Annotated in this window: 94 protein-coding genes, 4 tRNA genes and 4 pseudogenes (1 of these 102 cut by a window edge); 49 read left to right on the forward strand and 53 right to left on the reverse strand. The window is 72.8% G+C overall.

Annotation, left to right across the window (positions count from 1 at the left end; genetic code table 11):
- Nucleotides 1-175: 175 nt before the first annotated feature.
- Nucleotides 176-1210, forward strand: coding sequence for a DUF916 domain-containing protein (locus AB0D44_RS10025; protein ID WP_362587212.1), 1035 nt, complete (start codon nucleotides 176-178; stop codon nucleotides 1208-1210).
- Nucleotides 1211-1294: 84 nt separating this feature from the next.
- On the opposite strand, the gene AB0D44_RS10030 is transcribed toward AB0D44_RS10025, so the two are convergent.
- From AB0D44_RS10030 to iolC, 4 genes are read right to left on the reverse strand one after another with little or no spacing between them, the layout of a single operon-like run.
- Nucleotides 1295-2794, reverse strand: a complete 1500-nt coding sequence (locus AB0D44_RS10030) for a CoA-acylating methylmalonate-semialdehyde dehydrogenase (RefSeq protein WP_362587215.1) — start codon at nucleotides 2792-2794, stop codon at nucleotides 1295-1297.
- A 13-nt stretch (nucleotides 2795-2807) separates the two neighbouring features.
- Nucleotides 2808-4676 (reverse strand): 3D-(3,5/4)-trihydroxycyclohexane-1,2-dione acylhydrolase (decyclizing), encoded by a 1869-nt coding sequence (gene iolD, locus AB0D44_RS10035; RefSeq protein ID WP_362587218.1) that lies wholly within the window; start codon nucleotides 4674-4676, stop codon nucleotides 2808-2810.
- Entirely contained in the window at nucleotides 4673-5794 is a 1122-nt protein-coding gene (iolB, locus tag AB0D44_RS10040) for a 5-deoxy-glucuronate isomerase (RefSeq protein WP_362587221.1), read from the reverse strand. Before iolB ends, iolD begins: the two co-directional genes overlap by 4 nt.
- Nucleotides 5795-5801: 7 nt before the next feature.
- The gene (gene iolC / locus AB0D44_RS10045) at nucleotides 5802-6785 is read right to left on the reverse strand and encodes a 5-dehydro-2-deoxygluconokinase (protein ID WP_362587224.1); all 984 of its coding nucleotides are present in this window, start codon (nucleotides 6783-6785) and stop codon (nucleotides 5802-5804) included.
- Between the two features lie 44 nt (nucleotides 6786-6829).
- Between iolC and AB0D44_RS10050 the strand changes: the two genes are divergently transcribed.
- The 3 genes from AB0D44_RS10050 (at nucleotide 6830) to AB0D44_RS10060 (ending at nucleotide 9384) form a co-directional block, all read left to right on the forward strand.
- Nucleotides 6830-7744 carry a sugar phosphate isomerase/epimerase gene (locus tag AB0D44_RS10050; protein WP_362587227.1) on the forward strand — a complete coding sequence of 305 codons (915 nt, stop codon included), beginning with the start codon at nucleotides 6830-6832 and terminating at the stop codon, nucleotides 7742-7744.
- Nucleotides 7745-7761: 17 nt separating this feature from the next.
- Nucleotides 7762-8772 (forward strand): Gfo/Idh/MocA family oxidoreductase, encoded by a 1011-nt coding sequence (locus tag AB0D44_RS10055; protein WP_362587230.1) that lies wholly within the window; start codon nucleotides 7762-7764, stop codon nucleotides 8770-8772.
- Nucleotides 8773-9183: 411 nt separating this feature from the next.
- Nucleotides 9184-9384, forward strand: coding sequence for a MerR family transcriptional regulator (locus AB0D44_RS10060; RefSeq protein ID WP_362587232.1), 201 nt, complete (start codon nucleotides 9184-9186; stop codon nucleotides 9382-9384).
- Nucleotides 9385-9447: 63 nt separating this feature from the next.
- On the opposite strand, the gene AB0D44_RS10065 is transcribed toward AB0D44_RS10060, so the two are convergent.
- Complete coding sequence (locus tag AB0D44_RS10065; protein WP_362587235.1) at nucleotides 9448-11679, reverse strand: MMPL family transporter; 2232 nt, start codon at nucleotides 11677-11679, stop codon at nucleotides 9448-9450.
- A 131-nt stretch (nucleotides 11680-11810) separates the two neighbouring features.
- Here AB0D44_RS10065 and AB0D44_RS10070 point away from each other — a divergent pair, with 131 nt between their 5' ends.
- Nucleotides 11811-12470, forward strand: a complete 660-nt coding sequence (locus AB0D44_RS10070) for a TetR/AcrR family transcriptional regulator (protein WP_362587238.1) — start codon at nucleotides 11811-11813, stop codon at nucleotides 12468-12470.
- Here AB0D44_RS10070 and AB0D44_RS10075 read toward each other — a convergent pair.
- Nucleotides 12431-12677, reverse strand: a pseudogene (locus AB0D44_RS10075) (hypothetical protein); the annotation flags it as partial. The gene AB0D44_RS10070 and the pseudogene AB0D44_RS10075 sit on opposite strands and share 40 nt — an antisense overlap.
- A gap of 252 nt (nucleotides 12678-12929) precedes the next feature.
- On the opposite strand from AB0D44_RS10075, the gene AB0D44_RS10080 reads away from it, so the two are divergent.
- Nucleotides 12930-13163: a heavy metal-associated domain-containing protein gene (locus AB0D44_RS10080; protein WP_362587241.1), complete on the forward strand. Its 234-nt coding sequence runs from the start codon at nucleotides 12930-12932 to the stop codon at nucleotides 13161-13163.
- 93 nt (nucleotides 13164-13256) lie between these two features.
- Nucleotides 13257-15548 (forward strand): heavy metal translocating P-type ATPase, encoded by a 2292-nt coding sequence (locus tag AB0D44_RS10085; RefSeq protein ID WP_362587244.1) that lies wholly within the window; start codon nucleotides 13257-13259, stop codon nucleotides 15546-15548.
- Nucleotides 15549-15931: 383 nt separating this feature from the next.
- On the opposite strand, the gene AB0D44_RS10090 is transcribed toward AB0D44_RS10085, so the two are convergent.
- Both AB0D44_RS10090 and AB0D44_RS10095 read right to left on the reverse strand, forming a co-directional pair.
- Nucleotides 15932-17221 carry a citrate synthase gene (locus AB0D44_RS10090; protein ID WP_030229520.1) on the reverse strand — a complete coding sequence of 430 codons (1290 nt, stop codon included), beginning with the start codon at nucleotides 17219-17221 and terminating at the stop codon, nucleotides 15932-15934.
- 182 nt (nucleotides 17222-17403) lie between these two features.
- Nucleotides 17404-19662 carry an ATP-dependent RecD-like DNA helicase gene (locus tag AB0D44_RS10095; protein ID WP_362587247.1) on the reverse strand — a complete coding sequence of 753 codons (2259 nt, stop codon included), beginning with the start codon at nucleotides 19660-19662 and terminating at the stop codon, nucleotides 17404-17406.
- 292 nt (nucleotides 19663-19954) lie between these two features.
- Here AB0D44_RS10095 and AB0D44_RS10100 point away from each other — a divergent pair, with 292 nt between their 5' ends.
- Together AB0D44_RS10100 and AB0D44_RS10105 are read left to right on the forward strand one after the other, a co-directional pair.
- Nucleotides 19955-20533 carry a DUF937 domain-containing protein gene (locus tag AB0D44_RS10100; protein ID WP_362587250.1) on the forward strand — a complete coding sequence of 193 codons (579 nt, stop codon included), beginning with the start codon at nucleotides 19955-19957 and terminating at the stop codon, nucleotides 20531-20533.
- 51 nt (nucleotides 20534-20584) lie between these two features.
- Nucleotides 20585-21088 (forward strand): annotated as a pseudogene (locus AB0D44_RS10105) (GNAT family N-acetyltransferase); the annotation flags it as partial.
- Here the strand turns inward: AB0D44_RS10105 and AB0D44_RS10110 are convergent.
- Nucleotides 20994-21950 carry an EamA family transporter gene (locus AB0D44_RS10110; protein WP_362587253.1) on the reverse strand — a complete coding sequence of 319 codons (957 nt, stop codon included), beginning with the start codon at nucleotides 21948-21950 and terminating at the stop codon, nucleotides 20994-20996. The pseudogene AB0D44_RS10105 and the gene AB0D44_RS10110 overlap by 95 nt on opposite strands.
- A 101-nt stretch (nucleotides 21951-22051) precedes the next feature.
- On the opposite strand from AB0D44_RS10110, the gene AB0D44_RS10115 reads away from it, so the two are divergent.
- On the forward strand, nucleotides 22052-23008 hold the full coding sequence (locus AB0D44_RS10115) for a LysR substrate-binding domain-containing protein (RefSeq protein ID WP_362587256.1): 957 nt from the start codon (nucleotides 22052-22054) through the stop codon (nucleotides 23006-23008).
- A 10-nt stretch (nucleotides 23009-23018) separates the two neighbouring features.
- Nucleotides 23019-24821 (forward strand): glycoside hydrolase family 3 N-terminal domain-containing protein, encoded by a 1803-nt coding sequence (locus AB0D44_RS10120; RefSeq protein ID WP_362587259.1) that lies wholly within the window; start codon nucleotides 23019-23021, stop codon nucleotides 24819-24821.
- A 56-nt stretch (nucleotides 24822-24877) separates the two neighbouring features.
- Here AB0D44_RS10120 and AB0D44_RS10125 read toward each other — a convergent pair whose 3' ends face one another.
- Both AB0D44_RS10125 and AB0D44_RS10130 read right to left on the reverse strand, forming a co-directional pair.
- Nucleotides 24878-26311, reverse strand: a complete 1434-nt coding sequence (locus AB0D44_RS10125; protein WP_362587262.1) for an aminopeptidase — start codon at nucleotides 26309-26311, stop codon at nucleotides 24878-24880.
- An 84-nt stretch (nucleotides 26312-26395) separates the two neighbouring features.
- Nucleotides 26396-26797 carry a hypothetical protein gene (locus AB0D44_RS10130; protein ID WP_362587265.1) on the reverse strand — a complete coding sequence of 134 codons (402 nt, stop codon included), beginning with the start codon at nucleotides 26795-26797 and terminating at the stop codon, nucleotides 26396-26398.
- Between the two features lie 244 nt (nucleotides 26798-27041).
- On the opposite strand from AB0D44_RS10130, the gene AB0D44_RS10135 reads away from it, so the two are divergent.
- Nucleotides 27042-27596, forward strand: coding sequence for an EF-hand domain-containing protein (locus AB0D44_RS10135; RefSeq protein WP_362587268.1), 555 nt, complete (start codon nucleotides 27042-27044; stop codon nucleotides 27594-27596).
- 102 nt (nucleotides 27597-27698) lie between these two features.
- On the opposite strand, the gene AB0D44_RS10140 is transcribed toward AB0D44_RS10135, so the two are convergent.
- From AB0D44_RS10140 to speB, 3 genes are all read right to left on the reverse strand, one after another.
- Entirely contained in the window at nucleotides 27699-31478 is a 3780-nt protein-coding gene (locus AB0D44_RS10140) for an ABC transporter ATP-binding protein (RefSeq protein ID WP_362587270.1), read from the reverse strand.
- A gap of 171 nt (nucleotides 31479-31649) precedes the next feature.
- Complete coding sequence (locus AB0D44_RS10145; RefSeq protein WP_362587273.1) at nucleotides 31650-33332, reverse strand: thiamine pyrophosphate-binding protein; 1683 nt, start codon at nucleotides 33330-33332, stop codon at nucleotides 31650-31652.
- A 25-nt stretch (nucleotides 33333-33357) separates the two neighbouring features.
- Entirely contained in the window at nucleotides 33358-34320 is a 963-nt protein-coding gene (speB, locus tag AB0D44_RS10150) for an agmatinase (RefSeq protein WP_362587276.1), read from the reverse strand.
- A 116-nt stretch (nucleotides 34321-34436) separates the two neighbouring features.
- On the opposite strand from speB, the gene AB0D44_RS10155 reads away from it, so the two are divergent.
- From AB0D44_RS10155 to AB0D44_RS10165, 3 genes are all read left to right on the forward strand, one after another.
- On the forward strand, nucleotides 34437-35789 hold the full coding sequence (locus AB0D44_RS10155) for a PucR family transcriptional regulator (RefSeq protein WP_362587279.1): 1353 nt from the start codon (nucleotides 34437-34439) through the stop codon (nucleotides 35787-35789).
- A 144-nt stretch (nucleotides 35790-35933) separates the two neighbouring features.
- On the forward strand, nucleotides 35934-37091 hold the full coding sequence (locus tag AB0D44_RS10160; RefSeq protein WP_362587282.1) for an acyl-CoA dehydrogenase family protein: 1158 nt from the start codon (nucleotides 35934-35936) through the stop codon (nucleotides 37089-37091).
- Nucleotides 37092-37117: 26 nt separating this feature from the next.
- A complete protein-coding gene (locus AB0D44_RS10165) occupies nucleotides 37118-37996 on the forward strand; it encodes an acyl-CoA thioesterase II (protein WP_362587285.1) in 879 nt (292 codons plus the stop codon).
- A gap of 63 nt (nucleotides 37997-38059) precedes the next feature.
- Here the strand turns inward: AB0D44_RS10165 and AB0D44_RS10170 are convergent, their stop codons facing one another.
- The 3 genes from AB0D44_RS10170 to AB0D44_RS10180 all read right to left on the reverse strand — a co-directional run bounded on the left by AB0D44_RS10170 (nucleotide 38060) and on the right by AB0D44_RS10180 (nucleotide 40564).
- Complete coding sequence (locus AB0D44_RS10170) at nucleotides 38060-38983, reverse strand: DUF4253 domain-containing protein (protein ID WP_362587288.1); 924 nt, start codon at nucleotides 38981-38983, stop codon at nucleotides 38060-38062.
- Between the two features lie 130 nt (nucleotides 38984-39113).
- Complete coding sequence (locus tag AB0D44_RS10175) at nucleotides 39114-39929, reverse strand: phosphatase (RefSeq protein WP_362587291.1); 816 nt, start codon at nucleotides 39927-39929, stop codon at nucleotides 39114-39116.
- Between the two features lie 56 nt (nucleotides 39930-39985).
- Nucleotides 39986-40564 (reverse strand): TetR/AcrR family transcriptional regulator, encoded by a 579-nt coding sequence (locus AB0D44_RS10180; RefSeq protein ID WP_362587294.1) that lies wholly within the window; start codon nucleotides 40562-40564, stop codon nucleotides 39986-39988.
- A 99-nt stretch (nucleotides 40565-40663) separates the two neighbouring features.
- On the opposite strand from AB0D44_RS10180, the gene AB0D44_RS10185 reads away from it, so the two are divergent.
- From AB0D44_RS10185 to AB0D44_RS10230, 10 genes are all read left to right on the forward strand, one after another.
- A complete protein-coding gene (locus AB0D44_RS10185; RefSeq protein WP_362587297.1) occupies nucleotides 40664-42280 on the forward strand; it encodes a carboxyl transferase domain-containing protein in 1617 nt (538 codons plus the stop codon).
- Between the two features lie 16 nt (nucleotides 42281-42296).
- On the forward strand, nucleotides 42297-44465 hold the full coding sequence (locus tag AB0D44_RS10190) for a biotin carboxylase N-terminal domain-containing protein (protein ID WP_362587300.1): 2169 nt from the start codon (nucleotides 42297-42299) through the stop codon (nucleotides 44463-44465).
- The gene (locus tag AB0D44_RS10195) at nucleotides 44462-45394 is read left to right on the forward strand and encodes a hydroxymethylglutaryl-CoA lyase (protein ID WP_362587303.1); all 933 of its coding nucleotides are present in this window, start codon (nucleotides 44462-44464) and stop codon (nucleotides 45392-45394) included. Before AB0D44_RS10190 ends, AB0D44_RS10195 begins: the two co-directional genes overlap by 4 nt.
- 7 nt (nucleotides 45395-45401) lie before the next feature.
- Nucleotides 45402-46562, forward strand: coding sequence for an acyl-CoA dehydrogenase family protein (locus AB0D44_RS10200; protein WP_362587306.1), 1161 nt, complete (start codon nucleotides 45402-45404; stop codon nucleotides 46560-46562).
- A gap of 154 nt (nucleotides 46563-46716) precedes the next feature.
- The gene (locus AB0D44_RS10205; RefSeq protein WP_362587309.1) at nucleotides 46717-47754 is read left to right on the forward strand and encodes an ABC transporter substrate-binding protein; all 1038 of its coding nucleotides are present in this window, start codon (nucleotides 46717-46719) and stop codon (nucleotides 47752-47754) included.
- A gap of 40 nt (nucleotides 47755-47794) precedes the next feature.
- Nucleotides 47795-48694, forward strand: a complete 900-nt coding sequence (locus tag AB0D44_RS10210; RefSeq protein WP_362587312.1) for a siderophore-interacting protein — start codon at nucleotides 47795-47797, stop codon at nucleotides 48692-48694.
- Nucleotides 48695-48862: 168 nt separating this feature from the next.
- Nucleotides 48863-50353 carry an aspartate aminotransferase family protein gene (locus AB0D44_RS10215; RefSeq protein WP_362587315.1) on the forward strand — a complete coding sequence of 497 codons (1491 nt, stop codon included), beginning with the start codon at nucleotides 48863-48865 and terminating at the stop codon, nucleotides 50351-50353.
- Complete coding sequence (locus AB0D44_RS10220; RefSeq protein WP_362587318.1) at nucleotides 50337-51638, forward strand: SidA/IucD/PvdA family monooxygenase; 1302 nt, start codon at nucleotides 50337-50339, stop codon at nucleotides 51636-51638. The genes AB0D44_RS10215 and AB0D44_RS10220 overlap by 17 nt, the downstream gene beginning before the upstream one ends.
- Nucleotides 51635-52234 carry a GNAT family N-acetyltransferase gene (locus tag AB0D44_RS10225; protein WP_362587321.1) on the forward strand — a complete coding sequence of 200 codons (600 nt, stop codon included), beginning with the start codon at nucleotides 51635-51637 and terminating at the stop codon, nucleotides 52232-52234. Before AB0D44_RS10220 ends, AB0D44_RS10225 begins: the two co-directional genes overlap by 4 nt.
- On the forward strand, nucleotides 52231-54012 hold the full coding sequence (locus tag AB0D44_RS10230; RefSeq protein WP_362587324.1) for an IucA/IucC family siderophore biosynthesis protein: 1782 nt from the start codon (nucleotides 52231-52233) through the stop codon (nucleotides 54010-54012). The genes AB0D44_RS10225 and AB0D44_RS10230 overlap by 4 nt, the downstream gene beginning before the upstream one ends.
- Before the next feature lie 116 nt (nucleotides 54013-54128).
- Here AB0D44_RS10230 and AB0D44_RS10235 read toward each other — a convergent pair whose 3' ends face one another.
- On the reverse strand, nucleotides 54129-56120 hold the full coding sequence (locus AB0D44_RS10235; RefSeq protein ID WP_362587327.1) for a calcium-binding protein: 1992 nt from the start codon (nucleotides 56118-56120) through the stop codon (nucleotides 54129-54131).
- Nucleotides 56121-56290: 170 nt separating this feature from the next.
- Complete coding sequence (locus tag AB0D44_RS10240) at nucleotides 56291-57886, reverse strand: beta-N-acetylhexosaminidase (protein ID WP_362587330.1); 1596 nt, start codon at nucleotides 57884-57886, stop codon at nucleotides 56291-56293.
- Between the two features lie 51 nt (nucleotides 57887-57937).
- Here AB0D44_RS10240 and AB0D44_RS10245 point away from each other — a divergent pair, with 51 nt between their 5' ends.
- The 3 genes from AB0D44_RS10245 to glmS all read left to right on the forward strand — a co-directional run bounded on the left by AB0D44_RS10245 (nucleotide 57938) and on the right by glmS (nucleotide 61167).
- Complete coding sequence (locus AB0D44_RS10245) at nucleotides 57938-58858, forward strand: DUF4429 domain-containing protein (protein ID WP_362587333.1); 921 nt, start codon at nucleotides 57938-57940, stop codon at nucleotides 58856-58858.
- 97 nt (nucleotides 58859-58955) lie between these two features.
- Nucleotides 58956-59231: a hypothetical protein gene (locus AB0D44_RS10250; protein WP_069920372.1), complete on the forward strand. Its 276-nt coding sequence runs from the start codon at nucleotides 58956-58958 to the stop codon at nucleotides 59229-59231.
- A gap of 118 nt (nucleotides 59232-59349) precedes the next feature.
- Entirely contained in the window at nucleotides 59350-61167 is a 1818-nt protein-coding gene (gene glmS / locus AB0D44_RS10255; RefSeq protein WP_362587335.1) for a glutamine--fructose-6-phosphate transaminase (isomerizing), read from the forward strand.
- Nucleotides 61168-61247: 80 nt separating this feature from the next.
- Here the strand turns inward: glmS and AB0D44_RS10260 are convergent, their stop codons facing one another.
- Both AB0D44_RS10260 and AB0D44_RS10265 read right to left on the reverse strand, forming a co-directional pair.
- On the reverse strand, nucleotides 61248-61817 hold the full coding sequence (locus tag AB0D44_RS10260; RefSeq protein WP_362587337.1) for an acetate uptake transporter: 570 nt from the start codon (nucleotides 61815-61817) through the stop codon (nucleotides 61248-61250).
- Nucleotides 61818-61915: 98 nt separating this feature from the next.
- The gene (locus AB0D44_RS10265) at nucleotides 61916-62449 is read right to left on the reverse strand and encodes a universal stress protein (protein ID WP_362587340.1); all 534 of its coding nucleotides are present in this window, start codon (nucleotides 62447-62449) and stop codon (nucleotides 61916-61918) included.
- A gap of 323 nt (nucleotides 62450-62772) precedes the next feature.
- On the opposite strand from AB0D44_RS10265, the gene AB0D44_RS10270 reads away from it, so the two are divergent.
- The 4 genes from AB0D44_RS10270 (at nucleotide 62773) to AB0D44_RS10285 (ending at nucleotide 65679) form a co-directional block, all read left to right on the forward strand.
- A complete protein-coding gene (locus tag AB0D44_RS10270) occupies nucleotides 62773-63222 on the forward strand; it encodes a hypothetical protein (protein ID WP_362587343.1) in 450 nt (149 codons plus the stop codon).
- A gap of 376 nt (nucleotides 63223-63598) precedes the next feature.
- A complete protein-coding gene (locus tag AB0D44_RS10275) occupies nucleotides 63599-64771 on the forward strand; it encodes a helix-turn-helix domain-containing protein (RefSeq protein WP_362587345.1) in 1173 nt (390 codons plus the stop codon).
- A 137-nt stretch (nucleotides 64772-64908) separates the two neighbouring features.
- Complete coding sequence (gene orn, locus AB0D44_RS10280; protein ID WP_362587348.1) at nucleotides 64909-65511, forward strand: oligoribonuclease; 603 nt, start codon at nucleotides 64909-64911, stop codon at nucleotides 65509-65511.
- A 95-nt stretch (nucleotides 65512-65606) separates the two neighbouring features.
- A tRNA-His gene (locus AB0D44_RS10285) sits at nucleotides 65607-65679 on the forward strand.
- A gap of 141 nt (nucleotides 65680-65820) precedes the next feature.
- Here AB0D44_RS10285 and AB0D44_RS10290 read toward each other — a convergent pair.
- Nucleotides 65821-66651 carry an NAD(P)H-binding protein gene (locus AB0D44_RS10290; protein ID WP_362587351.1) on the reverse strand — a complete coding sequence of 277 codons (831 nt, stop codon included), beginning with the start codon at nucleotides 66649-66651 and terminating at the stop codon, nucleotides 65821-65823.
- Between the two features lie 111 nt (nucleotides 66652-66762).
- Between AB0D44_RS10290 and AB0D44_RS10295 the strand changes: the two genes are divergently transcribed.
- On the forward strand, nucleotides 66763-67263 hold the full coding sequence (locus tag AB0D44_RS10295; RefSeq protein ID WP_362587354.1) for a MarR family transcriptional regulator: 501 nt from the start codon (nucleotides 66763-66765) through the stop codon (nucleotides 67261-67263).
- 217 nt (nucleotides 67264-67480) lie between these two features.
- Nucleotides 67481-68926, forward strand: coding sequence for an MFS transporter (locus AB0D44_RS10300; protein ID WP_362587357.1), 1446 nt, complete (start codon nucleotides 67481-67483; stop codon nucleotides 68924-68926).
- Here AB0D44_RS10300 and AB0D44_RS10305 read toward each other — a convergent pair.
- From AB0D44_RS10305 to AB0D44_RS10315, 3 genes are all read right to left on the reverse strand, one after another.
- Nucleotides 68847-69143, reverse strand: a complete 297-nt coding sequence (locus tag AB0D44_RS10305; protein ID WP_362587360.1) for a DUF3303 family protein — start codon at nucleotides 69141-69143, stop codon at nucleotides 68847-68849. The genes AB0D44_RS10300 and AB0D44_RS10305 overlap by 80 nt on opposite strands.
- A gap of 108 nt (nucleotides 69144-69251) precedes the next feature.
- Nucleotides 69252-70637 carry a HAMP domain-containing sensor histidine kinase gene (locus AB0D44_RS10310; RefSeq protein WP_362587363.1) on the reverse strand — a complete coding sequence of 462 codons (1386 nt, stop codon included), beginning with the start codon at nucleotides 70635-70637 and terminating at the stop codon, nucleotides 69252-69254.
- A complete protein-coding gene (locus AB0D44_RS10315; RefSeq protein WP_362587366.1) occupies nucleotides 70634-71323 on the reverse strand; it encodes a response regulator transcription factor in 690 nt (229 codons plus the stop codon). Before AB0D44_RS10315 ends, AB0D44_RS10310 begins: the two co-directional genes overlap by 4 nt.
- Before the next feature lie 79 nt (nucleotides 71324-71402).
- Here AB0D44_RS10315 and AB0D44_RS10320 point away from each other — a divergent pair, with 79 nt between their 5' ends.
- On the forward strand, nucleotides 71403-71942 hold the full coding sequence (locus AB0D44_RS10320) for a hypothetical protein (RefSeq protein WP_362587368.1): 540 nt from the start codon (nucleotides 71403-71405) through the stop codon (nucleotides 71940-71942).
- A gap of 24 nt (nucleotides 71943-71966) precedes the next feature.
- On the opposite strand, the gene AB0D44_RS10325 is transcribed toward AB0D44_RS10320, so the two are convergent.
- The 3 genes from AB0D44_RS10325 to AB0D44_RS10335 form a co-directional block, all read right to left on the reverse strand.
- Nucleotides 71967-72605 carry a class I SAM-dependent methyltransferase gene (locus AB0D44_RS10325; RefSeq protein WP_362587370.1) on the reverse strand — a complete coding sequence of 213 codons (639 nt, stop codon included), beginning with the start codon at nucleotides 72603-72605 and terminating at the stop codon, nucleotides 71967-71969.
- Between the two features lie 182 nt (nucleotides 72606-72787).
- Nucleotides 72788-73597: a fused MFS/spermidine synthase gene (locus tag AB0D44_RS10330; RefSeq protein ID WP_362587496.1), complete on the reverse strand. Its 810-nt coding sequence runs from the start codon at nucleotides 73595-73597 to the stop codon at nucleotides 72788-72790.
- Nucleotides 73598-73710: 113 nt separating this feature from the next.
- Nucleotides 73711-74172: a hypothetical protein gene (locus AB0D44_RS10335; RefSeq protein WP_362587373.1), complete on the reverse strand. Its 462-nt coding sequence runs from the start codon at nucleotides 74170-74172 to the stop codon at nucleotides 73711-73713.
- A gap of 285 nt (nucleotides 74173-74457) precedes the next feature.
- On the opposite strand from AB0D44_RS10335, the gene AB0D44_RS10340 reads away from it, so the two are divergent.
- On the forward strand, nucleotides 74458-75795 hold the full coding sequence (locus AB0D44_RS10340; protein WP_362587375.1) for a tetratricopeptide repeat protein: 1338 nt from the start codon (nucleotides 74458-74460) through the stop codon (nucleotides 75793-75795).
- 10 nt (nucleotides 75796-75805) lie between these two features.
- Here AB0D44_RS10340 and AB0D44_RS10345 read toward each other — a convergent pair whose 3' ends face one another.
- Together AB0D44_RS10345 and AB0D44_RS10350 are read right to left on the reverse strand one after the other, a co-directional pair.
- On the reverse strand, nucleotides 75806-76147 hold the full coding sequence (locus tag AB0D44_RS10345; protein WP_362587378.1) for a VOC family protein: 342 nt from the start codon (nucleotides 76145-76147) through the stop codon (nucleotides 75806-75808).
- Nucleotides 76148-76210: 63 nt separating this feature from the next.
- Nucleotides 76211-76807, reverse strand: a complete 597-nt coding sequence (locus AB0D44_RS10350) for a histidine phosphatase family protein (protein ID WP_362587381.1) — start codon at nucleotides 76805-76807, stop codon at nucleotides 76211-76213.
- A 166-nt stretch (nucleotides 76808-76973) separates the two neighbouring features.
- Between AB0D44_RS10350 and AB0D44_RS10355 the strand changes: the two genes are divergently transcribed.
- The 3 genes from AB0D44_RS10355 to AB0D44_RS10365 are packed head-to-tail and all read left to right on the forward strand — an operon-like array spanning nucleotide 76974 to nucleotide 81006.
- The gene (locus tag AB0D44_RS10355) at nucleotides 76974-78107 is read left to right on the forward strand and encodes a hypothetical protein (protein WP_362587383.1); all 1134 of its coding nucleotides are present in this window, start codon (nucleotides 76974-76976) and stop codon (nucleotides 78105-78107) included.
- Nucleotides 78104-79678, forward strand: a complete 1575-nt coding sequence (locus tag AB0D44_RS10360; RefSeq protein WP_362587386.1) for a hypothetical protein — start codon at nucleotides 78104-78106, stop codon at nucleotides 79676-79678. Before AB0D44_RS10355 ends, AB0D44_RS10360 begins: the two co-directional genes overlap by 4 nt.
- A complete protein-coding gene (locus AB0D44_RS10365) occupies nucleotides 79675-81006 on the forward strand; it encodes an AAA domain-containing protein (RefSeq protein ID WP_362587389.1) in 1332 nt (443 codons plus the stop codon). Before AB0D44_RS10360 ends, AB0D44_RS10365 begins: the two co-directional genes overlap by 4 nt.
- Before the next feature lie 44 nt (nucleotides 81007-81050).
- Here AB0D44_RS10365 and AB0D44_RS10370 read toward each other — a convergent pair whose 3' ends face one another.
- Nucleotides 81051-81539 (reverse strand): MarR family transcriptional regulator, encoded by a 489-nt coding sequence (locus tag AB0D44_RS10370; protein WP_362587392.1) that lies wholly within the window; start codon nucleotides 81537-81539, stop codon nucleotides 81051-81053.
- 113 nt (nucleotides 81540-81652) lie between these two features.
- Between AB0D44_RS10370 and AB0D44_RS10375 the strand changes: the two genes are divergently transcribed.
- The 4 genes and pseudogenes from AB0D44_RS10375 (at nucleotide 81653) to AB0D44_RS10390 (ending at nucleotide 83424) form a co-directional block, all read left to right on the forward strand.
- Nucleotides 81653-82222, forward strand: a complete 570-nt coding sequence (locus tag AB0D44_RS10375) for an NAD(P)H-dependent oxidoreductase (protein ID WP_362587395.1) — start codon at nucleotides 81653-81655, stop codon at nucleotides 82220-82222.
- An 84-nt stretch (nucleotides 82223-82306) separates the two neighbouring features.
- Complete coding sequence (locus tag AB0D44_RS10380; RefSeq protein WP_362587397.1) at nucleotides 82307-82654, forward strand: hypothetical protein; 348 nt, start codon at nucleotides 82307-82309, stop codon at nucleotides 82652-82654.
- Between the two features lie 111 nt (nucleotides 82655-82765).
- Nucleotides 82766-83360 (forward strand): annotated as a pseudogene (locus AB0D44_RS10385) (hypothetical protein).
- Nucleotides 83351-83424: transfer RNA gene (locus AB0D44_RS10390), tRNA-Lys, on the forward strand. Before AB0D44_RS10385 ends, AB0D44_RS10390 begins: the two are co-directional and overlap by 10 nt.
- Before the next feature lie 62 nt (nucleotides 83425-83486).
- On the opposite strand, the gene AB0D44_RS10395 is transcribed toward AB0D44_RS10390, so the two are convergent.
- A complete protein-coding gene (locus AB0D44_RS10395) occupies nucleotides 83487-84722 on the reverse strand; it encodes a M6 family metalloprotease domain-containing protein (RefSeq protein ID WP_362587400.1) in 1236 nt (411 codons plus the stop codon).
- 310 nt (nucleotides 84723-85032) lie between these two features.
- Between AB0D44_RS10395 and AB0D44_RS10400 the strand changes: the two genes are divergently transcribed.
- Entirely contained in the window at nucleotides 85033-87015 is a 1983-nt protein-coding gene (locus AB0D44_RS10400) for an EAL domain-containing protein (protein WP_362587499.1), read from the forward strand.
- Nucleotides 87016-87061: 46 nt separating this feature from the next.
- Here AB0D44_RS10400 and AB0D44_RS10405 read toward each other — a convergent pair whose 3' ends face one another.
- From AB0D44_RS10405 to AB0D44_RS10420, 4 genes are all read right to left on the reverse strand, one after another.
- On the reverse strand, nucleotides 87062-88372 hold the full coding sequence (locus tag AB0D44_RS10405; protein WP_362587403.1) for a hypothetical protein: 1311 nt from the start codon (nucleotides 88370-88372) through the stop codon (nucleotides 87062-87064).
- A gap of 78 nt (nucleotides 88373-88450) precedes the next feature.
- Entirely contained in the window at nucleotides 88451-89656 is a 1206-nt protein-coding gene (locus tag AB0D44_RS10410; RefSeq protein WP_362587406.1) for a peptidase S1 and S6, read from the reverse strand.
- Between the two features lie 20 nt (nucleotides 89657-89676).
- Nucleotides 89677-89955 (reverse strand): hypothetical protein, encoded by a 279-nt coding sequence (locus tag AB0D44_RS10415; RefSeq protein ID WP_362587409.1) that lies wholly within the window; start codon nucleotides 89953-89955, stop codon nucleotides 89677-89679.
- Nucleotides 89956-89960: 5 nt separating this feature from the next.
- Nucleotides 89961-90299: a hypothetical protein gene (locus tag AB0D44_RS10420; RefSeq protein WP_362587412.1), complete on the reverse strand. Its 339-nt coding sequence runs from the start codon at nucleotides 90297-90299 to the stop codon at nucleotides 89961-89963.
- A 137-nt stretch (nucleotides 90300-90436) separates the two neighbouring features.
- Between AB0D44_RS10420 and AB0D44_RS10425 the strand changes: the two genes are divergently transcribed.
- A complete protein-coding gene (locus tag AB0D44_RS10425) occupies nucleotides 90437-91423 on the forward strand; it encodes a LuxR C-terminal-related transcriptional regulator (protein ID WP_362587415.1) in 987 nt (328 codons plus the stop codon).
- 1 nt (nucleotide 91424) lies between these two features.
- Here the strand turns inward: AB0D44_RS10425 and AB0D44_RS10430 are convergent, their stop codons facing one another.
- From AB0D44_RS10430 to AB0D44_RS10445, 4 genes are all read right to left on the reverse strand, one after another.
- Nucleotides 91425-91685, reverse strand: coding sequence for a DUF397 domain-containing protein (locus tag AB0D44_RS10430; protein ID WP_362587418.1), 261 nt, complete (start codon nucleotides 91683-91685; stop codon nucleotides 91425-91427).
- Nucleotides 91645-92493 carry a helix-turn-helix transcriptional regulator gene (locus AB0D44_RS10435; RefSeq protein WP_362587421.1) on the reverse strand — a complete coding sequence of 283 codons (849 nt, stop codon included), beginning with the start codon at nucleotides 92491-92493 and terminating at the stop codon, nucleotides 91645-91647. Before AB0D44_RS10435 ends, AB0D44_RS10430 begins: the two co-directional genes overlap by 41 nt.
- A gap of 154 nt (nucleotides 92494-92647) precedes the next feature.
- A complete protein-coding gene (locus AB0D44_RS10440) occupies nucleotides 92648-94345 on the reverse strand; it encodes a glycosyl hydrolase family 18 protein (RefSeq protein WP_362587424.1) in 1698 nt (565 codons plus the stop codon).
- Nucleotides 94346-94600: 255 nt separating this feature from the next.
- Nucleotides 94601-95713: an LLM class flavin-dependent oxidoreductase gene (locus AB0D44_RS10445; RefSeq protein WP_362587427.1), complete on the reverse strand. Its 1113-nt coding sequence runs from the start codon at nucleotides 95711-95713 to the stop codon at nucleotides 94601-94603.
- Between the two features lie 229 nt (nucleotides 95714-95942).
- Here AB0D44_RS10445 and AB0D44_RS10450 point away from each other — a divergent pair, with 229 nt between their 5' ends.
- The gene (locus tag AB0D44_RS10450; protein ID WP_362587430.1) at nucleotides 95943-96701 is read left to right on the forward strand and encodes an IclR family transcriptional regulator C-terminal domain-containing protein; all 759 of its coding nucleotides are present in this window, start codon (nucleotides 95943-95945) and stop codon (nucleotides 96699-96701) included.
- A 77-nt stretch (nucleotides 96702-96778) separates the two neighbouring features.
- On the opposite strand, the gene AB0D44_RS10455 is transcribed toward AB0D44_RS10450, so the two are convergent.
- From AB0D44_RS10455 to AB0D44_RS10475, 5 genes are all read right to left on the reverse strand, one after another.
- Nucleotides 96779-96852 (reverse strand) — tRNA-Lys (locus tag AB0D44_RS10455).
- Between the two features lie 88 nt (nucleotides 96853-96940).
- Complete coding sequence (locus AB0D44_RS10460) at nucleotides 96941-98620, reverse strand: AMP-binding protein (protein WP_362587433.1); 1680 nt, start codon at nucleotides 98618-98620, stop codon at nucleotides 96941-96943.
- A gap of 26 nt (nucleotides 98621-98646) precedes the next feature.
- The gene (locus AB0D44_RS10465) at nucleotides 98647-99240 is read right to left on the reverse strand and encodes a lytic polysaccharide monooxygenase (protein WP_362587502.1); all 594 of its coding nucleotides are present in this window, start codon (nucleotides 99238-99240) and stop codon (nucleotides 98647-98649) included.
- A gap of 259 nt (nucleotides 99241-99499) precedes the next feature.
- On the reverse strand, nucleotides 99500-101494 hold the full coding sequence (locus AB0D44_RS10470; protein WP_362587436.1) for an SPFH domain-containing protein: 1995 nt from the start codon (nucleotides 101492-101494) through the stop codon (nucleotides 99500-99502).
- A gap of 746 nt (nucleotides 101495-102240) precedes the next feature.
- The gene (locus tag AB0D44_RS10475) at nucleotides 102241-103560 is read right to left on the reverse strand and encodes a peptidoglycan-binding protein (RefSeq protein ID WP_362587505.1); all 1320 of its coding nucleotides are present in this window, start codon (nucleotides 103558-103560) and stop codon (nucleotides 102241-102243) included.
- A gap of 215 nt (nucleotides 103561-103775) precedes the next feature.
- Between AB0D44_RS10475 and AB0D44_RS10480 the strand changes: the two genes are divergently transcribed.
- A tRNA-Lys gene (locus tag AB0D44_RS10480) sits at nucleotides 103776-103849 on the forward strand.
- A 66-nt stretch (nucleotides 103850-103915) separates the two neighbouring features.
- Here the strand turns inward: AB0D44_RS10480 and AB0D44_RS10485 are convergent.
- The 6 genes and pseudogenes from AB0D44_RS10485 to AB0D44_RS10510 all read right to left on the reverse strand — a co-directional run bounded on the left by AB0D44_RS10485 (nucleotide 103916) and on the right by AB0D44_RS10510 (nucleotide 109178).
- The gene (locus tag AB0D44_RS10485) at nucleotides 103916-104605 is read right to left on the reverse strand and encodes a class F sortase (protein WP_362587439.1); all 690 of its coding nucleotides are present in this window, start codon (nucleotides 104603-104605) and stop codon (nucleotides 103916-103918) included.
- A gap of 11 nt (nucleotides 104606-104616) precedes the next feature.
- Entirely contained in the window at nucleotides 104617-105234 is a 618-nt protein-coding gene (locus AB0D44_RS10490) for a hypothetical protein (RefSeq protein ID WP_362587442.1), read from the reverse strand.
- Between the two features lie 82 nt (nucleotides 105235-105316).
- Nucleotides 105317-106096, reverse strand: a complete 780-nt coding sequence (locus AB0D44_RS10495) for an HAD-IIA family hydrolase (RefSeq protein WP_362587445.1) — start codon at nucleotides 106094-106096, stop codon at nucleotides 105317-105319.
- A gap of 157 nt (nucleotides 106097-106253) precedes the next feature.
- A pseudogene (locus tag AB0D44_RS10500) lies at nucleotides 106254-106576 on the reverse strand (ABC transporter permease); the annotation flags it as partial.
- Between the two features lie 407 nt (nucleotides 106577-106983).
- Nucleotides 106984-107748, reverse strand: coding sequence for a hypothetical protein (locus tag AB0D44_RS10505; protein WP_362587448.1), 765 nt, complete (start codon nucleotides 107746-107748; stop codon nucleotides 106984-106986).
- Nucleotides 107749-108065: 317 nt separating this feature from the next.
- The gene (locus AB0D44_RS10510) at nucleotides 108066-109178 is read right to left on the reverse strand and encodes an ROK family transcriptional regulator (protein WP_362587451.1); all 1113 of its coding nucleotides are present in this window, start codon (nucleotides 109176-109178) and stop codon (nucleotides 108066-108068) included.
- Between the two features lie 48 nt (nucleotides 109179-109226).
- On the opposite strand from AB0D44_RS10510, the gene AB0D44_RS10515 reads away from it, so the two are divergent.
- Both AB0D44_RS10515 and AB0D44_RS10520 read left to right on the forward strand, forming a co-directional pair.
- Complete coding sequence (locus tag AB0D44_RS10515) at nucleotides 109227-110333, forward strand: Gfo/Idh/MocA family oxidoreductase (protein ID WP_362587454.1); 1107 nt, start codon at nucleotides 109227-109229, stop codon at nucleotides 110331-110333.
- A gap of 102 nt (nucleotides 110334-110435) precedes the next feature.
- On the forward strand, nucleotides 110436-111695 hold the full coding sequence (locus tag AB0D44_RS10520; protein ID WP_362587456.1) for an ALF repeat-containing protein: 1260 nt from the start codon (nucleotides 110436-110438) through the stop codon (nucleotides 111693-111695).
- A gap of 99 nt (nucleotides 111696-111794) precedes the next feature.
- Here the strand turns inward: AB0D44_RS10520 and AB0D44_RS10525 are convergent, their stop codons facing one another.
- Nucleotides 111795-112652 (reverse strand): fumarylacetoacetate hydrolase family protein, encoded by an 858-nt coding sequence (locus AB0D44_RS10525; RefSeq protein WP_362587458.1) that lies wholly within the window; start codon nucleotides 112650-112652, stop codon nucleotides 111795-111797.
- Between the two features lie 253 nt (nucleotides 112653-112905).
- On the reverse strand, nucleotides 112906-113506 hold the 3' portion of the coding sequence (locus AB0D44_RS10530) for a YidC/Oxa1 family membrane protein insertase (RefSeq protein WP_362587460.1). The gene runs 62 nt beyond the window's last position; the window shows 601 of its 663 coding nt (coding positions 63-663); the start codon falls outside the window, past its right edge; it ends in the stop codon at nucleotides 112906-112908.

A 113506-nucleotide genomic window follows, 5' to 3' on the forward strand; every position in this document is an offset into this window, starting at 1 on the left:
GACCCGGTGGGTGCGCGCGAGCCCGGCGGCGGCGCAGGCGCCCCACACCATGGAGGTGGGCCCCCCGCCCGGCCGCCGCCCCCCCGGCGGGGGGCCCGCCGGGCCCCCGGGGGGGTGCGGCGCTGGAGCGCCGCACCGCCCCTTCCCCTCTCCGCGCCGACTGGAGACCCCACCCATGCGCCTGCGCACCCGCACCTCTCCGTACGGTCTGCTCGCCGGCCTGCTGCTGGGCGCGGGCCTGCTCCTCCCGGCCGCCCCCGCCACGGCGGCGGACAACGGCACGTGGGGGGTCTTCCCCACGCCCGCGGCCGGTGCGGCAATGACCGACCGCGCGTACTTCTTCCACCAGGGCGCGGCCGGAACCACCGTCCAGGACAGTGCGACGATCCTGAACACCTCGGACAAGGACCTGACGTTCCAGGTCTTCGCCACCGACGCGGTGAACACCCCGGCGGGCGGCGCCTTCGCCCTCCTGCCGGCGGAGACCGAGCCCAAGGACATCGGAACCTGGATCGCGCTGCCGCCCGAGACGGCGACCACCGTGACCGTGCCGGCCAAGGGCCGCAAGGACGTCCCGTTCACGGTGAAGGTGCCCGCGGACGCGACGCCCGGCGACCACGTGGGCGGGATCGTGGCCCTGAACACCGCCGTGGAGGGCGTGCAGCAGGAGGGCAAGGTCCGGGTCGGGGTGAAGCGTTCGGTGGGCGCCCGGCTGTACTTCCGGGTGCCGGGCCCGGTCACCCCGGGCCTCAGCGTCGAGGACGTGCACGTCACCCGCTCCGCGCCGCTGCTGCCCTGGGTCAAGAAGGCCCGCGCCACGGTCTCGTACGCCCTGGTGAACCGGGGCAACGTGGTCGTCGAGCCGAAGGTGGCGGTCTCCGCCGAGGGCCTGTTCGGCCGCGAGGTGCTCGGCATCCCGGCCCGCGAGCTGAAGCTGACCCTCCTGCCCGGCCAGCGGATCGAACTGACCGAGGCCTGGCCGGACGCCCCCCAGCTGGACCGGGTGACGCTCACCGTCACGGCCGGCGCCGCGGCCCACCCCGACCTCGCCTCGCAGGCCTCGACGGACTTCACCGCCGTGCCGTGGCCCGCCGTCGGCGCGGCCCTGGTCCTGGCGGGCGCGGCCACCGCGGTGTGGACCTTGCGCCGCCGCCGTGCGTCCGCCGAGCAGCAGCCGGACCCCGCCCCGGACCTGGCCGGCACCCGCTGACCGCAGGCCGCCCCCGGGAAACGGCAGGAGCCCCCGGCCCGTGAGGGTGGCCGGGGGCACTCGCGTCTCGGGTGGCGCCGGGCGTCAGTGGTTGCGGGGGAAGCCCAGGTCCACGCCCGCCGGGGCTTCCGAGGGGTCCGGCCAGCGGGTCGTGACGACCTTGCCACGGGTGTAGAAGTGGATGCCGTCGTTGCCGTAGATGTGGTGGTCGCCGAAGAGCGAGTCCTTCCACCCGCCGAAGGAGTGGTAGCCCACCGGCACCGGGATCGGGACGTTGACGCCGACCATGCCCGCCTGGATCTCGAGCTGGAAGCGGCGGGCCGCGCCTCCGTCGCGGGTGAAGATCGCGGTGCCGTTGCCGAACGGCGAGGCGTTGATGAGGGCCACGCCCTCCTCGTAGGTCTCGGTGCGCAGCACGCACAGCACCGGGCCGAAGATCTCGTCGCGGTAGGCGTCGGAGTCGGTCTTCACGTTGTCGAGCAGGGACAGGCCGATCCAGTGGCCGTTCTCGTTGCCCTCGACCGTGTAGCCGGTGCCGTCGAGGACCACGTCGGCGCCCTGGGCGGCCGCGCCCTTGACGTACGAGGCGACCTTGTCGCGGTGGGCGGCCGTGATCAGCGGGCCCATCTCGGAGGTCGGGTCGTTGCCGGGGCCGATCTTGATCTTCTCGGCGCGCTCGCGGATCTTCTCGACGAGGGTGTCGGCGATGGAGCCGACGGCCACGACGGCGGAGATCGCCATGCAGCGCTCACCGGCCGAGCCGTAGGCGGCGGAGACCGCCGCGTCGGCGGCCGCGTCCAGGTCGGCGTCCGGGAGCACCAGCATGTGGTTCTTGGCGCCGCCCAGGGCCTGGACGCGCTTGCCGTTCGCGGAGGCGGTGGCGTGGATGTGGCGGGCGATCGGGGTCGAGCCCACGAAGGAGACGGCCGCGATGTCGGGGTGGGCCAGCAGGGCGTCCACCGCGACCTTGTCGCCGTGCACGACGTTGAGCACGCCGGCCGGCAGACCGGCCTCGCTCATCAGCTCGGCGAGCTTGTTGGAGGCGGAGGGGTCCTTCTCACTGGGCTTGAGGATGAAGGTGTTTCCGCAGGCCACGGCCAGCGGGAACATCCACATCGGCACCATCGCCGGGAAGTTGAAGGGGGTGATGCCCGCGACCACGCCCAGCGGCTGGCGGATCGCCGCGACGTCGACGCGGTGGGAGACCGAGGTCGACAGCTCGCCCTTGAGCTGCGTGGTGATCCCGCAGGCCAGTTCGACGATCTCCAGGCCGCGCGCGACCTCGCCCAGCGCGTCCGAGTGCACCTTGCCGTGCTCGGCGGTGATCAGCTCGGCGATGGCGTCGCGGTTGGCGTCCAGGAGGGCGCGGTAGGCGAACAGCACCTTGGTACGGGCGGCCAGCGAGGACTGGCCCCAGGTCAGATACGCCTCCTTGGCGACCTGCACCGCCGCGTCGACCTCGTCGGCCGAGGCGAGCGCGACCTGCGTGGTGACCTCGCCGGTGGCCGGGTCGGTGACCGGGCCGTAGTTGCCCGACGCGCCCTCGACGGTCTTGCCACCGATCCAGTGGTTGACGGTCTTCATGTGCCTTGCTCCTTCACAGATGGCGACGTCGCTGCGCGGCTTGCCGGTCGTACTCTTCACGGGCCGCGGCCGCCGCCTTGCGGGTCGCGGTCTCGGCCACAGGAACATCCCACCACGCTTGTGCGGGGGGTGGGCCCGACACAGTGTCGGGCGTTCGGGTCTGTGTGTAGACACATGTGGGACGGCTCGCCGAGCGGGCCTCGGCGAGGGCTTCACGCAGGTCACGTACGGTCCGGGCGCGAATCACAGCCATCCCCAGGGAGGCCGCGTTGGCGGCGATGTCGACCGGGAGGGGCTCCCCCGTGTACGCGGCGTCGGGCCCCCGGAAGCGGTAGGCCGTGCCGAAGCCCTCGCCTCCCACCGCCCCCGACAGACCACCGATGGAGGCGTAGCCCTGGTTGTCGAGGACGACCATCTTCAGCGGGACGCCCTCCTGGACGGCCGTGACGATCTCGGTCGGGTTCATCAGGTACGTGCCGTCGCCGACCAGCGCCCACACCGGCCGGCCGGGGGCGGCGAGCGCGACCCCGATCGCGGCCGGGATCTCGTAGCCCATGCAGGAGTAGCCGTACTCCACGTGGTACTGGTCCGCCGAGCGGGGCCGCCACAGCTTGTGCAGGTCGCCGGGGAGCGAGCCGGCCGCGTTGATCAGGATGTCGGTGTCGTCGACGAGGGCGTCGAGCAGTCCGAGGACCTGGGCCTGGGTGGGCGGCAGGTCCTCCTCGGGGGTGGCGTAGGCCAGGTCGACGCGGGCCTCCCAGTCCGTCTTGCGCTGCCCGTACGCCGCCTCGTACGCGGGGTCCACCCGGTGACCGGCGAGCGCCGTCCGGAGCTCGTCGAGCCCCTCGCGCGCGTCGGCGACCAGGGGCAGGGCGGCGAGCTTGTGGGCGTCGTACGGGTCGAGGTTGAGGCCAATAAACCGGACGGTCGGGTTCCGAAAGAGGGTCGCGGAGGCCGTGGTGAAGTCGGTCAGCCGGGTCCCGGCGGCGATGACGAGGTCGGCCTCCCGGGCCAGGTGGTCGGCGGTCGCGGTGCCCGTGTGCCCGATCCCGCCGACGTCGGCGGGGTGGTCGTGGCGCAGCACGCCCTTGCCGGCCTGCGTGGTAGCCACGGGGATCGCGGTGGCCGCGGCGAACTGCGCCAGGGCCGCCTGGGCCTCGCTGTGCCGGATCCCGCCGCCCGCGACGATCAGCGGGCGCGCGGCCGACCGTACGGCCAGGGCTGCAGCGGTCAGCTCGGCGCGGTCGGGCCGGGGCCGGCGCACGCCCCACACCCGCTCGGCGAAGAACTCCTCGGGCCAGTCGTACGCCTCCGCCTGCACGTCCTGCGGCAGCGCGAGGGTGACGGCCCCGGTCTGGACGGGGTCGGTGAGGACGCGCATGGCCTGGAGGGCCGCCGGGATCAGGGCCTCGGGGCGGGTGATCCGGTCGAAGTGGCGCGAGACGGGCCGCAGGGCGTCGTTGACGGAGAGGTCCCCCGCATACGGGACCTCCAGTTGCTGGAGCACGGGGTCGGCGGGCCGGGTGGCGAAGGTGTCGCCGGGCAGCAGGAGCACCGGGATCCGGTTGATCGTGGCGAGGGCGGCGCCGGTGACGAGGTTGGTGGCGCCGGGCCCGATGGAGGTGGTCACGGCGTGTGTGGACAGCCGCCCGCTCTGGCGGGCGTACCCGACGGCGGCGTGCACCATGGCCTGCTCGTTGCGTCCCTGGAGGAAGGGCATGGCCCGGGGGCCGGTCTCCAGGAGGGCCTGGCCGATGCCGGCCACGTTCCCGTGCCCGAAGATCCCCCAGGTGGCCGCGACGAACCGGTGGCGGCGGCCGTCGCGTTCGGTGTACTGGCGGGCGAGGAAGGCGATCAGGGCCTGTGCGACGGTGAGTTTCATCGGGGTGCCTCCGTCTGTGGGCCCGTCCGAGGGTCGTGCCGCGGGTCGTTCTCGAGGTCGTGCCGCGGGTCGTTCTGCGGGTCGTCCTGCGGGTCGTCCTGCGGGTCGTCCTGCGGGTCGTCCTGTGAATAGGGGAGCCGGGGGTCTACGGCCTGCCCCGGCCAGGTGGCGCGGATCCAGCCGTGGTCGGGGTGGTCCCGGATCAGCCACTCGCGGGTGGCGCCCGGACCCGCCATCACGTTGAGGTAGTACATGTCGTGCCCGGGGGCGGCGATGGAGGGCCCGTGCCAGCCGTCCGGGATGAGCACGGCATCGCCCGTCCGCACCTCGGCGAGGACGTCGGTCTTCCCGGCGGGAGAAGGGGTGACGCGCTGGTAGCCGAACCCGGGGGTGTCCCCGTGCGGGGCGATCTCGAAGTAGTAGATCTCCTCGAGCCGGGACTCCTCGCCCGGGTGGTGCTCGTCGTGCTTGTGGGGCGGGTAGGAGGACCAGTTTCCGCCGGGGGTGAGCACCTCGACGGCGATCAGCCGGTCGCACGCGAAGCCGTCCGGGCCGGCGGCGGCGAAGTTGTTCACCTGCCGGGAGCACTGGCCGGCGCCGCGCAGCTCCACGGGCACGTCCGCGGCGGGGCCGTACCGGGGCGGAAGCCGCTGCTCGCAGCGTGCCCCTGCGAGGGCGAAGCGGCCGCCGGTGGCGGAGGTGACCTCCGCGTGGCCGTCGCGGGGCAAGTACGCGAAGTCGGTGGCCCCGCGGAACACCCCGGCCCGGCCGCGCAGCGCGAAGACCTGCGGCGCCACTGCGTGGGCTCCGCCGCCCCCGGACCCCCGCGCCTCGAACGCCGGCGAGGCTGACACGACCCGGCCCGGACCGCCCTGCGGCCCCGCACCACCCGGTGGCCCGGACAGCCCGGCGGACATCCCGGACCCCGCCACCGCGCGAGACCCCGAACCACCTTCCGGCCCCGCCGGCGCTTGAGGCGCGGGGCTCGGGGCAGCGTCACGGAAGTGGACCTCGCAGCCTCCCGAGAGCGGGAGGACGATCCACTCCGCGTCTCCGCACCCGTGCGCGTACACCTCACCCGGCTCCAGCTCGAGGACGACCAGCCTCGTCCAGGTCATCCCCCACTCAGAGACCACCGGCACGGCCCACCACCTCCTCGACCTCGTCGGAGAACGGCATCGCCGAAGCGCACGCCAGCCGCGAAGCCACGATCGCCCCCGCCGCGTTCGCGTACCGCACGACCGTCGCCAGGTCCCACCCCGCGAGCAGGCCGTGGCACAGCGCGCCCCCGAACGCGTCCCCGGCGCCCAGCCCGTTGACCACCTGGACCGGCACTGGCGGGACCTCCGCCACCGTCCCGTCGCGGTGGACCGCCAGGACCCCCTCCGGCCCCCGCTTGACCACCGCCAGTTCCACCCCGGCGGCGAGCAGCGCCCGCGCCGCCGCGTACGGCTCCGACTCGCCGGTGGCGATCGCGCACTCCTCGGTGTTGCCGACGGCAACCGTCGCCAGGGCCAGCGCCCGCTCGTAGTACGGCCCGGGCTTCTCCCGCCACAGCATCGGCCGCCAGTCCAGGTCGAACACGGTGGTTCCGGGCGAGGTACGGGCCTCCAGCGCGGCCAGCGTGGCCGCGCGGCTCGGCTCCTCGCTCAGGCCGGTTCCCGTCATCCAGAACACCCGGGCCTCCCGGATCGCCCCCAGGTCCAGTTCCTCCGCCGCGATCTCCAGATCGGGGGCCTTGGGCAGCCGGTAGAAGTACAAGGGGAAGCGGTCGGGCGGGAAGATCTCGCAGAAGGTGATCGGCGTGGGGTGGTCGGCGACCTCGGCCACCCACCGCCCGTCGACCCCGAACCCCCGCAGCTCGGAACGCAGGTACGCGCCGAACGGGTCCGCACCGGTGCGGCTGATGAGGGCCACGCGCCGGCCCAACCGGGCGGCCGCGACCGCCACGTTCGCCGGGGAGCCCCCCAGGAACTTGCCGAAGGTGTCCGCTTCCTCCAGTGGTACGCCGGTCGTCAGCGGGTAGAGATCCACCCCGATCCGACCCATCGTGATCAGGTCGAACGCCAACCCGTCGCCGCTCACCGTCAGTCCTCCCGCTGGTCCCACGGTCTTCACCGTCCCTTCGAGCCTCGCACCCTAAGGTGGCCGCTATGACGTCCTCCCCGCCCGCGTTGACACGTATCCGCGTCGGTTCGGCTCCGGACTCCTGGGGTGTCTGGTTTCCCGACGACCCGGCGCAGACCCCCTGGGAGCGGTTCCTCGACGAGGTCGCCGACGCCGGGTACGAATGGATCGAACTCGGCCCCTACGGCTACCTGCCCACCGATCCCGCGCGACTCGCCGAGGAAACGGCCAAGCGCGGGCTGCGGGTCTCGGCCGGCACCGTCTTCACCGGACTCCATCACGGGCCCGCCGTGTGGGAGGACACCTGGGCGCACGTGTCGCGGATCGCGGCGCTCAGCCAGGCCGTGGGCGCGGCCCATCTCGTGGTCATCCCCTCCTTCTGGCGGGACGACAAGACGGGCGAGGTGCTGGAGGACCGCACCCTCACCCCGTCGCAATGGCGCGAACTGGCCTCCCAGACCGAGCGGCTGGGGCGGGAGGTGCGGGATCGCTACGGCCTGCGGATCGTGGTCCACCCCCATGCCGACACGCACATCGACACCCCTGAGAACGTGGCGCGGTTCCTGGACGCGACCGACCCCGCCCTCGTGTCCCTCTGCCTGGACACCGGGCACTACGCGTACTGCGGGGGCGACAGCGTCCAGGCCATCGAGACCTTCTCCGAGCGGATCGGCTACCTGCACCTGAAGCAGGTGGACCCGCGGATCCTCGCCGAAGTGGCGGCGGAGCAGCTGCCGTTCGGCCCGGCCGTGGGCCGAGGGGTGATGTGCGAACCGCCGTCGGGGGTGCCCGCGCTGGAACCGGTGCTGGCGGCGGCCCAGCGCCTGGGCGTGGACCTGTTCGCCATCGTGGAACAGGACATGTACCCCTGCGAGCCCGACCGGCCGCTGCCCATCGCCCGCCGCACCCGCGCCTACCTGCGCTCCTGCGGCGCCCGCTGAACTCGGAGGAACACGACATGAGCACGCTCGGCATCGCCGTCATCGGCACGGGGAAGATGGGCGCCGACCACATCCGCCGGATCGGGCGGACCGTCGGCGGGGCCCGGGTGGTGGCGGTGGCCGACCCGGACGGGGACCGGGTCAAGGAGGTCGCGCGCGGCCTGGACGGCGCCGTCGCACACACCGACCCGGCGGCCGCGATAGCCGCGCCCGGGGTGGAGGCCGTACTGATCGCCTCCCCCGGTCCCGCCCACGAGGAGGCGATCGGGCCGGCCCTGGAGCGGGGGCTGCCCGTGCTGTGCGAGAAGCCGCTGACGCCCGATCCGGCGGGGGCGCTGCGCATCATGGCGGCCGAACAGCGTCTGGGGCGGCGTCTGGTGCAGGTGGGGTTCATGCGCCGGTACGACGCCGAGTACGAGCGGCTGAAGGAGCTGCTGGACGCGGGCGGGATCGGGCGTCCGCTGTTCCTGCACTGCCGGCACCGCAATGCGGCCTCGCCGTCGTTCTTCACCAGCGACATGCTGATCAGCGATTCCGTCGTGCACGAGGTGGACGCGGCCCGCTGGCTGCTGGGGCAGGAGATCACCGCGGTGTCCGTGCTGTCCCCCACTCCTTCCTCGGCGGCTCCCGAGGGGCTGCGCGATCCCCGGCTGGTGCTGCTGGAGACCTCCGGCGGGGCCGTGGTGGACGTGGAGATCTTCGTCAACTGCGGCTTCGGCTACCAGGTGCAGTGCGAGGCGGTCGGCGAGTCCGGCAGTGCCCGGATCGGCGACGGTCACGCGATGGTGGTGCAGTCGGGGGGCCGGTGGGGCGGGGAGATCGACCAGGACTTCACGGTGCGCTTCGCCGACGCCTACGACCGCCAACTGCGGCGCTGGGTGGCCGCGGCCGCGCGGGGCGGGGTGGCCGGGCCGGACGCGTGGGACGGCTACGCGGCCGCCGCCGTCTCGGAGGCGGGCCTCGCGGCCGCCCGCACCGGCGTCCGGACCCCGGTGACCCTGGTGGACCGGCCACCCCTCTACCGCTGAGCCCACCCCCCGCCCGGCACCGCGCGGGTCAGCCTTGCCACCCCTACTACCGCTGGGTCCCCCTCGACACCCCACCGGTCAGCCCGGCCACCCCGCGCCCTGCACCGACGAGCCCTGGCACCGCCGGCCCAGCCCCCGAGCAGGCCCCACCACCGATCAAGCCGAGCCCCTTCGAGCCCCCTTCGCCGCCGTACCGCTTGTTCACCCCTGTGCCGCATCTGTCACTGGAGTCGCCTTCCTGTCACGCATGTCCGCACTACGCGCGTTTTCCGTCACAGGCGTTCGACAGCCCCTCCCCTGTCCTCCCCTCCCGTCGTTCCCCGGGCACAACCGAGTGATCGTCAGTGTCCACGTGCCGGCTCCCCCGACGGCCTCCCGGCCGGCGCCGCGGCGTGGACAAGGAGGTGCGTCATGAGCGACCGACAGCTGTGGTCGTACAAGGAGATCGCTGCCCACATCCGGGTGCAGCCCGACACGGTGCGCTCCTATCGGAAGCACGGCCTGCTGCCGACGCCCGACCATGTGGAGGGCGGCAAGCCCTACTGGTACGCCGACACCATCCGCGCCTGGGTGGCCCGGCGCCCCGGCAACCGGGGGCGCCGAGAGGACTGACCCGTCCGCTGTTGCCGGACGGGGCCGCCCCCCTCAACCCCGTCCCGCTCCCCACCGATCCGGCTACGCCGCCCCGGCCGGCACCTTCTCCGGTTCCGGTTCAACCGCCGGCGGCAGGGACTCCCCCTCGCTCAGCCCGAACCTCTCGTGCAGCCTGCGCAGCGGGCGCGGTGCCCACCAGGTGGCCTTGCCGGTCAGCTTCATGACCGCCGGGACCAGGAGGCTGCGTACGACCATGGCGTCCATCAGGACCGCCAGCGCGATCCCGAGCCCCAGCATCTTGGTGTTGGTCACCCGCGAGGTGCCGATGGCCACCATCACCACGGCCAGGATCACGGCCGCCGCGGTGATCAGCCCGCCGGTGCGGGCCAGTCCGGTCCGCACCGCCCCCTCGTGGTCGCCGGTCCGGTCGTACTCCTCCTTGATCCGGGATATGAGGAACACCCCGTAGTCCATGGAGAGTCCGAAGGCGATGCAGAACATCAGCACCGGCAGGGTGGTCTCGATGTCGCCGGTGGAGGTGAAGGCGAGCAGTCCGGAGAGGTTGCCGTCCTGGAAGACCCACACCACCGCCCCGAACATCGCGGTCAGGCTGAGGGCGTTGAGCAGGACTGCCTGCACCGGTATGAGCAGGCTGCCGGTGAGCAGGAACACCAGCAGCAGCGTGGCGAGCACCACCAGGGCCAGCGCCACGGGCAGTTTCCCGGCTATCGCCTTCTGGGCGTCAACGAGCACGGCCGCCTCTCCGGTCACCGAAGTCGGGAAGCCGGCTTCCACCTTCCGCACCTCACCGACCAGGTCCTGGGCCTGCTGCCCCACCGCCTCGCCCTCGGCGGTGATCGAGAAGTAGGCGTACCGCGCGGGGTGCGCGGAGGTCACCGGGCCGTCGACCCGGACCACCCCCGGCAGGGCTGCCAGCCGCTCCCGGTAGGCGGCGAGTTCGGTGGATCCGGCCGCGTCCTCGGTGAGGACGGTGATCCCGCCGCCGGGGCTGCCCGGGAAGGCGTCCCGGATCTGCTGCTGGACCACATGCGACTCCGCGGTCTTCGGCAGCTGCCGGTCGTCCACGGTGCCGAACTTCACTCCGAGGAAGGGCAGTCCGAGGAGCAGCAGCCCCGCCGTCGTGGCCACCGCGAACACCGGGGCCCGGCGCATCACCAGACGAGCCGCCCGCGCCCAGCCCCGCCCCGCTTCCGCCGGGGCGCCGGCCGGACGCCCGCGCCGCCACATCCGCCGCAGGTCCAGGGAGTTGACCCGCTCGCCGAGCAGCACCAGGGCGGCCGGCAGCAGGATCAGCGCGGCCGCTGCGGCGAGCAGGACCACCGCCACCCCGGCGTAGGCGAAGGAGCGCAGGAAGTACATCGGGAAGAACAGCATCGCCGAGAGCGAGACCGCGACGGTCAGCGCCGAGAACAGCACGGTGCGCCCGGCGGTGCGCAGGGTGGCCCCGACGGCGGCCACCGGGTCCCGCCCGGCGGCGAGCTCCTCGCGGAACCTGCGGACGATGAACAGCGCGTAGTCGATGGCGAGCCCGAGTCCGAGCGCGGTCGTCAGGTTCTGGGCGAAGACGGAGACCTCGGTGAACTCGGTGAGGCCGCGCAGCACCGCGTTGGTGCCGAGGATGGCCACGATGCCGACGCCCAGGGGCAGCAGGGCGGCGACGGCACTGCCGAAGACGAGGACGAGCAGGACGAGGGTGACCGGCAGGGCGATCACCTCGGCGCGCAGCAGGTCCTCCTGGATGGTGGCGGTCACCTCGCGCTGGACCGCGGCCGGCCCGCCCAGGGAGACCCGCACCGGCCCGTGCTCGCCCCGGTAGCGCGGGGCGATCCGCTCCAGCACCTCGGTGGCGGTCTTCTCGTCGCCCAGGACGCGGGCCGCGATGAGGGCCTGCCGGCCGTCCTGGGAACGCAGGGCGGGCAGCCGAGTGCGCCAGTACGAGCCGACGCCGACGACCCCCTGCTCGGCGGTGAGCTGCTCCGCCAGCCGCTCCGCTTCGGCCGCGACGGCGGGATCGTCCACCCCGGTGGTCCCGGGGCCGGAGTCGACGAGCAGCAGCAGGTTGGGCTGGGAGGCCGGGAACTCGCGCTCGAGGGCCTTGGTGGCATAGGTGGACCGGGCGCCCGGGTCCTCCCAGCCGCCGCTGCCCATCCGTTCGGCGGCGCCGCCGCCCGCGAACACGGCCAGTGCCGTGACCACGAGGGCGAGCAGCAGTGAGAGCCGCGGCCGGGCGGTGACGAACCGGGTCCACCTGCCGCTCTCCCCGGGCGACGGCGGATTCTTGACTTCGGACATGACTCGGTGTCCCCTTCACCGTGATTGCCAGGCCGAATAGACTGGCAAACACGAGCAGTCGCTCGCGTTTCTTCAGAATGCGAGCGACCTCTCGCGTTTGTCAATCACCCACAGGAAGCGAGGGATGGGACATGCCGGGGACTCCCAGGGGCAAAACAACTGAAACCGGCGAAACCACCGCGCCGCGCCGCCGCCAGGCACGGGGCGAGCGCCGGGTGTCCCAGCTCCTGGCGGCCGCCGCCGGCGTGTTCTGCCGCACCGGCTACGCCGCGGCCAGCACCAACGCCATCGCCCGCGAGGCCGGGGTGTCGCCGGGCACGCTCTACCAGTTCTTCCCGAACAAGGAGGCCATCGCGGTCGAGCTCGGCGGCCAGCTGCTCCAGCGCGCCCATGAGACGCACGGCCAGGCCTTCCTGCCCGAGAACCTCCAGCGGCCCCTGCCCGAGCTACTGGACGCCGTACTGGACCCGGTCATCGCCTTCAACTGCGAGAACCCGGCCTTCTGGGCGCTCATGCACGGCTCCGGCATCCCCGGCGCCGTGAACAAGGAGCACGAAGAGCTGCACTCCGGCCTGCTCACCCGGGTCGAGGGCGTGCTGCACACCTTCAACCCGCAGGCTACGCCCGCGGAGCTGACCCACATCTCGAACATGATCCTGGGCATCTTCAAGTCCTCGCTGGACCTGATCCTGGCCCACGAAGGCGCCGAACGCGCCGCGTACATCGCCGAGCTGAAGGCCGTGCTGCTGCGCTACCTCGAGCCCATGGTCACCACGACCGACTCCCCCTGACCCGCTCCGCGCGCCGCCCTCGCGCGCGCCCGCGCGCGGGCCGGTCCCGCGCGGGCCGGCCCCCGGCCCCCGGCCCGCAGCCGCAGCCCCGCCAGCGGGAACACCAGCACGGACAGCATCCCGGCGCCCACCAACGCCGCCGCCTCCCCGGACGCCACCTGTCCGGCGTCGGCGCGACCGCGTGGTGATCGCGACCACCAGCGGCAGCTGGGCAGCCGGCGCGAGATGCCGTGGGCGAGCGGGGGCGCGAGCACGCCGACGGCCACGATCAGGACGAAGGCCCCGGTGATCCATACGAGCCGTTTACATACGATTCATCCCGTACGGCCACCCCAGAGGAACGGGCGCGGATACTCGCGTCGATACCCCCTAGGGGTATAGTCTCGAAGTGTCGGGAGGATCGGTGGAGTGACGCGCCGCCTTCCGGCGACCGCACACGCCCTTGAAGAGGAGAACGACATGACCGCCGAGACGGACACCCAGACCACCACCGTCTACCGGGTGACCGGCATGACCTGCGGGCACTGCGAGGGCGCGGTGACCGCCGAGCTCTCCGCCCTGCCGGGCGTCAGCTCGGTCAAGGCCGTCGCCGCGACCGGCGAGGTCACCGTGACCTCCGACGCCCCGCTGGCCGACGAGGACGTACGCGCCGCCGTGGACGAGGCGGGCTACGAGTTCACCGGTCGGATCTGAGCCGGGCCTCCCCCTTCGGCAGCATTTCGCCGGGGTGCGCCGGCCAGCTGATACTGGTTCCGTACACCCCGGCCCTCCCCCTGGAGCCGGAACATGAGCAGCACAGTGCACGACGGGCCCATAACCTCGGTCGAACTCTCGATCGGCGGGATGACCTGCGCCTCCTGCGCGGCCCGCATCGAGAAGAAGCTGAACCGGATGGACGGGGTCAGCGCCACGGTGAACTACGCCACCGAGAAGGCGAAGGTCTCCTACACCGGTGGCGTCCAGGTCTCCGACCTGATCGCGACCGTCGTGAAGACCGGGTACACCGCCGAGGAACCCCCGCCGCCGGAGCCGGAGCCGGAGCCGGAAGCGCAACCGGAACCGGACCCCGGCTTTGCGCGGGCCCCGGATGCCGACGCGGCCGTACGGGACCCCGCCCTGGCCGCGCTGCGCGAGCGGCTGCTGGTGTCCGCCGGCCTCGCCCTGCCCGTGGTCCTGCTCGCCATGGTCCCCGCCCTCCAGTTCGACAACTGGCAGTGGCTCTCGCTGACCCTCGCCGCACCCGTCGTCGTCTGGGGCGCCCTCCCCTTCCACAAGGCCGCCTGGACCAACGCCCGGCACGGCGCCGCCACCATGGACACCCTGGTCTCGGTCGGCACCCTCGCCGCCTTCACCTGGTCCTTGTGGGCCCTGTTCTTCGGCCACGCGGGCATGCCCGGCATGCGCCACGGTTTCGACTTCACCGTCTCCAGGACCGACGGCTCCTCCGCCCTCTACCTGGAGGTCGCGGCCGGGGTCGTCAGCTTCATCCTGCTCGGCCGCTACCTGGAGGCCCGCTCGAAGCGGAAGGCGGGCGCGGCCCTGAAGGCCCTGATGGAGCTGGGCGCCAAGGACGTCGCCGTGCTGCGCGGGGGCCGGGAGGTCCGCGTGCCGGTGAGCGCGCTCGCGGTCGGCGACCGGTTCGTCGTCCGCCCGGGCGAGACGATCGCCACCGACGGCACGGTCGTCGAGGGCAGCTCCGCCGTGGACGCCTCGATGCTCACCGGAGAGTCCGTCCCGGTCGAGGTCTCCGCCGGCGACTCCGTCACCGGCGCCACCGTCAACGCCTCGGGCCGCCTCGTCGTCGAGGCCACCCGGATCGGCGCCGACACCCAGCTCGCCCGGATGGCCCGGCTGGTCGAGGACGCGCAGAACGGCAAGGCCGAGGTCCAGCGCCTCGCCGACCGGATCTCGGCGGTCTTCGTTCCGGTGGTCCTGCTGCTCGCCCTCGGCACCTGGGCCACCTGGCTGCTGATCACCGACGATCCCACCGCCGCCTTCACCGCCGCCGTGGCCGTCCTGATCATCGCTTGCCCGTGCGCCCTGGGCCTGGCCACCCCGACCGCGCTGATGGTCGGCACCGGCCGGGGCGCGCAGCTCGGCATCCTGATCAAGGGACCGGAGGTGCTGGAGTCCACCCGCCGCGTCGACACCGTCGTCCTGGACAAGACCGGGACCGTCACCACCGGACGGATGACCCTGGCCGGTGTGCACCCCGCCGAAGGGGTCGACGCGAACGAACTCCTGCGGCTCGCGGGCTCTTTGGAGCACGCCTCCGAGCACCCCATCGCCCGGGCCGTCGCCACCGGCGCCGCACGGCAGGTGGGCGAGCTGCCGGTTCCCGAGGGGTTCGAGAACCTCGCCGGGCTCGGCGTCCAGGGCGTGGTCGACGGGCACGCCGTCCTGGTGGGCCGCGAACAGCTGCTGGCCGACTGGTCGATCACCCTGCCCGCCCCGCTGGCGCGGGCCAAGTCGGCCGCCGAGGCCGCGGGCAGCACCGCCGTCCTCGTGGCCTGGGACGGCACCGCTCGCGGGATGCTGACCGTGGCCGACGCGGTCAAGGAGACCAGCGCCGAAGCGGTCGCCCGGCTGCGCGCCCTGGGCCTCACCCCGGTCCTGCTGACCGGCGACAACAAGGCCGTCGCCGAGACCGTGGCGCGCGAGGTCGGCATCGACGAGGTGATCGCCGAGGTGCTCCCGCAGGACAAGGTGGACGTCGTGCGCCGCCTCCAGGCGCAGGGCCGTACGGTCGCGATGGTCGGGGACGGGGTCAACGACGCGGCCGCGCTCGCCCAGGCCGACCTGGGCCTGGCCATGGGCACCGGGACGGACGCCGCCATCGAGGCGGGCGACCTGACCCTCGTACGGGGTGACCTGCGGGTGGCGGCGGACGCGATCCGGCTGTCGCGCCGGACCCTGGCCACCATCAAGGGCAACCTGTTCTGGGCCTTCGGCTACAACGTGGCGGCCCTGCCGCTGGCGGCCGCCGGACTGCTCAACCCGATGATCGCGGGGGCGGCCATGGCCTTCTCTTCGGTCTTCGTCGTGACCAACAGCCTCCGGTTGCGGTCCTTCCGCTAGTGGATCGCCTTCGCATCCTGCGCACACCTCCTTCACGGGAGACGCAGATCACAGTGATGCCAACGTAACCATCCGGGGTCGGCACGGGTCTAATGGGGCGGTGCCAGGAATGTCTTGGGGGACGTTCCACGGAGGTCTTGGGGGACGTCCACCGGCACCGGCCGGCCGGGACGCGTTCCCGCGGGAGGCTTTGAGCGGCCCTCCCGACCCGAACGGGTCCCGGCAGACACCGACGCCCCGGCTCGGGTCCCGTGGGGGGAATCCGTACCGGGGAAAGGGAAAGCGCCCCGACCGTCGACCCGTGGGGGGATCGACGGCGGGGCGCTTTTCGCATGCCTGGTGCGTTCGCCCGAGCGCGGGGCCCGGGGTCAGGGGGCCTCGGGTCAGCGGGCCTCGACGGGCACGAAGTCGCGCAGGACCTCGCCCGTGTAGATCTGGCGCGGGCGGCCGATGCGGGAACCCGGCTCCTTGATCATCTCGTGCCACTGGGCGATCCAGCCGGGGAGCCGGCCGAGCGCGAAGAGCACGGTGAACATCTCGGTCGGGAAGCCCATCGCGCGGTAGATGAGACCCGTGTAGAAGTCCACGTTCGGGTAGAGGTTGCGCGAGACGAAGTACTCGTCGGCCAGCGCGTGCTCTTCCAGCTTGAGCGCGATGTCGAGCAGCTCGTCGCTCTTGCCGAGCGCCGAGAGGACGTCGTGCGCCGCCGCCTTGATGATCTTCGCCCGGGGGTCGAAGCTCTTGTAGACGCGGTGTCCGAAGCCCATGAGGCGGACGCCGTCTTCCTTGTTCTTCACCTTGCGGATGAAGGCGTCGACGTCGCCGCCGTCGTTCTTGATGCCCTCGAGCATCTCCAGGACGGACTGGTTGGCGCCACCGTGCAGCGGACCCCACAGGGCCGAGATGCCGGCGGAGATCGAGGCGAACATGTTCGCCTGCGAGGAGCCGACCAGACGCACGGTGGAGGTCGAGCAGTTCTGCTCGTGGTCCGCGTGCAGGATCAGCAGCTTGTCGAGCGCCGAGACCACGACCGGGTCCAGGTCGTACTCCTGGGCCGGCACGGAGAACGTCATGCGCAGGAAGTTCTCGACGTAGCCGAGGTCGTTGCGCGGGTAGACCACCGGGTGGCCGACCGACTTCTTGTACGCGTAGGCCGCGATCGTCGGGAGCTTGGCCAGCAGGCGGATCGTCGAGAGGTGGCGCTGCTTCTCGTCGAACGGGTTGTGGCTGTCCTGGTAGAACGTCGACAGCGCGCTGACCACGGAGGACAGCATCGCCATCGGGTGCGCGTCACGCGGGAAGCCGTCGTAGAAGCGCTTCACGTCCTCGTGGAGCAGCGTGTGCTGGGTGATCTCGTTGCGGAACGACGCGAGCTGGTCGACGGTCGGCAGCTCCCCGTTGATCAGCAGGTACGCGACCTCGATGAAGGTCGAGCGCTCGGCCAGCTGCTCGATCGGGTAGCCGCGGTAGCGCAGGATGCCCTGCTCACCGTCGAGGTAGGTAATCGCGGACTTGTAGGCCGCGGTGTTGCCGTAGCCGCTGTCCAGAGTGACGAGCCCGGTCTGGGCCCTCAGCTTCGAGATGTCGAAGCCCTGGTCACCGACGGTGCTCTCGACCACCGGGTAGGTGTATTCACCGTCCGCGTACCGGAGTACTACAGAGTTGTCGCTCACGTCATCCCTCACCGACGTAGTGCCTCTTCTTCGAGGTGCCCTGACTGCCTCTACCTTCCCCCATTTGGCGCAGGAGAGTGCACTCGGGGTCGGCCTTTGGTGCTTTCGACGGCACTGAGTGCCGTCAAGCTGCTCATCCTGCCTCCTCCACACCGGTGGTGGAACCCCAAATGATCGATCATTTAGGTGATGTTTCCCACCGGTATCCGGCCGGACAGCCTGGCTGCGACCGCCGTGTACCTCCTGCCTGCGGAAACGGTACGCACCGCCTGGCCGAGGGCCTTGCGGGACCCGACGAGGACGACGAGTTTCTTCGCCCTGGTCACCGCCGTGTAGAGAAGATTTCGCTGGAGCATCATCCAAGCCCCGGTCGTGACCGGGATCACGACGGCGGGATATTCACTCCCCTGGGAGCGGTGGATGGTGACGGCGTAGGCGTGCGACAGCTCGTCGAGCTCCGAGAACTCGTAGCCGATCTCCTCGTCCTCCTCCGTCCGTACCGTCAGGCGCTGTTCGTCCAGGTCGAGGCCGGTGACGACGCCGACCGTGCCGTTGAAGACGCCGGCCGCGCCCTTCTCGTAGTTGTTCCGGATCTGGGTGACCTTGTCGCCCACCCGGAAGACGCGGCCGCCGAACCGCTTCTCGGGCAGGTTCGGCCGGGCCGGCGTCATGGCCTGCTGGAGCAGGCCGTTGAGGTGGCCGGCGCCGGCGGGGCCGCGGTGCATGGGCGCGAGCACCTGGACGTCCCGGCGCGGGTCGAGCCCGAACCTGGCCGGAATCCGCCGGGCCGCCACGTCCACCGCGAGCGTGCCCGCCGCCTCGGTGTCCTCCTCGGGGAAGAGGAAGAAGTCCGGCAGCCCGTCGGTGAGGGGCGGCAGGCCGGTGTTGATCCGGTGGGCGTTGGTGACCACGCCCGACTGCTGCGCCTGCCGGAAGATCCGGGTCAGCCGGACCGCGGGGACCGGGCCGCCCTCGGCCAGCAGGTCGCGCAGCACCTCCCCGGCGCCGACCGAGGGCAGCTGGTCCACGTCCCCGACGAGCAGCAGGTGGGCCCCCGGCGCCACCGCCTTGACCAGTTTGTTGGCCAGCAGCAGGTCCAGCATCGAGGCCTCGTCGACCACGACCAGGTCCGCGTCCAGGGGCCGGTCCCGGTCGTACGCCGCGTCCCCGCCGGGCTTGAGTTCCAGCAGCCGGTGCACCGTGGAGGCCTCGGCCCCGGTGAGCTCGGCCAGCCGCTTCGCCGCCCGGCCGGTGGGGGCGGCGAGCACCACCTTGGCCTTCCTGGCCCGGGCCAGCTCGACGACGGAGCGCACGGTGAAGGACTTCCCGCAGCCGGGACCGCCGGTCATCACGGCGACCTTGCGGGTCAGCGCGAGCCGGACCGCATCCCGCTGCTCGGGGGCGAGGGTGGCGCCGGTCCGCCCGGCGAGCCAGCCCAGCGCCTTGTCCCAGTCCACCTCCTGGAACCCCGCCAGCCGGTCCTCCTCGGCGTGCAGCAGCCGCCGTACCTGCCCGGCCAGCGACAGCTCGGCGCGGTGGAAGGGCACCAGGTACACGGCGGTCAGCGGATCCGGCCCGCCCTGGGGGTCGGGCACGGCCTCCCGTACGACGCCGTCGGGGTCGGCGGCCAGTTCGGCCAGGCAGTCGATGACCAGCCCGGTGTCCACCTGGAGCAGCTTGACCCCGTCGGCGATGAGCCGGTCCTCGGGCAGGAAGCAGTGCCCCTGGTCGGCGGACTGGGACAGGGCGTACTGGAGCCCGGCCTTGACCCGCTCGGGGCTGTCGTGCGGGATGCCGACGGCCTGGGCGATGCGGTCGGCGGTGAGGAAGCCGATGCCCCACACGTCGGCGGCGAGGCGGTAGGGCTGGTTCTTCACCACCGAGATGGAGGCGTCGCCGTACTTCTTGTAGATGCGCACCGCGATGGAGGTGGAGACGCCCACGCCCTGGAGGAAGACCATGACCTCCTTGATGGCCTTCTGCTCCTCCCAGGCGGCGCCGATCAGCCTGGTCCGCTTGGGGCCGAGCCCGGGCACCTCGATCAGCCGCTTCGGCTCCTCCTCGATGACGTCGAGGGTGTCGGTGCCGAAGTGCTCCACGATCCGGTCGGCGATCTTCGGCCCGATGCCCTTGATCAGGCCGGAGCCGAGGTAGCGGCGGATGCCCTGGACGGTGGCGGGGAGCACGGTGGTGTAGTTCTCGACGGTGAACTGCCTGCCGTACTGGGGGTGGGAGCCCCAGCGGCCCTCCATGCGCAGGGATTCGCCGGGCTGGGCGCCCAGCAGGGAGCCGACGACGGTGAGGAGGTCGCCGCTGCCGCGGCCGGTGTCGACGCGGGCGACCGTGTACCCGCTCTCCTCGTTGGCATAGGTGATGCGCTCGAGCACCCCCTCGACCACTGCCAGTTGCACGGCCTGCGCCTGCGCCCCGTTCGTTGCCATGACCCGAAGCTACCGCCCGGCGCCGACAGCGCGTCAGGGGCTGTGGACAGCTCCGGGGAGGCCGGAGCGGGGATACCAGAAGGGGATCCGGCCTCGCGGCCGGACCCCCTCACGGTTACCCCTCCCGTGCCGGACTTCCCGATCCCCCCAGATCCCCACCCGGAAGTGCCGACGCACCATACGACCCGTGATCCCCGCGAACGGTTGCAGCGGGATCCGGAGTTTTATGTTTCCGTTACCCAACGCCCTGCCCGAGGTGCCGGTGAATCGGTACACAAGTAGCGTCTCGGGCATGAGTGAACCTTCATTCCAGGACGACGTGCTGGGCGAGCTCGGCGACGACCGGCTGAACGAGATCGCCGGGCTGCTCGGCACCGACACCGACGGGGCCCGCGACACCGTCAGGCAGACGGTGGGCGCGATGACCGGCAACCTCCAGGAGAAGGCGGCCGCCGATGACGACGACGAGGTCCGCCAGGCCGTCGCGGAGGTGGCCGAGCCGCCGCTCCAGGGCGTCGCCACGCTGGGCGGGGGGCTGCTGGGCGGCGGGCTGATGGCCGGGGTGCTCGCCAAGGTGAGCAAGCCGGTCGCCAACGCCGTCTCGAAGAAGACCGGCATCCCCGCCCCGGCCATCAGCCGGGTCATCGAGCTGGTGATCCCGGCGCTGCTGGCCGTGTTCGCCAAGCGCGCCGCCGCCGGCAAGGGCTCGGGAGCAGCGGCGGGCGCCCCGGCGCCCGGGGCCGCCCCGGCCTCCGGCGCCGCCCCGGCCTCCGGCGCCGCCCCCGGGGACAGCTCCGGCCCCGCCCCGGCAGCAGGTGACGGCTTCGATCTCGGCGACCTCCTGGGCACCATCCTCGGCGGCAGGAAGTAACCCGTTCGGGGACCCGTCCCCCTCCCGGCCGCCTAGAGTTGGCGCATGGCCGAAAGCGTGCAGCTGCGGGACCCGGAGCCGGGGGACCTGGGGTGGATCGTGCAGCGCCACGGCGCGCTGTACGCCGCCGAATACGGCTGGAACTGCGATTTCGAGGGCCAGGTCGCCCGTATCGTCGCGGACTTCGCCGAGGACCACGACCCCTACCTGGAGCGGGCGTGGATCGCCGAGCTCGACGGCCGTCCCGTCGGCTCGGTGATGTGCGTACGGGAGGACGGCGCGCCCGGCACGGCACGGCTGCGGCTGCTCCTGGTCGACCCCGGGGGCCGCGGCCGCGGCATCGGCACCCGGCTGGTCCGCGCCGTCGTCGACTTCGCCCGCTCGGTCGGCTACCGCGAGCTGGTGCTGTGGACGAACGACGTACTGACCGGTGCCCACGGGCTCTACCTGCGTGCCGGGTTCACCCTGATCGCGGAGCGCCCGCACCGCTCGTTCGGAGTGAGCCTGACGGGACAGGAATGGCGGCTGCCGCTCCAGGAGTCCCGGCCGCGGTGAGCGCGCCCCGTGAGGGGGCCAGCGAGGTCAGGGCCACGCCGCCGACCAGGAGTACGGCCGCCAGCCAGCGCAGCCCCGACACGGACTCCCCGAGGACCAGGGCCGCGGAGGACATCCCGAACACCGGGACCAGCAGGGAGAAGGGCGCCACCGAGGACGCCGGGTAGCGGCGCAGCAGGTAGCCCCAGGCGCCGAAACCGAAGACGGTGGACACCCAGGCCACGTAACCGATCACGGCCGCCCCGGACCAGTCCAGGGCGCGCAGCGCGGCCAGGTCCCGCTCGGGGCCCTCCAGCAGCAGCGAGAGCGCGAACAGCGGCAGCACCGGCACCGTGCACACCCACACCATGAAGTTCAGCGCGTCGGGCGGGGACGCCTTGCGGGTCAGTACGTTGGACACGCCCCAGCAGGCGGCGGCCGCGACGACCAGGGTGAAGCCGAGCACCGGCCCGGACGTCCCGCCGTCCACGGCGGCCACCGCGATCCCGGCGAGCGCCACCACCATCCCGGCCAGCCGCAGCGGGCCGGGCCGTTCGCGCAGGACGACCGCGGCGAGGACGGCGGTGAAGACGGCCTGGGCCTGGAGCACGAGCGAGGACAGCCCGGCCGGCATCCCGGCGGCCATGCCGGTGAAGAGCAGGCCGAACTTGGCGATGCCGAGGGCCAGGCCGACCCCCAGGATCCACTTCCAGGCGACCTTGGGGGGCCCGACGAAGAACACCGCGGGCAGGGCGGCGACGAGGAAGCGCAGGGCGGAGAGCAGCAGCGGCGGGACGTGGTCGAGACCGATCTCGATGACGACGAAGTTGAAGCCCCAGACGGCGGCGACGAGCACGGCGAGTGCGGTGTGTACGGGACGCATGCTCCGAGCATCGGCGCTATGATCGTGTAGCACCAGCGCGGATGTCTTCCGGGATGGATGAAGCGTTGCTTACGCCTGACCGCCGGTGCCACGATGGGGGGATGCTCGATCTCGCCCGGTTGCGCGCCCTGCACGCCGTCTCCGTCCACGGGTCGGTCGCGGGCGCCGCCGCCGCCCTCGGCTACACCCCCTCCGCGGTCTCCCAGCAGATCTCCAAGCTGGAGCGGGAGACCCGCACCACCCTGCTCGAACGGCGCGGGCGGGGGGTCGCGCTGACCGAGGAGGCCCGCCATCTGGCCGACACCGCCCAGGAGTTGCTGGCGATCGTGGAGCGCGCCGAGACCACGCTGGAGGAGCGGCGCGGTCAGCCCAGCGGGCTGCTGACGGTGGCCGCGTTCGCCTCGGCGGCGCGCGGGCTGCTGCCGGGGGTGCTCGCCGAGCTGGCCCGCCGCCATCCGGCGCTCGACGTGCGCCTCACGGAGGTGGACCCGCACCTGTCGGTGGACCTGGTGGCCCGGGGCGTCACCGATCTGGCGGTGGCCCACGACTGGGACATCGCCCCGCTGCCGGCCCCCGAGGGGGTCGAACAGGCGGTGATCGGGGACGACCTGTGCGAGCTGGTGGTACCGGCCGGGCACCCCTTCACCAGGCGGGAGGTCATCCGGCGGGCTGACCTCGGCGGGCAGCGCTGGGTGTGCCAGCCGCCGGGACGGGTCTGCCACGACTGGCTGGTGCGGACCCTGCGCACGGCCGGCCTCGAGCCCGACATCGCGCACGTGGCGGAGGAGAACCACACCATCGTCGCCCTGGTCGCGGCGGGGCTCGGGGTGGCCGTGGTCCCCCGGCTGGGCACCGGTGCTCTGCCGCCGGGCGCGGTGGCCGTCCCGCTGGAGCCCGGCCCGGTGCGCCGGCTGTACGCGCTGTGGCGGACGGGGGCGGCGCGCCGCCCGGCGATCACCGAGGCCGTACGGACCCTGCAGGAGCACTGGGCGCCGTCGGCGGCTCATCCGGGGGAACCCCCGAGTGTCCGTCACCCCGCGGGCCCGCCCCCGCAGTAGGGTCCGGCGGGTGCCGAACCACGCCTCCCGCCGGAACCTGCTCGCCGCGGCCGCCATGGCCGCCGTCGCGGGCGCCGGGGCCGTCGCCGCCTCCGCGGGCGGCCACCGCACCCCCGACGACGGGCGGGCCCCCGGCCGTGCCCCGGTGCGGTCCGTGCGCCGCCTGCTGGACCGGATGGACCTCGAGGAGAAGGTGGGGCAGCTCTTCGTCTCCCGCGCCTACGGGCACGCGGCGACCGAGCCCGACGCGGCGGACGCGGCCAAGAACCTCGAGCTGTTCGGCGTGCGCACGGCGGCCGAGCTGGTCGCCCGCTACCACCTCGGCGGGATCATCTACTTCGCCTGGGCCCACAACACCCGTACCCCGCACCAGATCGCATCGCTCTCGGCCGGCCTGCAGCAGGCGGCCCTCGCCTCCGGCTCCGGGATCCCGCTGCTGCTCTCCACCGACCAGGAGCACGGCGCCGTCGCCCGCATCGGCAAGCCGGCGACCCTGCTCCCCGGGGCGATGGCGCTCGGCGCGCAGCACCGCGCCACCGGCTCCACCGCCGACGCGCGCCTCGCCGCGCGCATCGCGGGCGCCGAGCTGGCGGCCATGGGCATCCGGCAGGACTACGCGCCGGTGGCGGACGTCAACGTGGATCCGGCCAATCCGGTGATCGGCGTACGGTCCTTCGGCGCCGACCCCGGTGCGGTGGCGCGGCTCGTCGCCGCCCAGGTGCGCGGTTACCAGCAGGCCGGGGTCGCGGCCACCGCGAAGCACTTCCCGGGCCACGGGGACACCGCCACCGACAGCCATGTCGGGCTGCCGGTGATGCGGCACAGCCGGGCCCAGTGGGAGGAGCTGGACGAGCCGCCGTTCCGGGCCGCGGTGGAGGCGGGCGTGGACGCGATCATGACGGCGCACATCGTCTTCCCCGCCCTGGACCCCTCCGGGGATCCGGCGACCCTGTCCCGGCCGATCGTGACCGGCATCCTGCGCGAACGCCTGGGCTTCCGGGGGGTGGTGGTCACCGACGCACTCGACATGGCCGGGGTGCGCCAGAAGTACGGGGACGACCGGGTACCGGTCCTGGCCCTGCTGGCGGGCTGTGACCAGCTGCTCAACCCGCCGGACTTGGGGCTCGCGTACCGCAGCGTGCTGGCGGCCGTGGAGAGCGGCGAGCTGACGCGGGAGCGGATCGACGCGTCGGTGCTGCGGATCCTGGAACTCAAGGCGCGCCGGGGCCTGTTCGAAGGACATCCCGGGGCCGGGGAGGTGGACGCCACCGTGGGCACCCCGGAGCACCGCGCGGCGGCCGACGCGATCGCGGCCCGTACGACGACCGTCCTGGCCAATCCCGCCGGGCTGCTCCCCCTGGACGCGGCGGCTGCCCCGCGGCTGCTGGTCACCGGAGCGGACCCGGCCTCCCCCAGCGGCACCACGGGTCCCCCGACGGCCGTCCTGGCCCGGGAGCTGACCGCGCTGGGCTGCCGGGCCACGGCCCTGCCCCCGGCCCGCGCGGCGGCCGCGGCGCCCGGCCACGCGGCGGTGCTGGTGTGCACGTACAACGTGGCCGAGGGGGACGATCCGCAGCGCGCCCTGGTGGCCGGGCTGCTGGCGACCGGGGTGCCGGTCGTCGCGCTGGCGATCCGCAATCCGTACGACGCGGCCCGGCTGCCGGCCTGTGCGGCGGAGGTGGCGACGTACTCCTGGACGGACGTGGAGATGCGGGCGGCCGCCCGGGTGCTCACCGGTGCGGTGAGGCCGGCCGGCCGCCTGCCGGTCCCGGTTCCCGGCCGGTACCCGCTGGGCCACGGGGTGACGTACTAGACGCAGGTGCGTCCCGGCGCCCGCCCCGCGGCCCGCGGTCCGGATGGCAAGCGGAACTACGGCCGCAGCTGCGGCTCGCGCTCCAGGTCGCGCTGGTCGAGCTGCGCGTCGGGCGCGGCCAGCGGGGCCGCCTTCGCCTCGTCGGCGATCGCGGCGGCCGGGGCCACCCCGGCCCACTGGAGGATCTTCGCGGTCGCGAGGGCCTTCTCGCCGTCGAGCAGCTTGGCGACGTTGGCCCCGTGGTTGGCGCCCGGTGCGATCATCACGTGGCTGTCGCGCGCCCCGTAGCCGATACGGAACGGCTCGGCGCCCCACGGGTCGTTCTGCCCGTACACGAACAGCATCTGGTTCGCGTGGTCGCGCACCCAGGTGTCGATGTCCTTCATGGCTCCCGGCTGGAAGGTCATGGGGATGTCGCGGGGCACGAAGTTGCGCGGCGGCTGGTAGCCGTAGCGGCTCAGGTTGCCCAGGTGGGGCTGCTTGATGTCGGGCGAGCCGAGCTGCGTGCCCGCCTGGTAGTAGTACGGCGTGTACGTGGTCAGGCCCTGGTCGGCGTAGGCGGAGAAGCCCGAGATCGCGTCGACGGTGTCCCAGATCTCCTGGTCGCTCGCGGTGGCGGCGGCCGGGATGGAGGCGCAGTCGGCGAGCAGGCTGTACTGCCAGAAGGCCCACACGTAGTCGAGGACGACGGCCTCGTAGGCCTTGTCGAGGGAGCCGACGGTGGTGAAGGTCCAGCCGTTCTCGGCGGCGGCGGCCGCGTACTTGGCCTCCAGCGGCTCGCGGCGCACGAGCGCCTCGCGCTGCACCGCGTTCAGCTTGTCGCGGCACTCCTTGGTGCCGACCTTGCTGAAGAACCGGTCGTAGGCCGAGTCCTCGCCGTTGACGACGTCGTTGGGCGCGACGTAGGCGACGACACCGTCCATGTCGCGCGGGTAGAAGCGCTCGTAGTACGTCGCCGTCATGCCGCCCTTGCTGCCGCCCGTGGCCAGCCAGTTCTTGGTGTAGATCTTCTTCAGGGCGCCGAAGATGCGGTGCTGGTCGCTGGCGGCCTGCCAGATGTCCAGGTTCGCCCAGTTGGCCGGGTCGGGCCGGGAGGGCGTGAAGAACCGATACTCCATGGACACCTGGTTGCCGTCGACGATGGTCGTCGGCTCACTGCGGCGCGGGTTGGTGTTGACGTTGTAGCCCGAGGTGAAGAACACCGTCGGGCGCGAGACGTCCTTGTGCAGCAGGGTCAGGCGCTGCTTGAAGGTGCCCTTCCACGGCTTCCGGTGGTCGACCGGCTGCTCGTAGTTCAGTACGAAGAAGCGGTAGCCGGGGTACGGCTTCTCCTCTATCAGGCTCATGCCGGGAATGCCGAGGATCTGGTCCTTGATGTCCGTGGCGGCCGCGGGCCCCGCGGCGGTGGCCGCTTGTGCCGTGGAGCCGGCCGCGCCCATGGTGCCGATCAGCACCACGAGCGACAGCAGCCATCCGAGCGTCTTGCGCATTCACCCTCCCCTTGAGTTCACTTCGGTCGCGGTGAACCTAGCGGGGTGAAGACGCCGCTGAACAGACCTAGTTGGGCCGGTCCCTCAACAAAGGATCCAGCCGGATTCGGCCGGCCCGGCCCCCACGCTCCCCTTTACATACACGCAGCGGCCGATGGCGCCCACGGTGACGGGACCGGCGTAACGGGTGAATCGCCCGATGTCGCGGATCGGCGCACCGCCGCGGCCCTGGATGCTCACGGCCATCTCCCGCCGCTCGCCGGGGACCCGGGCCACGGTGACCGCACACGCCCGGGTGCGGCTCTTGTAGACGCGCACTTCGCCCGCCGCGAGCGGAAGCGTCCCGGCCAGCCGGCCGGCGCAGCCGCCGGCGGCCGCCCGCTCGCGCTGCTCTCCCGGCTCCTCCTGCGCCGCCTGCGCGGGCGGGGCCGCGAACAGCCCGCCGACGCAGAGCCACAGCGCGGCCGTGAACACCCCGAGGGGCACGGCCCACCGGCCGCGCCCCCGCCACCCCCTCGACCCCTGCAACACCCGGTCCCCCGATCGCTCGTACGCACGTGATGCGCACGTACGTACGACACACGGAACCCCGGGAAGGTTGTGGCGCGTCCCCCGTCGCCCGTAAGGGTGCATCCTCAACCCCCGGGCGGGAGAACGGGAGTTCACGACCGGACGGGAGATTACGCTGTGTCACCCACTCCCGCCCTCCGTAGCCGTGAAAGGCACCCACGTGACGAACGACCTGCTCGACCGCAAGCTGGAGCGCTCCTTCAACCGCCTCGACGCGGACGGGAGCGGTGCGATCGACGCGACGGACATCATCGCGCTCGGCTCCCGGCTGCTGACGGCCCTGGGCGAGCCCGACGACTCGCCCAAGGCCGACGCGGTGATGAAGGGGATCGCCGACTTCTGGCAGGACCTCTTCACCGAGCTGGACCTCGACCGGGACGGCAAGGTCACGCCCGAGGAGTACAAGGTGGGCATGACCCGGCTGTACGGGCAGGGCGGTCCCGCCTACGACCGCTCGTTCCGGCCGATGATGCAGGCGATCCTCACGGTCGTCGACACCGACGGCGACGGGCGGATCAGCCCGCAGGAGTTCCACCGGGCCCAGGAGGCCTTCGACACGGAGCTGAGCCCCGCCGACGCCGAGGCGCTGTTCCAGCGGATCGACGCCAACGGGGACGGCACCCTCACGGTGGACGAACTCCTCGACGCCGTGCGGGACTACTACACCGGCACCGATGCGGACGCCCCCGGCAACCTGTTCTTCGGCGAGCTCTGACCCGCTCGGCGGCCGGCGCCGGCGCGCCCGTGCGCCGGGCGCCGGAGTGCTCGGCCGCCTGCGCCGGCGCGCCCGTCCGTCAGCCGCCGGAACGCTCGGCCGTCAGGCGGCGGCGCGCTCGTCCTCGCCGATGAAAGTGCGCCACAGCTCGGCGTACCGGCCGCCGCGCGCCAGGAGTTCGGCGTGCGGCCCGTCCTCGACGACCCGGCCGCGGTCCATGACCACGACCCGGTCGGCGCGGGCCGCGGTGGTCAGCCGGTGGGCCACCACCAGCGTGGTGCGCTTGCCGGCGAGCCGGTCGGTGGCCTGGTTGACCTGGGCCTCGGTGGCCAGGTCCAGGGCGGCGGTGGCCTCGTCGAGCAGCAGCACGTCCGGGTCGACCAGTTCGGCCCGGGCCAGTGCGATCAGCTGGCGCTGCCCGGCGGAGAGGTTGCGTCCGCGCTCGGCCACCGCGTGCAGGTACCCGCCGTCGAGCGTGGCGATCATCTCGTGGGCGCCGACCGCGCGGGCGGCGGCCTCCACCTCGGCGTCCTGTGCGTCGGGCCGCCCGTAGGCGATGGCGTCGCGGACGGTCCCGGGGAAGAGGTAGGGCTCCTGGGGGACGACCCCGAGCCGGTGGCGGTACGCCGTCAGGTCGAGCTCCCGCAGATCGGCGCCGTCTGCGGTGATCCGGCCGGAGGTCGGGTCGTAGAACCGGGCCACCATCTTGACCAGCGTGGACTTGCCGGCTCCGGTCTCGCCGACGAAGGCGACGGTCTGCCCGGCGGGTATGCGCAGGCTGATGCCGGCCAGTGCCTCGCCCTTCTCGCCGCGCTCCTCGGCGGTGCCGTAGGCGAAGTGGACGTCCTCGAAGGCGATCTCGCCGCGCAGTTCGGTCAGCGCGCGGGGCTCTTGCGCGCGCGGGGTGGTGGTCGGCTCGCGCAGCAGGTCCTGGATGCGGCCGAGGGAGACGGTGGCCTGCTGGTAGCCGTCGAAGACCTGGGACAGCTGCTGGACGGGGGCGAAGAACAGGTCGATGTAGAGCAGGTACGCGACCAGCGCGCCGGTGGTGAGCGTGCCCGCCTCGACCCGGCCGGCTCCGACGATCAGCACGGCGGCGGCGGCGCCCGAGGACAGCAGCTGCACGAAGGGGAAGTAGACGGATATCAGCCACTGGCCGCGGACCCGGGCCTCGCGGTAGGAGTCGCTGCGCTCCGCGAAGCGGCGGGCGCCGGACCCCTCGCGGCGGAAGGCCTGCACGATGCGCAGTCCGGCGACGGACTCCTGGAGGTCGGCGTTGACCAGGCTGACCCGGTCGCGGGCGAGCTCGTACGCGGCGACCGACTTGCGGCGGAAGACGATCGTGCCGAGCACCAGCACGGGCAGTGTGGCGAACACGATCAGGGCGAGCCCGACGTCGAGGACGAGGAGGGCGATCAGGATGCCGAAGAAGGTGAAGACCGAGACGACGGCGGTGACGAGCCCGGTCTGCAGGAAGCTGGACAGGGCGTCCACGTCGGTGGTCATCCGGGTCATGATCTTGCCGGTCAGCTCGCGCTCGTAGTAGTCGAGGCCGAGGCGCTGGAGCTGGGCGAAGATCTTGACGCGCAGCGCGTACAGCACGCGCTCGCCGGTGCGGCCCGTCATCCGGGTCTCCGCGAACTGCGCGGCCCACTGCCCCACGACCACCGCCAGGGCGAGTGCGGCGGCGGCCCAGACCGCGCCGAGGGCGGCTTTCTCCACGCCCTGGTCGATGCCGTGCCGGATCAGGATCGGCAGGAGCAGTCCGGAGCCCGCGTCGACCGCGACGAGGCCGAGGCTGATCGCGAGCGGCGCCCAGAACCCGCGGAGCAGGCGGCGCAGGCCGTAGCTCTCCTCGGCGGACGCGGCGCGGCCCTCGTCCACGTCGGGCTCGTCGTCGGCGGGCGGCAGGGCGGCGACCTGCGCGAGCAGCTCGGGGGTGGCCGGCATCCCGGGGACGGCGGCGGAGGCGGCGGCGTTGTCGGACTCCTCCTGGCGCCTCCAGAGCTCGGGGGTGATCCCGCCCGAGACGCGGCGCTTGGCGCTGACGGGCTCGGCGTCGATCTCGGCCTCGAGCTCGATGTCCCGCTCGATGTCGCGTTCGAACTCGGCCATCGGCAGGGCGTCGCGGGTCCGCGGCGAGCCGGCGCCGAGCGCGTCGGGGTCGGTCAGGAGCCTGCGGTAGAGGGCGGAGCGGCGCTCCAGCTCCTCGTGGGTGCCGATGTCGGAGAGCCTGCCGCGGTCGAGTACGGCGATCCGGTCGGCCAGCGCGAGCGTGGAGCGGCGGTGGGCGATCAGCAGGGTGGTCCGGCCCGCCATGACGGAGCGCAGCGCCTCGTGGATCTCGTGCTCGACGCGGGCGTCCACCGCCGAGGTGGCGTCGTCGAGGAGGAGCAGGCGGGGGTCGGTGAGGATGGCCCGGGCGAGCGCGACGCGCTGGCGCTGGCCGCCGGAGAGGGTGAGCCCCTGTTCGCCGACCTTGGTGTCGTACCCGGCGGGCAGGGCCTGGATGAACCCGTGGGCCTGGGCGGCGCGCGCGGCGGCCTCGATCTGCTCGTCGGTGGCGTCGGGGTGCCCGTAGGCGATGTTGGCGCGCAGGGTGTCGGAGAACAGGAACGAGTCCTCCGGCACCAGTCCGATGGCGGCGCGCAGGGACGCGTACGTCAGCTCGCGCACGTCGTGCCCGCCGACGCGCACGGATCCGCCGTCGGCGTCGTAGAACCGCGGCAGGAGCAGCGAGACGGTGGACTTCCCGCTCCCGGAGGCCCCGACGACGGCGACGGTCTCCCCCTCGGCGACCGACAGCGAGAACCCGTCGAGGACGGGCCGCTCGGGGTCGTACCCGAAGCGGACCCCGTCGAAGTCGATGGTGGCGGGCACGTCGGCGGGCAGCTCGTGCGTGCCCTCCCGGATGACGGGTTCGGTGTCGATGAGCTCGAAGACGCGCTCGACGCCGGCCCGGGCCTGCTGGCCCACGGTGAGCACCATGGCGAGCATGCGGACCGGGCCGACGAGCTGGGCGAGGTAGGTGGAGAAGGCGACGAAGGTGCCGAGGGTGACCTGGCCCCGGGTGGCCATCCAGCCGCCGAGCGCCAGCATGGCGACCTGGCCGAGGGCCGGTACGGCCTGGAGGGCGGGGGTGTAGCGCGAGTTGAGCCGGATGGTGCGCATCCGGCCGGCGAACAGCCGCCGTCCGGCGGTGCGCAGCTTGGTGGTCTCCTGCTCCTCCTGGCCGAAGCCCTTGACGACGCGGACGCCGGTCACGGCGCCGTCGACGACGCTCGCGACGGCGGCGGCCTGGCCCTGGGCGTACCAGGTGGCGGGGAAGAGCTTCTTGCGGCTTCGCTTGGCGATGAACCAGAGGGCGGGGGCCATCAGCAGCGCGACGAGGGTCAGCAGCGGCGACAGCGCCAGCATGATCCCGAGGGATATGCCGAACAGGAGGAAGTTCCCGATGGTCATCGGGAGCATGAAGAGCAGGCCCTGGATCAGCTGGAGGTCACTGGTGGCCCGCCCGACGACCTGCCCGGTGGACAGCTCGTCCTGCCGCCGCCCGTCGAGGCGGGCGATGGTGTGGAACATGTCGGTGCGCAGGTCGTGCTGGACGTCGAGGGCGAGCCGCCCGCCGTAGTACCTGCGGATGTAGGTCAGCAGGTAGACGAGGACGGCCGCGCCTATGAGCATCCCGGCCCACGGCCCCATGGGCTTGCTGTGGTCCCCGATGACGTCGTCGATGATCACCCTGGTGACGAGCGGCACGAGCGCCATGACGGCCATACCGGCCAGCGAGGACCCGAGCGCGAGCAGCACGTTGAGCTTGTACCGCCAGGTGTAGGCCGCCAGCCGCTTGCCCCAGCCCTGTTTTTCCCCAGCCGCCGTCACGTGGTGCCTCCCCGTTCGTCCTGTCCTGCCGGAAGCGCCAACGCCCCGACCGGCGGATTTCATCCCACCGCAACAATCGCACCGGAGTCCGTGCGGGGCCCGTGGGCCGCATCCGGTCAGGGGACCGGGGGCCGCAGCCGATCAGGCCACCGAGGGCCGCAGCCTTCCCCCTTACGTGTGGGTCGGGGCGAACATCTTGAGGGTGGTGGGGAGGATCACGACCGAAGGGCCGGGGGTGGTGAGGGCCTTGTTGAGGTCCGCCGTGAGGGTGTCCGGGGTGGTGGTGGTCGCCGGGATGTCGAAAGAGGCCGCCAGGGCGGCGAAGTCGGGGCGGGTGAGCTCCGTGCCGGTGGCCCGGCCGAAGGAGTCGGCCATGTACGCGCGCAGGATGCCGTAGCCGCCGTCGTCCACGATCAGCCAGGTGACGTCCAGGTCGTGCTGGCGCGCCGTGGCCAGCTCGGCGAGGGAGTACATCGCGCCGCCGTCGCCGGAGACCGCCAGGACCGGGGTGCCCGGCTCCGCGACGGCCGCGCCGAGGGCCGCCGGGAAGGCGTAGCCGAGGCCGCCCGCGCCCTGGGCCGAGTGCATGGTGTTGGGGTGCTTGGCGTCGAAGGCCGACCAGGCCCAGTAGGACAGGATCGTCATGTCCCAGAAGGACGGCGAGCGGGCGGGGAGCGCTGCGCGGATCGAGGCCAACAGCTGTTGTTCCAGGGCCACGTCCTGGGTGGACAGGCGGTCCGCGATCGCGTCCAGGACCATCTTCACCCGGTCCGGAGCGTAGGGGTCCGCGCGTTCGGACACCGTCTCCAGCAGGGCCTGGAGGGCGAGGCGGGCGTCCGCGTGGATGCCCAGGGCGGGGCGGTTGGACTCCAGCTTCCCGAGGTCCGCCTCGATCTGGATGATCCGGCCGGTGGGGATGAACGTGTGGTAGTTCGAGGACAGCTCGCCCAGGCCCGAGCCCACCACGAGCAGGACGTCCGCGTCCTCCAGGAAGTCGGTCATGTGGCGGTCCTCCAGCCAGGACTGGAGGGAGAGCGGGTGGGTCCACGGGAAGGCGCCCTTGCCGCCGAAGGTGGTCACCACGGGGGCGTTCAGGCGTTCCGCCAGCCGGCGGAGCTTGCCCGCCGCGTCGGCGCGGATGACGCCGCCGCCCGCGATGATCACCGGACGGGCGGCCTTGGACAGCCAGTGGGCGGCGACGGCGGTGAGCTCCGGGCGCGGGGCCAGCTCGTGCGGGGTCGCGTCCATGCCCGTGACCTGCGGGATGAGCGTCTCGGCTGTCAGCACGTCCTCCGGGATCTCCACCCAGACCGGGCCGTGGGGTGCGGTCAGGGCCGATTCCCAGGCCTGCGCGACCACCGAGGGGATCTGCGAGGGAGTACGGGCCACGTGGACCGACTTGACCACGTCCCGGAAGGACGCCTGCTGGTCGCGCAGCTCGTGCAGGTGGCCCCGGCGGCCGCCGCCCAGGCCCGCCACCGGCACCTGGGAGGAGATCGCGAGGACGGGGGCGGAGGCGGCCGCCGCCTCCGCGAGCGCCGGCAGGGCCATCAGAGCGCCGGGCCCCGTCGACAGCAGCAACGGCACGGCCTCGCCCGTGATGCGGCCGTACGCGTCCGCCGCGAAGCCCGCGTTGTTCTCCGTGCGCAGCGTGACGAGGTGCAGGTCGGAGCGGCCGACCGCGTCGAAGAGGGCCAGCGCGTGCTGGCCGGGCAGCCCGAAGACGGTGGTGGCGCCCAGCCCGCGCAGCGTCTCCACGACCAGGTCCCCGCCCGTGCGGCCCGGCGGCGGGGCCAGCGCGGCGGCCGTCTGGGCCTCGGTGGGACGGAGAACCAGGTCGTGGTCGTGCGTCACGTGCTTGCGTGCCCTTCTGCGCTCGCTACTTCGCCTTCGCCGCCGCGATCTGACGGCTCATGATCGTGGTGAGCTCGTACGCGGTGTGCGAGGCCGCGACCGAGGTGATCTCCGCGTGATCGTACGCCGGAGCCACCTCCACCACGTCGGCGGAAACGAGGTTGCAGGAGGACAGTCCGCGGATGATCTCCAGGAGCTCGCGGGAGGTCATGCCGCCCGCCTCCGGGGTGCCGGTGCCGGGCGCGTGGGCCGGGTCGAGCACGTCGATGTCGATGGAGATGTAGAGCGGGCGGTCGCCGATGCGCTGGCGCAGCTGGTCGGCGACCTCGTCGGCGCCGCGGCGGTAGACGTCGGCGGAGGTGACGATGCCGAAGCCCATCTTCGCGTCGTCGTCCAGGTCCTGCTTGCCGTACAGCGGGCCGCGGGTACCGACGTGCGAGAGCGCCTCGGTGTCGAGGATGCCCTCCTCGACGGCGCGGCGGAACGGGGTGCCGTGGGTGTACTCGGCGCCGAAGTAGGTGTCCCAGGTGTCCAGGTGCGCGTCGAAGTGGAGCAGCGCGACCGGGCCGTGCTTCTTGGCGACGGAGCGCAGCAGCGGGAGGGCGATGGTGTGGTCGCCACCGAGGGTCATCAGGCGGGAGCCGGCGCCGAGCAGCTCGTCGGCCGCGGCCTCGACCGTCTCGACGGCCTCGTTGATGTTGAAGGGGTTCACGGCGATGTCGCCGGCGTCCGCGACCTGCGCGAGGGCGAAGGGGGAGGCGTCCTGGGCCGGGTTGTACGGGCGCAGCAGGCGCGAGGCCTCGCGGATCGCGTTGCCGCCGAAACGGGCGCCGGGGCGGTAGGAGACGCCGGAGTCGAAGGGCACGCCGACGACGGCGACGTCGGCGGAGCCGACCTCGTCGAGGCGCGGCAGCCGGGCGAAGGTCGCCGGGCCCGCGTAGCGCGGGATGCGGGAGGAGTCGACGGGGCCGCGCGGCTGCGTGCTCATGGGGGGTGCCCTTCTGGAGGTCCTACAAGTGCGGTCCTTCGAGCGTAAGCCGGGGCCCCGGGGCGGCGAAGTGTACGTTTCCTCCATAGAGGACCTCAGATCTATACGGAGCATCCATGGAGGCACCCCCCACCCCGCCGGTCCCCCTCGGCGCGCTGCTCCCCGACCGGGAGCTGGCCCTGCGCCACCTCGCGGGGCCGGCCGAGGCCGATGTGCACGCGGTGCACGCCTCCGAGATGGCGGACCCCTCCCCGTACCTGCTGGGCGGTGAGCTGCTGCTGACGGCGGGGTCGGCGCTGACCGACCCCGAGGCGTACGTGGCGCGGCTGGCCGGGGCCGGGGTGGCGGCGCTCGGCTTCGGCGTGGCGCCGGTGCACGAGGCGGCGCCGCCGGGCCTGGCCGAGGCGTGCGAACGGTACGGGCTGCCGCTGCTGGAGGTCCCGCCCGGGACCCCCTTCACCGCGGTGGCCCGTACGGTCTGGCGGCTGATGGCGCAGGCCCGTACGCGCGAACTGCGCCGGGTCACCGAGGCCCAGCAGGCCCTCGCGTCGGCGGCCGCCCGGCCCGATCCGGTCCCCGCCGTGCTGTCGCGCCTGGCGGCGAGCCTGGGCGGCCACGTCAGCCTGCTCCCCGCCGGGCGCTCCGCGGGCCGCCCCCTGCCGGCGGAGGCCTCCGCGGCCCTGGGCTCGCTGATCGCGCGCAGCGGGGCGCCCGACGGCCCGGCCACGGCCACCGATGCGGCGGCGGGCTGGCAGCTGGCGGCCTACGGCCTGGGCAACGGCCACGTCCTGGGCACCGCCACCCCGCGGCGCGTCCCGGGCGATCACGCCATCACCGCCATCGCGGCCGTCCTGCTGACCCTGCTCACCGCCGGCCGGCCCGCCGGGGACGAGGCCGCCGCGCTCACCCGGCTCCTCCTCGACGGCGACCCGGCGGCGGCGCTGGCCCCCGGGCCCTGGCACGTCGTGCACGCCAGCGGGTCCGGGGACCCGCGGGCCCTGGCCTCGGCGCTGGGGACCGTACTGCTGGACGCGCGCGGGGACCGCGTACGGCTCCTCACGGACCGGGAGCCCGGACCGCAGCCGGGCTGGCGCCTCGGGGTGAGCGCACCGGCCGGGCCCGCCCACCTGCCCACCGCCGAGGCGCAGGCCCGGCGGGCCCTGCGCCGGGCGGAGGCGGCCCGCACCGCGCTGGCCCGCCACACCGACGGCGGCCTGGGCGCCCTGCTGGACCCGGCCGAGGCCCGCGCCCACGCGGAGGCCCTGCTCGGCCCCCTGTCGCCCGCCCTGCGCGAAACCCTGCGGGCCTGGCTCGCCCACCACGGCAGCTGGGACCGCACGGCCGCCGCGCTGTCCGTCCACCGCAACACCGTCCGCCAGCGCATCGCCCGCGCCGCGGCCCTGCTCGACCGGGACCTGGACGACGCGGACGTGCGGATGGAGCTGTGGTTCGCCCTGCGGTCGGACTAGCCCGGGCGAACCCGCCCCCTCGGCCCGCCTGCCGCGCACAGGCCCCCGGCGCGACTCTGGACAGGAGGGACAACCCGCCGGTAACTTAATTGAGCAAGCGCTTAGACATAAGCGGCGGACTGCCGCGACCGAAGGAGGCCGGCCGTGCGCCGTACCGTTTTCAACGAGGACCACGAGGCGTTCCGCGAGACCATCCGCGCCTTCATCGAGGCCGAGGTCGTCCCCGTCTACGACGAGTGGTTCGCCGCCGGCCAGGCGCCCCGCGACTTCTACTACAAGCTCGGCGAGCTGGGCGTCTTCGGCATCAACGTGCCCGAGGAGTTCGGCGGCGCGGGCCTGGACACCCACAAGTTCGAGGCCGTCCTCTACGAGGAGACCTCCCGCGCGGGCGTCAACTTCGGCGGCTCCGGCGTGCACGTGCTGCTCGCCCTGCCGTACATCAAGATGCTCGCCACCGATGAGCAGAAGAAGCGTTACCTCCCGAAGTTCGTCTCCGGCGAGGAGATGTGGGCCCTGGCGATGACCGAGCCGGGCACCGGCTCCGACGTCGCGGGCATGAAGACCACCGCCAAGCTCTCCGAGGACGGCACCCACTACGTCCTCAACGGCGCCAAGACCTTCATCACCGGTGGCGTCCACGCCGACCGCGTGATCGTCTGCGCCCGCACCTCCGCCCCGCGCGAGGACGACCGCCGCTTCGGCATCTCGCTGTTCGCCGTGGACACCAAGTCCGAGGGCTACTCCATCGGCCGCAAGCTGGACAAGCTCGGCCTGCGCACGTCCGACACCGCCGAGCTGGCGTTCGTCGACGTGAAGGTCCCGGTCGAGGACCTGCTGGGCGAGGAGAACAAGGGCTTCTACTACCTCGGCCAGAACCTGCCCTCCGAGCGCTGGGGCATCGCCTTCGGCGCGTACGCGCAGGCCAAGGCCGCCGTCCGGTTCGCCCAGCAGTACGTGCAGGAGCGCACCGTCTTCGGCAAGCCCGTCGCGCACTTCCAGAACACCAAGTTCGAGCTGGCCGCCTGCCAGGCCGAGGTGGACGCGGCCGAGGCCGTCGCCGACCGCGCGCTGGAGGCCCTGGACGCCGGCGAGCTGACCGCTGCCGAGGCCGCTTCCGCGAAGCTGTTCTGCACCGAGGTGGCGCACCGCGTCATCGACAAGTGCCTCCAGCTGCACGGCGGCTACGGCTACATGAACGAGTACCCGATCGCCCGCCTGTACGCCGACAACCGCGTGAACCGCATCTACGGCGGCACCAGCGAGGTCATGAAGTCCATCATCGCCAAGTCCATGGGTCTGTAGGGAAGTCGGGCACTTAGCCTTCCCCCATGAACGAGGCACTGACGACGCTCCTCGATCTGCTCGACCTCGAGCAGATCGAGGAGAACATCTTCCGCGGTACCAGCCGTTCGGCACTGGTACCGCGCGTGTTCGGCGGTCAGGTCGCGGCCCAGGCACTGGTCGCGGCCGGCCGCACCGTGCCCGCGGACCGCACCGCGCACTCGCTGCACTCGTACTTCCTGCGCGCCGGCGACCCCGGCGCGCCCATCGTCTACTCGGTGGACCGGATCCGCGACGGGCGCTCGTTCACCACGCGCCGGGTGGTCGCCGTCCAGCACGGGCAGCCGATCTTCCACCTCTCCGCGTCCTTCCAAACGCACGAGGAGGGCCTCGACCACCAGGCCGCCATGCCCACGGCGCCCGACCCCGAGACGCTGCCGACCGCGGCCGAGTCGCTGCCCGCGTACCGGGAGATCTTCCGCGACCCGGGCACGGTGGAGCGGCTGATCGAGGCGCGCGGCGCGGTGGACCTCCGCTACGCCACGACCCCGCCCTGGGGGAGCATCGGCGAGCCGGTGGAGCCGCGCTGCCAGGTCTGGTTCCGCACGGCCGGCAAGCTGGAGAGCGACGACCCGCTGCTGCACACCTGCCTGGCCACGTACGTCTCCGACATGACCCTGCTGGACTCGGTGCTGCTCGCGCACGGGCGCGGCGGGTGGGCGGTGGGCGACGTGGTCGGTGCCTCGCTGGACCACGCGATGTGGTTCCACCGGCCGTTCCGGGCGGACGAGTGGCTGCTGTACGACCAGGAGTCGCCGTCGGCAGCCGCCGGCCGGGGCCTGGGGCAGGCCCGCATCTGGACCCAGGACGGCCGCCTGGCCGTGACCGTCATCCAGGAGGGTGTCGTACGCGTTCCGCGCGCATGACCGGACACGCCGTCAGACCGGGGCCAGGTGAACCCGGTCCGGCGTCGGGCTCGCCCTGAACGCCTAATCCCACCAGAACGCCCAGTGCGTCGCGCTGGCCACGGCCTCCTCGGCGTAGGCGCGCACGGTGCCCGAGCCCTGCCAGACGTTGTCGGGGCAGAACGCGAAGTGCTCCGCCGCCACCGGCAGCGCCTGGGCCAGGGTGCGGGGCGGGGCCGCCACCGACAGGTGGAGTTCGTCGAAGCCGAGGGCGACGACGCGGGCGCCGAAGCGGTCTTCCCAGGAGCGCAGGACCGCGCTGAGGAGAGCGGTGTCGTTCTCGTGGTTGGTCGGTCCGAGCCAGCCCATCGCCGTGGGTACGTCGGCTCCCCGGTCCGCGCGGACCAGCGCGAGCCGCGGGGCCGCCAGGAACCCCGTCCCGATCAGCTCGTCGGCGAGGGCGCCGGCCGCGGCCTCCGGGTCCCCGCCGTGGGCCGTGGCGGAGGCCGAGGACGCCGACGAAGCCGCGGGCACCGACGAAGCCGAGGACGCCGACGCAGCCGAGGACGCCGACGGAGCCGCGGGCACCGACGAAGCCGGCGCGGCGAGCCCCGGCCAGTCACGGCCGAAGGGGGCGATGAGCTCCTCGCCCTCCGCACCCTCCTCCGGGTCGGGCACCACGGCGTTCCAGAACGCGCGCAGGACCGGCTCCGCGTGGTGGTCGCCCGGGTCGGACATCCGCTCGGGAGCCAGCCCCCTGGTCCGCCACCACTCCTCCAGGCCGCGCCGCTCCCCCAGCAGGACCGCCTGGAAACCCGCGGCGGCAAGGGCCGGGTGGCCGCGGTACGAGGCCAGCGCACCGGCGCCCACGGGCCCGTCGGACATCCACAGCAGGGGCTCCGGCCGGGCCCGCCGCAGCAGGCGGCGCCGGACGGGCCGGGTGACCGGGCCGCCCGCGGGCAGGCCGGGGACGGATTCCAGGGCGGTCAGCGGATCGGCATCGCTCATGACGGCGACGCTAACGCCCCCCACTGACAACACCGGGGCCCGCAACGAGCGGGCGGCCCCTACGTGTTGAGCAGTCCCGCGCGTTGAGCAGCCCCTACGCGTTGAGCGGCCCCCACGCGTTGAGCGGCCCCTACGCGTTGAGCAGTCCCGCGGCGTCCAGCAGGTACGCCACCAGCGGGTCGTAGAAACGCGGGTCGCGGACGTGGTCGTCCAGCGGGACCGCCACCTGGAGGGTGCCCTCGGCCTCGCCGAGGAAGAGCGCCGGGTCGTTGCAGTCCGCGTACCCCACCGCGTCCAGGCCCCGCTGGGCCGCGCAGCCCGCCCAGCCGTGGTCGGCGACGACCAGGTCCGGCTGCGGGCGGTCCGCTGCCGTCAGCCCGTCCAGGATCGCGGCCATCGGCTCCGGGGAATGGGTGTGCCACAGCGTCGCGCCCCGCTCCAGGACGGCGACGTCGGCGAACTGCCACACCGAGCCCTCGTCGGCCGTCAGCCCGCCCGGGATCACCACGATCTCGCAGCCCGCCGCCCGCAGCGCCGCCGCCGTGGCCCGGTGGACGTCGAGGAGCCCGCCGGGGTGCCCGGTGGCGAGCAGCACGCTCTGCCGGTCCAGCGCGGCCTTCCGCAGCCGGGCCGCCATCCGGTCCAGGCCGGCCACCGTCAGCTCCGGGTCGATGGTGTCCTGGCCGTAGCGGAACGCCGGGTCGTCCACGACCCCGCAGCGCTCCGCCATCACGGCGAGCACGTCCTGCTCGTCCGTCCAGCGGTCGCCCAACTCCAGCCCGAGCCAGTAGTGCCGGTCGCCGTTGGCGAGCTTGCGGTAGTGGGAGAGGTTGTTCTCGCGCGGCGTGGCGACCTGTCCCGCGATGCGCGTGCGGACCAGGTGGTCGACGAGTTCTGCGCGGCTGGGTACGGGCGTCGTCTCTATCGGCTTCGGCATGCGGCCCATTCTGCCGCCGCCCGGGCGGAGCCGCCGCGTCCATCCCGACGGGCGGACACGCCGGTTCACACGGTCAGCGCCCCGAACGCCCCGTGCGCGAGCCGCCGGAGCAGCGACTCCGTCGCCTCCCGACCCAGGGCGGCCAGGTGCGGGGTGGAGTTCAGCAGGCCGAAGACGGCGTGCACGGAGACCCGTACCTCCGCCTCGCCCACCTGCGGGTGCAGTTCCCGTACGACGTCGACCCACAGCTCGACGTACTGGCGCTGCAGCTGCCGGACGAGCTTGCGGTCCGTGTCGCGCAGCCGGTCGAGCTCCCGGTCGTGCAGGGTGATCAGCGCCCGGTCGTCGAGGGCGAAGTCGATGTGCCCGTCGATGAGGGAGGACAGGACCAGCGCGGGATCGCCCGCCGCTTCTTCCACCCGGCGCCGGCCGCCGGTCAGCAGCCGTTCGCTGATGCCGACCAGCAGCTCGGCCAGCATGGCGTCCTTGCCGGCGAAATGCCGGTAGAGGCCGGGGCCGCTGATGCCGACCGCCGCCCCTATTTCGTCTACTCCCACGCCGTGGAACCCACGCGCGGCGAAGAGGCGGGCGGCCTCACTGAGGATCTGCTCGCGACGGGTCGGGGCGGCCGCACTGGTGCTCATGGGAAACCATTCTAGACAGGGCCGTTAGCGCTCGTTAACCTAGGCCGTACATGCGTTAACGCTCATTAACAGCGTGCACCGAGCAAGGGAGCTCGACCGATGCAGCAGGCACCAGTGCTGACGAGCGCCGCGGACCCGGCGTCCGAGGCCTGGCGGACCAACGAGGCCGCCCACCGCGAGCTCGCCGAGGGGCTGCGGGCCCGGCTCGACGCGGCCCGGCTCGGCGGCGGGGAGAAGGCCCGCGCCCGCCACACCGCCCGCGGGAAGCTCCTCCCCCGCGACCGCGTGGACACCCTCCTGGACCCCGGGTCCCCCTTCCTGGAGCTGGCCCCGCTGGCCGCCGAGGGCATGTACGGGGGCGCGGCCCCCGCCGCGGGGGTCGTCGCGGGCATCGGCCGGGTCAGCGGCCGCGAGTGCGTGATCGTCGCGAACGACGCCACCGTCAAGGGCGGCACGTACTACCCGATGACGGTCAAGAAGCACCTGCGCGCCCAGGAGGTGGCGCTGGAGAACCGTCTCCCCTGCCTCTACCTGGTCGACTCGGGCGGCGCCTTCCTGCCCATGCAGGACGAGGTCTTCCCCGACCGGGAGCACTTCGGCCGCATCTTCTACAACCAGGCCCGCATGTCGGGCGCCGGCATCCCGCAGATCGCGGCCGTCCTCGGCTCCTGCACGGCGGGCGGCGCGTACGTACCCGCCATGAGCGACGAGGCCGTCATCGTCCGCAACCAGGGCACGATCTTCCTCGGCGGCCCGCCGCTGGTGAAGGCCGCCACCGGCGAGGTGGTCACGGCCGAGGAGCTCGGCGGCGGCGAGGTCCACTCCCGCATCTCCGGCGTGACCGACCACCTCGCGGAGGACGACGCGCACGCGCTGCGGATCGTACGGAACATCGTGGCGACCCTGCCCGAGCGCGGGGCCCTGCCCTGGTCGGTGGAGGCGCCGGAAGAGCCGAAGGTGGACCCGTCCGGGCTGTACGGCGCGGTCCCCGTCGACTCGCGCACCCCCTACGACGCCCGCGAGATCATCGCGCGGATCGTGGACGGGTCCCGCTTCCAGGAGTTCAAGTCGGAGTTCGGCCAGACGCTCGTCACCGGCTTCGCGCGGATCCACGGCCACCCGGTCGGGATCATCGCCAACAACGGCATCCTGTTCGCCGAATCCGCCCAGAAGGGCGCGCACTTCATCGAGCTGTGCGACCAGCGCGGCATCCCGCTCCTGTTCCTCCAGAACATCTCGGGCTTCATGGTCGGCCGCGACTACGAGGCGGGCGGCATCGCCAAGCACGGCGCCAAGATGGTGACGGCGGTGGCCTGCGCCCGAGTGCCGAAGCTGACGGTGGTGGTCGGCGGCTCGTACGGCGCCGGCAACTACTCGATGTGCGGCCGGGCGTACTCGCCGCGCTTCCTGTGGATGTGGCCCAACGCAAAGATCTCCGTGATGGGCGGGGAGCAGGCGGCCTCGGTGCTGGCGACGGTCAAGCGCGACCAGATCGAGGGCGCGGGGCAGGAGTGGCCGGCCGAGGACGAGGAGGCCTTCAAGGCGCCCGTCCGCGCGCAGTACGAGGAGCAGGGCAACGCCTACTACGCCACGGCGCGGCTGTGGGACGACGGGGTCATCGACCCGCTGGAGACCCGGCAGGTGCTCGGGCTGGCCCTGACCGCGTGCGCGAACGCCCCGCTGGGCGACTCCGCTTTCGGCATCTTCCGTATGTGACGTGAGGACCTCTTCGATGTTCAGCACTGTTCTGGTCGCCAACCGGGGCGAGATCGCGGTCCGGGTCATCCGTACGCTGCGAGAGCTCGGGATGCGGTCCGTGGCCGTCTTCAGCGACGCCGACGCGGACGCGCGGCATGTACGGGAGGCCGACACGGCCGTCCGGATCGGCCCGGCGGCGGCCGCCGAGAGCTACCTGTCCGTGAAGCGGCTGCTCGACGCGGCCCGCCGCACCGGCGCCGAGGCCGTCCACCCCGGCTACGGCTTCCTCGCGGAGAACGCGGCGTTCGCGCAGGCCTGCGCCGACGCCGGGCTGGCCTTCATCGGGCCGCCCCCTTCGGCGATCTCCCTGATGGGCGACAAGATCCGGGCCAAGGAGACGGTGAAGGCGGCGGGCGTGCCCGTGGTCCCCGGCTCCTCCGGGAGCGGCCTGTCGGACGCCGAACTGGTCGCCGCCGCCGAGGAGATCGGCATGCCGGTGCTGCTGAAGCCCTCCGCGGGCGGCGGCGGCAAGGGCATGCGGCTGGTGCGCGACGCCGCCGTGCTGGCCGAGGAGATCGCGGCGGCCCGCCGCGAGGCCCGGTCCTCCTTCGGCGACGACACGCTCCTGGTCGAGCGGTGGATCGACCGCCCCCGGCACATCGAGATCCAGGTCCTCGCCGACTCCCACGGGAACGTCGTCCACCTGGGCGAGCGCGAGTGCTCCCTCCAGCGGCGCCACCAGAAGGTGATCGAGGAGGCGCCGTCGGTCCTGCTGGACGACAAGACCCGCACGGCGATGGGCGCGGCGGCGGTGGAGGCGGCCCGCTCGTGCGGGTACGTCGGCGCGGGCACGGTGGAGTTCATCGTTCCGGGCGGGGACCCGTCCTCCTACTACTTCATGGAGATGAACACCCGTCTCCAGGTCGAGCACCCGGTGACGGAGCTGATCACCGGCCTGGACCTGGTGGAGCAGCAGCTGCGGGTCGCCTCCGGACGGGCCCTGGCCTTCACCCAGGACGAGGTCCGGCTGACGGGCCACGCGATCGAGGCGCGCGTCTGCGCCGAGGATCCGTCGCGGGGGTTCCTGCCGTCCGGGGGCACGGTGCTGGCGCTGTCGGAGCCGTCGGGCGGGGCGGTCCGTACCGACTCCGGCCTGACGGCCGGGGTGCCGGTCGGATCGACGTACGACCCGATGCTGTCGAAGGTCATCGCGTACGGGCCGGACCGGGCGAGTGCGCTGCGCCTGCTGCGGGGTGCTCTGGCGGACACCGTGATCCTGGGCGTCCAGACCAACGCCGGTTTCCTGCGGAGACTGCTGGCCCACCCGGACGTGGTGTCCGGGGACCTGGACACGGGCCTGGTGGAGCGCGACCTTTCCGGGCTCCTCCCGGACGGCGTCCCGCCGGAGGTGTACGCGGCGGCTGCGCTGCTGGACATCCCCCACCCCGCTTCTTCCCGAAACCGGCCGCTGCCCGGATCCTCGCCTCACTCGCCGGCGGGGCCGGGCATGGCTGCGCCCGTGCCGGGCAGCCGAGGCGGCGGCTCCGCCGCGTGGGTGGACCCCTTCGGGGTCCCCAGCGGCTGGCGCCTGGGCGGTACCCCCGCCTGGACCGTGCACCACTTCCGCCTCCCGGGCCACGACCCGATCGCGGTCCGCACCCGCGCGGAGGCGACCGCCCCGGCCACCGGGTCCGGCTCGACCACGGAGCTCCTCCTGAGCGGCTCCACCGAGGCGAACCCGGCCTCGCCGGAGTTCGAGGCGCGGGATCTGGGGCAGGGCCCCGGCGCACCGGCCCGCGCCCGCATCGTCAGCCGCACCACCGACCACCTCACCATCGAGCTGGACGGCATCACGCACACCTTCAGCCACGCCGCCTCCCCGGAGGGGACCTGGCTCGGCCGCGACGGCGACTCCTGGCACGTCCAGCGCCACGACCCCGTCACGGCCCACGGCGCGGCAAGCGCAGGGGCCGACACCCTCGCCGCCCCCATGCCCGGCACGGTCACGGTCGTCAAGGTGGCCGTCGGGGACAAGGTGGCCGCCGGCCAGAGCCTCCTGGTCGTCGAGGCGATGAAGATGGAGCACGTCATCTCCGCCCCGCACGCCGGGACCGTCACCGAACTCGACGTCACCCCCGGCGCCACCGTGGCCATGGACCAGGTCCTGGCCGTGGTCACCGCGGACGAGGAGGAGGGCGCATGAGCGGCCTGCCCATGACCGTTCCGTCGCCCGGCCTGCCGGCCCGGGTGCGGATCCACGAGGTCGGCGCCCGTGACGGGCTGCAGAACGAGAAGACGGCCGTACCCACGGAGGTGAAGGCCGAGTTCGTCCACCGCCTCGCCGCCGCCGGCCTGACCACCATCGAGGCCACCAGCTTCGTGCACCCCAAGTGGGTGCCCCAACTGGCCGACGCCGAGCAGCTCTTCCCGCTGCTCGGCGACGTCGAGGCCGCCCTGCCCGTGCTCGTGCCCAACGAGCGGGGCCTCGACCGGGCCCTGGCCCTCGGGGCGAGCCGCATCGCCGTCTTCGGCTCCGCCACCGAGACCTTCGCCTCGCGCAACCTCAACCGCACGGTCGCCGAGTCCCTCACCATGTTCGAGCCGGTCGTGGCCCGTGCCAAGGAGGGCGGGGCGCACGTCCGCGGCTACCTCTCCATGTGCTTCGGCGACCCCTGGGAGGGGGCGGTCCCGGTCCACCAGGTGGTCCGGGTGGCCAAGGCCCTGCTGGACCTCGGCTGCGACGAGCTGAGCCTCGGCGACACCATCGGTGTCGCCACCCCCGGCCACGTCGAGGCGCTGCTCGGCGCCCTCAACGAGGAAGGCGTGCCCACCGACCGCATCGGCGTGCACTTCCACGACACCTACGGCCAGGCCCTGTCCAACACCCTCGCCGCGCTCCGGCACGGCGTGACCACGGTCGACGCCTCCGCCGGCGGCCTGGGCGGCTGCCCGTACGCGAAGAGCGCCACCGGGAACCTCGCCACGGAGGACCTGGTGTGGATGCTCGACGGCCTCGGCATCGAGACCGGGGTCGATCTGGCCGCCCTCACCGCCACGAGCGTGTGGATGGCCGAACAGCTGGGGCGACCGAGCCCCTCCCGTACCGTCCGCGCCCTCTCCCACAAGGAGTAACGAAGACATGTCCCTCGACCACCGGCTCACCCCCGAGCACGAGGAACTCCGCCGTACCGTCGAGGCGTTCGCGCACGACGTGATCGCGCCGAAGATCGGCGACCTGTACGAACGGCACGAGTTCCCGTACGAGATCGTCCGCGAGATGGGCCGCATGGGCCTGTTCGGCCTGCCCTTCCCGGAGGAGTACGGCGGCATGGGCGGCGACTACCTCGCCCTCGGCATCGCCCTGGAGGAGCTGGCCCGCGTCGACTCCTCGGTCGCCATCACCCTGGAGGCCGGGGTCTCCCTCGGCGCCATGCCGCTGTACCTGTTCGGCACCGAGGAGCAGAAGCGGGAGTGGCTGCCGAAGATGTGCTCCGGGGAGGTCCTGGGCGCCTTCGGCCTGACCGAGCCGGGCGCGGGCAGCGACGCCGGGGGCACCCGCACCACCGCCGTCCGCGAGGGCGACGAGTGGGTCATCAACGGCTCCAAGTGCTTCATCACCAACTCGGGCACGGACATCACCGGCCTGGTCACCGTCACCGCCGTGACGGGCCGCAAGGCCGACGGCCGCCCGGAGATCTCCTCGATCATCGTCCCGTCCGGCACGCCCGGCTTCACGGTCGCCGCCCCCTACTCCAAGGTCGGCTGGAACGCCTCGGACACCCGCGAGCTGTCCTTCGACGGCGTACGGGTGCCGCTCGCCAACCTGGTCGGCGAAGAGGGCCGCGGCTACGCGCAGTTCCTGCGGATCCTCGACGAGGGCCGGATCGCCATCTCCGCGCTCGCGACGGGCCTGGCCCAGGGCTGTGTGGACGAGTCGGTGAAGTACGCGAGGGAGCGCCACGCCTTCGGCAAGGCGATCGGCGACAACCAGGCCATCCAGTTCAAGCTGGCCGACATGGAGATGCGCGCCCACATGGCCCGCATCGGCTGGCGCGACGCCGCCTCGCGGCTGGTGCGCGGCGAGCCGTTCAAGAAGGAGGCGGCGATCGCCAAGCTGTACTCCTCCACGGTGGCCGTGGACAACGCCCGGGACGCCACGCAGATCCACGGCGGCTACGGGTTCATGAACGAGTACCCGGTGGCCCGTATGTGGCGGGACTCGAAGATCCTGGAGATCGGCGAGGGCACCAGCGAGGTCCAGCGCATGCTCATCGCCCGCGAACTGGGCTTCTCCGCCTAGGCATCGCACGGGTCCGCGGCGCCGTGCGCCGTGCGCCCGCATGTCGGGGGGTCCTAGAAACTTAGGGCCCCCTTACCGTTTTCAGCCAAGGTTAGGCTAACCTTCCTTCGAACGGCTCAGTGGCCGCCCGGAACGCACGAAAACGGACATCGACATGCCCAAGTCCCGAACCTCCTCCCTCACCCGCCGCGGATTCATCGCGGCCGGCGGCGCCCTCGGCCTCGTCGCGGCGCTGGCCGCGTGCGGCGGCACCGATTCGGCGAAGGGCGACGGCGGCGCGGACAAGGGCGCCGCGGCGTCGGGCGCCTGGACCTTCAAGGACGACCTCGGCCACGACGTCACCACCAAGGCCAAGCCGAAGAACATCGTCGCCTTCACCGGCACGGCCGCCGCGCTGTACGACTACGGCATCCCGGTCAAGGGCGTGTTCGGCCCGACGAAGACCGCCGACGGCAAGGCCGACGTGCAGGCCGGCTCGATGGACATCTCCAAGGTCGAGATCATCGGCAACGTCTACGACGAGTTCAACGTCGAGAAGTACGCGGCCCTGCAGCCCGACCTGCTCGTCACCAACACCTGGGACGGCAGCTACTGGTACGTGCCCGAGGCCTCCAAGGAGAAGATCCTGGGCCTGGCCCCGGCCGCCGCGATCTCCGTGGGCGGCGACGCCACGCTGGACAAGGCTCTGGAGCGCACCGCGGAGCTCGCCAAGTCCCTCGGCGCGGACATGAACGCCAAGAACACCGTCGACTCCAAGGCCCGCTTCGAGGCGGCCGCCGCCAAGGTCCGCGAGGCCACCAAGGCCAACCCGGGCATCAAGGTCCTCGTCGGCTCCGGCGCCGCCGACCTGTTCTACGTCTCCACCCCGGACACCTCGGCCGACCTGAAGTACTTCAAGTCCCTCGGCGTCGAGTTCGTCACCCCGGAGAAGCTGGACGAGGGCGGCTTCTTCGAGAGCCTCAGCTGGGAGAACGCCGGCAAGTACAAGGCCGACGTCGTCCTGCTCGACAACCGCACCGGCACCCTGCAGCCGCAGGACCTGAAGGCGAAGGCCACCTGGGCCGAGCTCCCGGCGGTCAAGGCCGGCCAGATCACCCCGCGCGTCACCGAGCCGATCTACTCGTACGCCAAGTGCGCCGCGATCCTCGAGGACCTCGCGAAGGCCATCCAGAACGCCAAGAAGGTCAGCTGACCGCGCTTCCTTCCGGCCCGATCCCAGGGGGACCCTCCGTATGACCGACACCGCGGCCGACGCCCCGGCCGCCCTGCACTTCGGGTTCTTCGCACTCGACGTGCTCCGCACGCGCCGCCTTGGCCGCTCGTTCCTACGGGTGACCTTCGGCGGCGAGTCCCTCGCGGACTTCCGCTCGGGCGGCTTCGACCAGAGCCTGTCGCTCTTCCTCCCTCCGCCCGGCCAGGAGCACACCGTGCTCCCGTCCACGGACGAGGACGACTGGTTCGCCGCCTGGCGCGGCATGCCGGACGGGGAGCGGCCGGTGATGCGCTCCTACACGGTGCGCGAACAGCGCCGCACGGCCGAGGGCGTGGACGAGCTCGACATCGACTTCGTCCTGCACGGAGACTCGGGTCCCGCCTCCCGGTGGGCGGGGCGGGCGGTCACCGGCCGCCGGATCATGGCGATCGGGCCGGTCGTCGCGCAGAACAAGTCCGTACGGTTCCAGCCACCGGCCGGCAGCGACGCGGTCTGGATGTACGCGGACGAGACCGCCCTGCCGGCCGCGGCCGCGATCCTGGAGCGGCTGCCCGCCGGGACCCGGGTCCGGGCGTGGTTCGAGGTCCCTCACCAGGACGACCGGCTCGCGCTGTCGACCCCGGCCGACGCGGAGATCACCTGGATGGTCCGCGAGGGCGACGGCCGCGACCGTACCGAGCAGGTACTGAACGCGCTGCGCGCGGCAGGACCGCTCGCCGGCCAGGCCCCGTACGTATGGCTGGCGGGCGAGGCCGGCACCGTGCGCGCGGCGCGGCGCCACTTCGTGCAGGAACGATCCGTCGACCGCCGCTCGGTGCGTTTCACCGGCTACTGGCGGCTCGGCGCGAGCGAGGAGCAGCTCCTCGCGGAGGCCTACGCAGGCCAGGCTCCCAGTGAGGACCCTGCTTCCGAGCTGTAGTCAACTCCCTTCCACCACAGGGCATTTCCGTCATGGGCCCCGGCTTTCCAGCCGGGGCCCTTTCTGTTTGGCGTGAAAGTTAGGTTAGGCTAACCTAAGTATCGATTCCCCACCCTCTCTCCCCCAGCCACCGCTGGGAGGCACTCCCACCTGCCCGGAGGAACGTTGATGCGCTCGCATCTGCTGAACGAGACGACCGCGGACCTCTACCGGCGTTCGGTCATCGAGGGCGTCGAACGCGTCGCCGCCAAACTCGCGACCACCCGGCGGCCCCACACCGGTATCCGCGTGGACGAACTCGCCCCGGTCATCAACGGGATCGACCTGGACCAGCCGCTCGAGGACCCCGCCGCCGCCCTCGACGAGCTCGAGGACGTCTACCTGCGCGACGCGGTGTACTTCCACCACCCGCGCTACCTCGGCCACCTCAACTGCCCGGTCGTCATCCCTGCGGTGCTCGGCGAGGCCGTCCTCTCGGCCGTCAACTCCTCCCTCGACACCTGGGACCAGTCCATCGGCGGCACGCTCATCGAGCGCCGCCTCATCGACTGGACCGCGCAGCGCATCGGCCTCGGCCCGGGCGCGGACGGCGTCTTCACCTCGGGCGGCAGCCAGTCCAACTTCCATGCCCTGCTGCTGGCCCGCGACGAGGCCTGCCGCATCGCCGTGAAGAAGGCCCTGGAGGAGGGGCGCGAGCTCACCAAGGCCGAACTCCTCCCGAAACTGCGGATCTTCACCTCCGAGGCGAGCCACTTCAGCGTGAAGAAGTCGGCCGCCATGCTCGGACTCGGCTACGAGGCCGTCATCGCCGTCCCCGTCGACCGGAGCCGCCGGATGGACACCGCGGTCCTGGCCCTGGAGCTCGAGCAGTGCGCCGCCGAGGGCCTGCTCCCGATGGCCGTCGTCGCCACCGCCGGCACCACCGACTTCGGGTCCATCGACCCGCTGCCCGAGATCGCCCACCTGGCCTCCGAGCACTGCGCCTGGATGCACGTGGACGCCGCCTACGGCTGCGGGCTGCTGGTCTCCCCCACCCGCCGGCACCTCCTCGACGGCATCGAGCACGCCGACTCCGTCACCGTCGACTACCACAAGTCGTTCTTCCAGCCCGTCAGCTCCAGCGCCGTGCTCGTCCGCGACCGGGCCACCCTGGCGCACGCCACGTACCACGCGGACTACCTCAACCCGCGCCGCATGGCCGAGGAACGCATCCCCAACCAGGTCGACAAGTCCATCCAGACCACGCGCCGCTTCGACGCGCTCAAGCTGTGGATGACCCTGCGCGTCATGGGCGCCGACGGCGTCGGCTCCCTCTTCGACGAGGTCGTCGACCTGGCCGCCGCCGGCTGGGACCTCATCGACGCCGACCCGCGCTACGAGGTCATCGTCAAGCCGCAGATCTCCACCCTGGTCTTCCGCTACGTCCCGCACGGCGATGTCCGGGCCGACCTGGTCGACGAGGCCAACCTGCACGCCCGCAGGGCCCTGTTCGCCTCGGGCGAGGCCGTCGTCGCCGGCACCAAGGTGGACGGGCACCACTACCTGAAGTTCACCCTCCTCAACCCGCAGACCACCACGGCCGACATCAGGGCCGTGCTCGACCTCCTCGCCGCACACGCCGAGCAGTTCCTGGGAGAATCCCTTGCCGTCCACCGCTGAGCCCCACGACTTCATCGGCATCGGCCTCGGTCCCTTCAACCTGGGACTCGCCTGCCTGACCGCCCCGATCGACGAGCTCGACGGCCTCTTCATCGAGTCGAAGCCGCACTTCGAGTGGCACGCCGGAATGTTCCTGGACGGCGCGCACCTGCAGACGCCGTTCCTGTCGGACCTGGTCACCCTCGCCGACCCGACCTCGCCCTTCTCCTTCCTGAACTACCTGAAGGACAACGACCGGCTGTACTCCTTCTACATCCGGGAGAACTTCTACCCTCTGCGGGCCGAGTACAACGACTACTGCCGCTGGGCCGCCGACCGGCTCGACAACGTGCTGTACTCCACCTCCGTCACCGAGGTCACCTACGACGAGCGGGCCGGCCTCTACGAGGTCCACACCGACCGGGGCGGCACCCACCTGGCCCGCCGCCTGGTCCTGGGCACCGGCACCCCGCCCTTCGTCCCGGACGCCTGCGCGGGCCTCGGCGGCGACTTCCTGCACAACTCCGCGTACATGCAGCACAAGCCGGAGCTCCAGAAGAAGAAATCGATCACCCTGGTCGGCTCGGGCCAGAGCGCCGCCGAGATCTACCACGACCTCCTCACCGAGATCGACGTGTACGGCTACCGGCTCAACTGGGTGACGCGCTCACCACGGTTCTTCCCGCTGGAGTACACGAAGCTGACCCTGGAGATGACCTCCCCCGAGTACGTGGACTACTTCCACGCCCTCCCCGAGGACACCCGCTACCGGCTGGAGACCCAGCAGAAGAACCTCTTCAAGGGCATCGACGGCGATCTGATCAACGCCATCTTCGACCTGCTCTACCAGAAGAAGGTCAGCATGCCGGGCCCGGTCCCGACCACCCTGCTGACCAACACCTCGCTGAACAGCGCGGCCTACGACACCACCACGGGTACCTACACCCTGGGCCTGCGCCAGGAGGAGCAGGAGCGGGACTTCTGCCTCGCCTCCGAGGGGCTGGTCCTGGCCACCGGCTACCGGTACCGGGTCCCGGAGTTCCTCGCCCCGGTGCGCGACCGGCTGAACTTCGACGGCCGCGGACGGCTGGACGCCGCCCGCAACTACAGCGTCGACACCACCGGGCGCGGGATCTACCTGCAGAACGGCACGACCCACAACCACTCCCTCACCTCGCCCGACCTGGGCATGGCCGCGTACCGCAACGCCTACATCATCGGCGAGCTCCTGGGCCGCGCCCCCTACAAGGTCGAGAAGTCCATCGCGTTCCAGCAGTTCGCAGTCCCGGAAGGCATGCCCGCATGAGCACCACCGGCTCCACCACCGAGATCCTCTACACCCGCACCGACGCGGTCCTCGGCACCTTCGCCATCCGCCCGCTGGACCCCTTCCGCGACGCGGAGCTCCTGCACGGCTGGGTCACGCACCCCAAGGCCGCGTTCTGGATGATGCAGGACGCCTCCCTGCCGGACGTCGAGCGCGCCTACATGCAGATCGCCGCGGCCGAGCACCACCAGGCCTTCATCGGCCTGCACGAGGGCCGGCCCGCCTTCCTGATGGAGACGTACGACCCGGCCCGCCTGGAGCTCGTCGGCCTGTACGACGCCCAGCCCGGCGACGTCGGCATGCACTTCCTCGTCGCTCCGGGCGAGCGGCCGCTGCACGGGTTCACCCGCGCGGTCATCACCACCGTCATGGCGGCCGTGTTCGCCGACCCGCGGACCCGGCGCGTCGTGGTCGAGCCCGACGTCCGCAACACCGCCGTGCACGCCCTGAACGAGGCGGTCGGCTTCGTGCCCGACCGCCCGGTCCGCAAGCCGGAGAAGGAAGCCCTCCTCAGCTTCTGCACCCGCGCCGGGTTCGAGGCGGCCACCGGCGTCACCGAGGAGCTCTCGATATGAACCTCGCCGACGCCGTCTCCCACCTCTCCCCCGAGCTCTGGACCCGCGCCAACCGCGCCCTGGTCCGCAAGGCCCTCGCGGAGTTCTCCCACGAGCGTCTGCTGACCCCCGAGCGCCTCGACAGCGGCCTCTACTCGGTCCTGAGCGACGACTCCTCGGTGGAGTACCGCTTCGCGGCCACGCGCCACGCCCTGGACCACTGGTCCGTGGACGAGGCGTCCATCACCCGCCACCGAGGCGGCGCCGAGCTGCCGCTGGACGCCCTCGACTTCCCCCTCGAGTTCCGCAAGTCCCTGGGCCTGAGCGCCGAGGTCCTGCCCGTCTACCTGGAGGAGATCTCCTCCACGCTGGCCGGCTCGGGCTACAAGTACAGCAAGCCGCAGATCTCCTCCGCCGTCCTCGCGAAGTCCTCCTTCCAGGACATCGAGACCGGCATGACCGAGGGCCACCCCTGCTTCGTCGCGAACAACGGCCGCCTGGGATTCGGCGTGCACGAGTACCTCTCGTACGCCCCGGAGGCGGCGAGCCCGGTCCACCTGGTGTGGGTGGCGGCCCGCAAGGACGTGTCCACCTTCACGGCGGGCGCAGGCCTGGACCACGACACGTTCCTGCGCGAGGAGCTGGGCGAGGAGACCCTCGCGGCCTTCTCCGCCACGATGACCGGCCTCGGCCTGGACCTGGCGGACTACCACCTCCTCCCGGTCCACCCCTGGCAGTGGTGGAACAAGACCACCATCACCTTCGCCGCCGAGATCGCCAACCGTCGCCTGGTCCTGCTGGGCGAGGGCACCGACGCGTACCTGGCGCAGCAGTCGATCCGGACCTTCTTCAACACCAGCGCCCCCGGAAAGCACTACGTCAAGACGGCCATCTCGGTGCTGAACATGGGCTTCATGCGGGGCCTGTCGGCCGCGTACATGGAGGCCACCCCGGCCATCAACGACTGGCTCCACCAGCTGATCGAGTCGGACCCGGTGCTGCGCTCCGTCGACTTCTCGATCATCCGCGAGCGCGCGGCGATCGGCTACCACCACCGCCAGTACGAACGCGCCACCGACCGGTACTCCCCGTACCGCAAGATGCTGGCCGCCCTGTGGCGCGAGTCGCCGGTGAACTCGCTGCGGGGCGAGGAGCGCCTGGCCACCATGGCCTCGCTCCTCCACGTGGACTCCGAGGGCCGGTCCTTCGCCGGCGCCCTGATCGCGGAATCGGGCCTGCCGCCCGCCGAGTGGCTGCGCTCCTACCTGCGGGCCTACCTGGTCCCGCTCCTGCACTGCTTCTACCGGTACGACCTCGCGTACATGCCGCACGGCGAGAACACCCTCCTCGTCATCGAGGGCGGCGTGGTGAAGCGGGCGGTCTTCAAGGACATCGCCGAGGAGATCGTGGTCATGGACCCGGACGCGGTGCTGCCGCCCGCGGTCGAGCGGGTGCGGGCGGACGTCCCGGAGGACATGAAGCTGCTGTCGGTCTTCACGGACGTCTTCGACTGCTTCTTCCGCTTCCTGGGTCCCATCCTGGCGACGGAGGGCATCTGCGAGGAGGACGCCTTCTGGAAGGCGGTCGCGGACTGCGTCCACGCGTACCAGGACTCCGTGCCGGCCCTGTCGGACCGCTTCGCGCGCTACGACCTGTTCGCCGAGGAGTTCCCGCTGTCCTGCCTGAACCGCCTCCAGCTGCGCAACAACGAGCAGATGGTCGACCTCGCCGATCCGTCCGCCGCGCTGCAGCTGGTCGGCACCCTGGAGAACCCCGTCGCGGCCTTCGCCCGGCGGTGACCGGGGCGGGGCGGGCAGCCGATACGGTCCCTCGGCCGCCCGTCCCTCCCCGCAGCACGAAGGCGTGTCCGCGAAGCCCTGGCGGGGCCCCTTCGCGGACACGCCTCGCGCGCGTCCTAGGGGCAGCTCAGCCGGGTGTCGCCCGGGTCGGTCGTGCAGGTGTCGGTGCCGGAGCCGCCGTTGGCGGTGTCGTTGCCGAAGACGCCGTCGACCGTGTTGAGCCGGTCGTCGCCGTAGTTGCCGACGAGGGTGTCGTTCCCGGTATCGCCGTTCAGCGTGTCGTTCCCGAAGCCGCCGTCGACGTTGTCGTTGCCGGGGCCGGCGTGGACGGTGTCGTTGCCGTAGCCGGGCCTGATGGTGTCGTTGCCGCTGAGGCCGCAGATCACGTCGGTGAAGTAGCCCCCGTTCAGGGTGTCCGCGCCGCTGGTGCCGATGATCGTGCAGCCGCGTGCGTTGTTGACCGTGGTGGTGGCCGTCGCGGTGTTGTTGCCGGTCACGGGGTCGCTCTGCGCGGCGCTGGCCGTGGCCCGGTCGGTCAGCGTGCCCGTGGCGCGCGGTTCGGCGACCAGGGTCACGGTGGCCGAGGCACCCGGGGCCAGGGAGCCCAGAGCGCAGGTGGCGCTGGTGGCGGTGAGGGTGCAGGTGCCCTGGCCGGGCGTGGCGGCCAGCAGGGAGCCGGGTCCGGTGAGGGTGTCGGCCAGGGTGACGCCGGTGGCCGTGGTCGCGGTGCTCGTGTTGGTCACGGTCACGGTGTAGGTGGCCTGGTCGCCGATGCTGACGGTGGTGGTCCCGGCCTTGGTGACCGACAACAGGTCCGTGGGCGGGGGCGGCGGCTCACTGCCCCCGCCGCCCAGGTAACGGGCCACGCCGCGGTTGGAGTTGAGGCTGTTGGCCTCGCCGACGACACCGGCGGCGAGGATCTTGCCGTCGGCCTGCACGGCCACGGAGGAGGCCTGGTCGGAAATGCCGCCGAAGTCGGTGGTCAGGCGGCCGTCGCCGCTGAAGTCCGGGTCCAGGCTGCCGCCGGTGTTGTACCGCGCCAGTGCGAAGTCGCTCTCGTAGAAGCCGGCCGCGACGATCCTGCCGTCCAACTGCAGCGCCACGTCCGCCGCACCGGCGTTCGCGGGGCCGAAGGAGGTGGTCAGCCTGCCGTCGCCGTCGAAGGTGGTGTCCCAGGCGCCGTTGGCGGTGAACCGGGCCAGGGCGAAGGAGTTCCCGGAGGCGCCCGCCGTGACGATCTTGCCATCGGGCTGCAGCGCCACGCCCTCGGCGCCGGCTCCGAAGCCGGTGGTCACCTTGCCGTCACCGTCGAAGGACGTGTCCAGGCCGCCGGTGGCGTGGTAGCGGGCCAGTGTGAAACCCGAGGGGGTGTGCCCGGAGGCGATGATCCTGCCGTCCGGCTGCAAAGCCAGGTCGGCAACGATCTGGCAGCAGCCGCCCCCGAAATCGGTCATGACGATGCCGTCGCCGTCGAAGGTCGTGTCCGGGCTGCCGGTGGGGGTGAGGCGTGCCAGCGTCCACCGCCCGAAGCTCCCCCCGCCGAGGACGAGCCCCCCGTTCGGCTGCACCACGACCGCCTCGGCGGTCTCGATCGCGTCGACGTCGATCTCCGTCAGCGCCCTGCCGCCGTCACCGAAGCCGGTGTCCAGGCTGCCGTCGGGGTGGTAGCGGGCCGTCGCCCACGTCCCGTAGCCGCCCCACGAGGTGGAACCCCCCACCACCACGATCTTGCCGTCGGGCTGCAGGGCCACGGCCCGGGCCTCGTCGTTGTTCACGTCGAAGTCGGTGGTGACGATGCCGTCGCCGCCGCCGAAGCTCGTGTCCAGGCTGCCGTCGGTGTTGTAGCGCACCACGACGAAGTCGACCGAGGTCTCGGAGAAGTAGCCGTCGCCGACCGTGACGATCTTCCCGTCCGGCTGGACGGCCATGCCCGTCACGTTCTCGTAGCCGGTCACGTCCGTGATGACCTTGCCGTCGCCGCTGAACGCGGGGTCCAGGTCGCCGGGGGCGGCCGATGCCACGGCGGACAGGCTCAGGGCCAGCGCCAGTGCGGCGGCGCTCACCGCGCCGATGCGCCCGGCCCGGCGCCGTGGGGAATACAGGGGCATGGGGTTATCACTCCGTCCGTCGGTTCCTGGGGCCCCACCACCTTTCTGGCGCGCCGGCGCCGAGCGGGTCACGGCCGGGCCGGGCTGCGCCCACTGGACCCCTGGTTCCACTCCCACGAGTGACGGACCGGCCCCCCGCATTGCGCAGGCGGCGCCCCGCGCGTAGGTGCCTAGGAGGTCCACGGCACGTCCGGTGCCCGGTAGTAGGCGATGTCCTGCGCGTCCAGGCGCGGACCCTGCGCACCCAGCCGCCGGCCGTACGACGCCCAGTCGAGGGCGGCGGCGGGTGACCAGCCCAGCTCCGCCAGCCCCAGCACCCGCGGGAACGCCATCAGCTCCCAGTCCGCCCGCGTGGCGATGGTCTCCGTCCACAGCGGCGCCTCCACGCCCAGGACGGCCGACTCGGGGACCCCGGGCAGGTAGGCCCCCGGGTTCCAGGAGTACGACCGTTCCACCGGGACGAACCCGGCCCACGCCAGCCCCGGCTTCGTCCGCAGGTCGTACTTCATGTCCAGGTACAGCCGGTCCGCCGGCGACAGGATCAGCCGGTGCCCCGCCTTCGCGGCCGCCACGACCCCGGCCTTCTCCGCGGCCGGCGTCCGGTCGTGCCCCCAGTACTGCAGCACCGCCCCCTCGGCGGGGCGCGCCGCCGCGAGCTGGTGCCAGGCCACCACCGTCTTCCCGTACCGGCCCACCACCGCCTGCGCCCGGTCCATGAAGGCCGCGTAGTCCGCGGCCGGCGTCGAGTGCGCCTCGTCGCCGCCGATGTGCAGGTAGCGGCCCGGCGTCAGCTCCGCCAGTTCGCCGAGCACCTGCTCGACGAACTCGTACGTCCGCTCCTTGGCGACGCACAGCGAGCTGAAGCCCACCTTGGTCCCGGTGTACCGCGGCGGTGCCTTCCCGTCGCAGTTCAGTTCGGCGTACGAGGCGAGCGCCGCGTTCGTGTGCCCCGGCATGTCGATCTCCGGGACCACGTCCACGTACCGCTCCCTGGCGTACGCGACGAGCTCCCGGTACTGGTCCTTCGTCCAGTGCCCGCCCGGTCCGCCGCCGACTTCGCCGGCGCCCCCGTACTGCGCCAGCCGCGGCCAGGAGTCGACCGCGAGGCGCCAGCCCTGGTCGTCGGTCAGGTGCACGTGCAGGGTGTTGACCTTGTACTGGGCCAGCTGGTCGACGTACCTCTTGACCTGCTCCACTGTGAAGAAGTGCCGGGCGATGTCGATCATCGCCCCCCGGTACGCGAAGCGCGGCCGGTCGGTGACCGTCCCGCCGGGCACCGTCCCGGGTCCGGCCACCGGTACCAGCTGGCGCAGCGTCTGCCCGGCGTGGAACAGCCCCGCCGGGGTCCGTGCGGTGAGGGTGATCCCGGCCGGGCCGACCTGGAGCCGGTACCCCTCGTCCCCGACCTCCTGGGCCCCCTCGTCGATCCGGAGCCGGATCCCGTCACCCCCGGCCCCGTCGACCACGGGCAGCGGGAGTCCGCTCGGGCCGCGCAGCTGCTCCGCGAGGAGTTCGCCGACCCGCCGGACCTCCTCGCCCGGTCCCCGCCCCGTCCGGATGACCGTGCCCGGCCCGAAGGAGTACCCGGGGCCCGCGGCGCGAGCGGAGACGGGGGCGGGCAGCAGCCCTTCGAAGGGGGTCAGGGCTGCCGCCGGGGCGGCGTCGCCGGGTCTGGCGTCGTCGCCCCGGGCTGCGGTGCAGGACACGGCAGCGCCGAGTGCGGACAGGACGAGGAGGGTGCCGAGCGCGCGTCGCAGGACTCTCATGGCTCAGGTATAGGCCAAGTGGGCCCGGGCGGCCGGTGCGAGAATCGACGGATGGCGGAAATCATCCAGAAGGACGGTACTTGGACCTTCGACGGGGACACGGTGCGCATCGTGCCGGGCCGCGACAAGGGGGTGGGCCTGCTGCGCCAGACGCTCGGCGAACTGGCCGTGCCGCTGCGCGCGCTGGCCGGCATCAGCTTCGAACCGGGGCGCAAGGCGGGCCGGTTGCGGCTGCGGCTGCGTGAGGGCGCCGACCCGCTGCTCCAGGTGACGGGCGGGCGGCTGCCGGACGCCTCCGACCCGTACCGGCTGACCGTGGAGGCGGACCGGGCGGGGGTGGCGGAGTACTTCGTGGACGAGGTGCGCAACGCGCTCCTGCTCGAGCAGGTGGAGACCGGGCCCACCCGCGCGTACCTGCTGCCGGGCCCCCCGGTGCCGATCACGGCGGGCGCGGGCGACGGGACCGCGGCGTTCGACGGGGACCGGGTGTCCCTGGAGTGGAACTGGACGGCCGAGGAGGCCAAGCGCTCCGGGGGGACGCGGGTGTTCCGGGTGGCGGACCTGAGGTCGGTGGAGTGGTCCCCCTCGAAGGGGCTGGGGAGCGGCTGGCTGCGCTTCCTTCCGGCGGGCACCGCCGCGGCGCCCGCCTCGCCCAAGTACGACCCCTTCACGGTGGAGCTCTTCGGTTTCAAGAACGACCCGCTGATGGCGCTGGTCGCGGCGGCGGTGGCGGCCCGGCTGCCCCACCCGGCGGCGGCGCCGGCCGAGGCGGCGGACCCCGCTGCGGGCCTGGGCGCCGGGCCGGCCGGACCGGGCGGGCAGCCGGCGGTGGCGGCCCCGGCGGAGGAGACCGCGGCGGACCACGACACCCTGCTGCGGCGCTTGCGCGAGCTCGGCGAGCTGCACCAGTCGGGGATCCTCACGGCCGATGAGTTCGCGGCGGCCAAGCAGGCCGTTTTGCGCCGATTCTGACCGGATCCATCCATTCCACTGGTCCAGACCAGAAGGATCCTGCCCGATTTCGGGCAGGATCTTTGCGTTCAGCGGCCTGAGCCGCCAGTATCTACGGGTGCTCGATCGCCGTCCGTCGCACGACGACCTCGTCGACCACCTGGTGCGCAGCACCTCGCTGCAGCGAGGCGAGGCCGCCCGGGTGGTCCTCGACGTGCTCGCGTACTTCGACGAGACGACCGAGGAGTTCGTCCGCCGCCGCCACCGGGAACTGCAGTCCGGCGGAGCGGTCAACGCGGAGATCTTCGAGCGGATCGCGGCCGAGCTGCCGCACCGCGCCGTGGCGCCTCCGGAGCTCTCGCTCCGGCAGCTGCGCCGCATCGTCTACGGCTGAGACACGGCGCGAACACGGCAGCGAAGACGCAGCGAAGACGGCAGCGACACGGCAGAGACCACGGCTGGGACCCAGCCACCCGAGCACACGAAGCGAACACCAGGAGGGGCAGAACCGTATGTGCGGAATCGTCGGTTACATCGGCAAGCGTGACGTGGCACCACTGCTGCTGGAAGGCCTGCAGCGCCTCGAGTACCGCGGATACGACTCCGCGGGCATCGTCGTCAACAGCCCGAAGGCCGCGGCCCTGAAGGTCGTCAAGGCCAAGGGCCGGGTCCGCGAGCTGGAGTCCCGCGTCCCCAAGCGCTTCGCCGGCACCACCGGCATCGCCCACACCCGCTGGGCCACGCACGGCGCCCCGAGCGACATCAACTCCCACCCGCACCTCGACGCCGAGAACAAGGTGGCCGTCGTCCACAACGGCATCGTGGACAACGCCTCCGAGCTGCGCGCCAAGCTCGAGGCCGACGGCGTCGTCTTCGTGTCGGAGACCGACACCGAGGTGATCGTCCACCTGATCGCCCGCTCCCTGGCCGACACCCTGGAGGAGAAGGTCCGCGAGGCCGTCAAGGCGATCGAGGGCACCTACGGCATCGCCGTCATGCACGCCGACTTCGCCGACCGCATCGTCGTCGCCCGCAACGGCTCCCCGGTCGTCCTGGGCATCGGCGAGAAGGAGATGTTCGTCGCCTCGGACGTCGCCGCCCTGGTCGCCCACACCCGCCAGGTCGTCACGCTCGACGACGGCGAGATGGCGACCCTGAAGGCCGACGACTTCCGCACCTACACCACCAGCGGTGCCACCACCACCGCCACCCCGGAGACCGTGGAGTGGGAGGCCGCCTCGTACGACATGGGCGGTCACGACACCTACATGCACAAGGAGATCTCCGAGCAGCCCGACGCGGTCGACCGCGTGCTGCGCGGCCGGATCGACGACCGCTTCAACACGGTGCACCTGGGCGGTCTGAACCTGGACCCGCGCGAGGCGCGCGGCATCCGCCGGGTCAAGATCCTGGGCTGCGGCACCTCCTACCACGCGGGCCTCATCGGCGCCGGCCTCATCGAGGGCATGGCCCGGATCCCCGCGGACGCCGAGCCGGCCTCCGAGTTCCGCTACCGCAACCCGGTCGTGGACCCCGACACCCTCTACATCGCCGTCTCCCAGTCGGGTGAGACGTACGACGTGCTCGCGGCCGTGCAGGAGCTCAAGCGCAAGGGCGCCCGCGTCCTCGGCGTGGTCAACGTGGTCGGCTCGGCGATCGCCCGCGAGGCCGACGGCGGCGTGTACGTGCACGCCGGCCCCGAGGTCTGCGTCGTCTCCACCAAGTGCTTCACCAACACCGTCGTGGCCTTCGCGCTGCTGGCCGTGCACCTGGGCCGCATCCGGGACCTGTCGGTCACCGACGGCAAGCGGATCATCGAGGGCCTGCGCAAGCTGCCCGCGCAGATCCAGGAGATCCTCGACGGCGAAGAGGACATCAAGAAGCTGGCGGCCGAGTTCGCCGAGGCCAAGTCGATGATGTTCATCGGCCGGGTGCGCGGCTACCCGGTGGCCCTGGAGGCCTCCCTCAAGCTCAAGGAGATCTCCTACATCCACGCCGAGGCCTACCCGGCCTCCGAGCTCAAGCACGGTCCGCTGGCGCTGATCGAACCCTCGCTGCCGACCGTCGCGATCGTCCCGGACGACGACCTGCTGGAGAAGAACCGCGCGGCGCTGGAGGAGATCAAGGCCCGCAGCGGCCGGATCCTGGCCGTCGCGCACCGCGAGCAGGAGAAGGCGGACCACACCATCGTGGTCCCGAAGAACGAGGACGAGCTGGACCCGATCCTGATGGGCATCCCGCTCCAGCTGCTGGCGTACCACACGGCCCTGGCCATGGGCCGGGACATCGACAAGCCGCGCAACCTGGCGAAGTCGGTCACGGTCGAGTAGTCACCGGACCGCCGCCTTCCCGGCATGCGAAGACCCCCGTGCGCACCGCGCACGGGGGTCTTCGCTCTTCACCGGGGTGCTCAGCCTGCGGCAACCGCGCCGCGGCCCCGGGCCTTGCCCATCGCCATGGGCCAGTGCGCCAGTGCCGCGGTCGCTCCGTACCAGGCCAGCAGGCCGGAGACGGCGGCGACCCAGCCGCCGGCCTTGGCGAGCGCGTCGCTGCCCGCGAAGGAGGCCACGGCCAGCAGGAGGAGGGACAGGGTGAGCAGGGCGTAGACGCCCTGGCCGAACAGGCCGCTCGCCGCGGCGACCGTGAGGGTCAGGGCGAGCAGGGCGAAGAGGACCAGAAACGTTCCGGCGGCTTCGTCGGAGACCGACGCTCCCGCTCCCTTGGCCCAGGTGAACCAGAAGACGCCGAGGCCCGCGAACGCGGTGCCGTTGAACCCGTTGCCGCCGCGGTACTCGAGGAGCCCGAGGAGGAACAGGGCCGCGCCGCCGACGTACATCGCGAGCGACACGGAATCGGCGGCGGTCACTCCGTCGATGACACCGGTGTGGCCGATACCGAATGCGAGAAGGGTGAGACCCAGGGCTATGTGCCCGAGGGTCGAAGTCGAGGCCGTGCTTCCCGCAGAGACACCATTGTCCACGGCGGGCTCCCTTCGATCTGCAGTTGTTTGCTGCGTCCCAGCAGCATTTATCTACCCTTTACACAGGGGCACAACCGCACAATCGGCTTAACAAGCGGTCACGGAATGACAACGACCGGTCGCTGTGCGCGCTTGGCCAGCCGGCCCGCCACCGAGCCGAAGATCCGGCCCACGATCCCGTGCGTGGAGCCGACCACGATCGCGTCGGCCGAATACTCCCGGCCGACCTCCTCCAGCTCGTGGCAGATGTCCCCGCCGCGCTCGACCAGGATCCAGGGCACCTCGGCCAGGTAGTCCGCGCAGGCGAGCTCCAGACCGAGCACCTCGGTGCGGTGGTCCGGCACGTCGACGAAGACGGGCGGCTCGCAGCCGGCCCAGACGGTGGTGGGCAGCCGGTTGGCGACATGGACGATGATCAGACCGGAGCCGGAGCGGCGGGCCATGCCGATCGCGTACGCGAGGGCGCGCTCACTGGAGGTGGATCCGTCGAATCCCACAACGACCCCGTGCCGGAAGGCCGGATCGCAGGGGAGGCGCGTCTGTTCCACCGCGCGCAGATCGGCGGCCGACGAGGGGTCGGCGACCCGTTTGCGCTTGCGGTCCGCGGGTTCGGAGAATTCGTGACCGGCCATGGGTGTCTCGGCGAAGAGGTCCTTGGAGGAAGCAACAGGGGCGTAATTCGGCGACGCTGGGTGACGGAGCTCTGTCCGGGAAGCATCTTCCCAAGCCCATACCCACCAGGGTACGGCGACACTCCTGTCCTGCACAGGGCTTGCCGCCCTTGGAGAGCGTCCCAGGGAGCATGCCGGAGCGAGCGCTCCTTGGCAATGCCCGCTGTCCCCTACAGCCAGTGACGAAAAGCCCCGGCGCCACCCGTGCGCGCAGTGACCGAGCCCGGCCGAGCAGCGTTGGGCATGGGTCCGACCGTTCAGGAAGAGCCCGCAGGGAGCACGCCGTGCCCGGCCATCCGGTACACCCCGTCCAGCCAGCTCAGCCGACGCAGTCCGTCCACCCCTGCGCCGAGACCACCCCGCACCACGCCTCCTCGAACCCTTCCCCCCTTCACTCGTCCGTGCAGCCCGCCCACGGGCGCCGGCACGACGACCCCGCGGGTGACGTCGTGCGCTGGGCCGCCTTCAGCTGCCTGCTCGTGCCCGTGGTCCTCGTCGTGTACGGAACCTCCTTCGGCGGGGCCGCGGCGGCCACCCTCGGCCTGGTCGCTGTGACGGCCGCGTGCCGGGCGCTGCTGCGCTACTCGGAGCGGGCGGAGCGGGCCGTGGCCCGGGCACCGGCGCAGGACCGGCTCGCATCCGCTCCGCGCGGGCGGCATTCGCGCGGCGGGTCGGGTGGACATCGCGTCTGCGGCGGCTCCACCCCGCGCGCGGCACCGTCCCCGCACGACTGACTCATTCGCACACCCACACCCGCACGTTTTCAGCCAACTTCCCGGCAGGGTGCCCCTCTTGCCGGAATGTCCCCCCAACCCCCCTACCACCAGCGACGACAGACACCGGGGGGCGCTGCGACCCTACGGGTACTGGCCACGGGCGGACCCGACGCTTCTCACGCAGGTAGCGGAGCGGAACGCTTCCTGATCGAATGCTTTTCGCCAAGTTGAGAAGTCGACATAGCGCTGCGTGCTGAACTTGTCACGCCGACACCACGGGACGCAGTAGATTCGATCATGTATTTACGGCGGGGGATCCACGTGCAAGGCCGAGGGGAAACGTGCAGGTGCGACCAGACCAAGGAGTCGCGACACCCAAGGGGGGCTTAGCGCCATGAGCCAGGATTCCACCGCCGTCGTCGCAGACGCCGGCCGGAAGCTCGCGGGGCGTCGCCGCAGGGAGATCGTCGCGGTGCTGCTGTTCAGCGGCGGACCAATCTTCGAGAGTTCCATTCCACTCTCCGTGTTCGGCATCGACCGGCAGGACGCGGGAGTTCCACGCTATCGACTGCTCGTGTGCGCCGGAGAGGACGGTCCGCTCAGGACCACCGGCGGACTCGAACTGACCGCGCCGTACGGGTTGGAGGCGATCGCCCGGGCAGGCACGGTCGTCGTGCCCGCATGGCGTTCCATCACATCACCGCCACCGCCGGAGGCGCTCGACGCACTGCGTCTGGCGCACGAGGAGGGGGCCCGGATCGTCGGACTGTGCACGGGAGCCTTCGTGCTCGCCGCCGCCGGTCTGCTGGACGGCCGGCCCGCGACGACGCACTGGATGTACGCGCCGACGCTGGCCAAGCGGTACCCGTCCGTCCATGTCGATCCGCGCGAGCTGTTCGTCGACGACGGGGACGTGCTCACGTCCGCGGGCACGGCGGCCGGAATCGACCTGTGCCTGCACATCGTGCGCACGGACCACGGCAGCGAGGCGGCCGGGGCCCTGGCCCGCAGGCTCGTCGTGCCGCCCCGCCGTACGGGCGGACAGGAGCGCTACCTCGACCGGTCGCTGCCGGAGGAGATCGGCGCCGACCCGCTGGCCGAGGTCGTCGCCTGGGCGTTGGAGCACCTCCACGAGCAGTTCGACGTGGAGACCCTGGCGGCCCGCGCCTACATGAGCAGGCGCACCTTCGACCGCCGGTTCCGCTCCCTGACGGGCAGCGCGCCGCTCCAGTGGCTGATCACCCAGCGGGTGCTCCAGGCACAGCGGCTGCTGGAGACCTCCGACTACTCGGTCGACGAGGTCGCCGGCCGGTGCGGGTTCCGTTCGCCGGTCGCCCTGCGCGGGCACTTCCGGCGGCAGCTGGGGTCCTCCCCGGCCGCCTACCGCTCCGCCTACCGGGCACGACGGCCGCAGGCCGACGTGGCTCAGGTGTCCCAGCTCACGGAGAGCCCGGTCCCGCACCAGCGCACTCCGCAGCCCCAGCGGACGGCGGCGGCCCTGGCCGCGGCGGGTCCGACGGTGACGGAGCTGTACGCCCCCGGCCGGGTCCTGCGGGAACACGCTTAACCCCACGACGGCTACGGCCGGGATCACCTCCCGGCCGTAGCCGGGGGAGAAGGTCCTCCGTCGGCCACCGCCGGCGGGGGACCTTCCGCATGTGCGGTCCGGTCCCGCGAGCTCGGCAACCGCATAAGGTGGGACACATGAACGATCGCATGGTGTGGATCGACTGCGAGATGACCGGGCTCTCGTTGACGGACGACGCACTTATCGAGGTGGCCGCACTGGTCACCGACTCGGAGCTCAACGTGCTCGGCGAGGGCGTGGACATTGTGATCCGCCCGCCGGACGCCGCCCTGGAGACCATGCCCGACGTGGTGCGCGAGATGCACACCGCGTCCGGCCTGCTCGACGAGCTGGCCGGCGGGACCACGTTGGCGGACGCCGAGGCGCAGGTCCTGGCGTACGTACGGGAACACGTGAAGGAGCCCCGCAAGGCGCCGCTGTGCGGAAACTCGGTCGGCACCGACCGCGGATTCCTGCTGCGTGACATGGCCGCGCTGGAGAGCTACATGCACTACCGGATCGTGGACGTGTCCTCCGTCAAGGAGCTGGCGCGCCGCTGGTACCCGCGGGCGTATTTCAACAGCCCGCCGAAGAACGGCAACCACCGGGCGCTGGCGGACATCAAGGAGTCCATCGCCGAGCTGCGCTACTACCGGGAGGCGGTCTTCGTCCCGCAGCCCGGACCCGACTCGGACACGGCCCGCAGCATCGCCGCCAAGTACGTCCTGCCCGCCGAATAGCCGACCCGGAGCCAAGGGCGCGAGAAGGGGGGAGCGAGCACCCTCCCGGACCCTGTACCCTTTTCTTCGGCCGGTCGGTTTTCCGACCGGACATGGTGGGTGTAGCTCAGTTGGTAGAGCACCTGGTTGTGGTCCAGGTGGCCGCGGGTTCAAGTCCCGTCACTCACCCTGCGAAGCAGAGGGGTCTCCGTCCGCGCAAGCGGGCCGGGGCCCCTCTTCTCGTTTCCCGCCTCCTCGAGCCCGCCTTCCCGTTCCCGCCTTCCCGTTGCCTTCCCGTTCCCGCCTTCTCGGACCCGCCGCGGGATCCCGCTACCGGCCCGGGCCGGCGAAGGCGTCTGCGTGATCCTCGGCCCACTGCCCGAAGGTGCGGGCCGGGTGGCCGGTGAGGTGCTCGACGGCATCGGTGATCTCCACGGGGAGGCCGTCGGTCGAGGCCCAGTACTCCAGGAGCGCGTCGGCGTACGGCCCGGGTATGTAGCCCTCGACCTCGGCCTTCCACTGCTCTGCGGAGACGGCCTCGAACGGCAGGGGCCGGCCGAGGGCTTCGCCGAGTATGCGCAGCTGCGCCTCGAACGTCAGCGCCTGCGGTCCGGTCAGGGTGTAGGCGCGCCCGCCGAGCTCCGGGTCGGTCAGGACCGCGAAGGCGGCCTCGGCGAGGTCGGCCTCGTGCACGGGGTCGCAGAAGGAGCCGGGGTAGGGCAGGTGGACCGGTTGGCCGGACTTCAGCGACCAGGCCCAGCCGAGGGCATTGCTCGCGAAGGACCCCGGGCGCAGCAGCGTGGTGCGCAGGGGCGCGGCCGACAGGGCCTGCTCGACGGCGAGATGGGACGCGGACAGCGGGCTGTCGGCGGCGCCTGGGCTCAGGACCGAGGAAGAGGACAGGAGCACGACGTGTTCGACCCCGGCGGTGACGGCCTCCTTGACGAAGGCCTCGACCCCGGACGCCTCGGCGTAGAGGAACACGGAGCGGACCCCCGCCAGCGCTTCCGGAAAGGTCGCCGGGTCGGTGAGGTCGCAGTGGACGGCATCGGGACGGTCGGGCTCCCGGGATCCGAGCCGGTGCGGGAGGCCGCCGGCAGCGAGGAGGGCGGAGAGGCCCCGGGCGACGGCGCCGCGGCTACCGGTGACGAGGATCGACATGACTGGCTCCTTTTTCTAGAATGGACGACGTGACACAGATTCCGCGCCCCGCAGTTTCCGTCTGACACAATCTCTGCGTCACACAGTTAAATTTGGAGCAGGGAGAAGCCGATGTCAACCGATTCCCCCCGTACGGGTGATGAGTGGAGCCGCGCCGAGCTGCTCGCGCGCATCGTCACCGAGAGCCAGCGCCACTACGCCGACTACTCCCTCTTCAACCAGGCCATGGCCGACCACGTCGGGCTGCACCCCACCGACATGCAGTGCGTCGCCCTCCTCGACATGGAGCCCGGCCCGGTCAGCACCGGCGACATCGCCCGCCTCACGGGGCTGACCTCCGGCTCCGCGACCCGCCTCGTCGACCGGCTGGTCAAGGCGGGCATCGTCGAGCGGCAGGCCGACCCGCACGACCGCCGCCGCTCCCTGGTCTCCCTCTCCCCCGAGGCCCGCGAGCGGATCGGCAAGGCCTGGGACACCCCCGGCCGCGCCTTCGGCGCCGTACTCCAGGACTACTCCGACGCCGAACTCGCCGTCATCGCCGACTACCTGCACCGCGCCGCCGAGGTCGGCCGGGCCCAAGCCAAGCGGCTGACCTCGGGCGACGCCGGATGACAGGCGGCTGACGGCGGCTGACGGGCGCACCGGCGCCCGTCCGGCACCCGTCCGGCACCCGTTGGCACCCGTCCGGCACCCGTCCGCGGCCCCCCGAGACCCTCCGGCGCCCGGACAAGGGCTTCCGCGACGGCCCCCGCGCCGGTACGGTCCCCGGGAACGGGCAACGGCGCGCGCCGGAGAAACGGGAGGGTCGGCGTGCGGTAGGAGGTTGTCCGTGACCCGATCCGCCCGATCAGCCCGCCCCGCCCGGCCCGCATCCCCGGCCGCCGGCTTCCGCGGAGTGCTCGCACTCGGCGGTGCCGCCCTCCCCCTCTATGCGTTCCTCGCCCGCCTGCCCGCCGCGCTGTGCCCCATCGGAACGCTCCTGCTCATCAACGAACGCGACGGCATCGGCGACGCGGGCGCCGTGGCCGCCGCCCTCTGGCTGGGCCAGGCCCTCGGCGGCCCCGTCATCGGCCGGCTCGCCGACCGGCGCGGCCACCGCCCCGTCCTGCTCCTCGCCTGCGCCGCCAACGCGGCCGTGCTCCTCGCCCTGGTCGCCGCCGTGCTCGGCGGGCTCCCGCTGCCCGTGCGCATGACACTCGCCGTCGCCGCCGGGCTCACCGTCCCGCAGGTCGGCCCCCTGGCCCGGGCCCGCTGGGCACGGCTGGCCGGCGGACAGGGCAAGGAACACAAGCCGGACAAGGCAGACGAGGCAGCAGAGGCAGCAGAGGCAGCAGAGGCAGAAGGCAAGGAAGGAGAAGACAAGAAAGAAGACAAGGACAAGAAGCTGCTGGACTCCGCCCTGTCCTTCGACACCACCCTGGACGAGGTCGGCTTCATGGTCGGCCCCGCGCTGGCGGGGATCCTGGCCGTGACGGTGCACCCCGCCTCGGCCCTGCTCCTCGCCGCCGCGCTGATCCTCGTCTTCGGAACCCTGTTCGCGGTGCATCCGACCGCACCGGGCCCGACGCGCGCGGCCCCCGGCGCACGGGCCGGCGTACGGCTGTGGTCGCCGGGGCTGGTGCTGCTGTTCGCGATGGCCGTGCTCCAGGGAGCAGCCTGGAGCGGGGCGAACACGGGGGTCAACGCACTCGCCGAGTCGCTGCACGAGCCGGGCGCGGCCGGGCTGGTGTGGGCCGCCATGGCCGTGACCAGCTCGATCGCCGGCTTCGTGACCGTGGCCCGGCCTGGATCGGCAGACCTGGCCGTGCGGCTGCGGTGGACGATCGCCGTCCAGGCGGTCCTCACGCTGCCGCTGCTCGCGGTGACGGGCCTGGTCGGCGCCGCCCTCGCCGTCGCGGGCATCGGGCTGGCCGTGGCCCCGCACCTGATCGCCCTGTTCGGGCTGGTGGAACGGACCGGCCCTGCGGAGCGGATGGGCGAGGCCATGACCGTGGCCGGCAGCGGCCTGATCCTGGGCCAGGCGGTGGCGGCGGCGGCCGCAGGGCCGCTCGCGGCGGCGTACGGCTACCGGGCCGCCTTCGTCGTGGCGTGCGCGGCGGCCGCGGCCTCCGCCGTCCTGGCCGCCGCCGCGGTCTCGGCGGTATCGGCGCTCTCGGCGCTCTCGGCGCTCTCGGCCGTCTCTCCGCCCTCAGCGGCTACGAGGACTGCAACGCCCCCAGCGCCTTCGCCAGTTCCTCGGGACGCATCACCGGACCGACCTCGATCTCGGCGTTGAACTCCTGGAACAGGTCCCACGTCAGCGACGGCATCGCCGCGCTGTCCTGCAGGTCGAAGACGATCCAGCAGGACCGCACGCCCTCGTGCAGGCCGAAGTAGGCCGCCTCCGGCTTGACGGTGTCCATCAGCTTCTTGACCGCCTGGGGCAGGGCCCCGGTCTTGATGCCCTCGTTGGTGGCAGCCGTGTCGAAGTGGGCGCGGAGCATGACTCTCATGCTGCCTCCTTCCCTCACGCCCACCCTGTTCGTCCCGGACGCGGGCGGCAACATCTCGGCCACCGTCCGGGTGGAGCCCCGGCCAGGTCGTCCGTTGCTCCCGTCAGGTCAGTTGCTGCGCCGCTTGCGCCGGCCCCGCCGGGTCCGCACCCCGCCCGAGCCGCCGCGCGTCCGGCCGTCCACGCCGATCCACACCCGCACCTCGGTGCCGCCGAGCACCGAGCGCCCCAGCCGGACGTCACCGCCCGTCGACTCCGCGACGCGGCGCACGATGTCCAGGCCGAGACCGGTCGAGCCGTCGCGTCCGCCGTCGTTGCCGCGGCGCAGGGCGGCGTCCGGATCGGCGATGCCGGGGCCCGCGTCCGAGACGAGCACGATGACGGCGTCCGAGGCGTCGTGGACGTCCACCGCGAACGGGGTGCCCTCGGGGGTGTGCCGGAAGACGTTGCCGAGCATGGCGTCGAGGGCCGCGGCCAGTTCGGGCCGCGCCACGGGGATCCGTACCGTACGGTCCACTCCTGCGAGCCGCACCTCGCGGCCCTCGTCCTCCGCGAGCGCCGACCAGAAGGCCATCCGGTCGCGGATGACCTCGGAGGCGTCGCAGCCGGCGCCGGCGCCGCCGCCCACCGCGGCCGGCGGGCGCTGTTCGCGGGCCGTACGGATGATCGTGTCGACCTCGCGTTCCAGCTGCTCCACCGCCTCGCGGGTCTGCTCGGCGGCCGGGCCGTCGCCGAGCGAGGCCGCGTTGAGCCGCAGCACCGTCAGCGGTGTCCGCAGCCGGTGCGACAGGTCGGCGGCCAGCTCCCGCTCGTTGGCGAGGAGTTCCACCACCTGGTCCGCCATCGCGTTGAACGCGGCGGCTGCCGAGCGGAGTTCCTTCGGTCCGTCCTCCGGCACCCGGGCCCCGAGCCGGCCCTCGCCCAGCTGGTGCGCCGCGTCCGCGAGCCGCTCGGCCGGCCGTACCAGCCGGGCGCCCAGCCGGTCGGCGACCGCGACCGAGCCCACGACCAGGGCCAGCCCGACGCCGGCGAGGATCAGCCAGGCGGTGGTGACGCCGTTGCTGACCTCGCTCTCCGGTACGAAGACCTCCACCACCGCGATGTCACCGGACCCCAGCGCGGTCGGCTGGAGCAGCGCCGAGCCCCCGCCGGGCACCGAGGCCGTCGTGGCGCGGCCGATCCGCCGGGTCTCGGCGACGGCGTGCGCGCCCGCGCGGCCCTCGCCGATGTCCACGGGCGGGCTGTCGCCGATCGCGGGCACGTGGACGGCCATCCGCCGGGCGGCGCCCATCTGCGTGGACTCCACCGCCCTGCGCAGCTGGACCGGGTCGGTGGTGATGGACAGGGTCGGCCCGATGGTGGCGGCCTGCCGCTCGGCGTTGGAGAACGCCCGGTCGCTGGCCATCTCCCGCACCACGAGCCCCAGCGGTACGGCGAAGGCCACGACCACCATGGCGGTGACCGCGAGGCACACCTTGACCAGGGCCCATCTCACTGGGGCGGCTCCAGCTTGACCCCCACACCCCGCAGCGTGTGCAGGTAGCGCGGCCGGGCGGCGGTTTCGCCGAGCTTGCGGCGCAGCCAGGAGAGGTGGACGTCGATGGTCTGGTCGTCCCCGTACGACTGCTGCCAGACCTCGGCGAGCAGCTCGCGCCGGGCGACGACCACGCCGGGCCGTCCGGCGAGGAAGGCCAGGAGGTCGAACTCCCGGCGGGTGAGGTCCAGTACCGTCCCGTCGAGCTCGGCCTGCCGGCGCAGCGGGTCGATGGCCAGTCCGCCGACGCGCAGCACGCGCGAGGGAGGCTCGGCGCCGGCCGCGGCGCGGGCCCGGCGCAGGACGGCGGCCATCCGGGCCGAGAGGTGTTCCACGGAGAAAGGTTTGGTCAGGTAGTCGTCGGCGCCGTCGTTGAGCAGCCGGACGATCTCCGCCTCGTCGTCGCGCGCGGTCGCGATGATCACCGGTACGTCGGTGATGCCGCGCAGCATCTTGAGCGCTTCCGACCCGTCGAGGTCGGGCAGCCCGAGATCGAGGATGACCACGTCGAACCGGTGGTGGGCGACCTCGCGCAGCGCCTCCAGGGCCGTGCCGACGCTCCGCACGGTGTGCGAGGCCTCGGTCAGGTGCCGGATGAGGGCGGAACGTACGAACTGGTCGTCCTCGACCACGAGCACACTTGCCATGGCCCGCACCGTAGCCCATTCGGGCGACCCGGGGAGGTGGCGAGCCGGCTCTGTGACGGGTGGTGCAGTATGTCCCCTGATGCAGCGAGGTCTTGTACATGCCATGGCTTGGACGCTGGCGACCGGAGCGGCGGTGACGCTGTCCTGGTGGGGCGTGCACACCGTCATGTCCGGCACGGCCTACGACCGCCCGCTCGCTGTTCCGCTGACCACCCAGCCGCTGTCGTCCTCGACGCGGCACTCGCCGTCCCCGGCGCCGGAGGTCTCCCCGACCGCCTCGCCGGGCCCGCAGGCGCCGGCCTCCGCGTCCGTCTCGGCGTCGGCGCCGGCGTCCGGTTCCTCCCCGGCCGCCACGGCCTCCTCCGCCAAGCCGTCGCCGAAGGCGTCCTCGCGCGGGGGCAACGTGAAGGCCTACCCGGTCTCGGGCGGCCGGGTGGTCTTCGACCTGGGCGCTTCCTCCGCCGAGCTGGTCTCCGCGACCCCGGCCGCCGACTGGCGGATGCAGGTGTGGAAGCAGGACTACTGGATCCGGGTCACCTTCACCCGGGACGGCCGCGAGGTGTCGGTCTTCTGCACCTGGCACGACCACCCGCCGGTCGTCGAGATCGTCGATCCCTGACGGTCGCCCCCCGCCGTCCTCTTCCTAGCGGGCCGCTCCCGGGACGGTGCCCACCAGCACGAACTCGTTGTACGGGAAGACCTTGCCCATCGGGCGGGGGAAGGGGAACGAGTAGGTGCGCCGCACCGCCACCCCGGCCCGGGCCGCGGCTGCGCGCAGTTCCTCGAAGCCGACCCAGCGGATGTGGGTGGCGTCGGAGCGGAAGCCGACCTCCTGCGGGGTGATCAGGACGAGCGAGCCGCCCGGCTTCACGAGCGGAAGGTACTGCTCCAGCAGCGCGGTCCCGGTCTCCTCGTCGACGTGCTCCAGCACGTGCGCGGCCAGCAGGCTGTCGAAGGAGCCCGGCCCGCAGTCGGGGGCCTGGGCCAGCTGGTCGGGGGTGTAGGCGGTCAGCCCGCGCTCGCGGCAGGTCTGCACGGAGTGCGGATTGTGGTCGACCCCGACGCTTTCGGGTCCGCAGTTGAGCAGGTTCCGTCCCAGGCCACACCCGATGTCGAGGACCCGGCCGAGCTGCAGCCTGCGCAGGTTCCACCGGTACGGCGCCTGGGTGGGCAGCAGCCGCTTGATCCCGGACTGCTCGAGGCGGGCGAGCCGCCGGGTGTAGTCGGGGGTCGCGGTGCTGGGGGCGGGGGAACCCGGGGTTCCAGCTTGGGAATCAGACATCGTTGGCCGTCTCCTGAGCGCATCGTAGGAGGGGCGGGCCTCCTAGGGATCAACACACTACGCATCAGGACCGATTGTCGGGAGACCTCTTTTCATTGTCGGCGGTTGTCGGCCAACCTCGGCTGTTTTCGGCCGTTCCCCGGCCGTTGTCGGCGTCGTACGGCCCGTACGTCGGCCCGCGGCTAGCGGAACACGGAGGGCGGCGGCTGCGGCGAGGCCACCGCCGAGGCGTCCGCCACGGGCGCGGCCCCGCCCGTGAAGTCCGCCAGGGCCCGGCCGTGCTCCACCCGGCCCGGATGCGGATCGCTCGCGACCCGCCGGGTGAACTCCGCGACAGGGAGTTCGCGGTCCGCGGCCACCAGGACCGCGTTGCCGAAGCGTTTCCCCCGCCACACCACGGGATCGGCTGCCAGCGCCAGCTCCGCGAACCGGGACGCGGCCGTCGCGATCTGCCCGCGCAGATGGGCCAGGGGCGGACCGTCCGCGAGATTGGCCACGTACCACCCGGTGGGCGCGAGGGCGCGGCGTACGTCGTCCAGGAACTCGGTGCTCGTCAGGTGCGCCGGGGTGCGCGCACCGCTGAACACGTCCGCGATCACCAGGTCCGCCCAGCCGTCCGGCACCTTGGCCAGACCCGCCCGGGCGTCCACCGCGCGGACCCGGATCCGGGCCTGCGGGTCCAGCGGCAGGTGTTCCCGTACGAACGCCACCAGCGCGGCGTCGATCTCCACGATCTGCTGGGTGGAGCGGGGGCGGGAGGCGGCGGTGTAGCGGGCGAGGGTGAAGGCGCCGCCGCCGAGGTGCACCACGTTCAGGGGCTGCCGGGCGGGTGCGGCGAGGTCGATCAGGTGGCCGATCCGCCGCTGGTAGGCGAAGTCGAGGTAGCCGGGGTCGGCCAGGTCCACGTGCGACTGCGGGGCTCCGTCGATCAGCAGGGTCCAGGCGTCCGCGCGCTCGCGGTCGGGCGCGAGCTCCGCCCGGCCGCCGGCCACCTGCCCGACGACCGGCTCGGCGGCGCCGCGTCCGCGCTGCTGCTCGCCCTTGTTCCGGCCCTTGCCTCTGTCTTTGCCTGCCACCACCCCATTGTGGCCGGTCAGCGACCGGGTCAGCGGCAGTTGTCGGCGGCCTCGATCAGCCGGGCCGCCTCGCCGAGGGCCTCGCGCAGTACCGCGGGGTCGGTGACCGGCTCCACGGCCTCCGGCGGGAGCAGCCAGCCGGTGGCCCCGGTGGCGGGCGGGACCGCGTCGCCGAAGCGCATGCCGCGCCCGTTGGTCTGCGTACACGCGCTGCCCGGCATGTCCCAGGCGTCGGCGGTGCCGGGCGGGACGAGGAAGCCGAGGGTGTCGCCCGATCCGTCGTGCAGGACGGGCCCCACCCCGCTGGCCCGGCCGGCGCGCCGGATGATGTCCACCGCCTCCAGCCCCTGCCGGGTGGGCACGGTCACCAGGTCCGGGGCGTCGGCCGCGGTGGACACGGTGAGGGTCGCGGTGAGGGACGGGGTGACGGTCGCCGTTGCGGTCGCGGTCACACCGGGCTCGGGTGCGGTGTTCGTTCCAGTGCTCTCCATGCCGGCCTCCACCAAGGGAACCCCTCCTCGATCCGCGTACGAGCCGGGAGCGGGGAGTCGCCTCCCACTCCGCATGGGTTCAACGCCCCGGAACGTCAACGGGTGCGGCGGCAAGACGCTGCAAAGGATGGCACTTCATGGCAGATCGTGGGTGAGATATCCCTTTTGTAAACAAACATCGTGTGAAGGGACCCGCGCTGGCGGTACGTTCATGCGCGCCGGGCCACACCTGCACACACCCCTTCCCGTGCCGGCGCTGCGTTCCTTGCCAGAGAGGCCACGTCCATGGCGGCGTCCCCCCACTCACCCAACTCCACGTTCCGGCGGCTGCGCGGGCAGCACTCCCCGGCCGAGTTCGCGGCGCTGGTGCGCCGGGCCGCCAAGGAGATCGGCGAAACGGTTTCCTGCGACGCCCGCTACATCGGCCGCGTCGAGTCCGGCGAGATCCGCTGCCCCAACTACGCGTACGAGCGGGTCTTCCTGCACATGTTCCCCGGCCGCACCCTGGCCGACCTGGGCTTCTCACCGCGCGAGGCCGTCCGCGGCCGGTCGGCGCTGCGCGACCCGTCCGTCCCGTCCCCCGCGTTCCCCGCCTCCCACCCGACCCCGACCTCTTACCGTCCCAAGGAGAGCGACGTGCTGCGTCGCGCGTTCATGGCGGGCGGCTCCGCGACCGTGGCCGCGACGCTCAGCCTCACCCTGCTCGGCGACACCCGCCGGCTCCCCTCCCGCGCCGGAGAGGCCGAGGCCGCGGCCGTCGAGGACGCCGTACGCCAGATCCGGCTGCTCGACGACCGGCACGGGGCCGACGCCCTGTACCGCAAGGCCGCCGGACCCCTGCGCGCCGCGTACGCGCTGCTCGACGCGGGGGCCGCCCGGCAGTCGACCGAGGACCGGCTGCACGCGGGCGCCGGCGAGCTGGCCGTCTCGGTCGGCTGGCTCGCGCACGACTCCGGCCGCTTCGACGACGCCCGCTCGCACTACGCGGAGGCCCTGGCGACGGCCCGGGTGTCGGGGGACGCGGGACTGGAGGCGCACGCGTTCAGCAACATGTCGTTCCTGGCCCGGGACTGCGGCCGCTCCCGCGAGGCGGTACGGGCGGCGCAGGCGGGCCGCCGCGCCGCCCGGTCCCTGGGTTCCCCGCGGCTGCTGTCGCTGCTGGCCCTGCGGGAGGCGGGCGGCTGGGCGGGCCTGGGCGACCGCAGGGCCTGCGAGGAGGCGCTGACCCGGGCCCACACGGAGTTCTCCCGGGGCTGGGCGGGCGCGGACCCGGAGTGGATGTCCTTCTTCGGCGAGGCCGAGCTGGAGTCCCTGGAGGCGAGGTGCTGGGCGACGCTCGGCGAGCACGCCCGCGCCGCCCGGCACGCACGGCGCGCGGCCGACCTCCAGGATCCGCACTTCGCCCGGAACGTGGCCCTCTACACCGCGGAGCTGGCCGGGGACCTGGCCCATGCGGGGGCGCCGGACGAGGCCGCCTGGGCGGGCGGCCGGGTGCTGGACCTGCTGACCGAGGTCCAGTCGACCCGGGTGCGGTCCCTGCTCTCCGAGACCGCCCGCACCCTGGTCCCGCACCAGCGCTCCCCGCGCGTGGGCGCCTTCCTCGCCCGGCACGCCGCCGTCTGACCCGGTCCGGTCAGGCGCCGACGTACTCGTAGACCCCGCCCTCGGGATGGCGGACGACCGCGCGGCGCCCGTTGGGCGTGCGGGCGGGGGCCGCGATCACCTCGCCGCCGGAGGCCTGGCAGTGCGCGACCGCCGCGTCCAGGTCGGCCACGGCCAGCGTGGCGGCGACGCCCGCGAACCGCTCGGCGATCGCATCGGGCCCGCTGAAGAGCAGGAACGGCCCCACGCTCGCCAGGTCCAGGCCGGCGAACTCGAACCGGGTCGCCGGCTGGCCGGTCAGCCGTACGTAGAAGTCCAGGGCCGGACCCAGATCGTCCACGCGCCGCCGCAGCACCACGGAAGTAATCGTCATGCCCTCATCCTCGCAGCCGCGGGGAGGACCCAACTCCCTTGGTGCGGCCGTCTTTTCGACGAATCAGGCGTCCAGGTGGCCGGTGTCGTTCCAGCGCTCCAGCGCGGGGGCTCCGTACGCCCAGCCCAGGACCGACAGGGAGGTGGGCTCCAGGCGGATGCGGGCGCCGAAGGAGGCCTCGAAGCCGAGCCAGCGGGCTGCCAGGGTGCGCAGGATGTGCCCGTGGGCGAAGACCAGGACGTCCCGCTCGGCCGAGCGGGCCCAGGCGACGACCTCGTCCGCGCGCGCCGCGACGTCGGCGACGGACTCGCCGCCCGGGACCCCGTCGCGCCAGATCAGCCAGCCGGGGCGGACCGCCTGGATCTCGGCCGGGGTCATGCCCTCGTAGTCCCCGTAGTCCCACTCCATCAGGGCGTCCCACGGCTCCGCCCGCACGCCGAAGCCCGCGAGCTCGCAGCTCTCGCTCGCGCGGACCAGCGGGCTGGTGCGGACCTCCAGGCCGGGCAGGCCGTTCCACGGGTCCCGGGCCAGCCGCTCGCCGAGCAGCTTGGCGCCCCGCTTGCCCTCCTCCAGCAGGGGCACGTCCGTGCGTCCGGTGTGCTTGCCGAGCTGGGACCACGCCGTCTGGCCGTGGCGGGCCAGCAGGATGCGGGGGGCCATGTGAGTTCTCCCGGTACATGCGAGTCAGTACGCTTTTACGGCTTTACGGCGATTCTGTCGTCCGTACATCATCCAACACGTGTACGGCGGGCTCACCCATGGCCACCCCCAGCCCCTTTCCGCCGTAAGTGCACGATTGTCAGTGGCGGATGGGACACTTCCGCGGGTGAGCTCCTACCCGCCCCGCAGCGCTGCGCAGACGACCTTGCGGCAGCGGCTCGCCGGCCTGCGCGGCCCGGCCGTACCGCCCCGCCCGCTCGACGCCCGGGCCCTGGCGGCGCTCGCCGCCAACCCGGGCTGCGGCAGACGCGCCCTGCTCGACGGGGCCGGCGTGGACAAGACCGCCCTCGCCTCGGCCCTCGGCTCCCCCGCGCCCTTCGGGCAGTCGCAGTTCGCCATCGTCCGCGGGCACTCCTTCGAGGCCAAGGTCAAGGGCGACGGCGGGGCGGAGCTGCTGCGGCTGGTCCACCGGCACCTCGGCGCCGGGGCCGAGCCCCCCGGCGCGGGCGCCCTCGTCCCCGACCTGACCGCCGCCGGGCCCGAGGGCCGTGCCGCGCGGACCGCGCTCGCCCTGCGCGAGGCCACCGCCGCCGGGCGGGACACCGGGGCCTGGACGCTGCTCGACCACCCCATGCTGGCCCTGGAGGTCGCCGGCACCCCCGCCTACCTGGAGCCGGACGCCGTCGTCGTCCACCCCGACGGCCGCTGGACCGTGGTGGAGATCAAGTCGTTCCCGATGGTCGACGGGGCCGCCGACGCCGCGAAGGTGGGCGCCGCCGCACGGCAGGCCGCCGTCTACGTGCTGGCGCTGGAGGCGACCGCCGCGAAACTGTCCGGCGCCGAGGTCGGGCACAGCGTCCTGCTGGTCTGCCCCAAGGACTTCTCCAACCTGCCCACGGCCGCGCCGGTCGACGTCCGCCGGGAGCGCTCCGTGACCCGGCGCCAGCTGGAGCGGCTGACCCGGGTCGAGGAGCTGGCCGCGGCGCTGCCCGAGGGGCTCAGCTTCGACCCGGCGCGCACCGCCGAGGAACTGGCCGACGCGGTGGCCGCGGTGGACGCCTCCTACGCCCCCGAGTGCCTGGCCGCCTGCGAGCTGGCCTTCCACTGCCGGGAAGGGGCCCGCGCCGCCGACGAGGTGAGCGCACTGGGCCGTTCCGTACGGGGCGAGCTGGGCGCCCTGACCACCGTCGAGCAGGCCCTGGCGGCGGCCGCCGGCGCCGGCTGCGCCGAGGATCCGACGGCGGCCGCGCTGCACCGGGCGGCCCGGCTGCGCGCCGAGGCGCTGGAGGCGGCCGGATGAGCCTGCTGACCACCCTGGCCCGGCTGGAGGCCCGCCGGGCGGGCCGGGCCCAGCCGCTCGCGACGGTACGGCACCGGCACCTGAGCGAGCGCCCGCTGGTCCTGGTACCGCTGACGACCGCCGGTGAGGCCGGGGCTCCGCTCGGCGCGCTGGTCGGCACGGACCGCGAGGAGCCGCGGCTGCTGGTCGTACCGCAGCCGCGCGACCGGGAGCTGCGGTGGGCCTTCCTGGCGGAGCTGGCCGGCGAGGTCCTGCCGTACGTGGAGGGCTACGGGGACGCCGTCGAGCTCGTGGAGCGCACCGAGACCGACCCGGAGACCGGCCGGAAGTCCAAGGTCGAGGCCGAGCTGTGCCTGGACGCGCCGCAGCTGGTCGTCCCGAGCCGGGCGGGCATCGAGTACGTGCGCCTGCTGGGCCGGTCCATGCGGTTCCGGCGGACGGCCGAGGAGGATCCGGACCATCCGTATCCGGCGCCGGCGAAGGTGCCGCTGCTGGGCCGCTGGTTCACCCACCTCGGCGAGCGGGCGCGGGTTCCCGGCTCCTCGATGCTCCTGTCGGCGACGGACCTGCTCGGGCGGCACTGGGCGAGCGGCCAGAGCGATCTGGAGGACCAGCACCTGGGCGCGCTGCTGGCCTGGATGGACCCGCCGGCGGGCGCATCGGGCGCCGAGGCGGCGCTGCGGGCCGAGCTGGCCCGGGACCGGGACGGTCAGTTGCTGGTCCCGCCCGCCGGACCGGCCACCGACCCCGCCTTCGACAACAAGCTGCTGGCCCCGGCGATGGCCCGCTTCGACGCGGCGCGCACCGCGGACGGCCCGGGCGCCGCCGAGCGCGCGCAGCGGGCCGAGCAGGCGGTGCGGGCGCTGGTCGCCTCCCAGATGCGGCCCACCTGGGAGGCGGTGTGGCGGTCCCTGGACCTGCTGCGCGCGCTGCCGGCCGGGGAGCGGGCCGAGGAGCGCTGGACGCGCGACCGCTGGTCGTACACGGGCCACCGGGACCGGGTGCGGGCGGGCGAGCCGCCGCAGCCGCGCCGCGACGACGCGGTGACGGCGGCGCAGAAACTGGCCACGCGGGAGACCGAGCAGGTGCGGCTCGACGCGCAGGAGGCGCTGGACGACCCCCTGGTGATGGCGGGCCGGCGGCTCGCGGGCGAGGCCTTCGCCGGTGAGGTCACCGAGGTGGTGATGGAGTGGACGGAGTCGAAGCGGCCGAGCCCGCGCCCGCTGGTGACGGTGGCCACCGAGGACCGGCCGCAGCTCGCGGACGGGGGCGGCGGGAAGGTCTACCGCTCGCTGGACGGGCGTCCGCAGAGCGCGCAGTTCGTACGCTTCGAGGAGGACGGCCGGATCGTGCTGCGGCTGCTGGACAAGATGGGCCGCGGCAGGGATCCGGAGCCCGGCTCGGTGCCGGAGAAGGGCGACCGGGTGTGCTGGACGCTCTTCGAGCACGACGCCCGCGGCGGCCCGAAGCTGCCGGATCCGGAGCGGACCCCGTGGACCCACGGGGGCCCGCCGGACCACTTGACCGCCCCCGCGCTGCCCGATGCCGTGACCGACGAGGACGTGCTGTGAACTCCTTCGACCCCGGGGCCGCGGCCGCCGAGGCGACCGCCGCGATCCTGCACGACACCCTGCACGGTACGGAGCGGGGGGTGGTCGTCGACTCCCCGCCCGGGGCCGGCAAGTCCACGCTCGTGGTCCGGGCCGCCCGGGAACTGGCCGCGGCCGGGCGCCGGCTGATGGTGGTGGCGCAGACCAACGCGCAGGTCGACGACCTGGTGCTGCGGCTGGCCGCCAAGGATCCGGGGCTGAAGGTCGGCCGGCTGCACAGCAGCGAGGGCGACGCGTACGACCCGGCGCTGCGCGAGCTGCCCTCGGTCACGCTCTCCGCCAAGCCGGGGGACCTCGCGGAGCTGCCGATCACCATCTCCACGGCGGCGAAGTGGGCGTACGTCAAGGACGCGGAGCCCTGGGAGCACGCCATCGTCGACGAGGCGTACCAGATGCGGTCCGACGCGCTGCTGGCCGTGGCCGGGCTGTTCGAGCGGGCGCTGTTCGTGGGCGATCCGGGGCAGCTGGACCCCTTCAGCGTGGTGGGGGCGGAGCAGTGGGCGGGCCTGTCCTACGATCCTTCCGCCTCGGCGGTCAGCACCCTGCTCGCCCACAACCCGCAGCTGCCGCAGCACCGGCTGCCGGTGTCGTGGCGGCTCCCGGCCACGGCCGCGCCGCTGGTCTCCCGGGCGTTCTACCCGTACACGCAGTTCCGCAGCGGTACCGGCCCGGGCGAGCGCCGGCTGTCGTTCGGGGTCCCCTCGGACGGGTCGGGGCCGGACCGGGTGCTGGACGAGGCGACCGAGTCGGGCTGGGGCCTGCTGGAACTGCCCGCTCGGCACACCCCGCGCACCGATCCGCAGGCGGTGGCGGCGGTGGCCCTGGTGGTCCGCCGGGCCCTGGACCGCGGGGCGGTGACCAGCGACGAGCAGTCGGCGGGGCCGACGCCGCTGACCGCGGACCGGGTCGCGGTGGGCACCGCGCACCGCGACCAGGCGTCGGCGATCCGGGCGGCGCTGGCCGCGCACGGGGTCAGCGGGGTCACGGTCGACACCGCGAACCGCCTCCAGGGGCGGGAGTACGACCTCACGGTGATCCTGCACCCGCTGTCGGGCCGCCCCGACGCGACGGCCTTCCACCTGGAGACGGGCCGGCTGTGCGTGCTGGCCTCCCGGCACCGGCACGCCTGTGTGGTGGTGGCCCGGGCGGGCATAGCGGAGCTCCTGGACGACCACCCCTCGACGGAGCCGGTGCAGCTGGGCGTCACGGTGAAGTTCCCGGACGGCTGGGAGGCGAACCACTCGGTCCTGGCCCATCTGGCGGAGCACCGGGTGGCCTGGAAGCCGTAGCCCGGCTGTTTCGGATCGTGTCCGACCACCGCCGCCCGGTGTGCCTACCTCGGCCTGCTGCCCTTGCGCTCGGCGCCCATCCGAGCCCGGAGCACCTCGCCGACCTCGGCCAGGGTGCGCAGCTGCTCCGGTGTCAGGACGTCGATCAGGTGGCGGCGCACGGACTCCACGTGGAGGGGGGCCGCGGCCGTGATCATGTCCACTCCGGACGGGGTGAGGACCACTTCCGCGCCCCGGCCGTCCCCGGCGACCTCCTCGCGGCGGACGATGCCGCGCTGTTCCATGCGGGTGAGCTGGTGGGACAGCCGGCTGCGCGACCAGTGCATGAGGACGGCCAGCGCGCTGATCCGCATGCGGTGGCCGTTCGTGGAACCGAGCACCGACAGGACGTCGTAGTCCGCTTCGGAGAGGCCGCTGTCCTGGCCGAGGTCCCGCGCGATCTCGGCGTTGACCAGCGGGAACATCCGCCGCCAGGCGTACCAGGCGTCCTGTTCGGGCTCCGAGAGCCAGCGGGGCTCGGATGTGGGGGTCATGTCAGCACTGTAGCCAGGTCGGTGACACATCACCTAGATGGTTGACATGTCACCCATACGCCGGGTTGTATAGGTGACACGTCAACAAACCTTACCTTTCGGGAGTCCTCGCCGTGACCCGTCTCCACGTCATCTCCGCCGCCACCCGCCCCACCTCCTCGGGCCGCCCGCTCGCCCGGTGGGTCGTCGAGCAGGCCCGCACCCGCGGCGGCTTCGAGGTCACCCCCGTCGACCTCGCCGAGATCGCACTGCCCTTCCTGGACGAGCCCGAGTACGCCTCCAGCGGCATCTACGCCCACCAGCACACCAGGGACTGGAGCGCGCTGGTCGACTCGGCGGACGCCTTCCTGTTCGTGCTGCCCATGTACAACGGCAGCTTCACCGCCCCCTTCAAGAACGCGATCGACTTCCTGTACCGCGAGTGGCAGGGCAAGCCGGTCGGCATCGTCAGCTACAGCGCGGGCCCCACGGGCGGCGCCCCGGCCGCCGAGATGCTGCTGCCGGTGCTCACCCGGGTCGGCATGCGCCCCGCCGGGCGGTCCCTCGCGGTCCCCGGCATCCCGGGGCTCGTCGGGCCCGAGGGGTTCGCGGCTCCGGAGGGCCTCGCGGACGAGCTGGCCGGGGTGCTCGACGACGTGGCGGAGCTGGCGGAGCAGGGCGCCGCGGAGGCCGTCACCGTGTGAGCCCGGCATCGGTGCGGTCTTGCGGGGCGTTGGACAATGGACGGTGGCCCGGAAGCATTTCGCACGCGCAGCAGGAGGACAGGCATGGCAGAGCCCGAGCGGACCGAGCGGAGGCTTCGGCCCGCACCACTGCTCTTCGAGCCCTCCGAGGCCGCCACGGACCCGGAGCACTTCTTCGACCTGGAGTCGATCGAGGACCCGCTCGAGCTGCTGGCCCGTGCGACCGAGCTGACGCTGGCCTTCCGGGCCGCACAGGAGCGGGCGGTGGAGTTCCAGGCCCTGGCGGCGGCGCAGCTGGCGGACCCGCGGCGGTTCGACCGGCTGTCGCCGGCGCTGATCGCCGAGCAGGCGGAGTGGACCGAGGACTACGCCCGCAAGATGATCGAGTTCGGCGAGTCCCTCCAGCGCGATGCGGGCCCGGAACCGGCCTGACCCGCAGCGCTTGGCATATGCGGGGCGCAACATACCCCAGGCAGGCCCGTCGCGTCCCGGTTTCCGGTAACTCGCGGAAACCGGAACGTTACGGCGGGTAGACCTGGAGGCATGACGACGCTGACGACGGCCCCCGGATGCCCTGACCTCGACGCACGCACCCCCGCACCCGCCACCCACGTCACCCCGCAGGGCGCCGCCTGGCTCGTCTCCGCGTGCGCGCACCCCCGCAGCGCCCTCGCCGCCTGGGAGGCCCGGCCCGCCGCGCCCGCCGCGCTGCCCTGCGGCAACGCCTTCGACGTCGTCAACGTCCCGGTCGTGTTCGGGCGGCGGATCCTGGACCTGCTGTGGACCGAAGGCCCCGGCTGCGGCCCCGTCGCCGTGCACCGGGGCCGCATGCTGCTCTTCGCCGCCACCGGCACCGCCCACCGGCTCCCCGCCCTGCTGGCGTGGGAGGAGTGGGGAGCGTCGCGCACCGCGCCCGCCCCGCTGTGCCACGGGCTCGGCGACGCCGTCACCGTGCCGCCGCTGGCCGCCACCCCGGGCCCGTCCCGCTGGCTGGTGGCCCCCGACACGCGCCTGCCCTGGCTCCCCGGACCCGAGGCCCTGCTGTGGGCGTTCATCCGCGCCGCCCGAGCTGCGGATATCGATTTTTAGTTCCGCGGAACCTCCTGGTAATGTCTACGACGTCAGCAAGCGCCGCTAGCTCAGTTGGTTAGAGCAGCTGACTCTTAATCAGCGGGTCCGGGGTTCGAGTCCCTGGCGGCGCACAGACGGAAGAAGGCCTCACTCCTCGGAGTGGGGCCTTCTTCGTTCCCGGGGCGGCCACCTGCTAGGTGGTGATCTTCACCGTGTACGCCCCCGACTGGGTCCGGTCGGCCACCTCGATGGTGATCCGCTCCCCCGGCACGGTGTACGTCTCGCCCACGTCCAGCGGCGCGTCCGCGAGCGGCGGGTACACCGAGCGGTCCCAGCACGCCTCCGTCGCCGGATGCGCGTCCAGGACCTCGATCGGGCCGCCGCCCGACGCCGCCTCGTTGCGCACCCGGTAGACCAGTACCCCTTCCGTGCAGGTGTCCCCGTCGTTGCCCGCGGAGCCGCGCGCCTCCACGGCGATCGCACTGCCGGGGCCCGTACGGACCACGGCGAGCCGGGTCCCTCCCGTGCCGCCCCGCACCGGCGCCTCGGCCAGCGGCTGGAGGGTGTGCAGCGAGGAGCCCGACTGGACGCAGTCCACCTGGGCGGGGTCCAGCCAGCCCAGCTTCCACTTGTGCCAGGCGAAGAGGTCCGGGGCCATCCCGAACTGGCTGCCCATCACGTCCCAGTCGCCGACGTAGGTGTCCCAGTCGCCCTTGCCGTCCGACGGCCGGTGGTAGAGGTCGGGCAGGTCGAAGACGTGCCCGGTCTCGTGGGCGAGGACGTTGCGGTCCGGAGGGTGGCGTTCGAAGACGGTGACGATCCGCCGCAGGTCGGTGCCGTCGGCCCGGATCGGGCGGTCGAAGTTGACGACCTTCGTGGCGTCGGAGTCCACCCCCGGCGCGTCCGGATCGGCGACGAAGTAGACGACGTCGTACTGGGCGAAGTCCACCTGGGCGTCGGCCGTCGCGACCGCGTCCCGCAGGTAGGCCGCCCGGTCCTCCGGGGCCCAGTCACGCTGTATCCCGTACGCGGTGGACGGCTTGGGCATCCGGATCCACTGCTTCTGCGGATGCGGGGCCAGCCGGAACCGGCCGTACGAGGCCCGCTCGAAGAAGTCGCTGGTGGCGGGGAAGTAGTCGCCGGCGATCTCCTCCGGGGTGAGGGCGGTGCGGTGGTCGGGGAAGGAGAGGAAGACCATGACCGCGTCGAGCGTGCGCACCGGCCGCGGGTAGGCGCCGTTCCAGGTGTCGAGGCCCAGCGAATGGTGTGCGGCCGTACGGGTCAGCGCACAGGGCCCGGCTCCCGAATCGGCCACGGCGGGCCCCGCGACGAGCGACATGGCGGCGAGCGCCGTGAGGGAGGTGAGCCCCGCCGCCGTACTTCGGACGCGGGAACGGTCCACTCCCCCGGGTGTCAGCTGACGCGCCACATCGACCTCCGGTGGTGGATTCGTACCTGTTCATCCACCTTGAGGTGCTTGGCTGGCCAATGCCCTGTTGCTCTGCCCCACACGAGTGAGCAATCGGGCAAGCCGGTGACCCTTGGCCTTCACTCGCCTGCCTACAGAACGTCACGACCGATCACGCGAGATCAGCAGGGGCCTCGGCATGCTCAGAGCCGCGCAGAAACGATCGCCCCGGCTTCGGGCGTCACTGCGTCATCACGCCGAACTCCCGCCCCCCGCACGGCGACGCCGCTGGATAGGGCCTCCCGGCAGCCTCTATGATCGGCACACTTTCCTGCACGGACACTCACGAGCACTGCGGGAGCCAACGGTGAGCGGAACCTCAGAAGGAACCGGTTCGGCGGCCGACAGCATCCGATCGGCCATTACGGAGCGTCACGCGGCAGTGTCGGCAACGGCAATTCCGCCGCGCGCCGAATCCGAGCGGCGCGACTACCGCGCCGCCTTCAACGCGGCCCACCTCCCCATGGCCGTCGTCGACCGCGACGGGTACGTCGTCGCCGCCAACGAGGCCTTCGCCGGCCTGCTCGGCGCCGAGCCGCACGCGCTCGTCCACCGGTGCGCCGCCGACCTGGTGGACCTGGCCGCGGAGGCCCGCACCTGGGCCGCGTACCAGGAGGTGCTGCGCGGCCGGCAGGCCCGGCTGCGCTGCACCCGGCGCCTGAAACACCCCGACGGGCACTCGCTGTGGACCGAGGTCACCCTGGGGCCCGTCCCCGGGACCGGCGACGTCCTGCTGTCCGTCGCCGACATCAGCGACCGGCGCGACCTCCAGGCGCGCCTGCGCCACCTCCAGATGCACGACCCGGTCACCCGGCTGCCCAACCGGGCGCTGTTCTTCGAGCGGCTCTCCGCCGCACTGGAGGCGTCCTCGTACGACCACGGCGGCGGCACCGGCCGGATCGGGCTGTGCTACCTGGACCTCGACGGGTTCAAGGCGGTCAACGACACCCTCGGCCACCGCGTCGGCGACCGGCTGCTGGCCGCCGTCGCCGCCCGGCTGACCCAGTGCGCCGACCAGTCCGGGTACGGGCGCACGAGCGGCCACCTCGTGGCGCGGCTCGGGGGCGACGAGTTCGCCCTGCTGGTCGAGGACTCCACGGGCACCGAGCAGCTCGCGGACCTGGCGCGCAGCGTCCTGGCCGCCGTCCAGGAGCCGTTCGACCTGTCCGGCCAGCGGCTGTCGGTCTCCGCGTCGATCGGGGTGGTGGAGCGGTCGACGGCCGGCACCTCGGCGACGGGGCTGATGCAGGCCGCCGACACGACCCTGTACTGGGCCAAGGCGGACGGGAAGGCCCGTTGGACCCTCTTCGACCCCGAGCGCAACGCGCACCGCATGACGCGCCAGGCCCTGTCCTCGACGCTGCGGCCGGCCGTGGAGCGGGGGGAGTTCGAGCTGGAGTACCAGCCGCTGGTGGATCTGGAGAGCGGGGCGGTGCGCGGGGTCGAGGCCCTGGTGCGGTGGAACCATCCGCAGTTCGGCAGGTTGACGCCGAATCGGTTCATCGGCATCGCCGAAGAGGACGGGTCCATCGTCCAGTTGGGGCAGTGGGTGCTGCGCACGGCCTGCCGCCAGGCGCGGCGCTGGCAGATCGAGCAGCCCAGTGACTCCCCGGTCTTCGTGTCGGTCAACGTCGCCGTGCGGCAGGTGTGGGACTCGGACCTGGTGGGCGACGTGGCGGAGATCCTGGCCGAGACGGGGCTCGCGCCGCAGCTGCTCCAGCTGGAGCTGACCGAATCGGCCGTGATGGGTTCGGCCGGCCGGCCGCTCCAGGCGCTCCAGGCGCTCAGCGACATGGGCGTGCGCATCGCGATCGACGACTTCGGCACCGGGTACTCGAACCTGGCCTACCTCAGCCGGCTGCCGGTGTCGGTGCTGAAGCTGGACGGGTCCTTCGTGCGGGGCTTCCGCTACGAGGAGGGCACGCACCCGAACCCGGCCGACGAAACGATCGTCGAGGCCCTGGTCCAGCTCGCACACCGGCTGGGCCTGACGGTCACGGCGGAGTGCGTGGAGACGGCGGGCCAGGCGGCGCGGCTGCGCCGCGTGGGCTGCGACACCGGGCAGGGCTGGCTGTACTCCCGTGCGGTGGCGCCGGACGTGATCGCCCGCATGATCGGCCGGCAGGCGGCCGCCGCTGCCTCGTCGGCCGCTCCGGCTGCGGTTTCGGCTTCAGGTCCGGCTGCGGCCCCGGCCGGCGACCCGGCGCCGGCCGCCGCACAGCCCGAGGAGCCCGCCCCGCACCCCCTCGTCTGAGAGAGGGGGTGCGGGACGGGCTGCGCCCGGCTCGGCCCGGCGCCTGCTATCCGTTGACGGCCTTGTCGTAGCGCAGGGCGACGTAGCCCGAGGCGGCGTGGCCGGCGATGCGTCCGTCGGATCCGCCGTTGAGGTAGTCCTGACCGCGCATCATGTCGTCGTTCGGGTTGGACTCGTGGATGTACGAGAACTTGCCGGCACCCTTGTCGATCCACTTCTCGAAGAGCACCACGTGCCCGTCCGAGGTGTTCAGCGCGTCGCCGGGCTGGAGGTCGGACTTGGAGATGGTGGTGCTGACGCCCGGCAGGCTGTAGGTCGTGTAGCTGCTGTCGGCGTGCCAGGCCATGGAGACGAAGCCGGAGCAGTCGGTGCGGTAGGTGTGGTCGCCGTCCGGGTCGGTGGCGTAGGCGCCCTGGTTGTAGGGGATGTCACGGTTCAGCCAGTTCACGGCGCGGCTCATGATCTCGCTGCGGGCGATCTGCCCGCCCTTGCTGGAGGGGTCGGGGGTGGGGGGCGCCGGCGGCTGGTAGGTGCAGTCGTTGGCGAAGGCGGAGAGCAGGGTCTGGGTCCAGCCGCTCGCGTCGACCGGGTCGGAGGGGTGGTAGGCGATGTCGTCCCCCTTGCCGTCGGTGGGATCGGCGTCGTGGTACCAGTACATGCCGCCGTTCGTACGGCCGTAGTAGAGGCCGCCGCCGGGCGAGACCAGGCTGTCGACCGCCGACCACCCGCTGCTCTTGAGCTCCGAACTCTCCCAGTCCCCGACGCCGTTGATCTGGTAGGAGAGCAGCCTGCCGTCGGCCGTGCTAGCGATGAGGACGTCGTCGCCGGCGGCGGCGAGGGTCTTGAGGACGAAGCCCTCGTCGATCACCGCGTGCTTGGCGATGTGGGCGGGCCCGCTGGGCTTGGCCTGGGAGACGTTGTACCGGTGGAGCTGGCCGGCGACCGTGCCGTAGAGGTGCCCGGCGCCGTCGTAGGCCATCTTGTCGAAGGTCCAGCCGCCGTCCCAGATCTTGGTGACTCCGGCCAGGGCCAGGGCGTTGTCGTTGGTCTGGATGTCGACGCGGTACAGGTCCCCGGCGGTCGACGTCACGAGGACGGTGTTGAAGTTCAAGGTGGCCATGGCCTTGGGCGTGAAGCCGAGGTTCGCACCGATCAGGGTCTTGACCCGGTCGCCGGTGTTGGGGGCTATCGCCGTGTAGGTGAGGCGTCCGTCGGGGAGGGTGCCGTAGATCGACACGTTGCCGCCGCAGATCGCGGCGGCCTGCGCCGGGGCGGAGGTGACGGTGACCAGGCCGAGGGTCGTGGCGCCGACGGCGAGGGTGGCGGCGAGGCGGCGCTTGAGGGACGACGAGAGCATGGGTGTCTCCGGATTCGGGCAGCCCGGACGTACGCGTGTCGGGCGGAGGGGAGGGGCGGGAGGAGGGGAGGCTGCGGCTCAATACCAGTTGTTGTTCAGGAAGTGGTTCCAGGCCGCGCAGGGCGTGCCGTACCGGCCGTCGATGTAGGACAGGCCCCACTTGATCTGGGTGACGGGGTTGGTGCGCCAGTCGTCGCCGAAGGCGTCCATCTTGGAACCGGGCAGGGCCTGGGGGATGCCGTAGGCCGTCGAGCCCGGGTTGTCGGCCCAGTAGCGCCAGCCGCTCTCCTTGTCCCAGAGCTGTTCCAGGCAGTTCCACTGGGTGGTGCTGTTCCAGGCGCCGCCGTCGTGCTTGTTCATCAGATCGCGGCCGGCCGCCTTGACCGCGGGTATGTCGGTGCCGTCGAGCGGGTCCGCGGTGGTGGTGCAGGCGAAGGTCTCCGGCTGGGCGGAGAGCAGCTCCTGCGTCCAGCCGCCGGTGTTGACGGGGGTGTCGTTGTGGTAGGCGATGTCGGCGCCGGTCCCGTCGGCCGGGTTGGCGTCCTTGTACCAGTACATGGCGCCCGTGGTTTCGATCCGGCCGTAGTAGAGGCCCCCGCCGGGCGAGACGACCTGGTCGAAGCCGGACCAGCCGGAGGTCTTGAGGTCGTCGCGGTCCCAGCTGCCGTCGCTGCCGATCTTGTACGAGTACAGGGCGCCGGCCGAGGTGGTGGCGAGCAGCCGGTCGTCGCCGGCGGCGGTGAGGGTCTTCAGGACGAAGCCGCTGCCGATCTCCCTGCGCTGGCCGATGTGCGCGGAGCCGGTCGGTTTGGGCTGCGAGACCAGGTACTGGAGCAGGAGGCCGCCCGCCGTGCCGTACAGGTGCCCGTGTCCGTCGTAGGTCAGCTTGTCGTGGGTCCAGCCGCTGTCGAAGATCTTGACGGGCGGGCGCTCGAGGACGAGGGACGTGTTGTTGGTGAGGACGTCGAGGCGGTAGAGCGCGCCGGTGGTCGACGTGACGAGGACGGTGTTGAAGTTGAGCGTCGCCATCGCTTTGGGCTCGAACCCCAGGTCGGCTCCGACGAGCACCTTCTTCAACTCGCCGGTGGCCGGCGTGATGGTGCTGAAGGTGAGACGGCCGTCGGGAAGGATGCCGTAGATCGAGGCGGTCCCGCTGCAGGTGGTCGCCGCCTGTGCCGCGGGGGCGGCGGCGACTGCGGCGGCGGTGAGCAGTCCGGCTCCGAGGGCGCTGGACAGGGCGGCGGCCGCGGTCTTGCGGGCAGCCCGGCGGAGGGTGGTGGTCACGGTGTTCCTTCGTGAGGGCGTCAGCGCCGGGGTTCGGCGGTGCGGTAGCCGTGGGCGCTGAGGGGACCGCGGGCGCCGGAGAGGATGGCGCGGGCCTGGTCCAGGGCGGCGGCCTCGGTGGCGGCGCGCACGAAGAGGTAGAGGTCGACGCCGTGGTCGGCGGCCTTGGCCCGTACGTGCTCCAGCCCGTGTGCGGCCTCGGCGTGGGCCCAGATCAGATCGGAGAGGAGCGCGAGCCCGCCGCGGCGGTGGTCGGGATCCTGGCGCGGGCCGGAGAGGGCGGCTCGGACGACGCGCACGGGGGCTAGTCCCAGTTGATGCTGGCGTCGGCGCCCGCCGGGGGCGTGTCCCAGTTGATGCTGCCGTCGGCGCCCTCCGGGGGCGTGTCCCCGTTGATGCTGGCGCTGATGTGGCTGCCTTCGGCGGGGGCGGCCGCCGGGGTGGTGGTGACGGCGCCGGCGCAGAGGGCGGCGAAGACGGCGGCGACAGCGGTGAAGCGCGCGGTGCGGGACATGGTTTCCCCCGAGGTCGAGAGCTGGGCGGTGGTCCGTTCGGTGCGGTGTGCTGCGCGCTGTCCCGGACCGTCCTTGAGGCTCTGGCCTGAGCCGGGGACCTTCGTCCCCGCCGTCCCGGTGATCACCATGGTGCTGCGCGCACGACCTGTGCAGAAGGGTTTCCGCCTGGCACCAAGGGGCCTGGCACCTTGGTGCCAGGTTTGGCCTACGATCGCGGTGGCGGCGGCCCGCAGGGGCGGCCGAAGTGACGCTGGGGGGCGGGGACTTGCTGCAGGCACTGGGGCTCGGGGCCGATGTGGAAGCCGTGTACCGGGGGATGCTGGCCGACCCGTCGGGAGGGGTCGCCGACCTGGCCGACCGGCTCGGTCTCACCGAGACGCAGGTCCGCGAGGGCCTGGACCGGCTGGTCGACCTGGACCTGCTCAGACCGTCACGGGACTGTCCGGGCGCGCTGCGGGCGGTCAGGCCGGAGCTGGGCCTGGAACTGCTGCTGCGCCGGCAGGAGGAGGAACTGGCCCGCCAGCAGGAGGAGCTGGCCCGCAGCAAGGCCGCGGCGGCGCAGGTGGTCTCCGAGTTCGCGGAACTGCGCCCGAACACCGAGGTCGACGGCGCGGAACGGCTCGTGGGGATGGACGCCATCCAGAGCCGGCTCGAAGAGCTCGCCCACGGCCTGGAGCGCGAATGCCTGGCCATCCTGCCGGGCGGCGCCCTGTCCGGGGCGAGCCTGGAGTCCTCCCGGCCGCTCGACGAGCGGGCGCTGGCCCGCGGCATCGAGATGCGCTCGGTCTACCAGGACAGCGCCCGCAACGACCCGACGACCCTGGCCTACGCCCGCTGGCTCACCGAACAGGGCGGGCAGGTCCGCACGAGCCCGCTGCTGCCGCCGCGCCTGCTGGTCTTCGACCGCACGGTGGCGGTCGTCCCCATCGACCCGGCGAACTCACGCCTGGGCGCCCTGTGCACCAGCGCCCCGGGGATCGTGGCGTCCCTGGTCACCCTGTTCGAGCAGACGTGGCAGGCCGCCGTACCGCTGGGCGCGGACCGCTGCCGTACGGACGACAGCCGGCCCAGCGCGGCCGAGCTGGAACTGTTGAAACTGCTGGCCTCCGGCCTGACCGACGAAGCCGCCGGCAAGCGGCTCGGGGTGTCCCTGCGCACCGTCAGGCGGCAGATGTCCGCGCTGATGGAACGCCTCCACGCCACGAGCCGCTTCGAGGCGGGCCTCAAGGCGGCCCAGCAGGGCTGGCTCTAGGTCACAGGCTGCGGACGAAGGCGGCGAAGGCGGCCGTCCCGACGGTGAACACGGGCCCGTCGGGATTCTTGGAGTCCCGCACGGCGACCCGACAGGGCTGCGCGGCCACCTCGACGCAGTCGCCGCCGTTGCTACCGCTGTACGAAGCCTTGTGCCAGGTGGCGCCGCCGAGGGGTGCGCACTCGACGCAGTCGCCGCCGGTGTTACCGCTGTAGCTGGACTTACGCCACACGGCGCCCGCCGGGTTCTGGTTGCTCCGCATACCGCTCCTCCATGACCCGCGTGATCAACGCCGCCGAGTCCTCGACAGAGAGTGCGGCGGCCTGCAAGTGAGCGTAACGAAGGGCGGCTTCCCGCACCGTGTCGGGGTTGGCCGTCGTGTGGCCCGAGATCAGGTCTTCCGTGTACACGAGGTCCGGGTCGTTGGCGAACCGCATCGCGTTGAACGCCCCGATCAGGCCAGCGTGTTCGCCCGCCGAGTTGGCCAACACCTGGATCTGAACCCACCGGTTCTCACGGAAGCTCAGCAGGTGGGCGAGTTGCTCGCGCATCGCCTCTCGACCGCCGATCTCCCGGTGTAGCACTCCCTCGTCGAGCACCACCCAGACCACCGGTGGCTTCTCCCGCCGCAGGATGCGATGGCGCTCCATTCGGGCCGCGACCAGCTCTTCGAGCTGGTCCGGCAGCCCGCTGGCCAGAACAGCTCGTGCGTACGCCTCCGTCTGGAGCAGTCCGTGTACCAGTTGGGGCTGGTAGGCGGAGATGTACGCCGCCCGGGCCTCCATCTCCGCGTACGCCTGGAACCATGTCGGCAGGACGCTCCGCAGGACCAGGCCCACCAGGCGGGAGAAGTGGCCGTCCGTACCGAGCGCCGCGTCCAGCCGCTCCGAAAAATCCCTGGTCGGGACCCGGCGGCCGTTTTCTACCATGCCGATCAGGGAGCCGGTGCAGAAGATGATCGCGCCCAGTTCCGCCTGTTTCAGGCCCGCTTCCTCCCTCAGCCGGCGCAGCTCGTAGCTGTAGTAGTCCAGCGGCGAGGCGCTGGGATCGATGTCGCGGGCCTGGATCATGAGACGGCACCCCCAAGCGGGAAACGGGCTTGTGGCCGAGCGTAGCGACCTCGCTACGGACCGGTGTCCGGAATCCGGCAACCATGTCACACACCTCCGCCCCGCCCCCGGAGGGGCAGGGCGGAGGCGTCGCTCGGCGCGGGGTGGGGGGAGATCAGCAGGCGCCGAGGTCCTTCCAGACACCCCATTCACCGGTGGTGCCCGGCGTCTCGTTCTGCGTCCACCACTGGGCCTTGTACTTGCGGCCGTTGTGGGAGACCTCGTTGCCGGCGGTGTAGACGGTGCCCGCGACGTACGCCGGGGTCGAGCCGCAGCCGGTCGGAGGCTGGGTGGTCGGCGGGGTCGTGGTGGGCGGGGTCGTGGTGGGCGGCGTGGTCGTCGGCGGGGTGGTGACCGGCGGCTGCGTGGTGCCGCCCAGGGCGTTGGAGATCTGGCCCAGGAGCGTGGCGTTGTTGTCCAGGCCGAGCAGGGAGTACATCATCGCGCCGGCCAGGCCGCGCTGCTTGCCGTAGTCGACCCGGGCCTGGATGGACTTCTGGTTCAGGCCGGTGAAGAACTCGCCGTCCTTGTAGAAGTACGAGGACTTCGACTGGTCGTCCCAGAAGGTGGTCGCCGCGTTGTCGACGATGCCGCCGAGCTCCTTGTAGTGCGCGATGCCCGCCTGCTGGCTGAGCGGCCGGGCGGCTGAGCCGCCGGTCGCGGTCTGGGCCAGGCCGTTGGTGGTGCCGGCCGGGACGCCCTTCCAGCCGCGGTAGTAGAACTCGTAGCCCAGGGTCAGCTTGCCGGCGGGGAAGCCGCCGGTGATGCCGTAGGCCGGGTTGCCGTCGATCCAGGAGTCGATGGCGTTGTCGATGCTGTACTTCTCGGTGCCCGGCGCGATCGGGTCGGTCGGGTCGGCCGCGGACGGGTACAGCGGGGACTGGTGGTACGTGGGCCCGTCGCCGTCCCAGGCGCCGTGCATGTCGTACGTCATGATGTTGGCGTAGTCCAAGTACTGGCCGATCTTGTCGGTCTCGATGTACTTGATCTTGTCCTGGCCGGCCGGCAGGGCCGCGGTCAGCATGTACTTCTTGCCGCCGTTGGCCGCGCCCTCGGCGTCGAGCTGCTTGCGGAACTCCTGGAGCAGCAGGGTGAAGTTCTGCTTGTCCTCGGGGCCGTAGTGGTTGCCGAGGTGGCCGCCGGCGGAGCCCGGGTACTCCCAGTCGATGTCGATGCCGTCGAAGATGCCCGCCGCGGTGCCCGGGCCGCCGAAGCCGCCCTCCACCGGGAGGTCGCCCTTGATGTACTGCTTGATGCAGGAGGTGACGAACTTCTTGCGGGAGGCGTCGGTCTTGGCCGCGTCGTGGAAGTACTTGGAGTACGTCCAGCCGCCGAGAGAGATGTTGATCTTCAGGTGGGGGTACTTGGCCTTCAGTTCCTTGAACTGGTTGAAGACGCCCACGATCGGCTGGTTCCAGGTGTCGGCGACGCCGTCCACGCTGTCGGCCGCACCGAAGGACTTCTGGTAGTCGGCGTAGGAGTCGCCCGCGCCGTCCCCGGCGTTGGGGTTGTTGTCGTCGCCCGCCGCCTTGTTCGCCTCGAAACAGGTGAGTTCGGTGGGGTGGATGTTGCCGAACGAGTAGTTGATCACGTCCAGCTTGCCCGCTATGCCGCGCGTGTCGAGGTGCTTGGGGTAGAAGGCGTTCCCGTACACGCTCCACTGGTCGTAGTACGCGATGCGGACGCCGCCGGCCGCGGCGGTGGCGGAGGCGTCGGCTGCCTGCGCGGTGCCGAACCCGGCGAAGGAGGCGAGCGCACCGGCTGCCAGCGCGGCCGTGGCGGCGGCCGCGATGAGGGGTTTACGGATGTGCATGAACTGCCTCCGGGGGGGTGGGAGGGGAGGGCATCAGCTTCAGGTGAGAGAAGTGATAGCGATCACGCCACGCCCCAGTCAATGGTTTGGACCAAAGAAGGACTAGACCACTGAGCAGCCAAAGTGGCTCGTCAGAGACCTGAGCGGACATCAGAAACCGCTCGCCACCCCGGGTGACGAGCGGCTTAAGGGTGCCTTAGGCCATGCTCCGGCAAGGTTTCGGCAACAAACCAGCCGAACCCCGTTTCCCCGCGGTCACCCCTGGTCCGGACCCTCCGACGGCATCCCGTACGCATCTGCGACGAGCCCGTACGAGCGCAACCGGGCCGCACCGCTGTGGGCGTTGGCGGTCAGCATCAGCTCGTCCGCGCCCGTCCGCGCGGCCAGGCCGTCGAGTCCGGCGCGCACCTCGTCGGGGGTGCCGTGGACGATGTTCGCGAGCCAGCCGTCCACGAACTCCCGCTCGAGCGGGGAGAACGGGTACGCCGCCGCCTCCTCGGGCGTCGGGACGAGCCCGGGCCTGCCGCTGCGCAGCCTCAGCATCGACAGCGCCCCCGTGAGCACTTGGGCGCGGGCCTCGGCGGCGGTGTCCGCGGCCAGCGCCGAGACTCCGATGAGGGCGTACGGGGCGTCCAGGACGGCGGAGGGCCGGAAGCTCTGCCGGTAGAGGTCGAGCGCGGGCAGGGTGCCGGCCGCCGAGAAGTGGTGGGCGTAGGCGAAGGGCAGGCCGAGCTCGCCGGCGAGGCGGGCGCTGAAGCCGGAGGAGCCGAGCAGCCACAGCGGCGGCCGCCCGGCGGGCCCCTGCACCGGACCGGGCACGGCGTGCACGCGGGCGTACGGGTGTCCGTCGGGGAAGTCGTCGTCGAGGAAGCGGGTGAGCTCCGCGAGCTGCCGGGGGAACTCCTCGGCGGCCTCGTCGAGGCGGCCGGTCCCGCGCAGCGCGAGGGCCGTGCGCCCGTCGGTGCCGGGAGCCCGGCCGAGGCCGAGGTCGATGCGGCCGGGGGCGAGCGCCTCCAGGGTGCCGAACTGCTCGGCGACGGCGAGCGGGGCGTGGTTGGGCAGCATGACCCCGCCCGAGCCGAGCCGGATGCGGGAGGTGTGGGCGGCGAGGTGCGCCAGGATCACGGCCGGGGAGGAACTGGCGACCCCGGGCATGGAGTGGTGCTCGGCGACCCAGTGGCGGTGGTAGCCGCGGGACTCGGCGAGCCGGGCGATGTCCACGCTGGTGCGCAGGGAGGCGTGGGCGGTGCTGCCGGCGCCCACGGTGACGAGGTCCAGGACCGAGAGCGGAACGGGCGCGCCGCCCCTCGCGGTGCCGTGGATACCATCGCCGCCCTGCTGTCGGCCCGCGTCCCCGGTGTCACTCATCGTCGCTCCCGTCTCGCATCCTCGTCCGTACGAAGAAATCGAACCGTCGGCGATGCCCGGGCATTCCCGGCACACCGGGACGGTGGGCGTGACCATGGCATATGCCAGTGGGGTAGATCCTGGCCGGGCGACGTGATTGAGCCATCAATCTCCTCAACAGGCGCTCCACATGGGCCTCTTGATGGCTATCGTGGTAGGGCAAGCGGTAACAACCTGCTAGGGGGAAACCGTGGCGCTGAAGCCCGAGCCGACCGCGCCGTTCCACTCGGTGCTGTACGCACTACGCGTACTCGAAACGATCTCACGGCACACCGGCGGTGTGACCGATGTGCAGATCGCGCGTGAGACCGGCCTGCCCGCAGTCCATCTCGCCCCGATGCTGCTCATGCTGCGCCGGGAGGGATATGTCCTGCAGGTGTCCGACGGCGCCTACGCCATAGGGGATTCCCTCGTCCTGCTCGGCTCCGGCGTCGACCGGCAGCAAGCCCTGACGGACAAGCTCCAGGAGACCCTGGACCGGCTGCGGGACTCCGTGGGGGCGGCGGTCTACATCAGCCGGTACGTGGACGGCGAGGTCAGAATCACACAGTTCGCGGACAGCCCGCGCACTCCCAAGGTCCACGAGTGGGTCGACTTCCGCTCCGCGGCGCACGCCAGCGCGGTCGGGAAGTGCCTGCTGACCCAGCTCGATCTGAACGGGCGGCGTGACCACCTGTCCCGTCACAAGATCGCGCGGCTCACGTCGAAGACGATCGTGAACGAGCGGATCCTGTTCTCCAAGCTGGACGCCCAGCCGGCCACCGTGCCCGTGCTGGACCTCCAGGAGTACGCCGTGGGCACCGTCTGCGCGGCCGTCCCGATCACGGCCGGGGCCTCGGTGGGCTGCCTGGCCCTGTCGATGCCGGTCGAGCACGCGCACCGGCTGCGGGCCGCGGCGGACACCCTGAACCGGAAGGCAGCGCCGTTGCTGCTCTCGCTCACCCTGTAGGACCAGGCCGGCGGGGCATCCCGCCGGAAAACACTTCGGGCGGTTCCCGGTGAACCGGAAACCGCCCGAAGGACAGGTGCGCCGCCAGGGACTCGAACCCCGGACCCGCTGATTAAGAGTCAGCTGCTCTAACCAACTGAGCTAGCGGCGCCTGCTGACAGAGAAAATACTACCTGCTCCTCCGGGGTGCTCAAAACCAGCCCCGGCGGCGGCCCCGTGCCCTGCCCCGGAGCCCGGCGCTAGCGGTGGAGGAGGTCGAGGCGGGACTGGGCCTCGTACACGGCCAGGAGCTCGGACCGGTCCGCCTCGGTCAGGCGGCGGTAGCCCCCCGCCGGGGAGCGGTGCCAGACCGGATCGGTGCAGAGGAACGACTCGCGGCGCAGGCCGACACGGTGGACCTTGTTCGTCGCCGTGACGGGCATCTCGTCCACGAGCCTGACGTACCGCGGGGCCATCTTCGTCCCCAGGTCCGGCTGCGCGGCCAGGAACGCCGCGAACGCGTCGGGGTCGAAGCCGGCCCCCTCCCGGAGGGCGACCGCGGCCATCACCTGGTCCCCCGCGACCTCGTCCGGCACCGCGTACACCGCGACCGCCGCCGCGACGTCCCACCGCGCCAGGATGTTCTCGATCACCGCCGCGGCCAGGTTCTCGCTGTCGACGCGCAGCCGGTCGTCCGTACGGCCCGCGAAGTACAGGAAGCCCGCCGCGTCGCGGAAGAACAGGTCGCCCGTCCAGTACCAGCCCTGCCGCGTACGGGCGGCCTCCGCCTCGGGGTTGCGCCAGTACCCCTCGAACAGGCTCCGGCCCCGGTTGACGAGCTCGCCGATGGCGGCCGAGCCGTTCAGCAGGCGGCCCTGCGCGTCCAGCACCGCTGCCGGGCATTCGGCGCCCGTCTCCGGGTCGATCACCGCGAGGTCGTCCCCCTCCCCCGCCCGGCCCAGTGCGCCCGGCGGGGTGTCCGGCGTGTGCTGGACGGAGGCGCCTCCCTCGGTGGCCCCGTAGCCCTCCACCAGCGGGACGCCGAACCGTTCGGCGAAGCGCGCCGCGTCCACCGCCCCGGCCTCGGTGCCGAAGCCGAGCCGCAGGGTGTGCTCGCGGTCGTCGGGCCGGGGCTCGGTGGCCAGCAGGTACTGGACGGCCCGCCCGACATAGGTGAAGTACGTCGCCCCGTACGCGCGCACGTCGTCCAGGAACGCCGACGCGGAGAAGCGCCGGCGCAGCGCCACCGACGCGCCGCCCGCGAGCGCCGGCAGCCAGTCGGCGATGACCGCGTTGCCGTGGAACAGCGGCATGCAGACGTAGTGGACGTCCTGCGGGGTGACCGAGAAGCGGCGGGCCAGCGCGGACCCGGCCGCCGCGAGCCGGCCCTGCGTGCAGATGGCGGCCTTGGGGGCGCCGGTGGAGCCGGAGGTGAAGTAGAGGAGCAGCCGGGATTCCGGGCCGGGGGCGCCCAGCGTCGCCTCGCCGGGCTTGGCGGCGGCGTAGGGGGCGAGCAGGGCCGCGTACTCCTCGGTGCCGGTGACCAGGAGGCGTACGCCCGGCAGGTCGAGGCCGCGCAGCAGCGGCAGGTGGGCGCTTTCGGTGACCAGGATCCGGCACCCGGTGTGCAGGATGTCGCGCGCCAGCTCGGGGCCGCGCCGGGTGGGGTTGATCCCGGCGACGGCGGCCCCCGCGAGGGCCGCCGCGCCGAGCCAGAACGGGAACTCGGGGGTGTTGTCCAGCAGCACTCCAAGGTGCGGTTCGGCCCCCGGAGGCATGAGGTCGACGAGGAGCGCGGCGCGCGCGGCGGCCTCCTGGGCGGTCCGGTGGTGGCTGAGGACGGTGGGTCCGGTGTCCTCGTACTTCAGCCCCGGCCGGTGGTCGCCCCATTGGCGCGCCACGAGCTCCGCGACGGTCTCGGGTGCAGTCGTCGTCCGCATGCCGCCGGAGATTAGCTGACGTTGCGTCAGAATTGAACGTCGGAGCAGGCGTAGAAGGCGTTTGCCGTGTCGTTGATCGTCCAGACCGCCAGGATCAGGTGCCGGCCGGTCCGGCCGCTCGGCATGGCCGCCTGGTGGACGGTGGTCATCGCGGGGCGGGCGCCGTTGTAGGCGACGGTGAGGAAGGGCTGGGGTTCGAGGTCGGCGCGGGTGAGGGCCTTGGTGCCGTTCCAGCCGTTCTTGGTGACGTAGTACTTGAAATCGGTGGTGGAGTGGTTGGCGGTGAACTGCCACCGGAAGGCATAGCTCTGCCCGCTGGTCACCCGGGTGGTGGGCCAGGCTCCACCGCGCGGGTTGTCGAGCTCCGCGAACTGCGGGAGGCCGGCGGAACATATCTTGCCGTCGGCGGGCCCGGCGGCCGGGAAGCCCTTGAGGCCCTCGACGCTCTGCGGCTCCCACTGGATGGCGCCGCAGTCGGAGACGGTCTTGTTGGCGCAGAGCTTCTGGCGGCTGATGGGGGTGTCGGTGTAGCCGTGGCTGCTGGCGCTGGGGGCGCCCAGGAGGGTGATTCCGGCGACGAGGCCGAGGCCGAGCGCGGCGGCGCCCGCCCGTTCGGGCATGCGGAAGTGACGCATGATGCTCCTTGAACGTGGGGGGAGTTCGGCGAGAGCGTGCGCACGCGTGGGGATGGTGTTCGGATCTGGCGGAACTGGCGGAACTGGCGGAACTGGCGGAACTTAGGTCTAGACCAAGTCTCAGACTATTGACGGCAGTTGGCCGTGTCCATACCAACGGAAGAACGGGTGGTCCGGTCCGAACCGGCCACCCGTTCCCGTACTTCCCGTACTTCCCGTACCTTCCCGTACGTCAGGAGGCTCGCTAGTCGCAGCGCCCCGTGTAGAAGGCGACCGTGAGGTCCTTCACCAGCGCCTTGCGCTCGTAGTCGTCGAGCTCGACGAGCCCGCGCGAGGTGAGGCGGTGCACGGTGTCGTCGACGGCGTCCACGACCGAGGTCAGCACGGTGTCCCGGTGCTTGGCGTCGATCGCCGCGACCCGGCGGCGGCGCATGGCCTCGGCGACCTCGGGCGCGTACTCGATCCGGGTCGGCTGGGCCGAGAAGACCTCGATCCCGACGGCCTCGGTCTCCGCCGCCAGCATCCGGGTCAGCGCGTCGCCGACGGCCTCGGCGTCGCGCAGGGTCGGGGCGTCCTCGTGGAAGGCGTCGGCGGGGAGCTGGGACAGCACGCGGGCCATGGCGGATTCGACCTGTTCGGCCAGGTACTCCACGTGGTCCGCGACGGCCAGGGCGGCCCGGGCGGTGTCCTTGACCTGCCAGACGACCTGGACGACCACCTGGAGGGCCAGGCCGCCGGAATCCACGGCGGGCATGGGCTCGCTGCGCCAGTGCCGCAGGCGTACGTCGACCCGGCGGCGCAGCAGCAGGGGGCTGATCCAGGTGAGTCCGGTACGGCGGACCGTGCCGCGGTAGCGGCCGAAGAGGGTGAGCACCCAGGCGTGGCCGGCCCGGGAGCGGCCGAGGCCGCCGAGGGCGAGGAGGGCGACGATGCCGAGGAAGGCGAGCGGGGGCCAGTGGGTGGCGTGCAGGCCCTGGTAGGCGCGCGGGGTGGCCCCGAAGGCGGCCACGATCGTGGCGGGGACGACCCCGGCCCGCCAGAGCACGGCCGTGCAGCCGGCGAGGGCGAGCCCGCCGATGGCCACGCCGATCCAGCCGGGGAGCACCGGACCGCGGTGCTCCCGGAGCCGGTCGTCGCCCCGCGGGACCCGGCGGCCGGGGGCGGGGCGGGGTGCGGCGGGGGGCCGGGGGGCGCGGGGCCGGGCCGGGGCGGGCTCGGCCTTCTGCGCGCCGAGGAACGGCAGGTGCACCGGCATCTCCGTCGCGGCGCTGCCGCGCGGGAGGCCCGGGGCGGGCCTGTCCCGGGTGTCGTCCTCCTCCACGAGGGCACGCGCGACGGCCCGCGCCACGATCCCGACCACCCCGGGCCCGGGCACCCCGGACCGCGCGACGCCACGCTCGGGCTCGGGCTCGGGCTCGGGATCCGCGGCGAGATCCGAAACGGGGTCCGAGTCCGGATCGAAGTCCAGCTCCACGCCCCCCGGTTCCGTCTCGACGGCAACCTCCGGCTCGGGCCGGGGGGCCGGTGCGACGGGGGCTTCCGGCTCGCGCCGGGGGGCCGGTGCGGCGGCTTCCCGCTCGCGCCGGGGGGCCGGTGCGGCGGCTTCCCGCTCGCGCCGGGGCGCCGGCTCCTGCCGACCGGCCCCGGCCGCAGCCTCCAGCTCCTGCCGGAGCTCCGGCTCGCGCCGGGGGGCCGACTCGTGGCGGGGGGCCGACTCGTGGCGGGAGATGGGCTCGTGGCGGGGGGTCGGCTCGTGCCGGGGGGTCGGCTCGTGCCGGGGGGTGGGCTCGTGCCCGAGGGCCGACCCCCGCCGGAGCACTGGCTCCTGCCGCAGGGCCGGTGCGGCCGAGGCTTCCGGATCACTCCCGAGACCCGACTCGGCCACCGTCTCCCGCTCGCGCCGGGCGTCCAGCTCCTGACCGAGGGCCGACTTGCTCCGGAGACCCGGCTCTTGCCGGGGGGTCGGCTCGTGCCCGAGGGGCGGCTCCTGGCGGGGGGACGGGGCGGTCGTAGCGGGGGGTGCCGGGGTGGGCTCGGGGTGCGGGTGGGGAACGGATCGCAGGTTCGGCTCCGACGCGGGGGGCGTGGTTTCGGCAGTGGGGAGGCGTAGGCGCAGGGTGGAGGCCGCGGCGGGGGGCGCCTCGTCCTGAGGGTGCGGAATGTCCAGGGCCGCGTGTACCGGTTCGGGCTCGGTGCGGGCCCGGGCGGCCGGTACCTCGGGCCCGGACGCCAGCAGCACCGCGGGCGCGGTGGCCCAGCCGGTCGAGGTCTCGCCCGAAGCCGCAGCCGGAGCCGGGGCAGAAGCCGGAGCCGGGCTCGAAGCCGAAGCCAAGGCCGGGGCCGGGCCCGAAGCCGAAGCCAAGGCCGGGGCCGGGCCCGAAGCCGGAGCCAGGGCCGCAGCCGGAGCCGGGCTCGAAGCCGAAGCCGAGGCCGGGGCCAGGCCCGAAGCCGGGGCCGCAGCCGGAGCCGGGGCCAGGCCCGAAGCCGGGGCCGCAGCCGGAGCCGGGGCCAGGCCCGAAGCCGGAGCCGCAGCCTGGCCCGAAGCCAGTGCCGCAGCCGCAGCCGGGCCCGAAGCCGGGGCCAGGGCCGGAGCCGCAGCCTGGCCCGAAGCCAGAGCCGGAGCCGCAGCCCGGCCCGAAGCCGAAGCCGGAGCCGGACCCGAAGCCTGGGCGGGAGCCGAAGCCGCAGCCGAAGCCGCAGCCGAAGCCGCAGCCGAAGCCAGTGCCGCAGCCGGGCCCGGGGCCGGAGCCAGGCCCGAAGCCAGAGCCGGAGCCGCAGCCCGGCCCGAAGCCGAAGCCGGAGCCGGGGCCGGGCCCGAAGCCGCAGCCGGGGCCGGGGTCGGGGTCGTGGCTGGGCTGGGGAGTGGGTTGGGGGCTGCCGCTGCGTCCCGTACCGGCGCCGGAACGGGGGCAGGGGCGGCCACCGGCGGCACCCGGAAGGTGCCCGTGGCCGAGGTGGTGCGCGTGGGGTACATCGTGTCCTCCGTCATGCGAACAGCCGGCGCCAGGTTTCCGGGCCCGGGTAGCCGTTGGCCGAGGCGCCGCGCCAGCCCTGCGCGCGCTGGAACGCCTCGACGTTGCGGCGGTCGGCCTCGCTCCAGCGCGGCCCCGGACCGGACGTGTAGTGCTTGCCGAAGCCCTTCTTGATCAGTTGGCGGCCGAGGGCGGTGATCGCCGCGTGCGAGCGGCCCGGCCGGAACACCGAGGCCCCGGGGTAGGCCCGTACCCCGCCCGGCCCCGGCGCGCCCCCCACCGTCGGCGGGATGTCCTTGCCCTGGCGCTCGACCAGCAGGCGCCAGGTGTGCGCGCCCGGAATGCCGTCCGCGTCGGCGCCGGTCCAGCCCTGGGCGGCCTGGAAGGCCTGCGTGGCCAGCCGGTCGTGCTCGCTCCACGTCCGGTCGGCCACCCCCTTCGGGTAGAAGCGGAACGCGCCGCGGTCGATCAGCATCCGGCCCAGCTGCGCCACGTGGTCGTTGGTCCGCCCCGGGCCGAACTTCGCCGCGCCGGGGAACACCGTCGAGTCCCCCGGCTTGGGCCCCGGGACCGGCTCCTCGGGCACGATCCCGCCCTTCACCCCGTTGAACCGGTACGGGACGTACTTCGACCCGTTGGCCCAGTACCCGTAGGGCGTGGCCAGCTTCCGCGTCGTGGGCCGCGTCTGCTCGTAGGCGATGTAGTGCGTCTGCGTCTCGTCGGCCCAGCCGCCGAAGATGACCACGTGCGAGCCGTTGTTGGGGTCCGCCGGGTTGTGGAAGAGCAGCATGTCCCCCGGCAGCAGCTCAGCCTTGGTGATCTTGGTGGCGAACTTGTCGAGGCTCCCCGTCCACTCGTTGGTACCGAGGTTCCAGACCATCGAGACGTAGCCCGAACAGTCCTGCCGGTAGCCGTCCGTCCAGTACTCGGACATGCTGTACGGGACCTTCGCGTCCAGCCACAGCTTCGCCCGGTTGATGATCGTGGTCCGGTCGATCCGCTTCACCCCGGCGGGCGCCCCCGGCTTGCCGACCGCGCCGCCCTTCGGCCCGTGCAGCGGGGTCCGGGCCCCTTGCGGGGACCCGGGGTCGTCCAGGGCCACCGGCCCCGTGGCCGGGGCGGCCACCGCCACCGCGGCCGCGCCGCCACCGCTCAGGACCACTCCGGCGGCGGTGGCCAGGACCAGCGCCCGGCGCGCCCCGCGGGCTGCGGGATGACCCCCGTCCCGCAGCGGTATGGCCCGCGCGCGGGCGAGACTGCGGCGGCGCTGGGCGCACCCCCGGCACGCGCAGTCGCCCGCGGGCTCGTACTCCTCAAAGGCGGGCATCGGCATCTGCACATGCGTCGGCGGCTGCATCGTCATGCGGTTCCGTCCACTCCCCTGCTCGTCCACTGGTCAGCCGGCGCCGTATCTGGCGGGTCATCAGATGCGGCACGGCCACACATATCGTGCACGACAAACCCCTCAAACATGGGTTAATCGGACAAGGCGGGCGTGGCTGGTCACGAGCACCTCTCGAGGTGGGGTAGAGTTTTCCCTGTCAGCAAGCGCCGCTAGCTCAGTTGGTTAGAGCAGCTGACTCTTAATCAGCGGGTCCGGGGTTCGAGTCCCTGGCGGCGCACAGACGGAAGAAGCCCCGCAGCGAAAGCTGCGGGGCTTCTTCATTTTCCTCCGTACCGCCGCGCGGCTAGGCCGCCGTTCCCGGCCGCACGCCGGCGCCCGTCAGGTAGGCGGAAACCACCACGTTGGCCGTGTACTCCTTGGCCGCCTTGTCATAGGTACCCCCGCAGGTCACCAGCCTCAGCTCGGCGCGGCCCCGGATCCGCTGGCCGTACGCCTTGTGCGGGTCGAAGGCCGCCCGCTCGTAGACCCGTACGTCCTCGATGGTGAACTCGGCGACCGAACCGTCCGCCCGCACCACCCGCACCTTCTCGCCCGGCTGCGCCGAGCTCAGCCCGTAGAACACGGCCGGCTTGGACTTCGTGTCCACGTGCCCCACCATCAGCGCGGCCCCGGCGGCCCCCGGCTGCACCCCGTTGCCCCACCAGCCCACCGTGCCGGGGCGGTCGTACGGGGGCGGCTCGATCGCACCGTCCGCGTCCAGGCCCCGGGAGATCACGGGGGCCTGGATGCCTATGGAGGGCACGTCGACGCGCTGGGGAAGGGACGCGGCCAGCGGGGCGCGGGCCGCGGGCAGGGCCGGGCCCATCGCCCCGCCGGCCTGTCCGGCGAGTGTGGCCGGGACCCCGGTGATCTGCCGGCCCCACAGCCACAGGCCCAGGACCAGCACCGACCAGGCGGCGAAGGTCAGCAGTCGGCCACCGCCGGAGGACTTGCCCTCGGTCGTACGCCCCTCGCTCGTGCGCCACTCGTTCATGCGCCGCTCGTTCAGTCACCGCTGCGGCGGCGGCGCAGCGCCAGCGCCCGGCCGGCGACGGCCAGGGTGGCGGCGGCGGCCAGGACCGCTCCGATCACCGTGTGCGGCAGACCCGGGCCGTCGCCCCCGTGCCCGTCCTTCTTCGCCGCCGCGGCCAGCCGGGAGGTCTCCTCGACTTCGGCGGACATGCCGCCGCCGCCCGCGTGGACCGGCCAGACCGGGGAGGCGTGGTGGCTCGGGCGGCGGTGGGCGATCTCGATGGAGCCGCTGACCTTGTCGTGGCCGTCGCAGGTCACCCGCACGGAGTGCCAGCCCGGCTGGGCGTGCGAGCTGATCATCGCCTCGCCGTAGAGCGGGCTGCGGCCGCCGTCGCGCCCGTACAGCTCGGCGTCCGTCACGAAGACCGAGGACGTGGCCTCGCCCCTGGTGCCGTGGCAGCCGCTGACGCGCAGCTTGACCTGGGTTCCCGCGTGGGCCGGGTTCGGATCGACCGAGATGCTGCCGCCGTGGTCGCCGCGACCGCCGCGGTCCTCCTCACCCGCGAGGGCGGTGGGCGCGGTCACCGCGGAGAACGCGGTCAGGGCGACGGCCACCCCGGCGACACGAAGGGCGATGTGGACACTGCGCATGGTGAACCTCCTCAACAAGGAGATTCACGCCCGGTACGCCGCTCCGCATCCGGAGCGGCGCCGTACGTGTCAGCCGAACGCCTTAAACGAGGTCCACCAGGTCGGCGATCGAGTCGACGGTCTTGGTGGGGCGGTACGGGAACCGCTCGGTGTCCAGGGCCGTGGTGAGACCGGTCAGGACCAGGAAGGTCTGCATGCCCGCCTCCAGGCCGGCCAGCACGTCGGTGTCCATCCGGTCACCGATCATCGCGCTGGTCTCCGAGTGCGCGCCGATCGCGTTGAGACCGGTGCGCATCATCAGCGGGTTGGGCTTGCCCGCGAAGTACGGCTTCTTGCCGGTGGCCTTGGTGATCAGTGCGGCGACCGCGCCGGTGGCCGGCAGCGGGCCCTCGGTGGAGGGGCCGGTCTCGTCGGGGTTGGTGCAGATGAAGCGGGCGCCCGCGTTGATCAGGCGGACCGCCTTGGTCATGGCCTCGAAGCTGTAGGTGCGGGTCTCGCCCAGGACCACGTAGTCCGGCTCGTGGTCGGTCAGGACGTAGCCGATGTCGTGCAGGGCGGTGGTCAGGCCCGCTTCGCCGATCACGTACGCGGTACCGCCGGGGCGCTGGTCGTCGAGGAACTTCGCGGTGGCCAGGGCCGAGGTCCAGATGTTCTCCACGGGGACGTCGAGGCCCATGCGGCTGAGGCGGGCCTGGAGGTCCCGGGGGGTGTAGATGGAGTTGTTGGTCAGCACCAGGAAAGGCTTGCCGGATTCGCGCAGCCGCTTGATGAAGGCATCGGCTCCGGGGATCGGGGTGCCCTCGTGGATGAGGACCCCGTCCATGTCGGTGAGCCAGGATTCGATCGGCTTGCGCTCTGCCACTGGACTGTTCTCCGCTCTCGGTGGCGTCTGACCTCTGTGACCTCTGGTCTCTACCACCCTATCGGGGCCGGGTCGGGGACGCTCCGGGCGTCCACGGCCCGGACCCCGGGGGCCCGGGCTCAGCCCAGGCGGACGTTGTCGACGCTGAAGGCGACGGCACGGCGAGGCCCACGACCACGGACGGCACGGCGACGGGCAGCATGAACAGCGCGTCCAGGGACCGCTTCCCGCGCGGGCCGAGGGCCGCGCCGGCCAGCGCCGCCCAGGTGCCGACGGTGAGCGCCGGCAGGCTCGCGGCCACGGCGGTGACCAGGCTGGCGGCCCGGCCTGGAGGGAGTCGCCCTGTACGGCGGAGGCGTAGTGCGCGGTGGTCGGGCCGGAGGGGAACGCGCCGGACCAGTGGGTGGCGAAGGTGGCCGCGACCACGACGAGCAGGGGCAGGGCGAACAGGGGCAGGGCGAACAGGGGCAGGGCGAACAGGGGCTTGAACCAGGTAGGGGCGGTTCCGGTCGGAACTATGCGGGCCGCAGACGGGTCGTGAAGCTGAACCGGTCGCCACGGCAGAGCGAACCGCACCCGCTCCAGTTGGATGCCGTCCTGGTCCCGCGAGAGGCGGTGGATGAGCAGCATGGGGAGGGCGGGCGGGGTGCCGATCAGCAGGGCCTCGCGGGGCATGGCGAGGACCGTCTCCAGCTTTTCGTCGGCCGCCAGAACCCGCTCCAGGTGCCAGACCGGCTCACCGGCCTCGGCGCCGATGCCGGGGGCGAGGTCGGGCGGGCACGCGAACCGCTGGAGGCCGATCAGGTTCTATGCGGGGCGGGTGAACGGAGATCGGCGGGCGGAATCCTCGCGACCCGGGTCAGCGGGCGGAATCCTCGCGACCCGGGTCAGCGGGCGGACCGGCGGGCGGGGGCGCGCAGCCGCCGGGCACCGATCACGAGGCCGCCGCCGACGGCGAGGGCGAGGGCGGCGCCCGCCCCGGCCCCGTACGCCTGCTCCCGGGACCCGGTGTGCGCGAGGGAACCCGCCTCGTGCGGGCCCTGCGGACCCTCGACGGAGAACCGGTAGCCCCCGGCCTCCCCCACCCAGTCGCCGTCGTCGCCCTTGCGCTGCACGAGGGCGGCGTCCGCGAGGACCTCACCGGTGGGAGCGTCCGACGCGAAGGCGAGGCCGACCCGGACGGTCAGCGACCCGCCGGCGGCGACGGTGAAGCCGGGGAAGCCGGAACCGCCGTCGAAGACGGCGATGATCTCGTCGCGGTCGCTCCGCTCCAGGCTGACGGGGAGGGTGCCGTTCGGGGTGTCGAACTCCATCCGCAGGTGGGCGGGGCGCAGGGCGCGGGCCTTGTCGGTGAGGACGACGACGGGGTGGATGGCCGTGCAGAGGGAGTTGGTGGTGTTCGTCAGGTCCAGGTACCAGGTCTGCGGGGCACCGCCGGTCCGGTACACGGCCGGTCCGCCGCGGATCCGGGCCCCGATCGGGAAGGCGCTGCTCTTCCCGTCCCCGCAGGTGGCCTGCGCGCGGGACGGCAGGGCGGGCGCGGGCCGGGCCCCGCCGCCGCCGGTACCGATGTCCGCTGCGGAGGTGGGTGCGGTGGTGGCGACCAGGGCGGCGGTGGCGGCGCCGAGGGCAAGGGCTTTGCGCAGTCGCATGAAGGACCCTTCGCTGCTCACCGGACGGGACAGGACGGAATGGAACGGAACGGAACGATCGTAGGACGAGGTGACAATCACCCCGCCCAGCGCGCACCTTTCCACGCCCTCCGCACGCCGTGGCCCCCACCACGCCCAAGCCCCTCCGATTTACGCCCATCCGGCCCACCCGGTCAAGAACCCTCCGGTCCCCTGGCCCCCGGCCCCCGGCCCCCGGCAGGCCACTCCAGCCCCGCCGGGTCCATCCAGCCCCGCCGGGCAAATCCAGCCCCGCCGGCGTTCGAGGCGCGGGGTCCGGGGCGGAGCCCCAGCTCTGTTCAGCCCGAGGCCCGCCCGAACAAGGGCCCCAGCACCAACTCCGCCGCCCCCTCCGCAACCCCGGCCCCGGCCAGCGCCACCCCCACCGGCCCGCCGCCGGCTCCCCGCACCGCGATCACCCGCCGGACCCCGTCCAGGAAGACCTCCGGCGCCCCCGCCACCACGCGCCCGCCCAACACCACCCGCTCCACGTCCAGCAGCGCCACCAGGTTCGCCGCCCCCTCCCCCACGATCCGGGCAGCCTCGGCGAGATCCCCCCGCGCCACGGCCTCCAGGCACAGCACCTCCGCGCATCCGCGCCCCCCGCACCGGCACGGCGGCCCGTCCAGCCGCAGCACCTGATGTCCGAACTCCCCCGCCCCCGAACGCCCGCCCCGGTACACCTCCCCGTCCAGCCGCAGCCCGGCCCCGAGCCCGGTCCCCACGTGCACGTACACCGAGGTCCCGCGGGCCCCGGGGGCAACCGCCGCCGCGCCGGCGTTCGTGTCCTTGTCCAGCAGCACCGGCAGTCCCAGCCGCCGCGCCAGCACCTCCCGTAGCGCGAACCCCTCCCACCGCGGGAAACCCGTCACCCGCCCCATCACCCCGGCCCGGTGGTCCAGCGGCCCCGGCGCGGCCACGCCCACACCCAGCAACGGCTGCCCGCCCGGGTCGCCGACCCGCGCGAGCGCCCGTACGACCTCCTCCACCACCGGTTCCGGACCCGCCCCGAAGTCCAGCGGGCAGCGGCTCTCGGCGACGACCGTGCCCGCCAGGTCCACCCGTACCGCCCGCAGCTCATCGCGGTCCAGGTGCACCCCCGCCGCGTACCGCGCCTGCGGCACCAGCCGGAGCAAGGTGCGCGGCTTTCCGCCGGTGGACACCGCGCGGCCGGCCTCCGCGACCAGCCCTTCCCCGGCCAGCCGTGCCGTGATCTTGCTGACGGCCTGCGGGGTGAGCCCGGTGCGGGCGGCGAGTTCGGCGCGGCCCAGGCCCGTCGGCCCGGCTCCGCGCAGCAGGTCCAGCAGGAGCGCCTCGTTGTGCCCACGCACCGACGGCAGGTTCGCCCCGCCCCGCCCGTACGGGTACCCGTTCCCGCCGTCCTTGCCGTTTCCCCTGTTCACCCGCCCCATTCTCCACCCTCCTTGCACTTTGGCAACGCTGTTGCCAAAGTGGCAGTCATGAACGCCACCGCCCCCGCCACTCCCCCCTCCGCCCCCCTGCGCGTCGGCCTGGTCGGCTACGGACTCGCCGGTTCCGTCTTCCACGCCCCCCTCGTGGCGGCCACCGACGGGCTCGTCCTCGACACGGTCGTCACCTCCGACCCGGGCCGCCAGGCGCAGGTCCTCGCCGAGTTCCCCGACGTCCGGATCGCCGCCTCCCCCGACGAGCTGTGGGAGCGCGCGGGCGGCGCCGAAACCCTCGACCTCGTCGTGATCGCCTCGCCCAACAGGACCCACGTCCCGCTCGCCACCGCCGCCCTGACCGCGGGGATCCCCGTGGTCGTGGACAAGCCGCTCGCCGCCACCGCTGCCGAGGCCCGCGAACTCGCCGCCCTCGCCGAGCGGACCGGAACGTTCCTGTCCGTCTTCCAGAACCGCCGCTGGGACAACGACTTCCTCACCGTCCGCCGCCTCCTCGCGACGGGTGAACTCGGCGAGGTCCAGCGCTTCGAGTCCCGCTTCGAGCGCTGGCGCCCCCAGCTCAAGGGCGGCTGGCGCGAGTCGGGTGCCCCGGAGGAGATCGGCGGCCTGCTGTACGACCTCGGCAGTCACGTCGTCGACCAGGCGCTGGTGCTCTTCGGCCCGGTGGTACGGGTCTACGCGGAGGCCGACGTGCGCCGCCCGGGCGCCGAGACCGACGACGACACCTTCATCGCCCTCACGCATGCGAACGGAATCCGCTCCCACCTCTACGTCAGCGCCACCACCGCCCAGCTCGGCCCGCGCTTCCGCGTCCTGGGCTCGCGGGCCGGCTACGTGAAGTACGGCCTCGACCCGCAGGAGGGCGCGCTGCGCGAGGGGCTGCGCCCGGGCACGGACGCGGCGTGGGGCGAGGAGCCCGAGCACCTGTGGGGCCGGCTGGGTTCGGGGGAGTCCCCGCTGACCGGCGCCGGGACCCCCGTACCGACGGCTCCGGGCGACTATCCGGCGTACTACGCGGCGGTGGCGGCGGCCCTGCGCGAGGGCGGGCCCGCGCCGGTCACGGCCTACGAGGCCGCGCACTGCCTCGAGGTCCTGGAGGCGGCCCGTACCTCGTCCCGGGACGGAGTGGTCGTCGAGCTGTGAGCGAATGCTCGTGAAATCGGCGGATCCGGGGCGGAGAAACGATCTATCCTGCACGGATTGCCATCAACGTGATCATCACGTGCGTGAAGAACGGAACCCTCTGTGAAGCTGCCCCGGATCGCGTCGGTCGTCGCTGCCGCCGCGATGGCCCCGGCCGTCCTGCTCTCTTCGCCGGCCTTCGCCGCTGACGCCCCGTCGGCGTCCATCCCGTCCACGCCGTCGGCCGCGACCGCAGCGGACCAGGACTCCGAGGGCCGGCCGGTCACGGGGAGCCCTGCGGACAAGGCGGCGGGGGCGGCCGAGAAGCCTGCGGGCGAGCCGGCGGAGAAGCCCGCCGAGGACCCGCAGGCCGCGAAGGACCGGGCCGCGATCCAGGCGATCCTGGCCGACCCGGCGAGCGGGCCGGGCGTGCGCGAGGCGGCCGAGAAGGCGCTCAAGGGGACGGCCGCGGACATGCGGCACTTCCTGGAGGTCGTCTGGCAGCAGGAGCAGTACTCCGACGACCGGGTACGCGTCACCCAGATCCACAGCGTCGGGGGCGTCGCCGTCAAGCGGGAGGCGGAGAAGGCCATGCGGGCCGGAACCCACGCCGCGCTGAAGGAGTTTCTCGCCGTCGGGCAGCACCAGGCCCGGTACGAGGACGACCAGGTCGAGCTGTTCCGCATGCTGGACGGCGCGGGCCGGGGCATCCGCGAGGCCGTCGAGAGGCTGCTGCGCAGCGGAACCCCGCAGGAGGTGCGCAAGTTCGTCGAGGTCGACCAGCACACCATCCGCGCGAGCGACGACCGCGTCGAGCTCTCGCGCATCTACGAGAGCGCCGGCCCGGGCCTGAAGGCGGCCATCTCCGCCCTCCTCAACGGGCACCCGACCAACGCGGAGCTGCGCGAGTTCGTCAAGACCGGGCAGCACAAGCTGCGCGACGAGGACAACAGCGTCCTGATCTGGGCGATGCTGAACAACGCCGGTCCGGAGCTGAAGGCGGCCGCCATCGCCGCCCTCAAGGGAACGCCCGAGGACCGTGCCGCGTTCCTGGCGACCGGCCAGCACGAGGCGCGCGCCAAGGACAAGGCCGCCGAGGACGCCGCCAAGGCGGAGCAGGACAAGAAGGACAAGGACAAGAACAAGGACGGGAAGGACGGGGACGGGAAGGACGGGAACGGGTCCACCGGCACCGGCACGACCCAGGGCTCCGGCGGAAACGGCAACGGGAACGTGACCGCGGCGGGCGGGTCCGCCCCGCTCGCGAACACGGGCGCCGGTTCCGAGAACCTCTGGTTCGCGGGCGGCAGCGCCGCCGCGCTCGCCGCGGGCGCCGCTCTGGTGGTCACCAACCGCCGTCGCCGTACGCCGGCCGAGGGCTGAGCCGACCCCCCACCCCCACACCCCCACACCCCCACACCGCGCGCCGAGACACGGAAGGGGCGGAGCTGCCGCTGCAGCCCCGCCCCTTCCCTCGCGTCTTCAGGCGCCCTTGAACTCCTGGCGCTGACGGCCGAGGCCGGCGATCTCCAGCTCCACGACGTCACCGGCCCGCAGGTACGGCTTCGGTTCCGGCTGGCCCATGGCCACGCCGGCCGGCGTACCGGTGACGATGACGTCGCCCGGGTACAGGGTCATGAACTGGCTCAGGTACCGGACGACCTCGCCGACCGGGAAGATCTGGTCCGCGGTGTTGCCGTCCTGCTTGAGCTCGCCGTTGACCCACAGCTTGACGTCCAGGACCTGCGGGTCGGGGATCTCGTCGGCGGTGACCAGCCACGGGCCGAGCGGGGTGAAGGTCTCGCAGTTCTTGCCCTTGTCCCAGGTGCCGCCGCGCTCGATCTGGAACTCGCGCTCCGACACGTCGTTGACCAGCAGGTACCCGCCGACATGCGCGAGGCCCTCCTCGGCGGAGGCCAGGTAGCGGGCGGTGCTGCCGATGACGACGCCGAGCTCGGCCTCCCAGTCGGTCTTCACGCTGCCGCGCGGGATCAGCACGGTGTCGTCCGGGCCGACCACGGTGTCCGCGGCCTTCAGGAACAGGATCGGCTCGGCCGGCGGCTCCGCACCGATCTCGGCCGCGTGCCCGAAGTAGTTCAGCCCGATGCCCACGATCTTGCCTATGCGGCCGACGGGCGCGCCGATCCGTAGCCCTTCGGCGTCCAGGACGGGGAGCTCGCCCGCGTCCGCCGCGTCCCTCACCCGGGACAGTACGGAGTCCTCCGCGAGGAGAGTGCCGTCCACATCCGTGATCAGGCCGGACAGGTCACGCAGGGTGCCGTCCTGGTCGAGCAGCGCGGGGCGCTCCGACCCGACGGGTCCGACACGCAGCAGCTTCATGGGCATTCTCCCGTGGTCGTGGGTGGTCGGCGCAGGGGCGGGCCCAGGCGCCGGCCGATGGGTTGCGGCCATCGGAGGATTGGTCGATCCTCCAAGAAGTCCGATCAATCCGCAAGACCCTGTTCACGGACTGGAACGCCGACCTCCGCGGCTGCCCGCGCGACCTCCGCGGCCGGCCCACCGGCCTTCGCGGCCGCCGGCCGCCCACCGCCCACCGCCCGCCGCCCGCCTTACCAGCCGCCTTACCGGCGCCTTACCGGCCGCCTTCACCCGCCCGGGCTGCGCGGGACTGCAGCCAGGCGCGCTCCGCCACCGACCAGGCGGTGGTGGTCAGCAGGTACAGCCCGGCCGCCAGCGGCACCACGGCAGCGGTGATCAGCGTCCCGAAGGACAGCAGGGGCAGGACGCCGCCCAGCTTGCGCATGACCTCCTGCTGCTCGGCGCTCACGCCGACCGGAGCGGCCGCCGCAGCCCGGGCAGCGCGGCCAGCCGGGCCAGCCGGGGCGAGCGCGGCCGCGGTGGCAGCCCGGCGTCCCCGCACCGCGCTCCACGCGGCCACGACCCCGATCGCCGCGAACAGCCCGAGGAACACCAGCCCCTGCTCCCCGAACAGGCCGCCCTCCCCCAGCGCCTCGGTCCACCGGGCCCCCAGGGGCGCGGCGAACAGCCGGTGCGCCAACAGTTCGTCCCCCGAGGAGAAGGCCTGGTACATCAGGAAGAACACCGGCAGCTGCAGCAGCACCGGCAGGCACCCCGCCGCCGGGGTCGCCCCGCGGAAGGCGGCACGGCTCAGCGGGTGCAGGGCGAGCCGCACGAGCACGGTGAACAGCACGATCGCGGCAGCGGTCGCGGAC

This window comes from Streptomyces sp. NPDC048349 (assembly GCF_040651925.1).
GTDB lineage: Bacteria > Actinomycetota > Actinomycetes > Streptomycetales > Streptomycetaceae > Streptomyces.

Bases quoted from the DNA above. Each gene is read 5' to 3' on its own strand.
- AB0D44_RS10210 (WP_362587312.1), top strand. From the start codon at position 47,795: ATGACCGACACCGCGGCCGACGCCCCGGCCGCCCTGCACTTCGGGTTC.
- AB0D44_RS10405 (WP_362587403.1), bottom strand. From the start codon at position 88,372: ATGCTCTCGTCGTCCCTCAAGCGCCGCCTCGCCGCCACCCTCGCCGTC.
- AB0D44_RS10465 (WP_362587502.1), bottom strand. From the start codon at position 99,240: ATGCCCGAACGGGCGGGCGCCGCCGCGCTCGGCCTCGGCCTCGTCGCC.
- AB0D44_RS10065 (WP_362587235.1), bottom strand. From the start codon at position 11,679: ATGTCCGAAGTCAAGAATCCGCCGTCGCCCGGGGAGAGCGGCAGGTGG.
- orn (WP_362587348.1), top strand. From the start codon at position 64,909: ATGAACGATCGCATGGTGTGGATCGACTGCGAGATGACCGGGCTCTCG.
- AB0D44_RS10025 (WP_362587212.1), top strand. From the start codon at position 176: ATGCGCCTGCGCACCCGCACCTCTCCGTACGGTCTGCTCGCCGGCCTG.
- AB0D44_RS10110 (WP_362587253.1), bottom strand. From the start codon at position 21,950: ATGCGTCCCGTACACACCGCACTCGCCGTGCTCGTCGCCGCCGTCTGG.
- AB0D44_RS10315 (WP_362587366.1), bottom strand. From the start codon at position 71,323: ATGGCAAGTGTGCTCGTGGTCGAGGACGACCAGTTCGTACGTTCCGCC.
- glmS (WP_362587335.1), top strand. From the start codon at position 59,350: ATGTGCGGAATCGTCGGTTACATCGGCAAGCGTGACGTGGCACCACTG.
- AB0D44_RS10515 (WP_362587454.1), top strand. From the start codon at position 109,227: ATGAACGCCACCGCCCCCGCCACTCCCCCCTCCGCCCCCCTGCGCGTC.
- AB0D44_RS10485 (WP_362587439.1), bottom strand. From the start codon at position 104,605: ATGAACGAGTGGCGCACGAGCGAGGGGCGTACGACCGAGGGCAAGTCC.
- AB0D44_RS10445 (WP_362587427.1), bottom strand. From the start codon at position 95,713: ATGAGTGACACCGGGGACGCGGGCCGACAGCAGGGCGGCGATGGTATC.
- AB0D44_RS10240 (WP_362587330.1), bottom strand. From the start codon at position 57,886: ATGAGAGTCCTGCGACGCGCGCTCGGCACCCTCCTCGTCCTGTCCGCA.
- speB (WP_362587276.1), bottom strand. From the start codon at position 34,320: ATGAGCACGCAGCCGCGCGGCCCCGTCGACTCCTCCCGCATCCCGCGC.
- AB0D44_RS10060 (WP_362587232.1), top strand. From the start codon at position 9,184: ATGAGCGACCGACAGCTGTGGTCGTACAAGGAGATCGCTGCCCACATC.
- AB0D44_RS10195 (WP_362587303.1), top strand. From the start codon at position 44,462: ATGAGCGGCCTGCCCATGACCGTTCCGTCGCCCGGCCTGCCGGCCCGG.
- AB0D44_RS10055 (WP_362587230.1), top strand. From the start codon at position 7,762: ATGAGCACGCTCGGCATCGCCGTCATCGGCACGGGGAAGATGGGCGCC.
- AB0D44_RS10340 (WP_362587375.1), top strand. From the start codon at position 74,458: ATGGCGGCGTCCCCCCACTCACCCAACTCCACGTTCCGGCGGCTGCGC.
- AB0D44_RS10305 (WP_362587360.1), bottom strand. From the start codon at position 69,143: ATGAGAGTCATGCTCCGCGCCCACTTCGACACGGCTGCCACCAACGAG.
- AB0D44_RS10350 (WP_362587381.1), bottom strand. From the start codon at position 76,807: ATGGCCCCCCGCATCCTGCTGGCCCGCCACGGCCAGACGGCGTGGTCC.
- AB0D44_RS10325 (WP_362587370.1), bottom strand. From the start codon at position 72,605: ATGTCTGATTCCCAAGCTGGAACCCCGGGTTCCCCCGCCCCCAGCACC.
- AB0D44_RS10030 (WP_362587215.1), bottom strand. From the start codon at position 2,794: ATGAAGACCGTCAACCACTGGATCGGTGGCAAGACCGTCGAGGGCGCG.
- AB0D44_RS10265 (WP_362587340.1), bottom strand. From the start codon at position 62,449: ATGGCCGGTCACGAATTCTCCGAACCCGCGGACCGCAAGCGCAAACGG.
- AB0D44_RS10370 (WP_362587392.1), bottom strand. From the start codon at position 81,539: ATGACCCCCACATCCGAGCCCCGCTGGCTCTCGGAGCCCGAACAGGAC.
- AB0D44_RS10435 (WP_362587421.1), bottom strand. From the start codon at position 92,493: ATGATCCAGGCCCGCGACATCGATCCCAGCGCCTCGCCGCTGGACTAC.
- AB0D44_RS10170 (WP_362587288.1), bottom strand. From the start codon at position 38,983: ATGAGCGATGCCGATCCGCTGACCGCCCTGGAATCCGTCCCCGGCCTG.
- AB0D44_RS10200 (WP_362587306.1), top strand. From the start codon at position 45,402: ATGTCCCTCGACCACCGGCTCACCCCCGAGCACGAGGAACTCCGCCGT.
- AB0D44_RS10155 (WP_362587279.1), top strand. From the start codon at position 34,437: ATGGAGGCACCCCCCACCCCGCCGGTCCCCCTCGGCGCGCTGCTCCCC.
- AB0D44_RS10205 (WP_362587309.1), top strand. From the start codon at position 46,717: ATGCCCAAGTCCCGAACCTCCTCCCTCACCCGCCGCGGATTCATCGCG.
- AB0D44_RS10085 (WP_362587244.1), top strand. From the start codon at position 13,257: ATGAGCAGCACAGTGCACGACGGGCCCATAACCTCGGTCGAACTCTCG.
- AB0D44_RS10525 (WP_362587458.1), bottom strand. From the start codon at position 112,652: ATGAAGCTGCTGCGTGTCGGACCCGTCGGGTCGGAGCGCCCCGCGCTG.
- AB0D44_RS10345 (WP_362587378.1), bottom strand. From the start codon at position 76,147: ATGACGATTACTTCCGTGGTGCTGCGGCGGCGCGTGGACGATCTGGGT.
- AB0D44_RS10380 (WP_362587397.1), top strand. From the start codon at position 82,307: ATGGCAGAGCCCGAGCGGACCGAGCGGAGGCTTCGGCCCGCACCACTG.
- iolD (WP_362587218.1), bottom strand. From the start codon at position 4,676: ATGAAACTCACCGTCGCACAGGCCCTGATCGCCTTCCTCGCCCGCCAG.
- AB0D44_RS10100 (WP_362587250.1), top strand. From the start codon at position 19,955: ATGAGTGAACCTTCATTCCAGGACGACGTGCTGGGCGAGCTCGGCGAC.
- AB0D44_RS10245 (WP_362587333.1), top strand. From the start codon at position 57,938: ATGGCGGAAATCATCCAGAAGGACGGTACTTGGACCTTCGACGGGGAC.
- AB0D44_RS10335 (WP_362587373.1), bottom strand. From the start codon at position 74,172: ATGGAGAGCACTGGAACGAACACCGCACCCGAGCCCGGTGTGACCGCG.
- AB0D44_RS10460 (WP_362587433.1), bottom strand. From the start codon at position 98,620: ATGCGGACGACGACTGCACCCGAGACCGTCGCGGAGCTCGTGGCGCGC.
- AB0D44_RS10510 (WP_362587451.1), bottom strand. From the start codon at position 109,178: ATGGGGCGGGTGAACAGGGGAAACGGCAAGGACGGCGGGAACGGGTAC.
- AB0D44_RS10290 (WP_362587351.1), bottom strand. From the start codon at position 66,651: ATGTCGATCCTCGTCACCGGTAGCCGCGGCGCCGTCGCCCGGGGCCTC.
- AB0D44_RS10490 (WP_362587442.1), bottom strand. From the start codon at position 105,234: ATGCGCAGTGTCCACATCGCCCTTCGTGTCGCCGGGGTGGCCGTCGCC.
- AB0D44_RS10430 (WP_362587418.1), bottom strand. From the start codon at position 91,685: ATGCGGAGCAACCAGAACCCGGCGGGCGCCGTGTGGCGTAAGTCCAGC.
- AB0D44_RS10095 (WP_362587247.1), bottom strand. From the start codon at position 19,662: ATGGCAACGAACGGGGCGCAGGCGCAGGCCGTGCAACTGGCAGTGGTC.
- AB0D44_RS10230 (WP_362587324.1), top strand. From the start codon at position 52,231: ATGAACCTCGCCGACGCCGTCTCCCACCTCTCCCCCGAGCTCTGGACC.
- AB0D44_RS10235 (WP_362587327.1), bottom strand. From the start codon at position 56,120: ATGCCCCTGTATTCCCCACGGCGCCGGGCCGGGCGCATCGGCGCGGTG.
- AB0D44_RS10185 (WP_362587297.1), top strand. From the start codon at position 40,664: ATGCAGCAGGCACCAGTGCTGACGAGCGCCGCGGACCCGGCGTCCGAG.
- iolB (WP_362587221.1), bottom strand. From the start codon at position 5,794: ATGACCTGGACGAGGCTGGTCGTCCTCGAGCTGGAGCCGGGTGAGGTG.
- AB0D44_RS10320 (WP_362587368.1), top strand. From the start codon at position 71,403: ATGCAGCGAGGTCTTGTACATGCCATGGCTTGGACGCTGGCGACCGGA.
- AB0D44_RS10275 (WP_362587345.1), top strand. From the start codon at position 63,599: ATGAGCCAGGATTCCACCGCCGTCGTCGCAGACGCCGGCCGGAAGCTC.
- AB0D44_RS10360 (WP_362587386.1), top strand. From the start codon at position 78,104: ATGAGCCTGCTGACCACCCTGGCCCGGCTGGAGGCCCGCCGGGCGGGC.
- AB0D44_RS10080 (WP_362587241.1), top strand. From the start codon at position 12,930: ATGACCGCCGAGACGGACACCCAGACCACCACCGTCTACCGGGTGACC.
- AB0D44_RS10050 (WP_362587227.1), top strand. From the start codon at position 6,830: ATGACGTCCTCCCCGCCCGCGTTGACACGTATCCGCGTCGGTTCGGCT.
- AB0D44_RS10180 (WP_362587294.1), bottom strand. From the start codon at position 40,564: ATGAGCACCAGTGCGGCCGCCCCGACCCGTCGCGAGCAGATCCTCAGT.
- AB0D44_RS10175 (WP_362587291.1), bottom strand. From the start codon at position 39,929: ATGGGCCGCATGCCGAAGCCGATAGAGACGACGCCCGTACCCAGCCGC.
- AB0D44_RS10420 (WP_362587412.1), bottom strand. From the start codon at position 90,299: ATGGTGATCACCGGGACGGCGGGGACGAAGGTCCCCGGCTCAGGCCAG.
- AB0D44_RS10115 (WP_362587256.1), top strand. From the start codon at position 22,052: ATGCTCGATCTCGCCCGGTTGCGCGCCCTGCACGCCGTCTCCGTCCAC.
- AB0D44_RS10475 (WP_362587505.1), bottom strand. From the start codon at position 103,560: ATGCCGATGCCCGCCTTTGAGGAGTACGAGCCCGCGGGCGACTGCGCG.
- AB0D44_RS10190 (WP_362587300.1), top strand. From the start codon at position 42,297: ATGTTCAGCACTGTTCTGGTCGCCAACCGGGGCGAGATCGCGGTCCGG.
- AB0D44_RS10505 (WP_362587448.1), bottom strand. From the start codon at position 107,748: ATGCGACTGCGCAAAGCCCTTGCCCTCGGCGCCGCCACCGCCGCCCTG.
- AB0D44_RS10070 (WP_362587238.1), top strand. From the start codon at position 11,811: ATGCCGGGGACTCCCAGGGGCAAAACAACTGAAACCGGCGAAACCACC.
- AB0D44_RS10215 (WP_362587315.1), top strand. From the start codon at position 48,863: ATGCGCTCGCATCTGCTGAACGAGACGACCGCGGACCTCTACCGGCGT.
- AB0D44_RS10440 (WP_362587424.1), bottom strand. From the start codon at position 94,345: ATGCACATCCGTAAACCCCTCATCGCGGCCGCCGCCACGGCCGCGCTG.
- AB0D44_RS10165 (WP_362587285.1), top strand. From the start codon at position 37,118: ATGAACGAGGCACTGACGACGCTCCTCGATCTGCTCGACCTCGAGCAG.
- AB0D44_RS10125 (WP_362587262.1), bottom strand. From the start codon at position 26,311: ATGCGCAAGACGCTCGGATGGCTGCTGTCGCTCGTGGTGCTGATCGGC.
- AB0D44_RS10295 (WP_362587354.1), top strand. From the start codon at position 66,763: ATGTCAACCGATTCCCCCCGTACGGGTGATGAGTGGAGCCGCGCCGAG.
- AB0D44_RS10225 (WP_362587321.1), top strand. From the start codon at position 51,635: ATGAGCACCACCGGCTCCACCACCGAGATCCTCTACACCCGCACCGAC.